This is a genomic window from Bradyrhizobium sp. S69, assembly GCF_009766005.1.
Taxonomy (GTDB): Bacteria; Pseudomonadota; Alphaproteobacteria; order Rhizobiales; family Xanthobacteraceae; genus Bradyrhizobium.
On record NZ_LMUK01000038.1, the window covers coordinates 297,686 to 391,089 of the forward strand.

General features: G+C 62.8%; 92 protein-coding genes and 1 riboswitch. Of the genes, 51 read left to right on the forward strand and 41 right to left on the reverse strand.

The genetic code is table 11. From position 1 onward, the window contains the following. Together fliP and GSQ88_RS16165 are read right to left on the reverse strand one after the other, a co-directional pair. The coding region (gene fliP, locus GSQ88_RS16160) for a flagellar type III secretion system pore protein FliP (protein WP_159008718.1) at positions 1-743 on the reverse strand (743 nt) is incomplete at its 3' end. Next, positions 740-1,765, reverse strand: a complete 1,026-nt coding sequence (locus GSQ88_RS16165) for a flagellar biosynthetic protein FliO (protein WP_159008719.1) — start codon at positions 1,763-1,765, stop codon at positions 740-742. The genes fliP and GSQ88_RS16165, both read right to left, overlap by 4 nt. A 330-nt stretch (positions 1,766-2,095) precedes the next feature. Between GSQ88_RS16165 and flgB the strand changes: the two genes are divergently transcribed. The 9 genes from flgB (at position 2,096) to GSQ88_RS16210 (ending at position 10,260) form a co-directional block, all read left to right on the forward strand. After that, positions 2,096-2,494 (forward strand): flagellar basal body rod protein FlgB, encoded by a 399-nt coding sequence (gene flgB, locus GSQ88_RS16170; protein WP_159008720.1) that lies wholly within the window; start codon positions 2,096-2,098, stop codon positions 2,492-2,494. Between the two features lie 30 nt (positions 2,495-2,524). Next, on the forward strand, positions 2,525-2,956 hold the full coding sequence (gene flgC, locus GSQ88_RS16175) for a flagellar basal body rod protein FlgC (protein ID WP_159008721.1): 432 nt from the start codon (positions 2,525-2,527) through the stop codon (positions 2,954-2,956). Positions 2,957-2,976: 20 nt separating this feature from the next. Further along, complete coding sequence (gene fliE, locus GSQ88_RS16180; protein ID WP_159008722.1) at positions 2,977-3,288, forward strand: flagellar hook-basal body complex protein FliE; 312 nt, start codon at positions 2,977-2,979, stop codon at positions 3,286-3,288. Between the two features lie 122 nt (positions 3,289-3,410). Next, positions 3,411-3,674 (forward strand): flagellar biosynthesis protein FliQ, encoded by a 264-nt coding sequence (gene fliQ, locus GSQ88_RS16185; RefSeq protein ID WP_079607528.1) that lies wholly within the window; start codon positions 3,411-3,413, stop codon positions 3,672-3,674. A 17-nt stretch (positions 3,675-3,691) separates the two neighbouring features. Beyond that, positions 3,692-4,456, forward strand: coding sequence for a flagellar biosynthetic protein FliR (gene fliR / locus GSQ88_RS16190; protein WP_159008723.1), 765 nt, complete (start codon positions 3,692-3,694; stop codon positions 4,454-4,456). A gap of 46 nt (positions 4,457-4,502) precedes the next feature. Beyond that, the gene (gene flhB, locus GSQ88_RS16195) at positions 4,503-5,579 is read left to right on the forward strand and encodes a flagellar biosynthesis protein FlhB (protein WP_159008724.1); all 1,077 of its coding nucleotides are present in this window, start codon (positions 4,503-4,505) and stop codon (positions 5,577-5,579) included. A 156-nt stretch (positions 5,580-5,735) separates the two neighbouring features. Next, positions 5,736-8,300 carry a cell cycle histidine kinase CckA gene (gene cckA, locus GSQ88_RS16200; RefSeq protein ID WP_159008725.1) on the forward strand — a complete coding sequence of 855 codons (2,565 nt, stop codon included), beginning with the start codon at positions 5,736-5,738 and terminating at the stop codon, positions 8,298-8,300. Positions 8,301-8,424: 124 nt separating this feature from the next. Then, positions 8,425-9,396, forward strand: a complete 972-nt coding sequence (locus tag GSQ88_RS16205; protein WP_159008941.1) for a Tim44 domain-containing protein — start codon at positions 8,425-8,427, stop codon at positions 9,394-9,396. A gap of 165 nt (positions 9,397-9,561) precedes the next feature. Then, on the forward strand, positions 9,562-10,260 hold the full coding sequence (locus GSQ88_RS16210; RefSeq protein WP_159008726.1) for a lectin: 699 nt from the start codon (positions 9,562-9,564) through the stop codon (positions 10,258-10,260). Positions 10,261-10,276: 16 nt separating this feature from the next. Here GSQ88_RS16210 and GSQ88_RS16215 read toward each other — a convergent pair whose 3' ends face one another. After that, positions 10,277-12,358, reverse strand: a complete 2,082-nt coding sequence (locus GSQ88_RS16215; RefSeq protein WP_159008727.1) for a putative bifunctional diguanylate cyclase/phosphodiesterase — start codon at positions 12,356-12,358, stop codon at positions 10,277-10,279. Between the two features lie 217 nt (positions 12,359-12,575). Between GSQ88_RS16215 and GSQ88_RS16220 the strand changes: the two genes are divergently transcribed. Beyond that, a complete protein-coding gene (locus GSQ88_RS16220; RefSeq protein ID WP_159008728.1) occupies positions 12,576-13,280 on the forward strand; it encodes a glutathione S-transferase in 705 nt (234 codons plus the stop codon). Positions 13,281-13,294: 14 nt separating this feature from the next. Here GSQ88_RS16220 and GSQ88_RS16225 read toward each other — a convergent pair whose 3' ends face one another. The 3 genes from GSQ88_RS16225 to GSQ88_RS16235 form a co-directional block, all read right to left on the reverse strand. Beyond that, complete coding sequence (locus tag GSQ88_RS16225) at positions 13,295-13,969, reverse strand: methyltransferase family protein (protein ID WP_159008729.1); 675 nt, start codon at positions 13,967-13,969, stop codon at positions 13,295-13,297. An 87-nt stretch (positions 13,970-14,056) separates the two neighbouring features. After that, positions 14,057-14,236 (reverse strand): hypothetical protein, encoded by a 180-nt coding sequence (locus tag GSQ88_RS16230; RefSeq protein WP_159008730.1) that lies wholly within the window; start codon positions 14,234-14,236, stop codon positions 14,057-14,059. A 165-nt stretch (positions 14,237-14,401) separates the two neighbouring features. Continuing rightward, positions 14,402-14,878, reverse strand: a complete 477-nt coding sequence (locus GSQ88_RS16235; RefSeq protein ID WP_159008731.1) for a hypothetical protein — start codon at positions 14,876-14,878, stop codon at positions 14,402-14,404. Between the two features lie 192 nt (positions 14,879-15,070). Between GSQ88_RS16235 and GSQ88_RS16240 the strand changes: the two genes are divergently transcribed. From GSQ88_RS16240 to GSQ88_RS16255, 4 genes are all read left to right on the forward strand, one after another. Next, positions 15,071-16,723 carry a fumarate hydratase gene (locus GSQ88_RS16240; protein ID WP_159008732.1) on the forward strand — a complete coding sequence of 551 codons (1,653 nt, stop codon included), beginning with the start codon at positions 15,071-15,073 and terminating at the stop codon, positions 16,721-16,723. A gap of 131 nt (positions 16,724-16,854) precedes the next feature. Further along, positions 16,855-17,766: a CHAD domain-containing protein gene (locus GSQ88_RS16245; protein WP_159008733.1), complete on the forward strand. Its 912-nt coding sequence runs from the start codon at positions 16,855-16,857 to the stop codon at positions 17,764-17,766. A gap of 112 nt (positions 17,767-17,878) precedes the next feature. Then, positions 17,879-18,106 carry a hypothetical protein gene (locus tag GSQ88_RS16250; RefSeq protein ID WP_159008734.1) on the forward strand — a complete coding sequence of 76 codons (228 nt, stop codon included), beginning with the start codon at positions 17,879-17,881 and terminating at the stop codon, positions 18,104-18,106. A gap of 55 nt (positions 18,107-18,161) precedes the next feature. Continuing rightward, positions 18,162-18,395 carry a type II toxin-antitoxin system RelE/ParE family toxin gene (locus tag GSQ88_RS16255; RefSeq protein WP_246784821.1) on the forward strand — a complete coding sequence of 78 codons (234 nt, stop codon included), beginning with the start codon at positions 18,162-18,164 and terminating at the stop codon, positions 18,393-18,395. 99 nt (positions 18,396-18,494) lie between these two features. Here the strand turns inward: GSQ88_RS16255 and GSQ88_RS16260 are convergent, their stop codons facing one another. Continuing rightward, a complete protein-coding gene (locus GSQ88_RS16260) occupies positions 18,495-19,892 on the reverse strand; it encodes a mercuric reductase (protein ID WP_159008735.1) in 1,398 nt (465 codons plus the stop codon). Between the two features lie 193 nt (positions 19,893-20,085). Here GSQ88_RS16260 and GSQ88_RS16265 point away from each other — a divergent pair, with 193 nt between their 5' ends. Beyond that, positions 20,086-20,439, forward strand: a complete 354-nt coding sequence (locus tag GSQ88_RS16265; protein ID WP_246784822.1) for a hypothetical protein — start codon at positions 20,086-20,088, stop codon at positions 20,437-20,439. 80 nt (positions 20,440-20,519) lie between these two features. Here the strand turns inward: GSQ88_RS16265 and GSQ88_RS16270 are convergent, their stop codons facing one another. The 5 genes from GSQ88_RS16270 to GSQ88_RS16290 form a co-directional block, all read right to left on the reverse strand. Continuing rightward, a complete protein-coding gene (locus GSQ88_RS16270; protein ID WP_159008736.1) occupies positions 20,520-22,424 on the reverse strand; it encodes an ABC transporter ATP-binding protein in 1,905 nt (634 codons plus the stop codon). A gap of 132 nt (positions 22,425-22,556) precedes the next feature. After that, complete coding sequence (locus GSQ88_RS16275) at positions 22,557-23,375, reverse strand: N-acyl homoserine lactonase family protein (RefSeq protein WP_159008737.1); 819 nt, start codon at positions 23,373-23,375, stop codon at positions 22,557-22,559. Between the two features lie 318 nt (positions 23,376-23,693). Next, positions 23,694-23,990 carry a hypothetical protein gene (locus GSQ88_RS16280; RefSeq protein WP_159008738.1) on the reverse strand — a complete coding sequence of 99 codons (297 nt, stop codon included), beginning with the start codon at positions 23,988-23,990 and terminating at the stop codon, positions 23,694-23,696. A gap of 111 nt (positions 23,991-24,101) precedes the next feature. Then, positions 24,102-24,653, reverse strand: a complete 552-nt coding sequence (locus GSQ88_RS16285) for an inner membrane-spanning protein YciB (protein WP_159008739.1) — start codon at positions 24,651-24,653, stop codon at positions 24,102-24,104. Between the two features lie 50 nt (positions 24,654-24,703). Further along, on the reverse strand, positions 24,704-26,107 hold the full coding sequence (locus GSQ88_RS16290; protein ID WP_159008740.1) for a carotenoid oxygenase family protein: 1,404 nt from the start codon (positions 26,105-26,107) through the stop codon (positions 24,704-24,706). A 179-nt stretch (positions 26,108-26,286) separates the two neighbouring features. Between GSQ88_RS16290 and GSQ88_RS16295 the strand changes: the two genes are divergently transcribed. Both GSQ88_RS16295 and GSQ88_RS16300 read left to right on the forward strand, forming a co-directional pair. Beyond that, on the forward strand, positions 26,287-27,015 hold the full coding sequence (locus GSQ88_RS16295) for a TetR/AcrR family transcriptional regulator (RefSeq protein ID WP_502706737.1): 729 nt from the start codon (positions 26,287-26,289) through the stop codon (positions 27,013-27,015). Positions 27,016-27,284: 269 nt separating this feature from the next. Beyond that, the gene (locus GSQ88_RS16300) at positions 27,285-27,896 is read left to right on the forward strand and encodes an SET domain-containing protein (RefSeq protein WP_159008742.1); all 612 of its coding nucleotides are present in this window, start codon (positions 27,285-27,287) and stop codon (positions 27,894-27,896) included. 1,148 nt (positions 27,897-29,044) lie between these two features. On the opposite strand, the gene GSQ88_RS16305 is transcribed toward GSQ88_RS16300, so the two are convergent. Together GSQ88_RS16305 and GSQ88_RS16310 are read right to left on the reverse strand one after the other, a co-directional pair. Continuing rightward, positions 29,045-29,332: a hypothetical protein gene (locus tag GSQ88_RS16305; protein WP_159008743.1), complete on the reverse strand. Its 288-nt coding sequence runs from the start codon at positions 29,330-29,332 to the stop codon at positions 29,045-29,047. Between the two features lie 101 nt (positions 29,333-29,433). Then, positions 29,434-29,676, reverse strand: coding sequence for a hypothetical protein (locus GSQ88_RS16310; RefSeq protein ID WP_159008744.1), 243 nt, complete (start codon positions 29,674-29,676; stop codon positions 29,434-29,436). A 100-nt stretch (positions 29,677-29,776) separates the two neighbouring features. On the opposite strand from GSQ88_RS16310, the gene GSQ88_RS16315 reads away from it, so the two are divergent. From GSQ88_RS16315 to GSQ88_RS16330, 4 genes are all read left to right on the forward strand, one after another. Beyond that, complete coding sequence (locus GSQ88_RS16315; protein WP_159008942.1) at positions 29,777-30,598, forward strand: helix-turn-helix domain-containing protein; 822 nt, start codon at positions 29,777-29,779, stop codon at positions 30,596-30,598. A 10-nt stretch (positions 30,599-30,608) separates the two neighbouring features. Next, positions 30,609-31,703, forward strand: a complete 1,095-nt coding sequence (locus GSQ88_RS16320; RefSeq protein ID WP_210253829.1) for a hypothetical protein — start codon at positions 30,609-30,611, stop codon at positions 31,701-31,703. A 196-nt stretch (positions 31,704-31,899) separates the two neighbouring features. Then, on the forward strand, positions 31,900-32,565 hold the full coding sequence (locus GSQ88_RS16325) for a DsbA family oxidoreductase (RefSeq protein WP_159008746.1): 666 nt from the start codon (positions 31,900-31,902) through the stop codon (positions 32,563-32,565). 102 nt (positions 32,566-32,667) lie between these two features. Further along, positions 32,668-33,306, forward strand: coding sequence for an NIPSNAP family protein (locus GSQ88_RS16330; RefSeq protein ID WP_159008747.1), 639 nt, complete (start codon positions 32,668-32,670; stop codon positions 33,304-33,306). A gap of 251 nt (positions 33,307-33,557) precedes the next feature. On the opposite strand, the gene GSQ88_RS16335 is transcribed toward GSQ88_RS16330, so the two are convergent. From GSQ88_RS16335 to GSQ88_RS16385, 10 genes are all read right to left on the reverse strand, one after another. Further along, on the reverse strand, positions 33,558-34,748 hold the full coding sequence (locus GSQ88_RS16335) for a GNAT family N-acetyltransferase (protein ID WP_159008748.1): 1,191 nt from the start codon (positions 34,746-34,748) through the stop codon (positions 33,558-33,560). Between the two features lie 296 nt (positions 34,749-35,044). Continuing rightward, a complete protein-coding gene (locus tag GSQ88_RS16345; RefSeq protein WP_159008943.1) occupies positions 35,045-36,379 on the reverse strand; it encodes a PQQ-dependent sugar dehydrogenase in 1,335 nt (444 codons plus the stop codon). A gap of 110 nt (positions 36,380-36,489) precedes the next feature. Next, on the reverse strand, positions 36,490-37,467 hold the full coding sequence (locus tag GSQ88_RS16350; protein WP_159008749.1) for an NAD(P)-dependent oxidoreductase: 978 nt from the start codon (positions 37,465-37,467) through the stop codon (positions 36,490-36,492). Between the two features lie 28 nt (positions 37,468-37,495). Further along, positions 37,496-39,349, reverse strand: coding sequence for a TRAP transporter large permease (locus GSQ88_RS16355; RefSeq protein WP_159008944.1), 1,854 nt, complete (start codon positions 39,347-39,349; stop codon positions 37,496-37,498). Positions 39,350-39,355: 6 nt separating this feature from the next. Further along, complete coding sequence (locus tag GSQ88_RS16360; protein WP_159008750.1) at positions 39,356-40,384, reverse strand: TRAP transporter substrate-binding protein; 1,029 nt, start codon at positions 40,382-40,384, stop codon at positions 39,356-39,358. Between the two features lie 379 nt (positions 40,385-40,763). Further along, positions 40,764-41,504 (reverse strand): ABC transporter ATP-binding protein, encoded by a 741-nt coding sequence (locus GSQ88_RS16365; RefSeq protein WP_210253830.1) that lies wholly within the window; start codon positions 41,502-41,504, stop codon positions 40,764-40,766. Then, positions 41,485-43,284, reverse strand: coding sequence for a branched-chain amino acid ABC transporter ATP-binding protein/permease (locus GSQ88_RS16370; protein WP_159008752.1), 1,800 nt, complete (start codon positions 43,282-43,284; stop codon positions 41,485-41,487). The genes GSQ88_RS16365 and GSQ88_RS16370 overlap by 20 nt, the downstream gene beginning before the upstream one ends. After that, complete coding sequence (locus GSQ88_RS16375; protein WP_159008753.1) at positions 43,284-44,141, reverse strand: branched-chain amino acid ABC transporter permease; 858 nt, start codon at positions 44,139-44,141, stop codon at positions 43,284-43,286. Before GSQ88_RS16375 ends, GSQ88_RS16370 begins: the two co-directional genes overlap by 1 nt. Positions 44,142-44,165: 24 nt before the next feature. Then, a complete protein-coding gene (locus GSQ88_RS16380) occupies positions 44,166-45,362 on the reverse strand; it encodes an ABC transporter substrate-binding protein (protein WP_246784824.1) in 1,197 nt (398 codons plus the stop codon). A gap of 165 nt (positions 45,363-45,527) precedes the next feature. Next, complete coding sequence (locus GSQ88_RS16385) at positions 45,528-45,935, reverse strand: hypothetical protein (protein WP_159008754.1); 408 nt, start codon at positions 45,933-45,935, stop codon at positions 45,528-45,530. 187 nt (positions 45,936-46,122) lie between these two features. Between GSQ88_RS16385 and GSQ88_RS16390 the strand changes: the two genes are divergently transcribed. The 6 genes from GSQ88_RS16390 (at position 46,123) to GSQ88_RS16415 (ending at position 53,414) form a co-directional block, all read left to right on the forward strand. Next, entirely contained in the window at positions 46,123-46,359 is a 237-nt protein-coding gene (locus tag GSQ88_RS16390; protein WP_159008755.1) for a hypothetical protein, read from the forward strand. An 87-nt stretch (positions 46,360-46,446) separates the two neighbouring features. Next, a complete protein-coding gene (locus GSQ88_RS16395; RefSeq protein ID WP_159008756.1) occupies positions 46,447-47,931 on the forward strand; it encodes a caspase family protein in 1,485 nt (494 codons plus the stop codon). Positions 47,932-47,997: 66 nt separating this feature from the next. Beyond that, positions 47,998-50,013 carry a pyrroloquinoline quinone-dependent dehydrogenase gene (locus tag GSQ88_RS16400; protein ID WP_159008757.1) on the forward strand — a complete coding sequence of 672 codons (2,016 nt, stop codon included), beginning with the start codon at positions 47,998-48,000 and terminating at the stop codon, positions 50,011-50,013. A 52-nt stretch (positions 50,014-50,065) separates the two neighbouring features. Beyond that, positions 50,066-51,301 (forward strand): tetratricopeptide repeat protein, encoded by a 1,236-nt coding sequence (locus GSQ88_RS16405; protein WP_210253831.1) that lies wholly within the window; start codon positions 50,066-50,068, stop codon positions 51,299-51,301. A gap of 29 nt (positions 51,302-51,330) precedes the next feature. Next, positions 51,331-52,494 (forward strand): hypothetical protein, encoded by a 1,164-nt coding sequence (locus GSQ88_RS16410; protein WP_159008758.1) that lies wholly within the window; start codon positions 51,331-51,333, stop codon positions 52,492-52,494. Positions 52,495-52,514: 20 nt separating this feature from the next. After that, positions 52,515-53,414, forward strand: a complete 900-nt coding sequence (locus GSQ88_RS16415) for a hypothetical protein (RefSeq protein WP_159008759.1) — start codon at positions 52,515-52,517, stop codon at positions 53,412-53,414. 6 nt (positions 53,415-53,420) lie between these two features. Here GSQ88_RS16415 and GSQ88_RS16420 read toward each other — a convergent pair whose 3' ends face one another. Beyond that, positions 53,421-53,660 (reverse strand): PilZ domain-containing protein, encoded by a 240-nt coding sequence (locus GSQ88_RS16420; protein WP_159008760.1) that lies wholly within the window; start codon positions 53,658-53,660, stop codon positions 53,421-53,423. A 254-nt stretch (positions 53,661-53,914) separates the two neighbouring features. On the opposite strand from GSQ88_RS16420, the gene GSQ88_RS16425 reads away from it, so the two are divergent. Further along, positions 53,915-54,208, forward strand: a complete 294-nt coding sequence (locus tag GSQ88_RS16425; protein WP_159008761.1) for an HdeA/HdeB family chaperone — start codon at positions 53,915-53,917, stop codon at positions 54,206-54,208. An 18-nt stretch (positions 54,209-54,226) separates the two neighbouring features. Here the strand turns inward: GSQ88_RS16425 and GSQ88_RS16430 are convergent, their stop codons facing one another. Continuing rightward, positions 54,227-54,694, reverse strand: coding sequence for a PaaI family thioesterase (locus GSQ88_RS16430; RefSeq protein ID WP_159008762.1), 468 nt, complete (start codon positions 54,692-54,694; stop codon positions 54,227-54,229). A gap of 113 nt (positions 54,695-54,807) precedes the next feature. Between GSQ88_RS16430 and GSQ88_RS16435 the strand changes: the two genes are divergently transcribed. From GSQ88_RS16435 to GSQ88_RS16455, 5 genes are all read left to right on the forward strand, one after another. Continuing rightward, on the forward strand, positions 54,808-54,933 hold the full coding sequence (locus tag GSQ88_RS16435) for a peptidylprolyl isomerase (RefSeq protein WP_159008763.1): 126 nt from the start codon (positions 54,808-54,810) through the stop codon (positions 54,931-54,933). Positions 54,934-55,003: 70 nt separating this feature from the next. After that, entirely contained in the window at positions 55,004-55,270 is a 267-nt protein-coding gene (locus tag GSQ88_RS16440) for a hypothetical protein (RefSeq protein ID WP_174248028.1), read from the forward strand. A gap of 147 nt (positions 55,271-55,417) precedes the next feature. Further along, a complete protein-coding gene (locus GSQ88_RS16445) occupies positions 55,418-55,648 on the forward strand; it encodes a hypothetical protein (protein WP_159008764.1) in 231 nt (76 codons plus the stop codon). 238 nt (positions 55,649-55,886) lie between these two features. Further along, a complete protein-coding gene (locus GSQ88_RS16450) occupies positions 55,887-56,588 on the forward strand; it encodes an MgtC/SapB family protein (protein ID WP_159008765.1) in 702 nt (233 codons plus the stop codon). A gap of 1,061 nt (positions 56,589-57,649) precedes the next feature. Then, the gene (locus GSQ88_RS16455; protein ID WP_159008766.1) at positions 57,650-57,961 is read left to right on the forward strand and encodes a PilZ domain-containing protein; all 312 of its coding nucleotides are present in this window, start codon (positions 57,650-57,652) and stop codon (positions 57,959-57,961) included. Positions 57,962-58,055: 94 nt separating this feature from the next. On the opposite strand, the gene GSQ88_RS35985 is transcribed toward GSQ88_RS16455, so the two are convergent. After that, on the reverse strand, positions 58,056-58,184 hold the full coding sequence (locus tag GSQ88_RS35985) for a hypothetical protein (protein ID WP_283810691.1): 129 nt from the start codon (positions 58,182-58,184) through the stop codon (positions 58,056-58,058). A gap of 1,560 nt (positions 58,185-59,744) precedes the next feature. Between GSQ88_RS35985 and recA the strand changes: the two genes are divergently transcribed. Together recA and GSQ88_RS16465 are read left to right on the forward strand one after the other, a co-directional pair. After that, the gene (gene recA / locus GSQ88_RS16460) at positions 59,745-60,842 is read left to right on the forward strand and encodes a recombinase RecA (RefSeq protein WP_159008767.1); all 1,098 of its coding nucleotides are present in this window, start codon (positions 59,745-59,747) and stop codon (positions 60,840-60,842) included. A 141-nt stretch (positions 60,843-60,983) separates the two neighbouring features. Beyond that, entirely contained in the window at positions 60,984-61,958 is a 975-nt protein-coding gene (locus GSQ88_RS16465; protein WP_159008768.1) for a hypothetical protein, read from the forward strand. 80 nt (positions 61,959-62,038) lie between these two features. Here GSQ88_RS16465 and gcvP read toward each other — a convergent pair whose 3' ends face one another. The 3 genes from gcvP to gcvT are packed head-to-tail and all read right to left on the reverse strand — an operon-like array spanning position 62,039 to position 66,467. Beyond that, positions 62,039-64,927, reverse strand: coding sequence for an aminomethyl-transferring glycine dehydrogenase (gene gcvP, locus GSQ88_RS16470; protein ID WP_159008769.1), 2,889 nt, complete (start codon positions 64,925-64,927; stop codon positions 62,039-62,041). A 9-nt stretch (positions 64,928-64,936) separates the two neighbouring features. Continuing rightward, on the reverse strand, positions 64,937-65,302 hold the full coding sequence (gene gcvH / locus GSQ88_RS16475; RefSeq protein ID WP_159008770.1) for a glycine cleavage system protein GcvH: 366 nt from the start codon (positions 65,300-65,302) through the stop codon (positions 64,937-64,939). A 16-nt stretch (positions 65,303-65,318) separates the two neighbouring features. After that, the gene (gcvT, locus tag GSQ88_RS16480) at positions 65,319-66,467 is read right to left on the reverse strand and encodes a glycine cleavage system aminomethyltransferase GcvT (protein ID WP_159008771.1); all 1,149 of its coding nucleotides are present in this window, start codon (positions 66,465-66,467) and stop codon (positions 65,319-65,321) included. 159 nt (positions 66,468-66,626) lie between these two features. Further along, positions 66,627-66,717, reverse strand: a riboswitch (glycine riboswitch). Positions 66,718-66,924: 207 nt separating this feature from the next. Between gcvT and alaS the strand changes: the two genes are divergently transcribed. Further along, on the forward strand, positions 66,925-69,597 hold the full coding sequence (gene alaS / locus GSQ88_RS16485) for an alanine--tRNA ligase (RefSeq protein ID WP_174248029.1): 2,673 nt from the start codon (positions 66,925-66,927) through the stop codon (positions 69,595-69,597). A 73-nt stretch (positions 69,598-69,670) separates the two neighbouring features. Here the strand turns inward: alaS and GSQ88_RS16490 are convergent, their stop codons facing one another. The 5 genes from GSQ88_RS16490 to GSQ88_RS16510 all read right to left on the reverse strand — a co-directional run bounded on the left by GSQ88_RS16490 (position 69,671) and on the right by GSQ88_RS16510 (position 74,944). Beyond that, a complete protein-coding gene (locus GSQ88_RS16490) occupies positions 69,671-70,276 on the reverse strand; it encodes a 2-dehydro-3-deoxy-6-phosphogalactonate aldolase (RefSeq protein ID WP_159008773.1) in 606 nt (201 codons plus the stop codon). Continuing rightward, positions 70,273-71,187: a 2-dehydro-3-deoxygalactonokinase gene (locus tag GSQ88_RS16495; protein WP_159008774.1), complete on the reverse strand. Its 915-nt coding sequence runs from the start codon at positions 71,185-71,187 to the stop codon at positions 70,273-70,275. Before GSQ88_RS16495 ends, GSQ88_RS16490 begins: the two co-directional genes overlap by 4 nt. A 107-nt stretch (positions 71,188-71,294) precedes the next feature. After that, positions 71,295-71,804: a DUF3455 domain-containing protein gene (locus GSQ88_RS16500; protein ID WP_174248030.1), complete on the reverse strand. Its 510-nt coding sequence runs from the start codon at positions 71,802-71,804 to the stop codon at positions 71,295-71,297. Positions 71,805-71,806: 2 nt separating this feature from the next. Beyond that, positions 71,807-73,018: an NADP-dependent isocitrate dehydrogenase gene (locus GSQ88_RS16505; protein ID WP_159008775.1), complete on the reverse strand. Its 1,212-nt coding sequence runs from the start codon at positions 73,016-73,018 to the stop codon at positions 71,807-71,809. A 198-nt stretch (positions 73,019-73,216) separates the two neighbouring features. Further along, complete coding sequence (locus GSQ88_RS16510) at positions 73,217-74,944, reverse strand: alpha/beta hydrolase family protein (RefSeq protein WP_159008776.1); 1,728 nt, start codon at positions 74,942-74,944, stop codon at positions 73,217-73,219. A gap of 274 nt (positions 74,945-75,218) precedes the next feature. Between GSQ88_RS16510 and GSQ88_RS16515 the strand changes: the two genes are divergently transcribed. The 3 genes from GSQ88_RS16515 (at position 75,219) to GSQ88_RS35680 (ending at position 77,553) form a co-directional block, all read left to right on the forward strand. Then, complete coding sequence (locus GSQ88_RS16515; RefSeq protein WP_159008777.1) at positions 75,219-76,424, forward strand: TrmJ/YjtD family RNA methyltransferase; 1,206 nt, start codon at positions 75,219-75,221, stop codon at positions 76,422-76,424. Between the two features lie 112 nt (positions 76,425-76,536). Then, positions 76,537-77,025, forward strand: a complete 489-nt coding sequence (gene cynS / locus GSQ88_RS16520) for a cyanase (RefSeq protein ID WP_159008778.1) — start codon at positions 76,537-76,539, stop codon at positions 77,023-77,025. Positions 77,026-77,166: 141 nt separating this feature from the next. Then, a complete protein-coding gene (locus tag GSQ88_RS35680; protein WP_159008779.1) occupies positions 77,167-77,553 on the forward strand; it encodes a hypothetical protein in 387 nt (128 codons plus the stop codon). 73 nt (positions 77,554-77,626) lie between these two features. On the opposite strand, the gene GSQ88_RS16530 is transcribed toward GSQ88_RS35680, so the two are convergent. Beyond that, complete coding sequence (locus tag GSQ88_RS16530; RefSeq protein WP_159008780.1) at positions 77,627-78,439, reverse strand: isocitrate lyase/PEP mutase family protein; 813 nt, start codon at positions 78,437-78,439, stop codon at positions 77,627-77,629. A gap of 130 nt (positions 78,440-78,569) precedes the next feature. Here GSQ88_RS16530 and GSQ88_RS16535 point away from each other — a divergent pair, with 130 nt between their 5' ends. Beyond that, a complete protein-coding gene (locus GSQ88_RS16535) occupies positions 78,570-79,487 on the forward strand; it encodes a LysR family transcriptional regulator (protein WP_159008781.1) in 918 nt (305 codons plus the stop codon). A gap of 26 nt (positions 79,488-79,513) precedes the next feature. On the opposite strand, the gene GSQ88_RS16540 is transcribed toward GSQ88_RS16535, so the two are convergent. Next, entirely contained in the window at positions 79,514-79,837 is a 324-nt protein-coding gene (locus GSQ88_RS16540; RefSeq protein ID WP_159008782.1) for a DUF1476 domain-containing protein, read from the reverse strand. 386 nt (positions 79,838-80,223) lie between these two features. Between GSQ88_RS16540 and purC the strand changes: the two genes are divergently transcribed. The 5 genes from purC to GSQ88_RS16565 all read left to right on the forward strand — a co-directional run bounded on the left by purC (position 80,224) and on the right by GSQ88_RS16565 (position 84,313). Continuing rightward, positions 80,224-80,991 carry a phosphoribosylaminoimidazolesuccinocarboxamide synthase gene (gene purC / locus GSQ88_RS16545; protein WP_159008783.1) on the forward strand — a complete coding sequence of 256 codons (768 nt, stop codon included), beginning with the start codon at positions 80,224-80,226 and terminating at the stop codon, positions 80,989-80,991. Positions 80,992-80,999: 8 nt separating this feature from the next. After that, positions 81,000-81,242, forward strand: coding sequence for a phosphoribosylformylglycinamidine synthase subunit PurS (gene purS / locus GSQ88_RS16550; RefSeq protein WP_159008784.1), 243 nt, complete (start codon positions 81,000-81,002; stop codon positions 81,240-81,242). Further along, positions 81,239-81,874, forward strand: coding sequence for a hypothetical protein (locus GSQ88_RS16555; protein WP_159008785.1), 636 nt, complete (start codon positions 81,239-81,241; stop codon positions 81,872-81,874). The genes purS and GSQ88_RS16555 overlap by 4 nt, the downstream gene beginning before the upstream one ends. Next, positions 81,871-82,572, forward strand: coding sequence for a phosphoribosylformylglycinamidine synthase subunit PurQ (gene purQ / locus GSQ88_RS16560; RefSeq protein ID WP_159008786.1), 702 nt, complete (start codon positions 81,871-81,873; stop codon positions 82,570-82,572). The genes GSQ88_RS16555 and purQ overlap by 4 nt, the downstream gene beginning before the upstream one ends. Positions 82,573-82,708: 136 nt before the next feature. After that, complete coding sequence (locus tag GSQ88_RS16565) at positions 82,709-84,313, forward strand: ABC transporter substrate-binding protein (protein ID WP_159008787.1); 1,605 nt, start codon at positions 82,709-82,711, stop codon at positions 84,311-84,313. Here the strand turns inward: GSQ88_RS16565 and GSQ88_RS16570 are convergent. Next, the gene (locus GSQ88_RS16570) at positions 84,300-85,229 is read right to left on the reverse strand and encodes a DMT family transporter (protein ID WP_159008788.1); all 930 of its coding nucleotides are present in this window, start codon (positions 85,227-85,229) and stop codon (positions 84,300-84,302) included. The genes GSQ88_RS16565 and GSQ88_RS16570 overlap by 14 nt on opposite strands. Further along, positions 85,219-85,704: a PaaI family thioesterase gene (locus GSQ88_RS16575; RefSeq protein ID WP_159008789.1), complete on the reverse strand. Its 486-nt coding sequence runs from the start codon at positions 85,702-85,704 to the stop codon at positions 85,219-85,221. The genes GSQ88_RS16570 and GSQ88_RS16575 overlap by 11 nt, the downstream gene beginning before the upstream one ends. A gap of 182 nt (positions 85,705-85,886) precedes the next feature. On the opposite strand from GSQ88_RS16575, the gene purL reads away from it, so the two are divergent. After that, positions 85,887-88,091, forward strand: a complete 2,205-nt coding sequence (purL, locus tag GSQ88_RS16580; protein ID WP_159008790.1) for a phosphoribosylformylglycinamidine synthase subunit PurL — start codon at positions 85,887-85,889, stop codon at positions 88,089-88,091. Between the two features lie 180 nt (positions 88,092-88,271). After that, positions 88,272-88,664 carry a putative quinol monooxygenase gene (locus GSQ88_RS16585; RefSeq protein WP_159008791.1) on the forward strand — a complete coding sequence of 131 codons (393 nt, stop codon included), beginning with the start codon at positions 88,272-88,274 and terminating at the stop codon, positions 88,662-88,664. A 318-nt stretch (positions 88,665-88,982) separates the two neighbouring features. Here GSQ88_RS16585 and GSQ88_RS16590 read toward each other — a convergent pair whose 3' ends face one another. Then, positions 88,983-90,167, reverse strand: coding sequence for an acyltransferase family protein (locus tag GSQ88_RS16590; protein WP_159008792.1), 1,185 nt, complete (start codon positions 90,165-90,167; stop codon positions 88,983-88,985). Positions 90,168-90,386: 219 nt separating this feature from the next. Between GSQ88_RS16590 and GSQ88_RS16595 the strand changes: the two genes are divergently transcribed. Continuing rightward, positions 90,387-90,560: a DUF1328 domain-containing protein gene (locus GSQ88_RS16595; RefSeq protein ID WP_159008793.1), complete on the forward strand. Its 174-nt coding sequence runs from the start codon at positions 90,387-90,389 to the stop codon at positions 90,558-90,560. Between the two features lie 105 nt (positions 90,561-90,665). On the opposite strand, the gene GSQ88_RS16600 is transcribed toward GSQ88_RS16595, so the two are convergent. Continuing rightward, complete coding sequence (locus GSQ88_RS16600) at positions 90,666-91,025, reverse strand: DUF427 domain-containing protein (protein WP_159008794.1); 360 nt, start codon at positions 91,023-91,025, stop codon at positions 90,666-90,668. A 185-nt stretch (positions 91,026-91,210) separates the two neighbouring features. On the opposite strand from GSQ88_RS16600, the gene GSQ88_RS16605 reads away from it, so the two are divergent. The 3 genes from GSQ88_RS16605 to GSQ88_RS35685 all read left to right on the forward strand — a co-directional run. Continuing rightward, complete coding sequence (locus GSQ88_RS16605; protein WP_159008949.1) at positions 91,211-91,465, forward strand: BolA family protein; 255 nt, start codon at positions 91,211-91,213, stop codon at positions 91,463-91,465. 20 nt (positions 91,466-91,485) lie between these two features. Next, a complete protein-coding gene (locus tag GSQ88_RS16610; RefSeq protein WP_159008795.1) occupies positions 91,486-92,691 on the forward strand; it encodes a low temperature requirement protein A in 1,206 nt (401 codons plus the stop codon). 266 nt (positions 92,692-92,957) lie between these two features. Then, positions 92,958-93,404: hypothetical protein (locus tag GSQ88_RS35685; RefSeq protein ID WP_246784825.1), on the forward strand; the 447-nt coding region annotated here is incomplete at its 3' end.

Here is a 93,404-nt window from a genome sequence, read left to right on the forward strand (position 1 = left end):
TAGCTCTGCACCAGGCTTCCCGCCACCAGCGACCAGCCGTCGACCAGCACGAAGAAGATCAGCTTGAATGGCAGCGACACCACCGCCGGCGGCAGCATCATCATGCCCATCGACATCAAAACCGATGCGACCACGAGATCGATGATCAGGAACGGCAGGAACAGCAAGAAGCCGATCTCGAACGCGCGCTTCAGTTCGGAGATCATGAACGCCGGCACCAGGATCCGCAGCGACATGGCCTCCGGCGTCGCCGGCGGCGGTTCGCCGGACAGGTCGAGGAACAGCTTGAGGTCTTTTTCGCGCACGTTCTTCATCATGAAGCCGCGCAGCGGCACCGACGCGCGCTGCAACGCTTCCTCGACGCCGATCTGGTTGGCGACCAGCGGCTTGATGCCGTCGTCGTATGATTTTTGCAGCACCGGGCCCATTACGAACGCGGTCAAAAACATCGCCAGCGCGATCATCACCGAGTTCGGCGGCGCGGTCGCGGTGCCCAAGGCGGTGCGCAGCAACGACAGCACGACGACGATCCGGGTGAACGACGTCATCATGATCAGGATCGACGGCGCGATCGACAGCACCGTCAACAGCGCGATCAGCTGGATCGAGCGCTCGGTGACGCCGCCATTGCCCTGGCCGAGATTGATGCTGATATCCTGCGCCAACGCCGGTTCAACCAGCGAACCGGCGGCGATCAGGGTGGCAAAAAATAAAACTCTACGCGGGAAGGACGCCGATCTCACGAAGGAGACTTCGGACGGCCCAGCAAGGAGGCCATCTCGTCTTCCAGATTCTCGAACCCGCTCTTGGCGGGGGCCGCGGCCACCGGCGGCGGAGCCGGCGGTTCGACGCGCGGCGCGGGCCGGCTCGGCGGCGGCTCGGGAGCGACCGGCGGGGCGCCAATGCGTGGCTCGCTCGACTCGACCGGCCGGCGCAGCGCGGCCTCGAGCCGCTGCGCCATCTCGGCGAGGTTTTGATCGGCCGCCGACAGCGACGCCGTGGGAGCCGGCGCGGCAGCAACCGGTTGAATCGGCGGCGGTGGTGGTGGTGCTGCGGGGCGTTCGGCGCGCAGCGGCGGCGGTTTCGGCGGATCGATCGGCCGTGCCGGCCGCGGCATCATCGGCTCAGCGCGCGGCGGCCTCGGAGGTGCAACCGGCGGCTCGTTGCGCATGTCGATGCGAGGCTCGGGGCGAGATTCAGCACGCGGGCTCAGCGGCTCCGGCGAGAAGCCCGCCAGCAAAGGGTCGCTGCGCCGCTCTGAGCTGCGTTCTTGCGCGCGCTCCGGCAGCGGCGGCGCGGTGCGGCGCACCTCGTCGACAAAAGAGGGGCGGGCCGGCCGCGGCGGCGGCTCGGGCAGTTGCGGCTCGGCATGATCGAAGGCGTCGGCTCTGGCGCCATCGCCGTCGCTCCAATGGCCGGCATCGGGCAGCGGGGCGATGCGCGGCGGCAGTTCGCCACCACCCACCGCGGGCCGCGCCGCCATCTGATCGCGCGCGGGCATGGCGCGGACGATGTTGGGTTCCACCACGATGTCGGTCGGGCCGCCGATCATCAGGAGATGTTCGATGTTGTCGCGTCGTACCAGCACCAGCCGCCGCCGGCCATCCACAGCCGCAGCGTCAATCACCGCCAGCCGCGGCATCCGGCCGCGATTGGTATTGGCGCCGAGCCGGTTGCCGGCGAATCGGCGCAACCCCCACGCCAATGCGGCGATCAGCGCCAGAACGGCCACGAACGCTAGGATGAATGTCAGTGGTGCCTGCATGCTTGGTCCCCGGCAAACGGCGATGAAGTCAGAGATTTGCCCAATCTCTTAATCCCTAGGGCAAGAACTGCCGCCCCGGTCTCTTAATAACTCATGAATCGCTTGAGCCAAAATGACTTCTCATATCTTCCACCATCAGCCAACCCTGCTGGTTAACGGGGCTTTGGTGGCGAAAATCACCCAAGCTCTTGCCTCGGACCAACCGCCTTGGATCGCTGACGCGCTCCAGGGAACCGGCGCCGACGCGAATCTTAACCCGCTGTTAACCATACAGGCGGCAAATTCTGCCTACCCGAGGGCACAGCGCCCGGCGGCAAGGGGAGAGGTTCGATGTCCACTGGCGATCTTCCGGTCATGGCGGCGCTTCGCACCCGAATGCAATGGCATCAGGAGCGCCAGCGGGTGCTGGCCGAAAATGTCGCCAATTCCGATACGCCGAATTTCAAGCCGCGCGATCTGGTGGAACCGAAATTCGATGCGTCCGGCGCCAGCTCGGGTGGGACGCTGGCGATGATGCGCACCAGCGGCAGCCATATGGGGCCGTCGGGGGCTCCCGAAACTTTCGACCAAAATCGAAAGGCCGGGTTCGAGACGCGGCCGGCCGGCAACGCCGTCAATCTCGAAGACGAGATGCTCAAGGTCTCGAGCAACCAGATGGACTATGCCGCGGTGACCTCGCTCTACAGCCACAATCTCCATCTTCTGAAAACCGCGATCGGCAAGGCCTGAAGGCCGGATTGATCGCAGCAAAGGGACAGCATGCCCGACCGTCAAGTCATTGCGGACTTCGCCAGATCCATGGGGATCGCGACCTCCGGCCTGCGCGCGCAGGCCGGCCGGATGCGCGTGATCTCGGAAAACATCGCCAACGCGGATTCCACCGCGTCGACTGCCGGCGGCGATCCCTATCGCCGCAAGGTGCCGACCTTTTCCTCCGAGCTCGATCGCTCGCTGGATGCCAACGTCGTCGCCCTCGGCCGGGTGATGCCGGACGCGACCGCGTTTCGCGTCAAGCACGAGCCTGGAAGTCCGGCGGCGGATGTCAACGGCGACGTCAAATATCCCAACGTCAATCCGCTGATCGAAATGACCGATATGCGCGACGCGCAGCGATCCTATGAAGCGAACCTCAACATCATCCACGCCACGCGCACCATGATCCAGCGCACCCTCGACATCCTCAAGTCCTGAAAACAGGGAAACCCTAAGCCATGGCTTCACCCTCGATTGCCGCCAACGCCTACGCGAGTGCGGCCCGCATGTTGGACACCGGCGGCGGCATTTCCAAGCCGACCGACGCGGCGGGTCCCTCGTTCGGCGATCTGCTCAAGGACGCGATCGGAAGCGTCATCGACGGCGGCCGGCAATCCGATCAGCAGACGGTCTCGATGGCGGCAGGCAAGGCCAATGTCATGGATGTCGTGACCGCCGTGGCCGAGACCGACGTCAAGATATCGACCCTGGTGTCGGTGCGCGACAAGGTGATCGCGGCCTACGAGGACATCATGAAGATGGCGATCTGAGAGAGGGCGAATGGCGAATAGCGAGTGGCGAATAGGGAAGACGCCGCAAGCCTGAAATCCATTCGCTATTCGCCATTCGCCATTCCCTTGCCCGAACGACAAACAATTGAGAGTGAGTTGAAATGACTGGTGCTGAAACCCTCGACGTGGCGCGCGATGCGATCTGGACCATCGTAGTGGTGTCGTCGCCATTGATGATCGTGGGCCTGGTGGTCGGCGTCGTGGTGTCGCTGTTCCAGGCGCTGACGCAGATCCAGGAGCAGACCCTGGTTTTCGTGCCGAAGATCCTGGCGATTTTCGTCACATTGCTGCTGGCGCTGCCGTTCATGGCGGATGCGCTGCACAGCCACATGATGCGGATATCGTCGCGAATCATAGGTGGTTGAGGCACTATGCGCGGATCATGCGCGTCGATATCTCACTGCTGCCGGTGCTCGCGGCAACCTTCATGCTGGTGTTTGCCCGGGTCGGCAGCATGGTGATGCTGTTGCCGGGGCTCGGTGAATCGAACATCCCGGTTCGCATCAAGCTTGGGATCGCGCTGTTGTTGGCGCTGATCATCCTGCCGTTGCACCGCAGCGCCTATCAAATCGACCTGCAATCGATCAATCCGTTGCTCGTGATGATGATCCACGAGATCATCGTCGGCATCGTGCTCGGCGCCACCGCGCGGGTGACGCTGTCGGCCTTGCAGGTCGGAGGCGCGGTGATCGCCCAACAGATGGGACTGGGTTTCGTCACTTCGGTCGACCCCACCCAGGGCCAGCAGGGCGTGCTGATCGGCAATTTTCTCACCATGCTCGGCATCACGCTGTTGTTTGCGACCGACAGCCACTATCTCGTCATCGCCGCCATCAACGACAGCTACAACATCTTTTCGCCCGGCGATCTGACGCCGAGCGGCGATATCGCCGCACTTGCCACCCGCGCCTTCGCCGCCGCCTTCAAGATCGGCATGCAATTGTCGGCGCCGTTCCTGGTGTTCGGCCTGGTGTTCAATATCGGGCTTGGCGTGCTGGCACGGCTGATGCCGCAGATGCAGGTCTATTTCGTCGGCGTGCCGCTGTCGATTCTCGCCGGCTTCCTGATCTTCTCGCTGGTCCTGGTGGCGATGATGGGAACCTTCCTCAATTATTTCAACGGCGTGATGCACGATTTGACGCCGTGAGCTGCAAGTCTTGAACTGAAGAAGTCCTGAACCGAAAGCCGGATCGATGGCCGACGAAAACGATTCGTCAGATAAAACAGAAGACCCCACCCAAAAACGTCTCGATGACGCGCTGGAACGTGGCGACGTCGCCAAGAGCCAGGAGGTCAACACCTGGTTCATGATCGCCGGCGCGACGCTGGTGCTGTCGTCGTTTTCCGGATCGATCGGCGGAATCCGCACGCCGCTGCGCAATCTGATCGCCAATTCCTGGATGGTTCATGTCGACGGCCCCAATCTAATGCAGCTGGCGCAACGGCTCGAATACATGCTGATCGGCGCGCTCGGCGTGCCGTTCCTGATGCTGGCGATCGCGGCGATCGCCGGCAACATGCTGCAGCACCGGCTGGTGTGGTCGGGCGAGTCGCTAAAGCCGAGTTTCAACAAGATTTCACCCGCTTCCGGCTTGAAGCGCATCTTCGGCAAGCAGGCGGCCGCGAACTTCGGCAAGGGTATCTTCAAGCTGATTGCGCTGGGCAGTGTGATGTCGATGATCCTGTGGCCGGAGCGCCATCGCCTGGAAGCGATGTTGCAGTTCGACCCGGCGGCGATCATTGCGACGATCATGGGCCTCGCGCTGCGATTGCTGGGGGCGGTGGTGGCGATGCTCGCGGCGGTCGCGATCGCGGACTATTTCTTCCAGTACCGGCAATGGTTCGAGCGGCAGAAGATGTCGCTGCAGGAAATGAAACAGGAGTTCAAGCAGTCCGAAGGCGACCCCCACATCAAGGGCCGGTTGCGGCAGTTGCGGATGGCGCGGATGAAGAAGCGCATGATGACCGCGGTTCCCAAGGCCTCCGTGATCATCACCAACCCGACCCACTACGCGGTGGCGCTGTCCTATGAACGCGGCATGGCGGCGCCGATCTGCGTCGCCAAGGGCGTCGATCTGATCGCGCTGAAGATCCGGGAGATCGCGAAGAAGCACGACATTCCCATCGTGGAAAACGTACCGCTGGCGCGGGCATTGCACGCAGCGGTGGAGATCGACGCCGAAATCCCCGTCGAGCACTATCATGCGGTCGCCGAAGTCATCGGCTATGTGATGGGTCTCAAGCGCGGGCTTTCGGGCCGCCAGGCATGACAGGGACCCAGTAATAGCCAAGGAATCCGCAGGAAATGAGCGTTAGCCACCAAATAGCCGCCTGATGGACTTGCGCTTGCCGGTCCGATTCAGGCACTCAGGAGCGGGCGTGCGCGAGCGCGTCGGACCCATGTCGACAGGCCACGTCCTTTGGTTATGACCGCCGATACTGACCACGATCCGTCGCAACTGCCGATGACCGCGCATGAGCCGGCGCGGCGAAGCGGTAGCATCGTGCTGGTGCTGCTGGTCGCCGGCGGCATCGTCGCGGCCGCGGTCACGCTGATGACCATCGGCCGGGCGCAGGCACAGCCTTATATCCTCGGATTGCTGGCGCTATTGGCGATGGTCGGGTTGTTCAACCTGTTCGCCTTCGCCGCCGGGATCATTCGTTTCGCCGATCGCGCCGCCGACGACCCGGTGATGGGCCATATCGCCGACCAGGACCATGACGGTCTCGCGGTCACCGATCCGCGCGGCCACGTGGTCTATTCCAACGCGACCTATCTGGCGCTGACGGGGGCTGCGACCGCGCAGGACGTGCGTCCGGTGGAGCGGGTCTTCATCGGCAATCCGGACGTCTCCGAGGCGGTGTTCCGGCTGCTCAAGGCGGCGCGCGAGGGGAAGCGCCAGCAGGAGGAGGTCCGCATCGCCGGCCACGACGGCGCCCACGGCCGCTGGCTGCGGCTGCGGGTGCGGCCGCTCGGCCAGGGCAAGCGCGAGGCAAAACATGCGGTGTGGTCGATCGCCGACATCACCCGCGATCGCGAGCGCCAGGAAGACGTGTTCCAGGAACTGCAGCATGCGATCGAGTATCTCGATCACGCGCCTTGCGGGTTCTTCTCGGTCAATCCGGCCGGGGAACTGGTCTACGTCAATGCGACGCTGGCGAACTGGCTGGATCACGACCTCGCGGAGATCGGCTCGGGCGGGTTGAAGCTGACCGACATCGTGTCGGGCGACGGCGCCTCGCTGCTGAGCTCGATCGCGGCGGTGCCCGGCGAAGTCAAAACCGAGGTGATCGACATCGACCTGCGGATGCGCGGCGGCAAGACCATGCCGGTGCGGCTCTATCACAAGCTGGCATTCGGGGCCGACGGCGTGCCCGGCGCCTCGCGTACGCTGGTGATCAGCCGCGCGCGCGACGACCGTTCCGATCCGCAGCGCGCCGCCGAGGTCCGCTTCATGCGGTTTTTCGACCATACGCCGATGGCGATCGCGACGGTGGACCGCGCCGGCGCGGTGGTTCGCGCCAATGCGCGCTTTGCCAAACTGGCGCAAGGCCTCGGCCTCGAAGCCAGCGCCAGCAATTCGATCTTCAGGACGGTCAACGCGCGCGACCGCAGCTCGCTGATCGCGGCGATCAACCAGGCGGCCGAAGGGCAGGGCGATATTCCGCCGGTCGAGGCGATGCTCGACAGTACCGGCGAACGCTGGGGGCAGTTCTTCGTGACCACGGTGGAGGCCGACGAGCGCGAGACCGAGGCTGCCATCGTCTACATGCTCGAGACCACCGAGCGGCGAACGCTGGAGAACCAGATCAACCAGTCCCAGAAGATGGACATGGTCGGTCAGCTCGCCGGCGGCATCGCGCATGATTTCAACAACGTGCTCTCCGCCATCATGATGGCGAACGACTTCCTGCTGAACGCGCACAAGCCGACCGATCCGTCGTTCCAGGATATCATGCAGATCAAGCAGAACGCGACCCGGGCGGCGACGCTGGTGCGGCAGTTGCTGGCGTTCTCGCGCAAGCAGACGTTGCGGCCGCAGGTGCTCGACCTCGGCGATGCGCTGTCCGACCTGACCATGCTGTTGCGCCGGCTGATCGGCGAGAAGGTCAAGTTCGATCCGGTGCATGGCCGCGACCTCTGGCCGGTCAAGGTCGACGTCTCGCAATTCGAACAGGTGATCGTCAATCTCGCGGTCAATGCTCGCGACGCGATGCCGGACGGCGGCAAATTGACCATCAAGACCGCGAACGTCGCGGCGCAGCAGGCCGAAAAGCTGTCCTACAAGGGCATGCCGCCGGCGGACTATGTCCGGATCGACGTTTCCGACACCGGCACCGGCATTCCCGCCGAGATCGTCGACAAGATTTTCGAACCGTTCTTTTCGACCAAGGAAGTCGGCAAGGGTACCGGGCTCGGCCTGTCGACGGTGTACGGCATCGTCAAGCAGACCGGCGGCTTCGTCTATGTCGAGTCCGAGGAGGGCCGTGGCACCACGTTCTGCATCTTCCTGCCGCGACACCATCTCGAGCCGGAAGCCCAGCACGAGCCGCAGGCGGCCAATGGCGCCGCCAAGGACACGGCAGCGGAGGCCAAGCCGCCGAGGGTCGACCTGACCGGTCAGGGCACGATCCTGCTGGTGGAAGACGAAGAGGGCTTGCGCTCGCTGAATGCGCGTGGCTTGCGTTCGCGCGGCTATACCGTGATCGAGGCGTCGAATGGCGTCGAGGCGCTGGAAGTGTTCGACGAGAGGGACGGCGCGGTCGATCTTGTGGTATCCGATGTGGTGATGCCGGAAATGGATGGACCGACCTTGTTGCGGGCGATGCGCCAGCGAAATCCCGACCTCAAGATCATCTTCGTTTCGGGATACGCCGAAGACGCGTTTGCAAAGAGCCTTGAGGAGAACGAGAAGTTCGACTTCCTGGCGAAACCGTTCGCGCTCAGTGCGCTGGTCGCCAAGGTCAAGGAAACCATGGCGCCGTCGTAATGGGCTGCGCCGCACCGCAACAACCGGCCTGGCCGCGGCGTCCCCGCGACCGAGGGCCGCAGAGCGGGGTTCCGATAGTGGCTTCACATTCAGACCGCGGTGCCCATCTTAGAAGCGCTTTCCCCTGCCGGGGATGGAGGAAAAGGTTATGAGATTTACCCAGCGCGGGCGCGCTATCGCTCAAACGCTTGCCGTCGTTTTGTCGTTGGTACTGCCCTTGATGTTGACGGTGTCGTCGGCCGACGCCCGGGTTGGCGGCGGATTGAGCTCGGGATCGCGGGGAACGCGGACGTTCTCGGCGCCGCCGAGCACATCGACCGCACCTAGCGCGGCGCAGCCGTTCAACCGCACCTTTACCGAGCCGGGTAGTTCCGGCCTTGGTGCGTCCACCGCGGGTGGTGGGTTTTTCAACCGGCCGGGCGGCGGCATGCTGCGCGGCCTCGCCGCCGGGTTCCTTGGCGCCGGCCTGCTCGGCATGCTGTTCGGCGGTGGCCTGTTCGGCGGCCTCGGCGGGTTGTCGTCGCTGTTCGGCCTGATCCTGCAGATCGGGCTGATCGTCGTCGTGGTTCGACTGGCGATGTCGTGGTGGCAGCGCCGCGCGACGCCGGCCTATGCCTCCGGCGCGACCCAAGCGCCGGGCGGCGCATCGACCTACCGCACCGGCTCAGGTTTTGGACTGGGATCCGGCAGCGCGCCGCTGGAAATTGCTCCGGCCGACTATGAAGCCTTTGAGCGGCTGCTGAGCGACATCCAGGCGGCGTGGTCGAACGAGGATGTCGCGAAGCTGCACACGCTGGCGACGCCGGAAATGGTGTCGTATTTCACCGATGATTTGCAGCGAAACAAGGCGCGCAACGTCGTCAACAAGGTCTCGGCCACCAAGCTGTTGCAGGGCGACCTCGCGGAAGCCTGGCGCGAAGGCGAGAGTGACTATGCGAGCGTGGCGATGCGGTTCTCGATGATCGACAAGACCGTCGATCGCGTCTCCGGCCGGTTGGTCGAAGGCAGCGAACAGCCGAGCGAGGCCACCGAAGTGTGGACCTTCCTGCGGCCGCGCGGCGCCAATTGGGAATTGTCGGCGATCCAGCAGGCCTGATCGCCCGCGATGACGAAAAATAAAGCGCCGCGATTGATTCGCGGCGCTTTTTGCGGTCGGCTCGTTCTTTCGGTGTCGTTGACGGGAATACTGCCCCTGTCAATGTGTTGATGTCAGACCAAAAGCTGGCGCCAGGTCGTCAGCCAAAAACGTTGGGAGGATGCGATGCCGATTTTTGCTTCGATCGTTGGACGAGTGTGTCTTGGTTTTGTGGCGGCGGCCGGTCTGGTCGTGGCGGCGGCGCAGCCAGCGCATGCGCAGGCCGCCAGCACCACCTTTTTCGTAACCGGCATTGGCATCGGCAACGGCGGCAACCTTGGCGGTCTCGCGGGCGCCGATAATCATTGCCAGGAACTGGCGCAGGCTGCGGGCGCCAATGCTTCCGGTGTCAAAACCTGGCACGCCTATCTCTCGACGCAGGCGGCCGACGGCAAACCCGCGATCAACGCGCGCGACCGGATCGGCAAGGGACCCTGGCAGAATGCGAAAGGTGTCGTGATCGCCAAGGACGTTGCCGAACTCCACGGCGCCAACAACCTGACCAAGCAGACCGCGCTGAGCGAAAAGGCTGAAGTCATCAACGGCCGCGGCGATACCCCGAACCGCCATGACATGCTGACGGGATCGCAGCCCGACGGCACCGCGTTCGCGGCGAGCGACGACCGCACCTGCAAGAACTGGACGAGCAGCACGCAAGGCTCAGCGATGCTCGGGCATTCCGATCGCATCGGCCTGCGCGACGATGACGCCTCGAAATCCTGGAACAGTTCGCATCCATCGCGCGGCCCGGAAGGCGGCTGTTCGCAGGCCGATCTCAAGAGCACCGGCGGCGACGCTCTGATGTACTGCTTCGCGGTGAACTGAGGCCTGCGCCAGCAAATCACGCCGCAGCGATAACGGGTTCGATTCCCGGCATCGACCATGCCTCGTCGTCTGCAAACCGTGAGGCGGCTTCGATCACTGCCGGTAATTGGGTGAGGCCGACCGGCTTGGCGAACAGATAGCCCTGGCCTTTGGCGCAGCCTTCGCGGGCCAGAAAATCCCACTGCGCCGCGGTCTCGATGCCCTCGGCAAGCACCGGGATGCCGAGGCTCCGGCCGAGCGCCAGCACGGTGCGCACGATGGCTGCGGCCGCAGCGTCGCTGGGCAGCCGCTTCACGAACGACTGGTCGAGCTTGATCTTGTCGAACGGAAAGGCATGCAGCGTTGCCAGCGAGGAATAGCCGGTGCCGAAATCGTCCATCGCGACCGATATTCCCATCGCCTTCAACTTGCGCAGGATATGCAGGCCGCGGGCCTGGTCCGACATGATGGTCGATTCGGTGACTTCGACCTCCAGCCGCTTCGGCGAAAGGCCGGTTTCCAGCAGGATCGCATGGATCGTCTCGGCGAGGTCGTCGCGGCTGAACTGCACCGGCGACAAATTGACCGCGATCGTTCCTGGAATCCGCCCCTCGGCGGCATCGCGGCAGGCGGTGCGCAGCGCCCATTCGCCCATCGGGATGATGGCTTCGCTTTCTTCCGCCAGCGGAATGAATTCAGCCGGCGATATCATGCCGCGTTTTGGATGGCGCCAGCGCATCAGCGCCTCCGCGCCGCAGATCCTTCCGTTGTCGAGGGTGGTTTGCAGTTGGTAATGCAGTTCGAGTTCGTTGCGCCCGGCCGCCATCTGCACGTCGCGGGAGAGCGCACGTTGCGCGCGGGCGCCGTCGTCCATCTCACGCAGATATTTGCAGATCAGGCCGCGCTGCCTGGTCTTGCCGCGGTGCATGGCGAGCTTGGCGTTGGAGAGAACCTGGTCGCGTTCCGGCGTGTCGGTCGGAAACACCGAGAATCCGATCGAAGCGGTGAGGGTGACCGCTTGTTCTCCGAGCTGAAACGGCCGGGCGAACACCGCGGCAATGCGCTCGGCGAACGCCTGGGCGTCGTGCGGATGGTTGCCGGACATCTGCAAGCCCAGAAATTCGTCGCCGCTCTGGCGTGCCAGAAACTCGCCGGGTTGCAGCACCCCGCGCATCCGGCTTGCGACTTCGATCAGCAGCAGATCGCCGGCGCTGTGGCCGAACACGTCATTGATGTCCTTGAAGCCGTCGATGTCGATCGAGAACGCCGCGAGCTTGTGGGCCTTCTCGTGCGCGTCGGCGGCGTCGAACGATAGCCGCTCGTTGAAGGCGATGCGGTTGGGCAGTCCGGTCATGGTGTCGTTGAACGAGAGCTGGTGGATGCGATCTGCTGATTCGGTGCGCGTGCGCAGATCGATGAGGTAGGTCGAAAAGCCCGAGCCCATCACCAGCAGCACCGCGCCGACCACGGCGAAGCCGAGCATGTCGGCCGGAATCAGATAGGACGGCACGATGATCGAGGCGTCCGGGGTCGCGATCGTGGTGACGGTCAGGGCGTAATGCATGGTGCAGACCATGAACGCCAGCACGATCGCGGCGCCATGGCGGCAATAGCGCGTGACCGGCCGATTGGCGCGGCTGACGGACAGCGCGCTGAGGCCGAGGCCGAGCACAAAGGTCACGACGATGCCGTAGACGTTCCACTGCACCGTGCCGGCGATGTGCCAGGCCTTGAGGCCGAGGAAGTGCATGGCGAGGACGCCGATGCCCATCACGAAGCCGCCGATTTCCGGCGCAAGTGTGAAGTGGCGGCTGCCGATCTCAAATCCGATTAGGCAGCTGACGATACCGATGACCAGGACGGCGCCGGTGGCGACCGGCTCGAAGCCGCTGTTCAACAGCGGGTCAAGCGCCAGGATCGAGATGAAGGTCGAGGCCCATAGCGCAGCACCGGTGCCGACCGAGGCCATGAACAGCCAGCCGTAGCGGGTTGCGCCGGTGGTGGCGCGCGCGCGGGCGAAATGCCGCATCCCGACCCAGGTGCCGAACAGGCACACCGAGCCCGCGACCAGCACCAGCATCTGGTGATACGCGAAAGAGCCGTTGACCGCCTGCGACATGATCCGTCTGTTCCCCGACATAGCCAGCCTAGCCAGGTACGGTTAATCCCGCCGTAGGGTGGTAGGCTTTTGCCGCTGACCAAGGCTATTCCGTCGGTTAATGTTGAAAAACAGTAAGTGTGTCGGTTCGCGGGTGGTGGTGGCTTGGCCGGCGGAACGGCTTGAACGAAATGTGCAATGACTCGTTAAGCCTGTTGGCTGAGCAGAGGTAGGTCTGATGCGCTATGAACTCTATTACTGGCCGGGCATTCAGGGCCGCGGCGAATATATCCGTCTCGCGCTGGAAGAGGCCGGAGCCGATTATGTCGACGTCGCCCGTGGCGCGCACGGCATGGCGGCGATGATGAAGATGATGGAGGCGGAAACGACGCCGCCGTTCGCCCCGCCATTCCTGAAGGCGGGCAAGCTTGTGCTCGGGCAAACCGCCAACATCCTGTTCTATCTGGGATCGCGCCATGGGCTTGCGCCCAAGACCGAAGCCGGCCGGCTATGGCTGCATCAATTGCAGCTCACGGTGACCGATTTCGTGCTGGAAGTTCACGACACCCATCACCCGCTCGGACCGTCGCTGTATTACGAGGACCAGAAGGCGGCCGCGAAAAAACGCACCGATGAGTTCTGGAGCGAACGCGTGCCGAAATATCTCGGCTATTTCGAACGGCTGCTGGAGGACAACGGCGGAAAATATGTCACCGGCCGCCGCTTGACTTATATTGACCTGTCGATGTTCCAGCTCGTCGAAGGGCTGCGTTATGCCTTTCCGAGGCGGATGAAGGGCTTTGAGCGCAAGATCCCGGGCCTGGTCGACCTGCGCGATCGGGTCGCCGCGCGGCCGAACATTGGGGCATATCTCGCCAGCGATCGCCGTATCGCCTTCAACGAAGACGGCATCTTCCGGCACTACAAGGCGCTGGATGCGTAGGGGCTGCGCGGTTGCTACCAAACGCCGGGAAGCAGCCGATAGCGCACCTGCGCGGTGTAATCGCCATAGCCGGGCAGGTCCGCGATCAGCGTGCGCTCCTCTATTCCGGTGCGGACCGCGAACAACACGATGAACAGCGGTGAGATCGCAAGACCCCAACCTGAGCTCAATAGCAGCGGGATGCCGACAAAGAACAGGATGGCGCCGCTGTACATCGGATGCCGAACCCACGCATAGGGGCCGGTGGAGACGACATGATGCCCCCGCTCGCGCTGCACTTTCACCAATGGGGCGGCGAACGAGTTTTCGCGCATCACCCACATGATGAAGACGGTGGAAACCAGCATCAGCGCCAACCCCAGCGCCTGCACGACAATCGGGAAATCCAAGCCGTCGATACGGTGATCGAGCCCGATCGTGACGAACCAGATCAGGAATGCGCCGCCGATGACCGGGACGAAAACCTTGTCGGCGGTCGGCTGTTCATCCCGCGCGGTCAGGCGCATGCGCTCGGCCAGCAGTTCCGGATCGGTGCTGGCGAGCCAGGATCCGGCCGAGAGCCCGATGATCGTCATGGTCGCCAGAAACACCCACGCAGCCGGCCAACGCAAAGTGCCGGCCGGCGCGAACAACAGCGCGCCCATCGCGGCGATCCAGGTCAATGTCTGCAATAGCCATTTGGCGATCATGCTGTGCGCCATCCCGCGCAGGAATCATGATCGCGCCGTTTTCCGGCAAACTTGCGGCAATGTGGCCAGGCTGTGCGCCCGCCGCTCTCAGGCCAGCTGATCGATCCGGGTGCCCTGTCCGGGCGGCAGCGGGGCTTGGGCCGGCGGCTGGGCGGCGCCCGCGTCGTCGGAATCGTTGTCGTTGCTCGCGGGAGGCGCCGGGGTCTGGCTGGTGGTGACGTAGGGTGGCTGCACCGGGCCTGGCGCGGAAACGCTCGAAATGCTCATGGACGGGAATCCCTTTGACGATACCCGACCATGAGCGGGGGCTCACCAATGCCAAATGAATCCAATCGTTAAAAGGCAAGCGATCGGCGGCGGTTTGCCTAGGGATGGTGAACGGAAGGCTCCGCGCTGGCTGGAAATCCGACCGATCCGGACCATGCAGGACAGCTATTGGTCGGTGCTGCGCGAGATCGTGATCGAAGCTTCGGTCTTGGTCCGGACGCAGCGCATGTCGAGGCGGCGATAGCGGGTCGAGACATCGTCGCCATGGATCAGCCCCATCCGCTTGATGCAGCGGGTCACGCCTTTCAGCATGTCGTCCTTTGGCAGGGTGAAGACGATGGCGGCTCCACTGGCCGCGAGGTCGACAAAGGCGTCCGCCGGCTTGCGGGCGCCGGCTTTCGCGAACAGCTGGTTGGAGTAGCTGCGCCCGGCGCAGCCGAGCGAGAGCTCCTTAACCTGCGGATGCGACAGGTAGATCACATTGGCCGCGGTCTTGCCCACGGTCAGGCCGTCGATCTGGTTCTTGAGCTGGGCGGCGAGATCGTCGCAGCGATCGGCGCGGGCCGGCGAGGCGCCCGACAAGGCGAACAAAACACCCGCCAGCAGCGCCAGCGCGATCGAAGTTGCAGCGTTTTTTATCATCGGTACCCCCGCGCCATAAAAGCCCGCGCGCGGCGTTCTTGCAAGGGCCGGACAGCAAGGCATGTCCGTTGCTCCTGGCGGTCATGACGCCGTCATGCCGTACCTTACCTTTTCCACTAAAAATGCTTAGAACGGTTCAATTGCCGGCGTCCGGAAAGCGGACGTTTGGCCCACAAACCCCGCGAGATCCCCATGAACGCCCCGACCGCCTTTCCCGACCAAAAACCCGTTCCGCCCTATAAGCACACCCCGCTGTTTCCGCTCGGCGCCGACACCACGCCGTACAAGAAGATCAGCACCGAGGGCGTGCGGGTCGAGAAGGTCCTGGGCAAGGACATGCTGGTGGTGTCGCGCGAGGCGTTGCGGGCGCTGTCGGAGGCCGCCTTCGGCGACATCAACCACTATCTGCGGCCGGGCCATCTGCAACAGCTGCGCAACATCCTTGACGACAAGGAAGCCAGCGACAACGACAAGTTCGTCGCCTTCGATTTCCTGAAGAATGCCAATATCGCGGCCGGCGGCGTGTTGCCGATGTGCCAGGATACCGGCACCGCGATCATCATGTGCAAGAAAGGTTTTCGCGTCATCACCGATGGCGACGACGAGGCTGCGTTGAGCGAAGGCGCGCGCGACGCCTATCTGCGCCGAAATCTGCGCTACTCGCAGGTGGCGCCGCTGTCGATGTATGAAGAAAAAAACACCGCCAACAACATGCCGGCGCAGTGCGAGATCTACGCCGAGGGGGATGATGCCTACAAATTCATGTTCATGGCCAAGGGCGGCGGAAGCGCCAACAAGAGTTTTCTGTTTCAGGCCACGCCCTCGGTACTGACCAAGGATCGCCTGCTGGCGTTCCTGAAAGAGAAGGTGTTGACGCTCGGCACCGCGGCGTGCCCGCCCTATCATCTGGCGATCGTGATCGGTGGCACCTCGGCGGAGCTTTGCATGAAGACCGTGAAGCTCGCGTCGGCGCGTTATCTCGATGCGCTGCCCACCCATGGATCGGCCGACGGCAATGCCTTCCGTGATCTCGAGATGGAGCAGGAGATATTGAAGATGACGCAGTCGCTCGGCGTCGGCGCGCAGTTCGGCGGCAAATATTTCTGCCACGATGTGCGCGTGATCCGGCTGCCGCGCCACGGCGCCTCGCTGCCGATCGGGCTCGGCGTTTCCTGCTCGGCCGATCGCCAGGTGCTTGGCAAGATCACCAAGGACGGCGTCTATCTCGAGGAGCTCGAGCACAATCCGGCGCAATATCTGCCGGCGGTGGAGCAGGCGCTCGGCGGCGACGTGGTCAAGATCGACCTCAACCAGCCGATGAAGGATATCCTTGCGACACTGGCAAAACATCCGATCAAGACGCGGCTGTCGCTGACCGGCACCATGATCGTGGCGCGCGATTCCGCCCACGCCAAATTGCGCGAGCGGCTGGAGAAGGGCGAACCGCTGCCGGACTATTTCAAGAACCATCCGGTGTATTACGCCGGTCCGGCCAAGACGCCGGACGGTTACGCCTCCGGTGCGTTTGGCCCGACCACCGCGGGACGGATGGATTCCTTTGTCGACCAGTTTCAGGCCGCGGGCGGTTCGATGGTGATGGTCGCCAAGGGCAACCGCGCCGTTGCGGTGCGCGAAGCCTGCAAGAAGCATGGCGGCTTTTATCTCGGCTCGATCGGCGGTGCTGCGGCCAATCTCGCCGAGCACTGCATCAAGAAGGTCGAGGTGGTGGAATATCCCGAACTCGGCATGGAAGCGATCTGGCGCATCGAGGTCGAGGATTTTCCGGCGTTCATCATCATTGACGACAAGGGCAACGACTTCTTCAAGGAATTGAATCTGGGGTGATCGTTTCGTGGTCGCGGCCTGACATGCAAATCGCGGTGGAGACGCCGGGGCCCCAAAGCCCTCGCGTCGACCGCAAGGCGCGGCGCTCGCCTCTCCGAGAACCGTCACACGCTGCGAAGGCGGCGTGTGACGTGATCGCGGTCCATGCGGAGGCCGTCGAACTCTCGAACAGCATGACGGCGCACCAGGCCTTCAACGTCATCGCCCGCTCGACCCTGCGGCATTTCTCGTCCAACGCCGAGGCGGTACGCGAACTGGATGGCGAGGCGATCCACCAAATGCGGGTCGGCTTGCGCCGCATGCGCGCGGCCATCTCGCTGTTCGGTGCCATTCTGCCAGCGTCCAGCACCGGGAAGGTCAAGACCGAATTAAGATGGCTCAGCGGTGAACTGGCCCCGGCGCGCGAGATCGACGTGTTCGTCAAGCAAAGAATACAGCCGCTGCGAAACGCGAGCGAACCGAAGCGAGGCATTCGCGCGATCGAGAAGCGATTTTTCGCGCGGCATCGGCAAGCCTTTCTGCGTGCGCGCGATGCGCTGGCAACGCCGCGCTATCGCAAGCTCCTGATCGACGTTCTCGAATGGCTGGAGCTGCGCCAGCCGAATGCCGATGGGGCCTCCGCAACGCCGATCGAAAAGTTCGCCGGCGAGGCGATGCATCGTCGTATCCGGAAAGCTCGCAAGCGGGGGCGGCGCCTCGCCGACCTGTCGGCCGTCGAGCGGCACAAGCTCCGCATCAAGATCAAGAAGATCCGGTATGCCGTCGACTTCTTCCGGAATCTCTATCCGGCAAAGGCGCAAGCTGGCCTCGAGCGCCTGTCAAACCAGTTGAAAAAGATCCAGGATGCATTGGGTGCGTTGAACGACTTCATCGCGCACCGCGAGATCGCCGTGGATGCCGCGCTTCATGCGCCTCGAGGCGACCGGCGGGCACGCGCCTTCGGTCTGCTGTTGGGCCAGGAGAAGGAGGCTTCCAAAACGCTGCTGAAGGCTGCCAGCAAAGCCATGCGGGGTTTGAGACCACGCAGCGTCGCGCTTGATTGATGAATGCTGGCGGCTGGGGGTGGGTTTCGCAAGGCTTACTCACCCCGTATAGGTGTTCGGATTGCCCAAGCACACTCTTCCATTTTGCGCGCTTCGATCGTATCTTTTGCCTATGACAAAATTGCTCGAAAAAGCCCTCGAAGCTGTGCGGCGGTTGCCGCCCGACGATCAGGATCAGATCGCGCTCGCCATGCTGACCCTGAGCGGTCAGGAGGGTGAGCCAGAGGAGATTGATCCGGCGCATCTTCGCGCTGTGTTGGAGGGGCTCGCGCAGGCCAAACAACGCCAATTTGCAACCGACGCCGAGGTCGAAGCGGCGTTTCGTCGCTTCGAGCGATGAAGCTCCGCTTCACGCCGCGCGCGCACAGGATCTCGCCGAAATTGCCGACTACATCATGGAACGCAGTCCGCAGGCTGCGCTTCGCGTTCGCGCCGCGATTCTTGAATCGCTCCAGAACCTGATTTTGTTTCCACATGTCGGGCGGCAGCAGAAGGCCGAGGGTGTGCGCAAGCTGGTGACGCGGCACTATCCGTATCTGGTTTATTACACAACCGACGAAGCGGCCGAGGAAATCGTCATCCTCACTATCCAGCATCCCGCTCGTGAGCGCGAACATTCGGATGACTAGCGACGGGGTTTCGCCGCCCGTAGGATAGGTAGAGCGAAACGATACCCGTCAATCGCAGTTCATGACGCTGATGGTTTTGCAGGCGCTCAACCCATCGTCTTACGCGCTCCGTGCCGGCACATTCGAGAACAGGGCGCCGAGCGCCTCCGCCATCGTGGGGTGCGCGATGATCGCGTCGCGCAGGCCGGTGTAGGGCATGCCCGCCAACATCGCGGTCTGGACCACGGTCATGACTTCGCCGGCCTCGGGACCTATCATGGTGAAACCGACAATGCGCTCGCCGTTCGCCTCGACCAGCGCCTTCATGAAGCCGCGCGTCTCCGATATCGTCTGCGCCCGTAGTACCGCCGCCATCGGCAGCTTGGCGACGCGAACCGCAATGCCCTGGCGCTGGGCTTCGGCTTCGCTGAGGCCGACGCGCGCCAGCGGCGGGTCGGTGAACATGCAGTACGGCACCAGCCGATCGCGCTTGCTGCGATTGCCGCCGCTCAGATTGGCCGAGATGATACGGAAATCGTCGAACGAGACATGGGTGAACTGGGCGCTGCCGGCGGCTTCGCCGATCGCCAGGACATCGGGTGCGCTGGTCTCAAGCCGATCGTTGACCGCGATATAGCCGCGCTCGTCGAGCGCGACACCGGCGAGGTCAAGTCCCACCCCGTTGGTATTGGGCGTGCGTCCGGCCGCGACCAGGATATCGCTGCCTTCGATGGTCTGATCGCCCGCGGAGTTGCGCAGTTGAAGGCTGACAGCCTGTCCGGACCGGCCCTGCACGCCGAGAATTTTGGCCCCGAGATGCACCACGACGCCTTCGTCGCGCAGCATATCGAGCAGTGCGGCCGTGACATCGGAATCTTCCCGGCTGGCGAGTTGCGGTCCGGTCTCCACGATGCTGACGCGGCTGCCGAAGCGGCGATAGGCTTGCGCCAGTTCGAGGCCGACATAGCCGCCGCCCAGCACGATCAGGTGCGCAGGCAACCGATCGAGTTCGAGCAGCTCGACATTGCTGAGCGGCGCTGCCGCCACCAGGCCCGGAATATCCGGGATGGTCGCATGCGTCCCGAGATTGATGGCTACGCGGTCGCCGGTCAGCACGCGGGTGCCGCCGTCGTTCAAGGCGACCTCGACGGTTTTCGGCGCAATGAAGCGGGCCGTGCCCATGATCAGTTCGGCGCCGCTGGCCTTGTACAGCTCGAGATGTTTGGCGACCATGTTCTCGACCATGCCGCGCTTTCGCGCCTGCACCTGTTTCATGTCGGTGGAGGTGGGGCCCGTCACGGTGCCGAAGCGACCGGCGTGTTGAACGAGATCGGCCACTTTCGCGCTCCAGATCTCGTTCTTGCTGGGCAGGCAGTTGGTGTTGGGACAGGAACCGCCGATCAACTTGCGTTCAACGACGGCCGTGCGATGCCCGGATTTGGCCATGTGCCAAGCCAGATATTTGCCGCCTTCGCCGCTACCGATGATGAGCATTTCGACGTGTTCCGGTTGGGACATTTTCAACCCCTTATGGTTCGAGACGGGAGGTCATGCGGGCGGCAGGTAGTATCCATGCTGGAGCTTCAGCGCGATCCGATCAAAAAGAAAGATTGGAGTGTTGGCTTGAGTGCTCCCGGCAAATCATTTGGTTGCCTCTTGACTATTTGTTCATGTTTTGTTCTTATGATCTGCGTCCAGCAAGGAGAGCATCATGGACAATCGGATCAGCCAAATTCGCAAGCAAATCAGAGCACTAAGGGTCTCCATGCTGGAGGCTGAGGCGGTCATGCGCGAGCAGATCAATCGTGACGAGCCATGCTCCTTCGTGGCGGAGGAGATTCTGAAGATGCGCGTGGTCATGAGCTTGTTGGTTGAAGAGCGTTCGCTGCTCGGCGACCGGGAACCGATCCTCGTCAACAGCTTCGTCATTCCGCATCGTCGCCCGGCGGTAAAGCCTGCCGCCGTCGTGAAGTGGCAATCGGCGCCCGCAGAAAAAAATGTCCGATCAGCTGCGGACATTGGCGCTGCGCGGGATAGGCGGAGCCAACGGATGCACGCCCGATGATAAACTCCGCGATGTCAGTCCATCGCAGTTGATGATGCCGAACGGGTTCGCAAAAGGCTCGACCCGTCCTTGTGTCGCCGTTACCGATACCCGGCCGCCTGCAGCTCGAACAACTCGGCATAGCGGCCGGACTGTAACATCAGTTCGTCGTGGGTGCCGGCGGCTTCGACCTTGCCGTCGGCCAGCACCAGGATGCGGTCGGCCATGCGGACGCTGGAAAAACGATGGGAGATCAGCACGGCGGTCTTGCCGTCACTGAGCTCCTTGAATCGTTGAAAGACCTCGAATTCGGATCGGGCGTCGAGGGCTGCGGTCGGTTCATCCAGGATAAGCACCTGCGCCTCCCGCATGTAAGCGCGCGATATCGCGACCTTCTGCCATTCGCCACCGGACAGTTCGACGCCGTTCCGGAAACGCTTGCCGATCATTTGCTGGTAACCGCCGGGCAGCCTGGCGATAACTTCGTCGGCCTGGCTTCGCATCGCGGCGCGCTCGATGCGGGCCGCGTCGTGGCGGGCCGCGATCTTGCCCACGGCGATGTTGTCGCCGACGCTCAGATAATAGCGCACGAAATCCTGGAAGATCACCCCGATATTGCCGCGCAGCTTGTCCAGATCGTATTCGCGCAGATCGTGGCCATCGAGCAGGATGCGGCCTTCGCTCGGGTCGTACAGCCGTGTCAGCAGTTTCACCAGTGTGGTCTTGCCGGCGCCGTTTTCGCCGACCAGCGCGATCACTTCGCCGGCCTTCAGATTGAAATGAAGATGGCGCACCGCCCATCGGGCCGCGCCCGGATAGATGAAGCCGACGTCTTCAAAGACAAAACCGGTGCGGATCGGGTTCGGAAAGGGACGGGGGTGGGCCGGCGACAGGATCCTGGCTTTGGTCTCGTAAAACGAAAACAGATCGTCGAGATAGAGGGCTTGCCCGGCGGTGGACGAGAAGCTCGTCAGCAAACCTTCAAGCAGCGTGCGCAGGCGCAGGAATGAGCCCGCCAGGAAGGTGAGGTCGCCCACCGAAAACGCGCCGGCGAGGGTGCGCCAGGCGATGTAGGCGTAGGCGACATAATAGCCCAGCGTCCCGATCGCGCTGAACAGTCCGCCCCAGCGCGCGCGCGTGATCGCGAGCCGGCGGTTGGCCGTGTAGAAGTCCTTTGCCAGCCGCTCGTAGCGTTCGATCAGGAAATTGTTGAGGCCGAAAATCTTGACTTCCTTGGCGGTATCGACGCTGGCGGCGGTCTGCCGGACGTAATCCAGCTCACGCCGTTCGGGGGTGCGGAAAAAATCGATCGAATAGGTTTGCGCATTGAAATAGGCCTCGCCCAGGAAGGCGGGGACCAGCGCCAGCAGCAGCAGTCCGATCAGCCAGGGCGCATAAAACACCAGACCAGCGACAAAGGACGCCACAGTCACGATGTCCTGCGCCTGGCTGAACAATTGCCCCAAGAGCGTCATCCGTCCGCTGGTCTGCCGGCGGGCGCGCTCCAGCCGGTCCTGGAATTCGGAGTCTTCGAAATCCTCCAGATCGAGGGTCGCGGCGTGCCGCATCAGCCGGACGCTCGAAGCATTGCTGACGCGCTCGGAGAGCAGGCTGTCGACCAGCGCTACGATGCGTCCCAGCACGTCCGCTGATATCGCGAGTGCGAATTCGATCGCCAGAAGGATGGTGAGGCCGTTCAGCAAGCCGCCGTGCAGCCATTGCGACAAGGTGTCGGGCCGGCCCGGCATCTGCACCAGCCGCACCACATCGTCGACGATCAGCTTTCCCACATAGAGGGTTGCGATCGGAAGCAGCGCCCGGGTCGAGCGCAACACCAGCAAGGCCGCGGTCAATCCGGGACCGGTCTGCCAGATCATCGCGACGAAGGGCAGGATATTCTTGAGGGCGCCGACCCGCTCCTTGAAGGACGTGGTGCCTGGCGGATTGCTTGATGAGCCACCGGTTTCCCGGCCGTCCTGTCCGCCATGATCGGTTTGCTTCAGCATTGACCGATTGTAGCAAGGAAGCAGGTGCCGTGGCGACCGGCGCAAGTCATAGGCCCGGGTTCCGAATCACAATGCGGAGATGTCGCAGGGGAGCAGGGCGGATTAGCCGTAATCCGCCCCGCGGGTTTCGACTTACTTGGCGAACGCCGGAAATACCGGCAGCTTGTCGATGTCGCGCGCGTCGTGCTGGATGATCACGGTGGCTTTCAGGTTCGCGGCGATCTTCTTCAGGCGCTCGACCGAGGCGACGGTCTGGGCGCGGTCGAAATTGAACGCGGGCACGCCGACCGTATCCCAGTTCTCGCGGAAGTGCACCGCATCGCCGGTGATGATGACGGGGCCCATCTGCGCGAGTTTGACCAGCAGGCTGGAATGGCCTGGCGTGTGCCCGGGCGTGCGCAGCATGATTACCGTGCCGTCGCCGAACACGTCCTTGTCGATCGGTTGCGGCTCGACCTTGCTGTCGCCCTTGATCCAGCTTTCGAACGGCTTGTAGTTCGCGCCTTCCGGCGGCTTGGGACTGGAGATCGCGTCCCATTCCTTGGCGCCGATCAGCAGCGTTGCTTTCGGAAACGAGGCAATCTGCCCGGTATGATCGGCGTGATAGTGGCTGATGCCGACATATTTGATCTGGTCGGGTTTGAGGTCGATCTTGGCCATTTGATCGACCAGGCTGACCTTAGGCGCGACATTGGGTGCCGTCATCGAGTGGCCGGTGTCCCACAGCAGATAATCGTCGCCGTGCTTGATCAGGTAGCAACTGAAGACGAACTGAACTTTCAGATCGCCATAGGCGTAGGTGTCGGAGAAGCGCTCATTGACTGATGTCGGCGCCTGCGGCGTGCCGCAATCGAAACGGGCCAGCGAGACCTCGGGTGCTGCTTGCGCGGGCAAAGCGAGGCCGGCGAATAAACTTGCGCCGAGGGTGAGGACGGTCAGTGTCTTGTTCATTTTGTTTCTTCCCTGAATTGAATGGTCGAACGCAGCCGCCTGGCGGATAGGACGGTGGCTCTAGTCTAATTCCCCGTCACATCCGGAAAATTCCTTATGCCGTGCGAATTATTTTCGCTCTGCGTGAAAAACTCGCGACGGGGTGGTTAGGCCCGGCATCGTCAGTCGGCATATTCAGTCGTCATACGCGGGCACAGCCGTCCGAAGGACGGCGTCGCTTCCGCTCGCCTATGACCCGCGTATCCATCTCACGTGAGAGGGATGGATCACCGGGTCAAGCCCGGTGATGACAGGTGGGGAGGCAGACGACGAGAAGCCTTACGCCCGCGTTCCCGTGAATGGAAAGCTGCCCATCGGGCCGATGCCCATGTCGCCGGAGATGCCGTCGCCGGCAACCTTGCCGGTGAATTCCAGGGTCAGCGGCATCGGGTTGGTGATGGAGACCTTCCAGAACACGTCGTCGCCGTTGGCGGTGCCATCAAAAATCTCGGTCGAATTGCCTTCGGCGGCCTGGGTGCCGGTCAGCCTGCCGCCTGAATTCTTCAGGGTCAGCGTCGCTTGGCGATCGCCCATCGGCGTGCTCATGGTGATATTCCAGTTTCCGTCCACCGCCATCTTAGGGGCCTCCCGAGCCTTTCTCGCAAAACCGGAATGGTTTTGGGCAGGCCTGCGGCGGGAGATATAGCCCAAACCGCAGCCCAAGCCCAATAGTGGAGGGGGCGATAATCAGGCGCGCGCGGCGCGAAGCCGGTTGGTCACCAGGATACGAAACGCGACATATTGGATGGCAAACGCCGCGATTTTGGCCGCGAGCAGCACGACCGTCACGTAGAACGCCCACAGCTTGATGTCGCCGGTCATCGCGATGGCGATGGTGCCGCAGCCGAGCACGAACATCAGCGCGGCCCAGGCGTAGCCGGCGAAGGTGACATATTCCGGAATGGTCTCGGCGACGATCGGCGGCATGTAGCGCAACATCCAGCCGCGCTTGAGCATGATGGCGCCGATCGCAAAGTGCGCGATCGCGGGTTTTGCCAACACGAAGCGGGGATCGTTGGTCAGAAGCGTCGCACCGCCGAGCACGACCACCAGCGCCAGGCTGGCATAGGTCATGAAGCCGAGGTGCTCGCCCTTGATAGTGGCGTAGACCACCTGCGCCACCGCGCTTGCGATCGCGACGCCGGTCGCCAGCAGCACGTTGTCGGTGATGACGTAGACCGCGATAAACACGATGGTCGATAAAAAGTCGGTCGCGAGCTTGGCGAATACGTTCTTCATGGTGGTTTCCCTCCCGGAATTCCCCGCAATGACTGTTTGAGCTTACGGCTTCACGCCGCCTCGACCCAATTGCCGTGAAAGCCGTCGGGCACGCGGTGTCCCAATTGCACCAGTGCCGCCGGTCCTGCTTCGATATCGGTGGCGTTGAACACCGCGAGGTCGCTGCGGTTTTCGCGCGCGCGCCAGACCACCGCCAGCAGCCAGCCATCGGCCTCGGCGGCCTCAGGGCCGCGGGCGACGAACACCGGCTCGGAGATGGTGTCGCCTGCGGGGAGCAGATATCGGGCGAGGCGCGATCCCTTGCCGTCGACATGCACCAGCCCCGACAGCGCGCCGAACATCGGCAGATCCGGATTGGCGCAGGCGTACCAGCCATGGCCGCTGACGCGGCCGGCGCGGCGATCGTCGATGCGCGGAAACTCACCGGTGATGTCGTCGAGATAGGTTTGCGTGAAGCGGTCGGTATTGCCGGCGAGATCGAAGCTCCAGCGGCACAGCCGGGCGCGCGATTTTTCCGGATCGGTCGGCGAGCCGTCGGGGTGGTTGAACAACGGCGCTTCCTCGAACTGCATGACATCGGCGACGATGCGGCTACCTTCCTCCCACGCATTCATCACGTGAAACACGTAGCAGCTCTCGGCGCGGAACCAGACGATATCCTTGGCCGAGCCGTTGCGTTTCATCACGCCGACATAGGCGCCCTTGTCGGGCTCCCAGGCGTAAGGCGCCTTGCCTTTCATCGCGCGGTCCATGCTGCCGGTGATCGGCAGCACCGGAAACAACAGATGATTTTCGGTGACGATGAAATCATGCACCATGCTCGCATAGGGTGACTCGAAGCGATCGAAGCGGGTCACCACGCCGGATGCATTGACCGAACCGTAGGAGAGCGCGGGCGTCAGCGGTCCGGCGGCGTTATAGCCGAAGAACACCATCTCGCCGGTGACGGGATCGATTTTTGGATGCGCCGTGAAGGGGCCTGAGATGCCGCCCTGGTAGTCGCAATAGCCGAGCCGCTTCAGCGTGCCGGGCTCGATCTCGGTCGGCAGGTGGCCTTCTTCCAGCGCCAGCAGCCGGCCGCCATGAAACAGGATGTTGGTATTGGCGATGCCGCCGTCGGAAATGATCGAGGCCGGAGCATCCGGCAGCTTGCGGCCGAAGCCGCCGAACAGCGCGCGCCCGGCATCATGCTCGGCCTGCCATTTCGGAGTGCGGACCCAGCGATTGCGGTAGCTGGCGCGGCCGTTCTCGAGATGGAAGGCGTGCAGCATGCCGTCGCCGACGAACCAGTGCGCGCCCGGCGCTTCGAACTGCGGATTGGGTCCGTTGCGGTAGAGCGTGCCGTTGAGCTCGCGCGGCAGTTCGCCCTGCACCTTCAAGAACGGCGCATCGGCCTCAAACGGAATCGGCGCCAGATTGGTCCTGGCCGCGTTGCTCGCGATTTCCTGTTGCATCGGGTCCTCCTCCGTATCTTTACAATGTAAAGATATCGGTAAAGCATGACATGCAAACCGTCAAGCCAAATCTTTACAGTGTAAAAATAGCGACCTATAAGGCGAAAATGACCAGAAAACCAAAGGATAGCGCCCCCCGCGCTGAACCTTCCCCGGACAAGCGCGCTCGACCCGTGGCCGTGCCGCGCCCGGCGCGGAAGAAGGCCACCGCCAAAACCACGGGCGCAACCAATACAGCCTCGAACAATAATGGCTCAAAGAGCGACGGCGCGAAGGCGAGGGGCGAGGGTTCAGCGTCGCCCTATCATCACGGCGCGCTGCACGACGCGCTTCTGGAGGCCGCCGAACGGGTGCTGGAACGCGACGGGCTGTCGGGGCTGACCTTGCGCGCGGTGGCGCGTGAGGCCGGGGTGTCGCATGCGGCGCCTACCCATCATTTCGGCGACCTCACTGGTTTGGTCAGCGAACTCGCCGCGATCGGTTACCGGCAGTTCAATGAAGCGATGATCGCAGCGGGCGCCTCGGGTGCGCCGCCACTGGAACAGGGAATGGCGCGCGCCCACGCCTATCTCGGCTTTGCGCGGGCGCATCCCGGGATGTATGGCCTGATGTTTCGCACCGAACGTCTGGATATGACGCGGCCGTCTTTGCATGAGGCCGCCAACGCCGCGTTTGCCGGGCTTGCCGGCGCGGTCGGCGCCAGCCGTCACGAGCATATCGCGGAAGAGGCGCCGTCGCTCGACCAGGCTGCCGCGATCGTGCGGGCGTGGTCGCTGCTGCATGGCTTCACCACGCTGCTGCTCGATGGCCGGCTGTCCGACATCCTGCGGCGGATTCCAGCGGGCCATGACGCCGAAACGCTGCTGGATGCCATGCTCAAGGTCACGGTGCTTCGGCCAGAGGCCTAGAGCCCCGCTCCGATTGAATCGGAACGGGGGCTCTAGTCTTTTGTTTTGACGCGTTTTCTTCACGCGAACCGGTGTCCACGGAGCCTGTCATCGGGCGCGCATTCGCGCGACCCGTTGGCTCGAAAACGCTATGGCTGCCGAAAAGCCTGTACAAGCTGGGGAAGGCTTGCGGCAAATGCGCGAAAAGCCTGACATCGGCGCGGAATCGTTTTAGAACAGCGGCTTCGCGATTTCATCGCCTTCACCAACGTGTCAGTTCCTGATCGATCATGCCTGCCATTCCGTCGAATAAACCTTTTCGTGTCGGCCGTTCCCGCACCGGGCTTGGCCTGTTCGCCACCAAGCCGATCAAAAAGGGCGCCAAGATCGTCCGCTATTTTGGTCCGTTGCTGGATTCCAAGAAGAAAAAAGACGACGCGATCGAGAACAAATACCTGTTCGAGCTCAACAACCGCTGGACCATCGACGGCTCGGTGCGCAAGAACGTCGCGCGCTACATCAATCACGCCTGCAAGCCCAACGCGGAATCCGATGTTCGCCCACGCAAGCGCAAGGTGGTGATCCGCGCCATCAAGAACATCGAGCCCGGCGACGAGATCAACTACGATTACGGCACCGATTACTTCAAGGCCTATCTGAAGCCGATCGGCTGCAAATGCGACGCCTGCGAAAAGAAGCGCAAGAAGAAGCGCGCCGAGGCGAGGGTGGAGCGGCTGCGCCTGAAAGAAAAGGCGGAGCGGAAAGCCTTGAAGCAGGCCGAGAAGCTCGCGAGCGCCAAAGCCGGGACGCGCAAGCTCAACGGCGCCAAAGCGACTGCAAAGCCAACTGTAAGGCAAAGTGCAAAAGCCGGCGCAAAGGCCAACGGCCACGCCTCGATGTAGCCCGCCGGCGGCTTTTTCAAGAAGCAGCCCGCGACGCGCGCTCCCGAAACCCGATCCATTTTCCGGCCGGTTCCCTTGAGGGAACTGCGATGTCGTTGGAATTATTTTCTAAACCGGACCGACAATCCGGTGGTAAGATATGGTGCCTTTTGACAGAGGCACCATTTCAAGGCGCTCGCGATGCCACACGCCGGAAAATACGACAACGAACTATTGCCGATCATCGCACGACCGCGCTGCCCCGAATGCGCGACCAGGATGATCACGACGGCTGTTTCGGAAGGGCCGGAGGGATTTGAGCACCGATCGTTCGAATGCCTGAAATGCGGCCACTCGGAAAAGAAAGTTGTTGCCGTCGATCCCGTGATCTCTTTGGACTCAATCAACGGCGAGCCAAAGCCGTCTGATACGTAGAGCATGATCTCAAAAAGTGTATGGCGGCTCTCCCTCGCGATAAACGCGAAGCGTTTGCGCGGAGATCATGCTCAAATAAATCGATAGAGCCGCTTCGAAGATAAGTCATCCCGCTCTAGCTGTGGCGTTATACCTTCGGCCTCATCGCGGATTTCTTTATTGCTAGCTTTTGGTTGTATTTTATATGCACGAATCTAAAGGTTGAGTTATACTGACTCCATCACCGCGTGGACCCAGGCAGTTATCGGTGACTGAGAGTGTGATGCTCCCGCCCTAGCAAGGAGGGAGAAATGCTGCCGAAATTTGTGCGGCCAAACTGCCCCAAGTGCGACATGGCCATGATCGTCACGCAAGGCTTTGACCGAGAGCAGAATCATCAGACGTTCGAGTGCCTGCGGTGCGGACACGTTGAGGCACCGCAGCCGCTGCAACAATCCCGGCGCCGGACAGGATAAGGCCATCTCCGCCAAGAGTCTGTTAGTGGGTCCGTACTCCTGGGCCTCATCCTGACAGGCCGTGAAGCTATCTCGGACCTCATCCTGAGGAGCGCGCTCTCTCGGCAGCGCACTTGCGCTGTCCGGTGCGCGCGTCTCGAAGGATGGCGGCTGGCACGGCAGCGACCCCGCGGCCATCCTTCGAGACGCGGCCAAGAGGCCGCTCCTCAGGATGAGGTCGGGAGAGTAGCTGATGTGATTCAAACTTCGGAAACGATGTCCTAAATGGGGCAGCTTCTCTCAGAACTTGCCGGAGCCGGCACTGGCGTCATACAGCCACTTCGAGGTCTCCTGGTCGGTCCAACCTGGAACCGCGAAGTGCTTGGGCCTGACAGCGCGTTGAGCTGGGTAGTGGTCTTCTGAATGATAGCCTTCTGAAAGGTAGCGTAGGGGAACGGCAACGCGGTGGCCGGCGTGTAAGTGCGCGTGGTGTGGCTTGAAGCGATGCGCCGCGGCGGCGCCGGTGGAAGCGCACAACGCGATGATCGACAGGCCGAACGCCAGCCTCAAGGCCAGAATGGATCGCATCGTATGTGCTCCCGCGTCCGTCATGATGTGCGCCCGCACGCATCGGTGCAAAGCGCCGCTCAATGATAAGGACTCGGCCGGACGATCCAGTATTCCAGGCGTCAGTGATCAAGCAGCCAGTTTTGCAACACGCGCCACAGCCGGATCGGGCAGAGCGTCCGGCCGATACTGGTCTCGACGGCCTGCACCTGCGCGAACACGAACACGCCGGTGGTGTGCACCAGCGGTTCCGGCATGTTGAGCGAGTGGGCCAGGAATCGCGTGGTGAGCCGGGTCGCCAGATCGAGCAGCCAGGGTAACGCTGAGGCGAACGGGGAATTGTCGGGTCGAAAAATCGGGGTCATGGTGATCTCCTGACCCCCAAGATGATCCGGCCCGGTAGCTGATACGATTACCTCGGACGTAATGGAATGGCCGAAATTCGCGTGCTAGGTTTTCGCTATGATGAACCCACAGACCGCGACAGCGCGAGCCGAGCGAACCCAGCCCGTCCATGTCGGCGACCATTTGCGCGAGTGGCGGCAGCGCCGCCATCTCAGCCAGCTTGATCTCGCCGGTGACGCCGAGATCTCGGCGCGCCATTTGAGTTTTGTCGAAACCGGCCGTGCCGCGCCGTCGCGCGACATGGTGTTGAAGCTCGCCGAGCGGCTCGATGTACCCTTGCGCGAGCGCAACGTGCTGTTGGTGGCGGCCGGCTTCGCGCCGGCGTTTCCGCAGCGTTCGCTCGACGATCCCGCGCTGAAATCGGCGCGGGCTGCGATCGATCTGGTGCTGAAGGCGCATGAGCCGAACCCGGCGCTGGCGGTCGACCGGCACTGGAATCTGGTGTCGGCCAACCGCATGGTGGCGCCGCTGCTCGAGGGCATCCCGGAGCGTCTGCTCGGCCAGCCCTTCAACGTGCTGCGCTTGAGTTTTCACCCGGAGGCGCTGGCGGCGCGCACCGTCAATCTCGCCGAATGGTGCGGGCATTTGCTGGAGCGTCTGCACCGGCAGTGCGAGATCACCGCCGATCCCGAACTGATCAAGCTCTATCATGACCTGAAAGCCTTTCCGATCCCGGCGCGCTCCGGGCCGCTATCGGCCGACAATGTCGCGATCCCCTTCAAGATGCGGCTGGACGGCGATATCTTGAGCTTCTTCTCCACCACCATGATTTTCGGCACGCCGGTCGACATCACGCTGTCGGAGTTGGCGCTGGAGACCTTCTTCCCGGCGGACGATCTGACCGCCGAACGTATGCGTAATATGGCGGCTGCCCTGAAATAGCATTCGGCAAGTGCGGCTTGCCGGGTTCCGATTTGGCGCTTATCTCTGGGGCGTCTTCGGGGAAATGCTGATGCGACGGACGATGAGTGGAGCTCGTATTGTAAAGCTCCTGCAAATGCCGTCGGTCACTTCCTTACGCGTTATCGCGCGGATGGCTTTTGTCGTCGTCGTGTCGCTGGTGGCCCGGCCGGATCTGGTTTGGGCGCTGGGGTGCAATGCCGGCGTCAACGTCAACAGCTTTCAGAATTTCAGCGCCGCCGAGCAAGAGGCCATCGTCCAGCAATTGGTGACTTCCGGCGCCCATTGCGTCCGAACGTCGTTGCGGCCGGACGACAAGGATATCCACCTTGCGAAGGAATTGCAGGACAAGGGCGTTGGACTGGTGTTGGTGCCCGGCGCCGAATTTCTTCCTGGCACCCAAGCAAGACCTGCCGATGCCAAGCGCAATATGCGCAGCGCGCTTCCGCTCAGTGCGGCCGATCCCGAGCGTTCCAGGGTTTCGTACCAGTCCCTGTTCGACAAATTGGACGCGAACGGAATCGTTCTGGCCGGGGTTGAGCTTGGAAATGAGATCAACTGGACCGATTTCAACGGAGACTTTCCTATCCCCGGCAAGGGCAAGGCTTTCACCGTGGAAGATCTCGCCCGGGACCCCGAGGCTCAACAGGTTGCCCGCGGGTTCCTGCAATATTTGAAAGTGCTGGCCGCCTTGAAGGAAGTGCGCGATCACTCGAAGCTCAATCGGCAAACGCCGATCATCTCCGCCGGGATGGCCGGCGTTACCGGCGGCGCATGGCAACAGAAACTGGGGGTCGATGGCGTTTCGATACCGGCCACGTATGCGTTTATGCGCGCCCACGGTCTCGACAAGCTCGTCGACGGCTACGGGGTGCATTATTATCCCCCGGAAGTGAAACCAGGCGACAAGGCGGCCGCCGCCCAGCGCCTGTCCGTCCTCAATAGCGATATCTTCCCGCCCGGCAATTCAAAGCCATACTGGCTCACGGAATGGGGGTTTTCCAGCATTGCGACCTCGTCGGATCAGGACCAGTCACGGGCGGGCTCGGTGACCGAGATGCGGGCTTACTTCCACGGCCTGTTTTAGCAGGGGCGCTTGGCAGGTATTTTTTGGTACGTCTGGAACGAGCCGGATCGATCCTCTATCTATCGTAACGGCAGCGTGATGGAAGCCGGCAAACGGGCCATTGCGCCGCTGACGCGATGATGTTTCACACGATAATGTTTCGCAACGTTGATGTTTCACAATGAGCGTTGTTACGCAGCCCGAGGGAGACGCCCCCATGAGTCAACTCAAGCCCGTTAAGATCGACATTGTTTCCGACGTGGTCTGCCCCTGGTGTTATATCGGCAAGCGCAGAATCGAGAATGCGCTGGCGCTGGTGCCGGACGTTCCGGTGGAAGTGAACTGGCGGCCGTTCTTCCTCAATTCATGGGTGGCGCGCGAGGGCATCAGCCGCGAGGAATATCTCACCGCGAAGTTCGGCTCAGTCGAGGCCTACAAGGGCATCGCGGGACGGGTGGTGACCGCGGCCGGCGAAGAGGGCCTGACCTATCGGCCGGACCTCGTCAAACGCCAGCCCAACACCATCGATTGCCACCGGCTGATCCATTGGGCCGAAGCCAAGGGCAAGGCCGCCGAGATGAAGCAGCGGCTGATGGAATTGTATTTCAGGGACGGCGGCGATCTCACCGACATCAACGTGCTGGTGCAGGCCGCGGCCGATTGCGGCCTCGATGCCGACGAAATGCGCAAGCGCCTTGCGACCGATGAGGACGTCGCGCTGATTTCGGGGCAGGCGCAGGAAGCCGCCGACAAGGGCATCTCCGGCGTGCCGACTTACGTGTTCGCGCAGAAATACGCGGTATCGGGCGCGCAGCCCGCCGAGCAGCTCGCCCGCGCCATCCGCCAGGTGTCGGCGGAGGTGAACGCGCAGGCGGCTGAATAATCGCGTCCGCGCCGCGGCGCGCCTTTGTCTTGCGCCCGGCTTTCAGGCTTTTGAATTCTTCCGATCTGAAAAACGTCAACAGGAAATCCCAAGGGAAACCTCATGCTCTATGAACTTCGAACCTACACCGTAAAGCCCGGTACTCTCGGCGACATGGTCAAGGCGGCGGCCACCGTGTCCGCAGAGATCCGCAAGAATGATTACGGCAAACTTGAAGGCTATTGGTCGACCGAAATCGGCGCGCTCAACCAGGTTCTGCATCTGTGGAGCTACAGCGATTACGCCGAACGCGCGCGGGTGCGCGGCGAACTCGCCAACAATCCGCGCTGGGTCAGCGAGTACATTCCGCTGATCCGGCCCTTGATCGTGCGTCAGGATATCCGCCTGCTCAACGCCGTGCGGGCGCCGGTGGCGCCGGCGTCAGCCGGCAACATCTATGAGCTTCGCAACTATCGCGCCAAGCCGCTTGGCGCGGTCAGGCAGTGGCTGGATGCTTTCACCGCGGCGCTGCCGGCGCGCGAGAAATATTCCAAGATCGTGGGCCTCTGGCAGACCGAAGCGGGCCAGCCGAACGAAGTTTGTCACCTCTGGGCCTATAAGGATTTGAACGCGCGCGCCGAGGCCCGCGCCGCCGCTATGAAGGATCCGGCGTGGCAGGAGTTTTTGGGCAAGGGCTCCGCGCTGCTCGAAGAGATGCACTCGACCATCATGCTGCCGACGCCGCACTCGCCGCTGAAGTGAGGGCTTGCTCGGGATGAGATTTGATTGAGCCGGGGCTATCCGCGCGCTTCCCTTCACCTCTCCCCGGCGGGGAGAGGTCGATTTGCTCCCGGCGATGCGAAGCATCGTCCGGTGCAAATCGGGTGAGGGCTCTTCTGCCAAACGAGAGGTCCTAACCCCTCACCCGGCGCTACGCGCCGACCTCTCCCAAAGGGAGAGGTGAAGGGAAATCGCTGCCAATTCAATCATACTGTGGAGGCGGGCAGCGCTTTTTACGCGGATCGCGGCGAACGTTCCCTGATAAACCGTATGGCGCGGCGCGCCTGTTCGCGCGCCGTGTTGCGCGCCACGATCGCCCCGTGGATCATCGACACCACCGGATCGCCCGACCGCAGCGGGATCAGCACGTCGCCGATCGCAAAACGGCCGCGCCAGATCGGGTTGATCATGGGGTGATCGGGGCTCGCGGTGGAATCGGCCGACGCAATCGCCGGATCGGCGCAGAGATGCCGCGTCAGTTCCAAGGTGAGCTGCACCCCCGGTGAGATCTTTGCAAAGCGCGCGTCAACGCCGATCTTGAAGAAGAACGCGCGGTCCTGATGCCGCAGCACGATCCCGGCGGCGACCGGCGTTGCTCCGGCGCGCAAGGTCACGATCTCGCATTGTCCTGATGCCGCCAGCGCTGGGGTGGCGCGGCGGATGAAGCGCGCATCGCCATCGTTCTGCGCCAAGGCGGTGCCGCGCGCGCCCTTCCAGCCGGAGGCCTCCAGCGCCAGAAAAGTTTCGAGCGCGGATGCGACGTCCTGGGGCGTGCGCGCGACGTCGAACTGGACCGCGCCATGCTCGGCCAAACGATGTCGAAGCCGGCGCAATTCCTTCAGTTTCTTGGTGCCCAGCGCATCGTGCAGCAACTGGTCGGCATCGCGTGTCGCGTCGAGACAGGCGCGCAGACCGGAGTGCAGCACACGGGGGCGCAGTCCATGTTGCCGCGATACTTCCGCGAAGGCCTGCATCGCCGCGCCTTCAAGCGACATGTCGCGCAGCACCAGTGCGTGCGCACCGGCGTTTCGCGCCTGCTGCATCAGTTGCGCCGCGGCATCCACCGCCATGCCGCGATCGAGCGGCGGCGCACACAGCGTGCCGTAGGGATGGGCGCTGACCAGCGCCGGCAGCGGGATCTTTAGGGCGTGCCATAGCGAGATCACGGGCATCAGCCCGATCAACCGGTCTTCGCGCCACGCACCCAGCGCCGACGTTCGGTTACGGCCCTGCGCCGAGGCATTGACCGCCAACTCCCATTCGGGAAGGTAATAGCCATTCGGCTCGGCGGCGCGCCCGGCGAGCGCCTGCCACTGATCGAGGGGAATTTCCGTGATTGGGATCAGGGCGCTGCCCTGCGGCGCAGCCGCATCCGACGGCGCATAGTTGTCCGCCGCATCTTTTTTCGATGCGCGACGAACCATCGTTGTGTCGGCAATATAGGCCAATTCCCCGGTATCCCGCTTCTTCCGTAATTCCGGGACACGCTAAACGAAAGATTGGAAAATACCGTTGGCACGGCGGCTCAATTTGAGCGGTAATGTTAACGGGTTGTTGATCATGTGGTAGGCGTCTAGAGCGTTTTCGAGCCAACGGGTCGCGCGAATGCGCGCCCGATGACAGGCTCCGTGGGTACCGGTTCGCGTGAAGAAAACGCGTCAAAACAAAAGATTAGAGCCCCGTTCCGATTCCATCGGAACGGAAAAGGCTCTAGCCGCGGTCAGTGCGTCACCCGCCAGATCGTGCCGTTGCCGTCTTCGGACACCAGCAGCGATCCGTCATGGGCGACGGCGACGCCGACCGGGCGTCCCCATACGTCGTTATCGCCAACGACAAATCCGGTGATGAAATCCTCGTATTCGCCCGTGGGCACGCCGTCCTTGAGGCGGATGCGGATCACTTTGTAGCCGGTGCGCTTCGACCTGTTCCACGAGCCATGCTCGGCGGCAAAGCCGTCGCCGGAATACGCGGCGGGGAATTGATGGCCGGTATAAAAAGTGAGCCCAAGCGACGCCGAATGCGGTTGCAGCAGCACGTCGGGCACGGTGACTTTTCCCTTCAGGTCGGCGCGATCACCGACATGCCGCGGATCTTCATTGCTGCCGATATAAAGCCACGGCCAGCCATAGAACGCGCCTTCGCGCACCCGGGTGACATAATCCGGCACCAGATTGTCGCCGAGGCCGTCGCGTTCATTGGTCGAGCAATAGAGATCGCCCGTGGCGGGATGGACGGCGAGCCCGACGCAATTGCGGATACCGGTAGCAAAGATTCCGAGCCGCTTGCCGTCCGGATCGAACGCCAGGACGTCGGCGCGATCGGTCTCGCCGCCCCAGTCCGCGCCGGGCGGGTGGCTGTCGATCCATGCCTGCAAACCTTCCAGCGGGCCGCCATTGCCTTCGGCATCATTGCTGCGGGAGCCGACCGATATCAGCATGCGCTTGCCGTCGCGGCTGAAGGCGATGTCGCGGGTGGTGTGCCCGCCGCCATGCGGCAGTTCGGCGACGATTGTTTCGGCTTTGCCGGACGCTTTAAGGTCGCCCGCGTGATAGGGAAAGCGGACGACGCTGTCGGTGTTGGCGACATAGACCCATTTGGGATCGTCGCTGGGGAAGAACGTTACGCCAAAGGGCTCGTTGAGGCCGCTGGCGTAAATTTCGTTGGCCGAGGGTTTGGCTTCGCCATCGGCGGCGCGCAAGATCCTGATACGTCCCGCCCGGGTTTCCGCAACGAAGATGTCGCCGTTGGGCGCTACCCGCATCTGGCGCGGCCCGCTCAGTCCTTGCGCGAACAGCGCGATCTTGAACCCGTCGGGCACCTGCGGCAGCGCCGCCTCCGGGCGCGCAACCACGTGAGCCATGTTGGCGGACGAGGGCGTCGCGCCGGGTTTGGGCAGGTCTTCCGGTTTGATCAGGCGGCTCACGCCGGGTCTGTCCGAGCGCCAGTCACCGAACGCGGCGCTGCCGGTGAGCGGCGCCGATTGGGCCATCGCTTGGCCGACACCGCCGACCGCAAAGGCCAGCACCAGCGAGTTCAACGAGTGATACCGGAACATCATGACATCCTCATCTGGTGATCGGCCACGATCCGGCTAGCCAATGAGGTATTTAGACCATCGTTCCCTCGATCGATATGCGATCGCCTTCACGTGCGATCACATCTGGGTCAGGAACGGCGCGTCCAATGCCCGGCGTTGACCGCACCGACAGGAATTGTGCCGTTGATGATCGCCTCGATTTGGCGCACCGTTTCAAGCGACTGGCTCTCGATCGCCGGCGGCGTCAGGCCGCCGATGTGGGGCGTCGCAATGACGTTCGGGAGTTTTGCCAGTTCCGGCGTCGGCATCTGATCGCGGGCGCGGCCGACATCGATCGCCGCGCCGGCTATGCGGTTGTCGCGCAAGGCGCTGGCGAGCGCGGTCTCGTCGACCAGATTGCCGCGCGACAAATTGATGAAGAAGGCGTGCGGCTGCATGCGCGAGAACGCGGCGTGACCGATCAGGTTTTCGGTGTCGTCGTTGGCCACCGCGAGACACACCACGTAGTCGGCGCGGCCGAGCAGATCGTCGAGCGAAACGTGCTCGATACTGGAATCGTCGATGGTCGCCAGCGGATCGGCTGCCAGCACCGTCATGCCGAGCGATTGTGCGACGGCCGCCAGATGGCGGCCGATATTGCCATAGCCGATGATGCCGAGGCGGCTGCCGGCCAACTGCCGTCCCATCGCGATCTCCGGGTTGCGCCCGGAATGGTAATCCGCCGTCGCTCGCGAAATCCCGCGCGAGAGATCGACGAGATAGCCGAGCGCGAGTTCGGTGACCGATGCCACGAAGCCCGGACCGGCCCGCGTCACCAGCACGCCCACAGCACTCGCGGCGTCGACATCGATGTTGCGGATATCGACCGCGCAGCGCACGAAGGCGCGCAGTTTTGGCAGCCGCGCGAAAATCTCGCCCCGGCCTTCGGTCAAGCGATCGGCGACGATGAGGTCGACATCGCGCGCGGCCTCGATCAGGCCGTTGGCGTCCAGCGCGTCATTGGATTCGTGCAGCACGACCCGCGCCAACGCTTGCAGGCCGTTCAGGCTGCGCTCGCCATAATACTGGGCCCTCGCTTGCGGCGGGTGGGTCAGCAGGATTTTCAACGTTCTACGTCCTCTCAAGCCCGAGGGGTCAGTAACCCAGCGCATGCGGTAGCGCCGTCGAGATCGCAGGCACGAACGCGATCACCAAGAGGCACAGCAGCAGCAATCCGAGATAGCCCGATATCGGCTTCACGGTCTGTTCGATCGGCACATTGCCGATCATGCAGGCCCCGTAAAGCCCTAAGCCAAGCGGCGGCGCGAACAGGCCGAGCCCCATCGAGATCACCAGCACGACGCCGAAATGCAAGGGATTGATCCCGAGCTTGACCGCGACCGGCAGCAGCAGCGGCCCGAAGATGATCAGCGCCGCGGCGCCTTCCAGCACCGAGCCCATCACGATCAGCACCGCGATCGACAGCAGCATGAACAGCCAGGTGCCGTGGCTGCCCGATAGCGACAGCATGATCTCGCCCACCTGATGCGGCACTTGCTGCAATGTCAGAATGAACGCCAGCGATTGGGCCGCGGCGACGATGAACAGCACCAGTCCGGAGCGGGTCGCGGCCTGCGTGAAGCTGTGGATCGCGTTGGTGAGGCTAAGCTCGCGAAACACCACGCCGCCGACCACGATGGCATAGAGCACCGCGAACGCCGAGATTTCGGTCGCGGTGGCAAATCCGCTCTTGAAGCCGGCGAAGATCATGAAGATCAGTCCGAACGAGGCGATAGCGCCGCCCCATAATTGGGACATTGGAATCTGAGGTTCGGTCTGGTCGGAAGCTACGGGAGGCTTGCCAAACACGATCGAGACCGCGATCAAGGCGAGCGCCATCAGGCCGGCCGGCAGCAGGCCCGCCACGAACAATCCGCCGATCGACAGATTGGCGACAAATCCCAGGATGATCAGATTGATGCAGGGCGGAATGGTCTCTGCCATCACCGCGGACGCCGCGAGCAACGCCACCGCGCTGCCCGGATTTTGTTTGGAGCGGCGCGCGGCCGGGATCAGCACCGATCCGACGGCGGCGACGTCGGCCATCTTGGAACCGGAGATGCCGGAAAACAGCACCATCGACATCACCATGACGACGTTGAGGCCGCCGCGCATGCGCCCCACCGCGCGCTGCAGCAGTTCGATCAGGCGGACCGACATGCCGTTGGCTTCCATCAGATAGCCGACCAGAATGAAAAACGGGATCGCCAGCAGCACGAAATTGTCGATGCCGCGCGCCATCTGCTGCGCGAAGATCACGCCGGGCAGCGTGCCCTCGACCCAGATGAAGGTCAGCGCGGCGAGAGCCAGCGCGAATCCAATCGGCAATCCGCCAAACAGCGTGATGAAGAAGCCCGCGAGCATCAGGCTTCCCGACGACGGCACCGTATCCGGGGCGAGGCCATCCCAGGCGAGATAGAGACCCACGATCAGGGCGGTTACGATCACGCCCGCGATCATGTCGCGGAGCGGGCGCCTGGCAAACAGATCGAGCGCGAATATCGTCATCAGCAAGGCGCCGATGCCCATCGGGTAAAACGTCCATTCCAGCGGCAGGCCGGAGCCCGAGGTCTGTCCGGTGGTCAGCCATCCGAGCTTGATGGCATTGAACGCCACATAGAACGCGATCACCGGCACCAGCACGGCGCCGACGGCATCGACCACGCGCCGGACTGACGCCGGCAACATGTCGACAAAGAACGCGACGCCGAGATTTTCGGCGCGCGCCACCGCACTTGCCGCGCCAAAGAAGCTTGACCCGACCATCAGGCCGCGGGCGACATCGTCAGCCCATTCGACCGGCGCGTTGAACAGGAATCGCAGCAGCACCGAACCGCAGACCACCAGCAGGTCGGCCGCGAGCAGGATCGCCGCGACGGCGTCGCTGACCGCGAGCAGGGCACCGATGATCCTGCGGCGACCGCTGTGTGGGGGCGCCGCGCCTGACATCATCGATCAAGCCTGCGTCGCGCGGATCATGTCCACCACCGGCTTGGCGTCGGGATGTGCCTTGATGAAATTATCGGTTTGCGGCAGCACGCGCTTGCGGAAGGCTTCCCTGTCGCATTCGACGACGCTGACGCCCTTTTCGACCAGCGTGGCGAGCGCCTCCTTCTCGACCGCGAGGCCATGGGCGCGGGTATCCGCGCCGGCTTTGGTCGCCGCATCGAGAAAACCCTCGCGCAGTTTCGGGTCCATGCGATTGAATGTGGCGTCGCTGAAATAGGTCGCCAGCGGCGAGAAGATATGCTCGGTCAGTGCGTAGTTCTTCGAGGTCTCGTAGAATTTCGCGGCCAGGATGGTCGGCGGATCGTGCTCAAGCCCGTCGAGCACACCGGCCTGCAACGCCGTATAGATCTCGCCGAACGCCAGCGGCGTTGCGGCTGCCCCCATCAGGCGAAGGCACTCGGTGATCACAGGGTTGGGCAGGGTCCTGATCTTGAGCCCGGCGAGATCCTCCGGCGTCTTGACGGGTTTCTTCGACAGCACGCTGCGGGCGCCGAAATTATAGGCCCACGAGATGATCCTGATATTGGCGCCCTTGAGCAGCGCCTCGTCGACCGGCTTGGCGGCGCCGGCATCGAACGCCTTGGTCTGTTGCTGATAGCTGGTGAAGAGATAGCCGAGGTCGAACGTCCCAACCAGCGGAACCAGATTGGCCGAGATCGAGGAGCCCGATACCATCAGGTCGATGACGCCGAGCTTGACCGAATTGATGACGTCGATTTCCTGGCCGAGCTGGTTGTCGGGGTAGAACGTGACGTCGATCTGTTCCAGTCCGTTGGCCTTCAGGTTCTTGACCAAATTGTCGTAGTAGACCCGGCCATTGGCATATTTCGGGTCGTTCGGCAGCGACGATGATAATTTGAGTTTTGTGGTGGCGGCTTGCGCGCGCCCGATGATGGCGGGCGAGCCCAGCAGCGAGGCGGCCGCGGCGGTCGACAGCTTCAGGATCACGCGGCGGCTGACGGCAACGCTCTTCATGGTGCTTCCTCCCGGCGTGTTTTTCTTAAGCGCCGTTATCGATTGTTGCGGCCATTCGGCCCGCTATTGATTGCAAATGGTGGACTAAACGGAAGGGTCCCGCAAGGCCGGTAACATCCGTCTCGAATCCTTAACTCTTGTTCGATGTGAGGCGATCAAAATCTTGCGCCAGTGAGTGGCCCGTTTTGATTTCGCGAGCGGCCAAGCAAACGGCCCGGTCAGGTGGGCACCATGACCGGGCCGCCGATAGCACCCCGTGTTGGGATGGATAGGGTTGCCATGAGCCAGATACGCCAGAGGGCATGGTTGCGTTTCGCGGAGGCCACGCTGTTTTGGAATATCGAGCGGCCTCATTCGGCCGGTACCCGATCATCCGGCATCATGGGGTCAGCGCCTGATGGCCGAAATAGGCCTGTTCGAGCCGCCTTGGCAGATCGCTCTCGCTGGTCGGGGCTTCCAGCACGATGTGTCCCTGCACCAGTCCATAGACGCGGTCGGCGGTCGCAAGCGCTTTTTCCAAGAGCTGCTCGACCAGCAGCACCGCAGTGCCTTGCTTGCGTAACTGCCGGATGACGTCGAGCACGCGGTCGACCAGTACCGGCGACAGGCCCGCCGACGGTTCGTCGAGCATCAACAGCCGTGGGCGCCGCACCAGTCCTTGCGCCACCGTCAGCATCTGCTGCTGGCCGCCGCTGAGCGCGCCGCCATACTCATGGCGCTTGGCGGCGATCTCGGGGAAAAACGACAGCGCTTCCTCGATCCTCGCAGTGCGCTCGCCCCGCGACAAATCATAGCCCGCCAGCAAAAGGTTGTCGGTGACCGAGATCTGGGTGAACACGCGATGGCCCTCGATCACATGCACGAGCCCGGCGCGGGCCGCCTCGCGCGGTGAGATGTTGGTGATGTCGCGGCCGCCGAAGCGGACATATCCGGCGTCGACCGGAAGCAGCCCCGACAGCGCGCGCAGCATCGTGCTCTTGCCGGCGCCGTTGGGGCCGAGCAGCGCCACGACCTCACCGGCCTCGACCTGGAAATCGATGCCATGCAGCACGCGGATCTTGCCGTAGCCGGATTGCAGCGCGGCGACGGCCAGCAGGGGTTCAGGCACCGAGGTATGCACTGACCACCTCCTTGTGGCTGCGAATCTCGGCCGCGGTCCCGGCGGCAAGGATGCGCCCGAGATTGAGCACCGTGATCTGGTCGCAGATGGCGAAGATCAGGTCGGCGTGATGCTCGACCAGCAAGACACCGGTGCCGCGTGCGCAAATCGCCTTGATCAAGGCGGCCAGCCGGTCGATCTCGTCTGCGGACAGGCCGGCGGCCGGTTCATCCAGCAGCAGGAAATCCGGATCGAGCATCAGCGCGCGCGCGATCTCGATGAAGCGCAGCTCGCTGTGCTGCAACCGGTCGGCACGAACATCGGCCAGCGTTTCCAGCCCAACCACGCCCAGCAGGCCGCGCGCTTTCGCCGCCAGCATGCGCTCGTCGCGGTGGTGTCGCGGCAATGACAGCAGCGCTTCGACGAAGGAGGCCTCGCCCTCGATGGTGCCGCCGATCATCACGTTTTGCAGCACCGAGGCTTCGCCGATCACGCGCGGCGTCTGGAAGGTGCGGGCGATGCCGCGCGCGGCGCGCAGCGCCGGCATGCCCGGCGGCAGCGCGTCGTCTCCCAGCGTCATGGTGCCGCCCTTGGCGGCGTAGTAACCGGAGATCACGTTGAGCGTCGTGGTCTTGCCGCTGCCGTTAGGGCCGATCAGCCCGTGGATCCGCCCCGGTGCTACGTCGAGATCGAGCCCATCGATGGCGCGGACATTGCCGAAGCTCAGCGCGATGCCGCGCAGGCTGAGCGTCTTGCCGCCGGCGCGCTTGCGCACGATGTCGCCGAGTGCTGCCGGGCGCGGCAGGATGGCGCGGTTGCTGGGAAGCGGACGCCGGTTGCGGAAGTCCAGTAGTGCGGCGATGCCGCCGGGGATCACCAGCACGATCACGAGCAGCAGCACCGCGTAGAGGAAGGTCGACCACGCCGCCAGGGGGGCTGCGAGCTCCGGCAGGATGGTCAGGATGATGGTGCCGAGCAGCGGCCCCAGAATCGAGCCGCGGCCGCCGATCAGGATGGCAATAAAGAACAGCACCGACAGATCGAAGGTGAAGGCATCCGGCGTGATGTAGGTTTGCAGGCTGGCAAACAGTCCGCCGGCGATCGCCGCCAGCGCGCCGGCGAGCAGGAAGATCGCGATCAGCATCCGCGGCTTGGAAATGCCGGTGGCTTCGGCCGCGACTTCGGCGTCGCGCAGCGCGACCAAAGCGCGCCCGAACCGCGAATGCGCGATGTTGGCGCTGATCCAGGTCGAGACCGCCGCAAGGCCGATGCAGAGATAATAATAGCCCCATGCGGTATTGAAGGGCGCGGGGAATTCCGGACCCGCAATGCCGATACCGCCGCCGGTGACGCTCTGCCAGGCCAGCGCGATCTGGGTGACGATGGTGGCAAAGCCCAGGGTCGACATCGCGAAATAGAAGGTACGTAACCGCAGCGCCGGCAGGCCGACGACGACGCCGAACACCGCGCCGACGACGGCTGCGATCGGCAACGCCGCGAACACCGGCACCGCGGGCATCACATTGCCGGCGACCAGTACGCTCGTGGTGTAGGCGCCGAGCGTCAGCAATGCGACATAGCCGATCGCGAGGTGACCGGCGAAGCCGACCACGAGGTTGAGGCCGGACACCAGCACCCAGTAGATCGCCGCCCGGGTGCCGATCAAGGCCCAATAGTCGTTGCTGACGAACGGAAGTATCATCGCGACCGCGAACACGCAGAGGAACGGCACCAGTTGCGGCAGTACCGCGCGAAAGGCGCTTGGTTCGCTGCGCGGGGGCGTGACGGTGACCGATGTCATCACACCCTCCGCGCCGTGGCCGAGCCGAACAGGCCGCGCGGCGCCGCCAGCAGCACCACGATGAACAGCGTGAATACCGCGACCGACGAGAAGATGCCGCCGACCAGGAAATTGGCCGCCTGCTGGAACAGGCCGAGTGCGATGCCGCCGATGATGGCGCCGCGGTTGTTGCCGAGGCCGCCGATCGCCACCGGCACGAAGCCGTAGAAATTCAGCAACGCGCCATTGGCGAAGAAGGCCAGCAGCAATTCGCCGCCGGAAAATCCGGCGATGCCGCCGATCACGCCGGCCAGCGCGTAACTTGCGATCCGCAGATTGCGCTCCGGCAGCCCGAGCGCGCGCGCGGCGAAATTATCTTCCGCGATCGCGAGGAAAGCGCGGCCGACCAAGGTGCGGCGATAGAGATATTCGAGGCCGATCACGGTCGCGGCGCAGGCCACCACCGGCAGCCAGAACTTTTCGTCCCAGACGCCGCTGCCCCAGCCGATCAGCTTCGGAAACGGCTGCGGCTCGGTGCCCCATTTGATCGCGGCGACCTGCTGGATCATCAGGGCCAGCGCCAGCGTGGAGAGCACGTAGAGATGCTGGTCGAGATTCTTCAGCACCGGCCGCACCGCGACGAACTCGGTGATGATTCCGATGATGGCGCAGCCGACCAGCGTCAACACGAAGCCTGCGATCACCGGCAGGCCAAGTTTGAGCATGAACATCGAGCCGAACACGCCGCCGAGCATCGCCAGTTGACCCGAGGTGAAGCTCATCACCCGCGAGGTCGAGAACATGGTGTTGTAGGTGACGCCGACCAGCGCGTAGATCGCGCCGGCCGCCAGACCGGAGGCGAGGATTGAGCCGAGCATGGGCTTACACTCCCGCGCCGCGGCTTACGCGTAACCCGGCGCCAATGCGAAGGTTCCGCTCTTGGCGGAGTTGGCCGCCGACATCACGATCTCATCGGTCGGGTAGCCATTATGCTGGCTCGGTGAGAAGGTGTAATTGCCGAAATAGCCGGGATATTTCGACAGCGTGTTCAAATGGGCGATGATGCCCGGGGCGTCGGTGGATCCTGAGGCCTCGACGGCTTTGGCGAACAGTTCGACCGCATCGATGCCGCCGGCGATCCACCACAGCAGGGTGTCGTTGAGCGGAATATTGGCCTTGGTCAGGCGATCGACCAGTTCCTGGCTCTTCGCCGGCAATTTGCCGGCCGCGTCGTAGCTGCAACTCTTGTAGCCGACCGCGTACACTTTCTCCCAATTGGCGGGTTTTTCGATCAGGCCGGCGATGTCGCCCGACGCCAGCGACGGATGGCCTACGAAGGCGACGTCCCAGTTCATGGTCGCGCGGGTGTTGAACATCCGGGCTTCCATGCTGGTGGCGACGCTCCACACCACGATGACCTCGGCGCCGGCATTCTTGGCGCGCAGCATGTCCGGGGTCATGTCCGGCTGGGTCGCATCGATGTTGGCCTGGTAGACCACGTCGGCGCCGTCCTTCTTGAAGGCGGCCACCGAGGCGCCGACCGCGGTGACGCCGTAGCCGGTGGTGTCGCCGAACACCGCGATCTTCTTCACCTTGAGGATCGTGAGACAATAATTGCGCACCGCGTCATCCCATTGGCTGTTGGATGGCGCCATCCGGAACGCATTGGGAAATTTGGCGGGATCGATCAGGGTTTCGACCACGCATGGATGGATGTCCGGCATCTTGGCGCGCGCCATGATCGGCGTGGTGGCGAGCGCTTCGCCGGAGTTCACCGGTCCCCAGATGCCGTGAACCTTGAGCTGGCTGATCATCTCCTGGGTGGCGTTGACCGCCTTGGTGGGATCGCCCTGGGTGTCGCGGGTGATGACCTCGATCTTGCGGCCCTTGACGCCGCCCGCCGCATTGATGGTGTCGACCGCGAAGGTCACGCCGCGATTGAAGCCGACGGTCGGGGCCGAACTCGGGCCGGTCATCGCGGCGAGCCAACCGATCTTGATCGGCTCGGACTGGGCAATAGCGGGCATGGGCCGCGAGAATGTCGCAGCGCCAAGCGCGCCGGTGGTGCCCAATAAAACGTCGCGACGTGAAATGCCCAAGAATTCCTCCCAATTTTATACTTTTCGACGCCCGTCGTTGCCGCGGGCGCTTGCCAGCAATCCGTTTCGGCGTATCGCCGCAACGGATTTGCTGAAATCAAATTTGACCCTGATGTGGACGCCTTGTCCAGAGCTTCCGGCGCGACCCGTTGGCGCGAAAACGCGCTATATCGGCTCGAAGCTCTCGGACGCGCAGCTGTCGCTGTCCTCGGCCCGCTGCCGGTCGAGGATCACGCCTTCCTCGATGTCGATGCGATAGGTCTGCATGCCCAGCGGTTTGCCGGTGGCGGAATTCAGATCGGCCCTGACACAGGCGATCCAGCCCGGCCCACGGAGATTGTGGCGCGCCGGGGAGACCTGCACGTCGTGCGGGGCCGACGAGGCCATGAAAACCGAGTCGAGATGGCCGCGAACCAGCTGCTTGACGTCGGGAGGCGGCTCCAGCGGCGGCGGGCCGCCGTCCTTGACGCGCATGAACTCGGGCACCGGCGAACGGCTGTCGGCAAAGCCGCATCCCGCCAGCGCCAACGCGCCGGCCACCATCAACCCGATATGAACTACGATCCGCCCCATTGGGACGGTTCTAACCCGGGGCAGGCAAAATTGCTGTAATTGCTAGATTAATTTTCGTTCACGGCATGTAACAATGTGCTGAAACCGGATACGGAAGCAGCTATCCTGCGGCGCGTGCCGGATGTTGGCCATTTTTTGGTCGCAGGAACGAGCTTGCGAAAAAAAGGACGGCAGGGAGACCCAAGCGATGAAGGCCTTGACGATTGTGGCGACGGTGCTGGCGTTGCTGGTGGTGCCCGCGCACGCCCAGATGGGCAAACGGAATCAGGGCGCCGGCGATAGCAAGAAAGACGACTCGGCCACCAAGAAGGTCGACGACAAGGCCTACAAGGCGGCGCTTGAGAGAATTCCCGACTCCAAGGAAAAATACGATCCGTGGGGCGTGACCAAGCCCGCCGCCGATCCGGCCAAGAAGCCTAAATAGCGAAGCCGAAATAGCAGTTTTCCGAAATCCAGCCATGAACCTCTGCGCCGAAGGGCTCGACCAATGGTCGAGCCTGGAGGTATCACCATGTTCCGTGCCATCCATTGCAGTCTGATTGCAGCAGGGCTGATGCTGGTGTCGCACGCAGCCCTTGCCGAAAATCGCGTCGCCTTGGTAATCGGCCAGTCGAATTACCGCGCCGTGGTGGCGCTGCCCAATCCCGCCAATGACGCCAAGGCGATGTCCCAATTGCTGGGCGAAGCCGGCTTCGAGGTCGAGACCGCGGCCGATCTCTCGCAGAACGAAATGCGGGAAAAAGTCAGCGGCTTTGCCGCCAAAGTGGCGGCGAAAGGCCCCGATACCGTGGCGCTGGTGTTCTACGCCGGCCACGGCCTGCAAATCGACGGCGAGAATTATCTGGTGCCGGTGGATGTCGACCCGAAACGGGAAGCCGACATTCCATTGCAGGCGGTCCGTCTCAATGACGTCCTCAACACATTGACATCGGTGCCGAGCAAGATGCGCATCCTGCTGCTCGATGCCTGCCGCAACAACCCTTTCCCGGAGATCAGCAAGACCGCCGGGCACGGGCTGGCGATCGTCGATGCCAAGACCGGCGCTCCCGGCACCTTCATGTCGTTTTCGACCTCGCCGGGCGCGGAAGCCGAAGACGGTAGCGGCACCGATAGTCCCTATACGACCGCGCTGCTGTCGGTGGCCAAGCAGCCGGGGCTTCCGATCGAAGATGCCTTCAAACGGGTGCGCGTTGCCGTCAACAAGACCACCGAGGGCCGCCAGACGCCGTGGGATAGTTCCTCGCTGACCGACGAATTCAGTTTTTTCCCGAATGCAAATGCAGGTGCGAGTGCAAGCGTCGCACCGGTGTCAGCCACTGACGCTGCCGCCGCGACGCTGCCGGCGACCAGGCGCACCGTCGCGCAATGGCGCACTGAGTTGCAGGACAAGCGGGCCGAAGAGGCCAATGAGATGATCGTGGCTGACGGCAGCGAAGAAGCCTATGAGGCGTTTGTCGGGCTGTTCGCGGCGTCGCCGTTCGGTCCGCAGGCGCGGCTTTGGCTCGATCGGCACCGGCGGATGGTGGCCTGGAATAACGCGTTGATCATCAACACCGCCGCGGCATATCACGCCTTCCTGGGGCAATATCCCGACAGCGATCTGACCGCGACCGCGCAGAAACTGGAAGCGCGGCTGCGCAATCGCCCGGATCTCGCCAACGCGTTAGCACTTGCCGTTCCGGCGAGCACGTCGGTCGGCCCGACCTGTCCTTGCACCACGCAACCCCCGCTGCTGCAAAAAGTCGATCTGGCCCCGAACCCGAAGAAGAAGATTGTCGAGCCCGATCCGCCGAAGCGCGGTTCAAAGCCGCGACGCGTGCGTAACCGCGATGACGATGACGATGTCCCGGTCCATCACCGGCCGCCGCCGGTTTATGACGAACCGGCCTATGGACCGCCGGTCGGCGTCGGCATAGGGGGCGGCGGTTTTGGCGGTGGCTTCGGCGGCGGCTTCGGAGGTGGCTACCGCGGTGGGGGAGGCGGGGGCCGCAGATAGGAACGTTGGAAGGGTGCGCTGCACGTCGTATAATCCTGGCCCCTGGCGATGTGACGGCGAGGTGCCATGCGATACCTATCCGGTCTGTTCACCGCCTTGTTGCTGGTCGCGAACCCATCTGTGTTCGGCTGGGATCATTGGGGCGCGGACCTCGGCGGCAGCCGGTTTTCCAAGCTCGATCAGATCACGCCGGCCAATGTCGGCAATCTGGTCCGCGCCTTTGTGTTTCACACCGGCGATCTTGAGGCCCGCGCGCCGGAGCTGATGGCCCGCACCAAGCTCGAGGCCACGCCGCTGTTCGTTGAAGACAGCCTGATCTTCTGTTCGCCTTTCAACGAAGTCATCGCACTCGATCCCGGCACCGGTGCGCCAAAATGGCGCTATGATCCCAAGATCAGTCCCACGCAGCTCCCCGCAAACCGATATAATTGCCGCGGCGTGACCTATTGGGTCGATACCAAGGCCGCCGAAAACGCGCTGTGCCGCGCCCGGATCTTCATGGGCACCAACGACGCCCGTGTGATCGCGCTCGATGCCAAAACCGGTATCCCCTGCGTCGATTTTGGCGATCACGGCGAAGTCAGGCTCGATGTCGCAAAGCCGCTGCTCTGGCCTGGCGAATTCCAGATCACGTCCGCGCCGGTGGTGAGCCGCGACGTGGTCGTGGTCGGCTCCGCGATCTCGGACAATACCCGCGTCGACGGGCCGGCAGGAACGGTGCACGCCTTCGATGCGCGCAGCGGCAAGCCGCGCTGGAGTTGGGACCCGCTGGTGCGCGACGGCATTGAGGCCGGCGCGGCCAATGTCTGGGCGCCGATGTCGGCCGACGAGGCACGCGGACTGCTGTTCCTGCCGACGTCGTCGCCGAGCCCGGATTTCTGGGGCGGCAAGCGGCCAGGCGACAACGCGCACGCCAATTCCGTGGTGGCGCTGCGCACCGAGACCGGCGAACTGGTGTGGTCGTTCCAGACCGTGCATCACGACGTCTGGGATTATGATGTGCCGGCGCAGCCGACGCTGACGCGGATCGACACCGGCGCGGGCTTGCGCGATGTCGTGATCCAGCCGACCAAACAGGGTTTTGTCTTTGTGCTCGATCGCGACACCGGCCAACCGGTCTGGCCGGTCGAGGAGCGCGCCGTGCCGCAAGGCGCTGCCGAAGGCGAACAGCTTTCGCCGACCCAGCCGTTTCCGACCCACGTGCCGGCGCTGCTGCCGCAACAATTTTCAGCCGCGGATATCTTCAAGCCGTTTCTCGGACTAGGCAACTCCGCCTGTGAGCAGCAGCTCTCGGGCCTGCGCAACGAGGGGCTGTTCACGCCGCCTTCGACGCAGGGAACGCTGTTCTATCCGATGACCGGGGGCGGGGTGAACTGGGGCAGCGCGGCGTTCGATCCGGTCAACCAGATCCTCTACGCCAATGTCAGCCGTGCCATCCATATCATCAAGTTGATACCGCGGGCCGAGGTCGAGGGTTTGAAGCCGGCAAAAGGATTTGATTTGGGCGAGCAGCGCGGCGCGCCGTTTGCGATGACGCGGCGTGTGGCGCTGTCGCCGCTCGGGTTTCCCTGCAACAAGCCGCCATGGGGGGAAACGGTCGCGGTCGATCTGAAGGCTGGAAAAATTCTCTGGCGGTCGACGGTGGGAACGTCGGAAGATCGGGCACCGCTCGGCATCGCCTTCAAATGGGGTACGCCGCTGCCCAACGGTGTCGTGATTACCGCGGGCGGCCTGGTCTTCACCGGCGCGATGGATGCGTATCTGCGCGCGCTCAATGCCAAAACCGGCGAGGAGCTTTGGCAGGGCCGGCTGCCGGTGCCCGGGCTCGCCAATCCCATGACCTATTTCTGGAAGGGCGAACAATATGTGGCGATCGCGGCCGGCGGTCATTCCGAGGCCGGCACCACGATCGGCGATAGCCTGGTGGCGTTTCGTCTGGCGCGGCCGGGTGAGACGCCCTCGCTGTGGTCGCGCACGATCGACCGGCCGGGCGGCAGATTCTTGAGCGGGGCGCTGGTCGTTGCGCTGACGATCCTGCTGCTGGGGATTGGACTCTGGCGCTGGCGGCGGCGGCCGCATTGAACCCGGCGGGCAGCGTTGGTGACCAACGGCCATGCGGCGATTGCTGTCCACTATGCCTAAGATGATCGTGCGCGCGCTGGCCGCCATCCTGCTGATGTCGAGTTTTGCCGCTCCCGTCGGCGCGACCCCGTTGGACGACGCCAACGCCGCCGCCGACAGTGGCGACTATGCCAAAGCGATGCAGCTTGTGCGCCCGCTGGCCGAGCAGGGCGATCCTGCCGCGCAATACGATCTCGGGGTGATGTACTACGCCGGTCAGGGCGTGTCGCGAGACGCGGTCGAGGCGGCGCGGTGGTTCGGCAAGGCCGCCGAACAGGGCGACCTCAATGCCCAGTATAATCTCGGGGTGCTCTACGATCACGGGCTCGGCGTCGCGCAGAACGATACCGAGGCGCTGAAATGGTATCGCAAGTCGGCCGAACAGGGCTATGCGCCGGCCGAGACCAATCTCGGCGGCATGTATGACCATGGACGGGCGGTGCCGCTGGACCATGCCGAGGCGCTGCGCTGGTACCGCAAGGCCGCCGAACAGGGCCTCGCGCCGGCCCAGTTCAATCTCGGCGCGATGTATTACAACGGCCAGGGCGTCGCGCAGGACACGGCCGAGGCCATGAACTGGTGCCGCAAGGCGGCCGAGCAGGGTTTTGCCATGGCGCAGAACTATCTCGGGCAGATCTATGTCGATGCGCCCGCACAGGATTATGCCGAGGCCGTAAAATGGTTTCGCAAGGCTGCCGAACAGGGCAACGCCGATGGCCAGCTCAATCTCGGCCTGAGATACGAGAACGGCGAGGGCGTACCGCAAAATTACGCCGAGGCGATGAAATGGTATCGGCTCGCGGCCGACAACGGCAAGCTTGGCGCGATGTACGGCATTGCGCTGATGTATGATAACGGCGAGGGCGTCGCACAGGATTTTGGCGAGGCGATCAACTGGTATCGCAGGGCGGCGGAGCACGGCTTTCCCCCGGCCGAGTCCAATCTCGGGCTGATGTACCAAAGCGGCAAGGGCGTGCCGCAGGACTATGCCGAGGCCGCGAACTGGTATCGCAAGGCAGCCGAACAAGGCCTGCCCACCGCCCAGGCCAATCTCGGCAACCTCTACATTGGCGGTCGCGGCGTTCCGCTGGATCGAGTCCACGCGTATATGTGGCTCAGCGTGGCGGCGGCGCGCGGTGACCCAAACGCAGAGAAGATTCAGCAACGCGTCGCCAAGGCGATGACCCAGGCCGAGATCACCGAAGCACAAAGGCTCGCGGCCGAATGGAAGCCGGGAGCGGCGCATTAGCTTTGCGCGATCATCACGGAAAGGATTTCATGACATTGTTTGCTGTCGCCAAACGCGCCACGGTTACCTGCATGATGACCGTAGCGCTGGCGCTGCCTGCGGATGCGGCGGTTTCCTGCGCCGGCGCCGCCCGGCATCTGGTGACATTGGTCAGGGACCACTGGCCTTCGTCGAATGAAGCCACGCCGGTTGCGACCGGCGACATGCTCAGTACTTTTCGGCACACCTCGCCACCGGGATTCATTCCCGGAACCACGCGCTTCAAGCTGAAGGCCTATTCGCGACAGGCGTTCATCAAGCAGGCGGCGCAGCTTAAACGGCCCTTCACGCCATCCCCCGGCTTGCTGAAGGCGCTTGATGGTGTCCAGGAAGAACTGGTTGTTTCCGATCTGCCGGGCAGCAACCTGTTGGCCGCCAACAGCATTGCCGGCACCGCACATTGCAATTCGACAATATTTTTCTCGGTGAACCGGGGACGCGGGCGCTTGGTGCCGGTGCCGGAAAGCGGGCAGAACGATATCGGCGGCTCCTGCGGGCTGACGCTTTCGTTTGCCTCGGTGGATGGCCTTCCCGTTGTTATCGATGACGACCTCGATGCCGGACCGAGCCTCGCCTCGACATTGACGCTGACGCCGTGGGGCGGCAGCAGATGGCAACCACCGTGCAAGGCCAGCTTTGTCTTTGCGCCGCATTTTGATCCAGCGAAGACGTGGAACGATTGGGCCAGTCTTAACAATTGGGACAACAACGATTGCGGCAGCGGCGGTTGCGGCGGATTGCAGCGCGCGGCACTCGATCTGGTCCGGCAGACGCAAGGGGATCGCACCGGGGTGGAAGCGCATGTGCTCTCGGGGCTGACGCCGGCGCAGCGCGAGGAATATCAGCGCCTCAAGCGCGTCGCCGACCGCCCGGATCCCGACGACCGGCAGGCCGGCGGTGACGATACAGCAAAGCCCATGGCGGCAAAGCCCGCGACCGCGGCCACGCTGACCGACGCGATGCCGCTGCTGCTGCCGATGGTGGTGGATGATCGGGTGTTGCTGGCTAGCGTTGGACATTTTACGATCGGCTGGCGGGTTTTTGCCGATTGGAAGGTGACGGTCGAGGCAGCCGAGGCCGAGCGAACCAAAGAGATCGCGCGTTTTGCCATCGGCATGACCCAAGGCCCGATCGTCAGCGTGTCCATCAAATGATCGCACCGGGAATGACCATCATGAAGACCGCAATTTCGGCAGTGGCGTGCGCGGCGCTAGCTTTGATGTTCGCGCTTGCCGAAGCCGGCGCGGCACAGCCTGCGCCGGAGGATCGCTACATCGCGACGCGCGATGCCGCGATCGCGAAGCTGTCGCCGCTGTACGATGCCGGGGCGCTCGACGATGCCGCGACCGCGGCCGAGGCGGCGGCGTTCGCGGATCTGCTGGCGCAGATGACTGCGATCCTGGGCGAGCCCGCGCGCAAGGGTTTCGGGCCGGCACGGCTCAATATCGACACCTTCTACAAGGGCGATGAGGGTTTCGGCACGCTCGACGGCCTGCGTTTCGACGCAGAACTCGGCCGCAACGGCGAGAAGGCCGGTGCCAACGGCGCCGACGGCAAATATGTCGAGCCCAAGGCCCATATCATTGTCACGACGCCGACGCTGTTCGAGCGTTGGCTGCTCGCCCACAAGGATTGGTGGGACAAGGGCGCGCGCAATGTCCCGCAGCGGATCGGCTCGGCGCTAAAGGACGCAAGCTTCTACACCCAGGCGATTTCCAGCGATGCGGCGGTGATCAATTTCAGTCTGTTACCGATGGCCAAGCCCGATTCCGCGACCTTCAGCTACGGCATTCTGGCCGGACGAACCCAATCCGACATCCCCGATGCGGCGGATCAAGTGTTCGTGTCGGCGCTCACCGATGGCAAGGTGTATATCGCCTACGGCGCGATCGATCCGGTGGTGAAAATTTCTGAATGCAGCGCGATCCGCGCCGATGACAACAAGCGCGATCTTCGCCAGCAAAGCGAGGACGCCTTCATGCGCTGCTTCACCAAGCGCGCGCCACAGCAGCCGTCATTCGCCGAGGCCACGCGGCAGGCCCAGGCATTGCTGATGGCGGCGATGGGGAAATAGTGTGTGCTAATCGAACGCGACGCCGATCCGCTTGTCCTTGCTCCAGACCGGACGGCAGCGGCGGATGAACTGATCGGTTTCGATCACCAGCATGAAGGACGGCGGCATGCTGACCGGGCTTGGAAAGTCGATCGCGGCGCCATCGGCTGAAAGGTTGCGGACGGTGCAGGCGAGCCCGTTGCCGTCGAAGGCGACGGTGGCGCCCTTCAGCACCCTGAATCGCTGTGTCCTGCGTTTCTCGATCATGTCACACATCCGGAAGAGCGGGTTGTTGTTGCGGGCTGTTGTTACCGGGGTAATCTAGCGTGACGGAATTACAGACAATTGAATCCAACCCCCGCCGTACTTGCCTTTACCTTCAGGTTTCGTTTACGAATGGCATCCTGAGCCGCTCAAGTTTAGTCGAATTGCGTTTGCGATCCCGTTGAGCTGCGACGTGGCAACTAGCTACGATGTGCTGGCGACCCTTTTTTTAGAGATCATCATTTTGGGAGATCATCATGAAGACGACCGTCTCGATGTTGTTTGCCGCCGCCCTCGTGCTTTGCTCGCTGCCGGCCCATGCCGTGGTTCTCGATCTGTCGACCTTGACCTGCAAACAGTTCATCGAGGGCGGCGATGACGAGATCAAGATGGTGCTGACCTGGATGGACGGCTGGTACAAGGGCGACGAGGACGAGGCGATCATCGACACCGACGTGTTCGTCGACAACGCCAAGAAGTTCGGCGCCTTCTGCGCGGCGAACCCGACCATCAGCATCGTCAACGCCGCCGAGAAGATTCTCGGCAAATAAATCCAAACCGCCGCTGCTTCACAGCATCGCGAACGCGCTGGAAACCATCGCCACCGGCTTGTGGTCGGTGGCGTTCAACAGCGTGACGCGGCCAAAGCTCATGGTGCGGCCGAGGCGCACCACCCGCGCGTCGGCCAGTACGTCCGACGAGGTGACGGCGCGCATGAAATGGGTGGTTTGATCGACCGTGGTCATCGGCCGGTAGCCGCGATTGGCCGCCAGGATCGCAATCACCATCGAGGTGTCGGCCAGCGCCATCAGCGCCTGGCCGCAGACGATGCCACCGTGCCGGCATAGCCGCTCGGAGAACGCCATGCGCAGCGTGGCGCCCGGCTGCCAGTCGGCCGTGGCGCCCGAAGGCGGGGCGGCGCATTCGATCTGTTCGACCGACAGCCCGAGATCCTTCACCCACGGTGCAAACACATCATCGAGAACCCGCCGCGCCTCCGCGATATCGAATTCGGCCGCCTGTTGCTCGCTTGCCATGAACGCTGGATCCCCCCGGATGATGCTTGTGAGGCATACTAATCGGCTGTGCTGTGGCTTGAAAATGCCTGACTTGGGACGCTATAACCGCGCCCTGTGGGAGTGGGTGTACGATGTTCAGGCGATTGGCATTGATTTTCAGCGTGATCGCCTTGGGTCTGCTATTGAACGGCTGCACCAAATGCGGTCCGATCTGGGACGATTGGCTGCCGAAATCCTGCAAGTCGGACAATTTGTAATGTGCGGGCCATGCTTGGCGGCACAAGCGGTGGTGGTATATCGCCGGAAAGAGACGACGGGGAGCATCCCATGAAGGTTTTACGCGCCGCCGCGCTGATCGCATTGCTGACGGGACCGGCTTACGCGCAGATGCCCAACATCAATCTGATGCCGGAAACCGCCTCCAAGACCCCTGAGCAGAGGGAGGCGGAGGAGGCCAGGGACAAGGCCTACAAGGAGTCCTTAAAGAAGATTCCGGACGCCAAGGTCTCCGCGGATCCCTGGGGTAACGTGCGTACCGATACGCCGAAGGCCGCGGGCAAGCCGAAGAGCAAAACCGGCAGCACGGTGAATTAGGGGCAGTTCAGCTGATCGCCACGAACCGGCCAGGTTCGGCCGCCGCCGGTCAATCCAGCAACATTTAGACATAGGGGCAGCCCGAGGGACTCGGATTGGCGGCCGCGCGCGCTATATTGAGCCAGTCGTAATGTTGGAGTTTGCGGCATGGCCTCTCGCCCGCGCGATCTCGCAGACCGGATGGCCGGCCGGCGCAAGCCCGACGACGGCTATCTGCGCGAGACCTTTACCCTGCCGCGCGACCGCGCCCGAACCAAGGCGCGCGATTTTCTCAACCGCTATCCCAAGGCCGCCTATATGAGCGGGGTCGAAAGCTGGCGTGAACTGCCCGGCGGCGACATCGAATTCACCATGCGGCGGCTGCCCAGCGCGGACTAGCGGATCGATGCGATGGACTCCTGGCCTCATCCCGGGGATGACGTCGGGGAGTACCTAAACTTCGGAAACGATGTACGCATCTAACTCAGCCTGCCGTCGGCAAGAGCCCGCAGGCGTTGCGCCCAAAAACATCGTCGTGCAAGATCGACACCAGGAACGTTCGCGAGGGTGGCGGCCTTTATGGTCGACGCGCTTGCAACTAAGCGCCGGGCCGTTTCGCGATCGGAGTGCCAGAAAAATGTCGGACGTCGATATGCTGATCCGCCTGCTCAGTGCGGCGTTGCTCGGGAGCATCATCGGACTCGAGCGCGAAAGGATATTGTGGGCCGCCGGCATTCGAACGCATATGCTGGTGTGCGTCGGCTCCTGCCTGATCATGATCGTTTCGCAATACGGGTTCGCCAACGTCCTGACCGAAAAGAACGTGGTGCTGGATCCCTCGCGTATCGCAGCACAGGTCGTCTCCGGAATTGGATTTCTCGGCGCCGGCTCGATCCTGGCCCGTGGCGAGATCGTCAAGGGATTGACCACGGCGGCCAGCATCTGGACCGTCGCGGCGATCGGTCTCGCCGTCGGCGGCGGTCTCTATCTCCCGGCCGCCGAATCCACCGTCATCATTCTGATCATCCTGGCCGGCATCAAGCCGCTGGAAGAGGCCTATCGATCGCGCAATCAAAGTTGCCAGCTGAAGATTGAAGTCGAGAGTGGATTTCTGACGCCGGAGTTGCTCCGCGACACGCTTCAACTGCGCGCCAGTCAGGTCAAGCGCTTCCTGGTCGAAAGCCGCGGCAGCCAGGGCGCCGACGATCTCTCGGTGCTCATCAGCAAAGTGTCGTCGCAGGACATCGCGAGTTTTGCCGGCAAATTGAACGAGCTCGACGGCGTCAAGTCGGTGACGATCGTGAAGCGCGGCAAAAACAGCAACGCAAACCCGACGTGAACGCGCCCTAGAGGCTGTTGTTCAGCAGCGCGGCTAATGCCCTTGCGCAAGGACGCCTGGTGGCCGTCATCCTGAGAGCCTGTGAAGCTATCTCGACGTCATCCCCGGGGATGACGTCGAGATAGCTTCAAAGGCTGAAAGGCTGGGACACACCGGAACCGTCATCCTGAGGTGCGAGCTCTTGCGAGCCTCGAAGGATCGCCGCACGCACTGCGCTGAACACCATCCTTCGAGACGCGGCCAAGCGGCCGCTCCTCAGGATGACGCTTCTTGTTTCTCCGGTGATGATGGCGTTGCGCGTTTCAGCGAACGCCCTGAGATTTTTTACGGCCGCAAGCCCCAAAATCGCTTGCGCATAAACAGCAATTTACGGAGCGAATTCAATTTGATTTGTGGTGTCCAGCCCTACACACCTCCATGCAATTTCTGATTTTCAGAAATTATCCTTGACTTTCGACCCAAATCAGCGGCGTATTCCTCGCCATCCCGTCCCGAGAGAGGGGGCGTTGGCCATCGTCACTGACGTTGGGGCGGGGAGCGGTGGACGCCGATGCGCTTTTGACGAACGGCGCGTGACGCGTACGGCAAAGTCGTGTGGTCCTGACGCCCCGATGGCAGGTGTCAAGTTCGCAAGGAGCTCAGGCTTCTTGCGGGCGACGGTGACAAGCAAGCCAGGTCTCGCCGGGGAGAGCACGATATAAGCTGTAAAGCCATTGCGCAGGGAAGGCCGGACTGCTTCCGCTGAACCTGTATGCTCGTGTGCGTTTTCTATGTGCATCTTTGCACACGAGATCGCGGGTGCAGCGCGCACCCGGTCTTCCCTGCGCCCTCTTCTTGAGGGTCGCCTGCGTCCCTCTTGGGATCGCACTGCGCCCTCTCTTTTTAAGGGCGAACGAATTTGCAAACCTCGGGCGCAGTGTGCCGCGAGATCGCGGGCTTATGCCCTATGGTTCCGGCGAACTTTTCAAACTGAGATAGATATTAACTTTTCCCGATAACGGCTGTTGAAGAATTTTCACCTAAAGCTGGTGCTCCAAAAGGCGGGTGCTCGAAGGCGAGCGATGGCGAAACAGCGCATAGAACGCGGCACGCGCAAGAGTGTCCGGATCGATCTGCACACGCAGGGATTTCTGATTCCGGCGCCGGATGCGCCATGGATCGCGTGCGAGATCGTCGATGTCTCCAACCACGGCGTCTGCCTGGAGGTCGGCGATCTGGCGGTGCCGAAGCTGTTTGGTCTTGCGTTTACCGCCGGTGGCGAGGTGCTCCGGGTATGTTCGCTGATCTGGCGTCGCGGCGAGCGGGTCGGTGCCCGTTTCGTCAGCGCCAGGGAATTGCGGCAAGGAGTTACGATAAGCCCTGGTGCCGGCTGAAACCAATCCGCATGCGGGATAGGTACGAGGTCGATAGCGTTTTCAAGCGAAGTGGGCACCGGTTCGCGTGAAGAAAACGCGTCAAAACAAAAGTCTAGCGGGCCGCGACGATTTGCACCGGTGCACTGCCACGCCAGGTCAGGCCCGGGGAGGTCGATGCCGCGCAGAGGAACAAAATCATGGCGACGGGCAACACGACAAGTTTTTGCAGGTCTGAAATCATGGCCGCGGCTCCGTCTCGAATCGGGCACGCTCATCCTGCGCCTTTTATGGTTAATGCGATCTTACCATGCGCAGATCTTGCCAGGCGCAGATTCTTGCCAAGCTCATGCCGCGCGGAATGGTCGCGGGCCAAGCGGGCCTTCCGCGTTCATGGGCCGGCGAGCGGTCAGGCGTCGAGCCGCAGCGGCGCCTTGGGGACGACGACAGGCTTCTCGACATGTCCGCATCGCAGGCATTCAAGGCGGGCGTCGATTTTCACCATGTTCATGCCGCATTTTGGGCACGGCGGTCGGACTTCAAAACAGGTCAATGGGTGCTCCTTGTCAGGCGGGAGCTTTGCTCGCTCCGTCGGCAAGCCTGATCGATCGTCTGGAGGTTGTGGACAGCGATTGCCATCAAGGCGCACGGCGCAATGGATCGCTTCGCTACCCATTATTTTATATTTTTATTTTATATTTTTATTATCGCTCTCCGCTGCCCGGAATCGCGGAGAGCACTTAGTGTTAAATAACTAAATAGACTTTGAGCAATTAATCCAATTTTAATACTGACGATTACCAGAAGTTGATAGACCGTATCAATACGGAAGCCGCGCTGCCCCGATCGCGATGAAAAAGTTCGAATGAAACGTTATCGCGGAAGTTTTCCGGTGACTGGGGGCGTGATCGCAAAAAGAGAAAATTCTTTTTCACTCGCGTCAAGCGCGAAGCGTTTGCCCGGAGAATCATGCTCAAACAATAAATGCGTGCCGGATGACGATTCGAAGAAGAATCATTCCGCTCTGGCCGGGCGCATGAACCAAAATCGCGAACCGGTACACTCAAGGGGGCTGCTGACCGTCAGCGCCTGCTATGGTCACGCCGCCTGCGGCCCCAATTCGGCACCTCCAGCGCCGTTGGGGCCGTTTTGCGTGCGACTAGCTTAAGCGTGCGCGTGTCCGAACCAGACCGCCGACGAAAAGCCCCGCCCGCAGGGGGTCCACGGACGGGGCCGGTCAGAAGGCGGCATTCCCAGGGGACGTCGCCCGGCGCACAGCCTAGGATTGGATCCACCAGCCGCAAGGCGAAGATTTAGCCAAATTCTGACGCGAGACTTACGCCGTCTCACGTCGAGCTGCGGCAAGGGGTGCTTACCGAATCGAAGCGTGTCCTTGAGTTGATGCAACCGGAGAATGGCGCCTTGAAAATGAAAGAGGCCGCCAACTGAGGCGGCCTCAGGAGTAAACAGTGTACGGGAACCCGAGTAATCAGCATCGCTGTTTGATGTGCGGCAAAGAATGGACGGTGCCAGAACCGGCTGTTCAAACGTACTTCCTCTGCCGCGCCTGTACCGGATCATGGCTGATGGCTTACTTCCGGCAGCTCAAGGCGCGCGTTGCCCTGTGGCTGCGAAAATCAAATTAGGCCACTGCGAAAGCCAAATAGGCCACCAGGGGCCAAAAGAACATATTGCGAACATAGAACAAACGTGGTACAAGGTTCCACAAGCTGATCGACCGCCCGTTTTTCACCCGCCGCCCGTTTGTCCCGCTAGCGAATCCTCGCCATAAGGAGCACCACCTATGTCCGCCTCTGCCCTGCGTATCGTCGAAGGATCTTCCATGGACAAATCCAAGGCGCTGTCCGCCGCGCTTTCCCAGATCGAGCGCCAGTTCGGCAAGGGCTCGGTGATGAAGCTCGGCAAGAACGACCGTTCGATGGACGTGGAAACCATCTCCTCGGGCTCGCTCGGGCTGGATATCGCGCTCGGCGTCGGCGGCCTGCCGAGGGGGCGGGTCGTCGAGATTTACGGGCCGGAATCCTCGGGCAAGACCACGCTGGCGCTGCATACGGTCGCGGAAGGCCAGAAGAAGGGCGGCATCTGCGCCTTCATCGACGCCGAACACGCGCTCGACCCGGTCTATGCCCGCAAGCTCGGCGTCAATATCGATGAGCTTTTGATTTCGCAGCCCGACACCGGCGAGCAGGCGCTGGAAATCTGCGACACCCTGGTGCGCTCCGGCGCGGTCGACGTGCTGGTGATCGATTCGGTCGCTGCATTGGTGCCGAAGGCCGAACTCGAAGGCGAGATGGGCGATGCGTTGCCCGGCCTGCAGGCGCGGCTGATGAGCCAGGCGCTGCGCAAGCTCACCGCGTCGATCAATAAATCCAATACCATGGTGATCTTCATCAACCAGATCCGGATGAAGATCGGTGTGATGTACGGCTCGCCGGAAACCACCACCGGCGGCAACGCGCTGAAATTCTACGCGTCCGTCCGCCTCGATATCCGCCGCATCGGCGCCATCAAGGAGCGCGACGAAGTGGTCGGCAACCAGACCCGCGTCAAGGTGGTGAAGAACAAGCTGGCGCCGCCGTTCAAGCAGGTCGAATTCGACATCATGTATGGCGAGGGCGTCTCCAAGATGGGTGAAATCCTCGATCTCGGCGTCAAGGCCGGCATCGTCGAGAAGTCCGGCGCCTGGTTCTCCTATGACAGCCAGCGGCTCGGGCAGGGACGTGAAAACTCGAAGGCCTTCCTCAAGGCCAACCCCGACATGACCGCGAAGATCGAAGTGGCGATCCGGCAGAACTCCGGCCTGATCGCCGAGCAGATCCTGGCCGGCTCGCCCGAGCGCGACGCCGACGGCGAGGAGCCGGACGACGCCGCGGAGGCATGAGGTTTTCCGAGCGTCAGGTCGGATGATCTGAGTTCAACATAGCGGGTGCTGAGGACGTTGAGTTGCCGACGTCTTTGGCGCCCGTTTTGTTTGCGTAGCGCTGGGATCCGGTGCTGACGGCGCCTGTGAAGGGGTGAGAAGATGAAACGCCTGATCTTCACCACGAGCGACTCCGGCGCGGGATGCCTCAGGCAACCCGGTATCGCCGACGCAGTGGTGCCGGTCGGACGCCGCTTCTTTCTCAGAGAGCCTTTGCCTTCCGACATCGATATTACCAAGTCACTGGATGAGGATGATTGGCTCGCGCGTATCTACAGGAAGTACGCTCAAGAGACCGATCATCGCACCGGCATGATAGGTCTATGCGAGCCGTTCGATACGGTCGATTTGTGGATCGATCCCGATCCGAATGCGCAGCTCATCCTGATCTGGTGGCTGGCGTACTTCCGCCCGCATGAGGCCGTCGTCTCAAAGCTGAATCTGGTGCAGGCGGACATTCCGATCGGCAACTATCCGGCCGAGGAAGTGGTCGAGTGGCGAATACCCACCGTCAAGATACTGAATGAGCATCTCGAACTCGCCAGTTCGGCCTGGCAGGGCTGGCGCGCGCCGACGCCCCGGGATTGGTTCAATCTGCTGTCGACGGATCTGAGCCTGTTGCCGTTGTTCCGGCCAGCGGCCGTCGCTCTGCTCGAAGAATTGCCGGGACGCGCGACCGGACTTGGCGCCACGGAAATGCGGATGCTGGAGCTGATCTCAGAAGGTAACGCAAGCCCGCCCGACGTTTTTCCCGGACACGAGAAGCGCAACGAGCGGCGGACGTTCGACTATTGGCAGATCGGCGCTCTGCTGAATGGCTTGGCAAATGCACCGGCGCCCGCCATCTCGGGCTTGGATGGCGGGCCATTTACGGCGGAGATGCACGACGACCGTGATCGTCACCAACGTTACAACGGAAGCGGGCTCTCACTTACCGAACTCGGTAAAGCCATTCTGGCCGGGCGCGACGATTTCAGCCGGCACAACCCGATCCATCGTTGGTGGGGCGGCACCGAATTGACCAACGATCGGCTGTGGCGCTGGGATGTTGAGAAGCAGGTTTTGATCGAGCCTTGATGGTCAGAATTTCAAACGCGGCGTCATTCCGGGCCTGCGCCAAGCGGCGCATCCCGGAATGACGACTGCATGTTTGTTCCTTACTCCGCCGCCTGTGCGTAGTCCTCCATCGGCGGGCACGAGCACACCAGATTGCGGTCGCCATAGACGTTGTCGACGCGCCCGACCGGACACCAGTATTTGTCCGTGCGCGATGTGCCCGCTGGAAAACAGCCCTCGGCGCGGCTGTAGGCACGCGCCCAATTGTCGTCGGCGATGTCGTGCACGGTATGCGGCGCATGGCGCAGCGGCGAGGCGTCGGCCTTCCAGCGTCCGCTCTCGATCTCCGCTATCTCGCGCCGAATCGCGATCATGGCGTCGCAGAACCGATCCAGTTCGGCCTTCGATTCGGATTCGGTCGGCTCGATCATCAGCGTACCCGGCACCGGAAAACTCATGGTCGGCGCATGGAAGCCGTAATCGATCAGCCGCTTGGCGATGTCGTCGACGGTGACGCCACAGGAAGTCTTCAATGGGCGCGGATCGACGATGCATTCATGCGCGACGCGGCCTTTGGCGTTGCGATACAGCACCGGGAAATGCGGCTGCAAGCGGTTGGCGATATAATTGGCGTTGAGGATCGCCACTTCAGTGGCGCGGGTCAGGCCTTCGCCGGACATCATCAGAATGTAGATGTAGGAGATGGTCAGGATCGACGCCGAACCAAATGGCGCGGCCGATACCGGCCCGACCGCATGCGATGCTCCGCTGTCGGTTGCGGAATGCCCGTTCGCCGGATGACCTGGCAGGAACGGCTTAAGATGCGCTCTGACGCCGATCGGTCCCATGCCGGGCCCGCCGCCGCCATGCGGAATGCAGAACGTCTTGTGGAGGTTGAGATGGCTGACATCGGCGCCGTAATCGCCGGGTCGCGACAGCCCGACCTGCGCATTCATGTTGGCGCCGTCGAGATAGACCTGGCCGCCATGGCCATGCACGATGTCGCAGATCTCGCGAATATGCTCCTCGAACACGCCGTGCGTCGAGGGATAGGTGATCATCACCGCGGCGAGGTTGGTCGCATGCGCCTCGGCCTTGGCGCGCAGATCGTCGACATCGACGTCGCCGCGCGCATCGCAGGCGACCACCACCACGTCCATGCCGACCATGCTGGCGGAAGCCGGATTGGTGCCGTGGGCCGAGGAGGGGATCAGGCATACCTTGCGATGCGGCTCGCCGCGTGCGGCATGATAGCCGCGGATCGCGAGCAGTCCGGCATATTCGCCCTGCGCGCCGGAATTCGGCTGCAGCGAGATCGAATCATAGCCGGTGATATCGCACAGCCATTGTTCGAGCCGATTGAACAGCGCGTGATAGCCGGCGGCCTGCGCGCGTGGCGCGAACGGATGCAGATTGGAAAATTCCGGCCAGGTCAGCGGGATCATTTCACTGGTGGCGTTGAGCTTCATGGTGCAGGAGCCCAGTGGAATCATTGCGCGGTCGAGCGCGAGATCGCGGTCGGAGAGCTTTCGCATGTAGCGCAGCAACTCGGTCTCGGAGCGATGGGCGTGGAACACCGGGTGGGTCAGGAACGCGCTCGCGCGCTTCAGTTCAGCCGGCAGCGTATCGCGCGCGCCGGCGTCGATGTCCGCGTAGGCAAGCTGGCCGCCGAACGCGCGCCAGACCGCCTCGACGTCGGCGGCCGTCGTGGTCTCGTCCAGCGCGATGCCGAGCGTGGTGTCGCCGATCCGAAGATTGATCCGCTCGCTCAGGGCGCGCGCCACGATCTCATCGCGCTTGCCGCCGGCACCCACCGTTATCGTGTCGAAGAAGGCTTTCGTGTTCGGCGCAAAGCCGAGCTTGCGCAAACCCGCCGCCAGCACGGACGCACGTCGATGCACCGATCGCGCGATGTCGGTCAGTCCTTCCGGCCCGTGATAGACCGCATACATCGAGGCGATCACGGCGAGCAGCACCTGCGCGGTGCAGATGTTGGAGGTCGCCTTCTCGCGGCGGATGTGCTGCTCGCGGGTTTGCAGCGCGAGGCGATAGGCCGGCTCGCCGCGGCAATCCACCGAGAGCCCGACGATGCGGCCGGGCAACGAGCGCTTCAGCGCATCGCGCACCGCCATATAGGCCGCATGTGGTCCGCCATATCCCATCGGCACCCCAAACCGCTGCGCCGATCCGATCGCGATATCGGCAGCCAGTTCACCGGGCGAGGCCAGCAGCGTCAGCGCCAGCAGGTCGGCGGCAATAACGGCGAGCGCGCCCTTGGCATGCAGCGAAGCGATCGCGGGCTTGAGGTCGCGCACCGCCCCCGAGCTGCCGGGATATTGCAGCAGGCCGCCGAACACATCGGCCTTGCCGAGGTCGACCAGGGGATCGCCAACAATGACATTCCAGCCCAGCGGTTCGGCGCGGGTGCGCAGCACCGCCAGGGTCTGCGGGTGCACGTCCACATCGACGAAGAACGATTTTGTCTTGGTCTGCGCCGCGCGCTCGGCCAGCGCCATCGCTTCGGCGGCGGCGGTGGCTTCATCGAGCAGCGAGGCATTGGCGACGTCGAGCCCGGTGAGATCGCAGATCATGGTCTGGAAGTTGAACAAGGCTTCCAGCCGGCCCTGGCTGATCTCCGGCTGATACGGCGTGTAGGCGGTGTACCAGGCCGGATTCTCCAGGATGTTGCGCTGGATCACCGCCGGCAGCACCGTGCCGGAATAACCCTGGCCGATCATCGAGGTGAAAACCTGGTTCTGCGATGCGAGCGCGCGCATGTGCGCCAGCGCCTCGATCTCACTCAAGGCTGCGCCGAGATCGAGCGGCGCCTTCTGCCGGATCGAGGCCGGCAGCGTCTCCGCCATCAGCGCTTCCAGGCTCTTGGCGCCGACGCTCTCGAGCATCGCGGCGATATCGCGAGGCGAGGGGCCGATGTGCCGCCGCGCGAAGTTCACGGCGGCGTCGTTGGCGGGCTTGCGGTGCGCGGTCATGCTGATCCCTCAGGCGGTGTGCTTGGCGTAGGCGGCCTCATCCATCAGGCCTTCGAGTTGGCTCTTGTCGGCAATCTTCATCTTGAAAAACCACGCCTTGCCGCCGGCGTCGGAGTTGACCAAAGCGGGCTCGGCGACCAGCGCGTCATTGATCTCGACCACCTCGCCGGTGATCGGCGCGTAGACGTCGGAGGCGGCCTTCACCGACTCGACGACCGCCGCGGCCTCGGCCTTCTTGAGGCTGCGGCCGACCTTCGGCAGTTCGACGAACACGACGTCGCCGAGCTGCGACTGCGCATAATCGGTGACGCCGATGGTGGCGACATCGCCCTCGATGCGGAGCCATTCGTGGTCGTCGGTGAACAGCGTCGTCATGAAAAATCCTCTGGTGTTAGCGTTTGTAATTGTTGGGAACGAACGGCATCGCCGCGACCTGCACGGCCAGGCGCTGGCCGCGGACTTCGGCGAACACGGATGAACCGGCTCTCGCGTGCGAGGTCGGCAGATAGCCCATCGCTACCGGCGCGTTGAGGGTCGGGCCAAAACCACCGGAGGTAACGCGGCCGATGGGGTCGGATGAAGTGGCGTCGGCGAACAACGCCGCGCCCTCGCGCACCGGCGCGCGGCCTTGTGGCGTCAAGCCGACGCGGCGGCGCGCAGCGCCTTGCTCGAACTGCGAGAGGATACTGTCGGCGCCGGCAAAACCACCGGCGCGCGCGCCGCCAGCCCGGCGGCTCTTCTGGATCGACCATTCCAGCGCGCCCTCGACCGGGGTCGTCGTGGTGTCGATGTCGTGGCCATACAGACAAAGCCCAGCCTCGAGCCGCAGGCTGTCGCGGGCCCCAAGGCCGATCGGCAGCACGTCGGGATCGGTCAGCAAGGCGTTGGTCAGCGCCGCGGCGTGCTCGGCAGGAACTGAAATCTCAAAACCGTCCTCGCCGGTATAGCCGGAGCGCGAGACGAAACAGTCGATGCCGCTGACCTTGCGCGGAGCGGAATCCATGAACCGCATCGCGGGCGCATCTGCACAAAGTTTAGCCAGTGCGGATTCGGCTTTCGGCCCCTGCAGTGCGATCAGCGCGCGATCCGGCAGCGATTCGATCACGCAGGCATCGGATAGATTCGCGCGCAGATGCGCCTCGTCTTCGGCTTTGCAGGCGGCGTTGACCACGACAAACAGATGGCTGCCGAAATTGGCGACCATCAGGTCGTCGAGGATGCCGCCGGCTTCGTTGGTGAATTGCGCATAGCGCTGGCGGCCGGGCGCGATTGCGACGATGTCCTGCGGCACCAGCCGTTCCAGCGCCAGCGCCGCGTCCTCGGCCTTGCCGGATTTCGGCCGCAGCGCGATCTGGCCCATATGCGAGACGTCGAACAGGCCGGCGGAGGCGCGGGTATGCAGGTGCTCCCGGAGCACGCCGGCGGCGTATTGCACTGGCATGTCATAGCCCGCGAACGGCACCATCTTGCCGCCGAGGGCAAGGTGCAAAGCGTGCAGGGGTGTACGCTGCAATGAAGGTTGGTCGTCACGCGCAAGCATCACAGGGCCCTCGCGGTTTCCCGGGGGATGATTCCCCTTGGAAACCTACAGAAAGCCCCATCTGTCGCTGTGCCTGAGAGTATTATCCCGTCGGCGGACGCCTCACGGCTGAAACCCGCGATTGGGTTAGAGCCCTTGGCGTCTCTTTCCAGATGCTAGCAACGTCACGCGGTCCATTTGCCTGAGAGTTTCCGGGGCGGTTGCTCCTTCGGCGCCGGCACTGAAGCCGGTCTCTCCCGACGTGACGCTCTCGAACGGATAAGAGGGAAACACGACTGGGCCAAGGCTGTCAACGCAGCCGCAGCATTATCAACGGCTGTTGTCCTGTGCTGCTGCGGCAAGCCTATGATCCCCTTGCACAGTTTCTGGACACCGCCATTTGCCTTGTCTAAAAGCGTTGCGCCGGAGGATGGGGCCATTTGCGGCAGGTTCCCGGCAGTTTTGCGATTGGATGGACATGAGCGGCGTTAACGAAATCAGGTCGACCTTTCTGAACTTCTTTGCCGAGAACGGCCACGAGATCGTGCCGTCGTCGCCGCTTGTGCCGCGCAACGACCCGACCTTGATGTTTACCAATGCCGGCATGGTGCAGTTCAAGAACGTCTTTACCGGCGTCGAGAAGCGTCCCTACCAGCGCGCTACCACCTCGCAGAAATGCGTCCGCGCCGGTGGTAAGCACAACGACCTCGACAATGTCGGCTACACCGCGCGGCATCACACGTTTTTCGAGATGCTCGGCAACTTCTCGTTCGGCGATTATTTCAAGGATCACGCCATCGAACTTGCCTGGAAGCTGGTCACCCAGGAATTCGGACTGCCGAAGGATAAACTCACGGCAACCGTCTATATCGACGACGACGAGGCGTTCAATCTCTGGAAGAAGATCGCTGGGCTCCCGGACTCGCGCATCATCCGGATCGCCGGCTCCGACAATTTCTGGCAGATGGGCGACACCGGGCCGTGCGGCCCGTGTTCGGAAATCTTCTACGACCATGGCGACAAGATCTGGGGCGGTCCTCCAGGCTCGGCCGAGCAGGATGGCGATCGCTTCATCGAGATATGGAATCTCGTGTTCATGCAGTTCGAGCAGACCGCGCCCGGCGTGCGCAATGCGCTGCCGAAGCCCTCGATCGACACCGGCGCGGGACTGGAGCGCGTCGCGGCGGTGCTTCAAGGCAAGCACGACAATTACGACATCGACCTGTTCGTCGCCTTGATCCGCGCCATTTCGGAATTGACCGGCGCCGATCCGCATGGCGAGCAGAAGGCGTCGCTGCGCGTGATCGCCGATCATCTGCGGGCCTCGTCGTTCCTGATTGCCGATGGCGTGCTGCCGTCGAACGAGGGCCGCGGCTATGTGCTGCGCCGGATCATGCGCCGCGCGATGCGCCATGCGCAGTTGCTCGGCGCCAAGGATCCGCTGATGCATCGGCTGGTCTGGGCGCTGGTGCGCGAGATGGGCCAAGCCTATCCCGAACTGGTGCGCGCCGAAAACCTGATCGAGGAAACGCTGCGGCTGGAAGAAACCCGCTTCCGCAAGACGCTGGAACGCGGCCTGACGATCCTGGACGAAAAAAGCAGCACGCTGAAAAAAGGCGACATGTTCGACGGCGATACTGCATTTACGCTGTACGACACCTATGGCTTTCCGCTCGACCTCACCCAGGACGCGCTGCGCAACCGCGGCATCGGTGTCGATATCGCGTCCTTCACCGACGCCATGGAGAAACAGAAAGCTAAGGCCCGCGCGGCCTGGGCAGGGAGCGGCGATACCGCGACTGAGAACATCTGGTTTCCGCTACGCGAGAAACTCGGCGCCACGGAATTTTTGGGCTACGACACCGAGAACGCCGAAGGCGTGGTCGGCGCGCTGGTGAAAGACGGCAACGAGGTCGACAGCCTCAAGGCGGGCGACACCGGTGCCATTGTGCTGAACCAGACGCCGTTTTACGCGGAGTCCGGCGGTCAGGTCGGCGATACCGGCCTGCTGACCGGCGAGGGTGTCACGTTTCGCGTCACCGACACGCAAAAGAAAGCCGGTGATCTCTTCGTGCATTTGGGCACCGTCGAGCAGGGTACGCTGAAGGTAGGCGCCGCGCTGGCGCTCGAGGTCGATCACGCCAGACGCTCCTCGATCCGCGCCCATCACTCCGCGACGCATCTGCTGCACGAAGCGTTGCGGCAGGTGCTGGGCGACCACATCGCGCAGCGCGGCTCGATGGTGGCACCCGATCGCCTGCGTTTTGACTTTGTGCATCCGAAGCCGATCACGGCGGAAGAACTCGCCCGCGTCGAGGATATCGCCAACAACGTGGTGCTGGAGAATGACGAGGTCACCACGCGTTTGATGGGCGTGGACGACGCCCGCGACGCCGGCGCCCGCGCATTGTTCGGCGAGAAATACGGCGACGAGGTGCGCGTGGTGTCGATGGGCAAGACCGCGCGCGCGCACGGCGCCAACGCGCTCGGCTGGTCGGTGGAATTGTGCGGCGGCACCCATGTGCGCCGCACCGGCGATATCGGCCTGATTTCCGTGACCGGCGAAAGCGCGGTGGCCTCAGGCGTTCGCCGCATCGAGGCCTTGACCGGCAATCACGCGCGCAAGCACGCCAATGACACGATGGCGCTGGCCAAGACCGCGGCTGCCGAGCTGCGCACCACGCTTGACGACATGCCGGCGCGCATCACAGCCCTGATGGAAGAGCGCAAGAGACTGGAGCGCGATCTGTCGGAGGCGCGCAAGAAACTCGCGATGGGCGGCGCCGGCGCCGCGAACGGCGCGGCCAGCCTCGGCACACGCGAGGTCGGCAACGTCAAGCTGATGGCCCGCGCGGTCGAAGGCATCGAGATGAAGGACCTGAAAAGCCTGGTCGACGAAGGCAAGAAGCAGCTCGGCTCCGGCGTGGTCGCCATTGTCGGCGTGACCGGGGACGGCAAGGCCGGCGTCGTGGTCGGCGTGACCGCCGATCTCACCTCACGCTATAATGCGGTCGAGCTGGTGCGCGTGGCCTCCGAGGCGCTCGGCGGCAAGGGCGGCGGCGGGCGGCCGGACATGGCGCAAGCCGGTGGACCCGATGGCACCAAGGCTGATGCCGCGCTCGCCGCGATCGAAAAGGCGATGGCGGGGTAGCGCAACGCCATCGAACTAGGGCGGCATGACGATTCGAAAATAAGTCATCCCGCGCTAGTGCTGCAATAATCCTTTACCGAGAGGCGGCATCGTAGGCCCTGACGATATCAGCAGCGGCTTGTCGCACTTGAGCGACGGAGTGCCCGGGCTGATAAAGCGCCGTGCCGATTCCAAATCCGTTCACGCCGGCAGCGATCCAATCCGCAAAATTTGCCGGGCCGGCGCCGCCCACCGCGTAGACGCTGGTTTCCGGCGGCAGCACCGCGCGGATCGCCTTAACCCCCGATGGTCCCAACACCGAGCAAGGAAAGATCTTCAGTCCGTCGGCGCCGGCCTTCAACGCCGCGAAGCATTCGGTGGGCGACAACACGCCGGGCCACGACGCCATATTGAGCGATTTTGTTTCCTGCACGACCTCGGCATCGAAACTTGGCGAGACGATAATGCGGCCGCCGGCGCTGGCAACTTCGCGGACGTGCTGAACGCTGAGGACGGTGCCGGCGCCAATGGTCGCCACCGACCCAAAAGCCTTCGCCAGCAGCGCGATGCTTTCCAGCGGTCTCGGCGAGTTCAATGGAATTTCGATCGTCGTGATCCCAGTCTCGATCAGGGCTTCACCGATCGCCTTGGCGTCGTCGGGAGCGATGCCGCGCAGGATGGCAATGATGTTCCGGTTCATTTCAGGTCTTTCATGATTTCCGTGTGCGCCGCCTTGAGGCCTGCCAACGTTACGCTACTCGCATCGGAAGTTTGAGAAGCCTTCCCGAGTGTCCGCAGCCCTTCGTTGTACAGGCTCGCCTGTGTGCCGTTGCCCACGATCAGCACGTTATGGTCCAGCCAATAGGATCGCGCCGCGGCCAGCTCGGCGCCGATCAATGTGCCCGATAGCCGCGCATTGGCCGTCGCGGGCGTTAGTCCCGAAACCAATGTATCGGCGCGTATGGCAAACAGCCGGCCGGCAAAACCTTCAGGTTCCGTGGCTGAGAGTTGCGCGCTGCGTGCGAATTCGCCTGCGTCCCAGCTCGCCTCGTCGAGGCTGTGACGAAGCACCGAGGACTTCGACAAAAGGTTGAAAAGCTCGCCGGTCATGAAGGTGCGAAAATGGACAATTGTTCCGGCGGCTATTCTGGCCCACTTGGTGTGCGTTCCCGGCAGGCAAATCACGCCGTCGAAATCCGGATGCTCCAGCAACACGCCCGCGATCTGGGTTTCCTCGCCGCGCATCACGTCGGCCGGCGTGATCTGTTTAATGCCGGGGAGTACTCTCACCTTCAATCGGGGATCGCGCACGTCGGGCGCACCGATTCGGTCAGGGGAGAATGGACTGCAGGGGGCCTGGCGATAAGGCACTTCGATCCAGCCCTGTCTCGCGCCGACCATGCCGCAGGCGATAACCAGCGCCGCGTCGGCCTTCGGTAGCCAGTTCCCGATCAGTTCGATCAACGCCGGTTCGAAGCCGTCGCGCTCAAGCCTGGACATGCCCTTGTCGGACGACGCTTCGGCCAGAATGCGGTCGTCGGCACCTATGGCCCAGACCCTGAGGTTGGTCGTGCCCCAATCGACTGCGATCCATGCCACTCCGTTCAACATTCGACCTCACGATCTCGGAGCGTTCAGCGCGTCGCGCCCTGCAAGTCGGCCGCCGTCGGTGCGGATGGTTGGATGGGCGGGGTCAAGTCCGGCCATCACAAGGTCACTCACCCCTTGCGCAGGAACACATACTCCGCGGAGTAGGGCGCGCTCTTCGTCGCGCCTGGCTTGTCGCAGGCGCCCGCGAGTTGGCCGCCCTGGGTGTTGATCCGCTGCACCGTGGTGACGCCCGAAAGAATCCCGCTGCCGCGATGGGCAGTCACGTCGAGCTTCAGCCAGGCGATGTCGTTGGCGGTAGCGCCCGGGGCATTGCCGATGGCCTTGCCGGTCACGGCGCTGCCGTCGGCGTCTTCCCAGTTCGGGCCGGCATAGTGCCGGCCGACGGTTTTGCCGTCGGCCATCAGGGTCGCGATCGGCTCGCGAAACGCCCAGCCCAGTTTGCCGTCGGTGCCGGCCTTGCATTCATAGACCTGCGCGCCTTCGGCATGCACCGACAGCACGGCAGTCTCGCCCGGCGCCGTGACGGCGTCGGGGAGCGGGGTTTCGGCCGCCGTCGCGCCCGCGAGCGAGCCCGACAGCACCATCATGGCCAGCGCGGCCGTTCTGATCAACGGCATCCTTATGCCACCGCCTTGGTGAGGTTTTCCGCGACCTTGTCGAGGAAGCCGGTGGTCGACAGCCAGCGCTGGTCGGCGCCGACCAGGAGCGCGAGGTCCTTGGTCATGTAGCCGGCTTCGACGGTCTCGACGCACACCTTCTCCAGGGTCGCGGCGAACTTGGCCAGCGCCTCGTTGTTGTCGAGCTTGGCGCGATGGGTCAGGCCACGGGTCCAGGCGAAGATCGACGCGATCGAGTTGGTCGAGGTCTCCTTGCCCTTCTGATGCTCGCGGTAATGCCGGGTCACCGTGCCATGGGCGGCCTCGGCTTCCACAGTCTTGCCGTCGGGGGTCATCAGCACCGAGGTCATCAGGCCGAGCGAGCCGTAGCCCTGGGCCACGGTGTCGGACTGCACGTCGCCGTCGTAGTTCTTGCAGGCCCACACATAGCCGCCCGACCACTTCATCGCGGCCGCCACCATGTCGTCGATCAGGCGATGCTCGTAGGTGATCTTCTTGGCGTCGAATTGCGACTTGAATTCCTTGTCGAAGATGTCCTGGAAGATATCCTTGAAGCGGCCGTCATAGACCTTGAGGATGGTGTTCTTGGTCGAGAGATAGACCGAGTAATTCTTGGATAGGCCCATGTTGAGGGAGGCGCGGGCGAAATCGGCGATCGAATCGTCGAGGTTGTACATCCCGAGCGCGATGCCGGCGCTGGGCGATTTGTAGACTTCGCGCTCGATCACCTGGCCGTCCTCGCCGACGAATTTCATCGTCAGCGTGCCCTTGCCGGGGAACTTGAAGTCGGTGGCGCGGTACTGGTCGCCGAAGGCGTGGCGGCCGATGATGATCGGCTTGCTCCAACCCGGCACCAGCCGCGGCACGTTCTTGCAGATGATCGGCTCGCGGAACACCACGCCACCGAGGATGTTGCGGATGGTGCCGTTCGGCGACTTCCACATCTGCTTGAGGCCGAATTCCTCCACCCGGGCTTCGTCCGGGGTGATGGTGGCGCATTTGACGCCGACGCCGACCTTCTTGATCGCTTCCGCCGCGTCAATGGTGACCTGGTCATTGGTCTTGTCGCGGTATTCCATCCCGAGGTCGAAATACATCAGGTCGATATCAAGGAACGGGTTGATCAGCTTGTCCTTGATGTACTGCCAGATGATCCGGGTCATCTCGTCGCCATCGAGTTCGACGACGGGGTTGGTCACCTTGATTTTTGCCATTGAGGTCGGGCCTTTTGAGAGTGTCTGCTGGGGCGGGGAGGAACGAACCGTTCCCGATCAGGCCCTATAGCATCGCCGCCACAAGGGTGGAAGGCGAATGGCTGGGCAGAACGCCGTCTGGCAGACATGCCTTTAGGCAGGCCGTGAAACAGGCCCGATAGGGCTAGCCCAAGAAAGGCTAGCCCTAGAATGGCTGGCCTAGAACGCCGCCTGCGTCGCGGTGCCCGCCACCACGTACCAGGTGACGAAGATGCCGCAGATCAGGGCACCCGGCAGGCTGGAGCCGGTGCGCCGCCAGGTGAAGGTGGCGATCACAGCGGCAATCGCCAGCAGCGGCACGAACTGGATGGCGATGATGGTGGAGAGCGGCACGAAGCCTGGATCGGGCAGCGGGTTGAACAGCGCTCCGGTGAGCCAGAGAATGCCGTATTGCAGGGCGAGCAGCACGATGAAGCCGAGCGTCAGCGCCAGTATATTGGTGAGGTAGAGCGCGCCGCGCCCCGCCCCCACGGTCGAGAAGTTCCGGTGCAGCACGTGCAGGGCGACGATAAAGAACGCCGTGAACGGCACCAGGTAGATCAGGAAGATCAGGAACTGCTTGGCGTTCATCAGCTTCAGAGCCACGATCCAGAACCGGAAATCGATCTTGAAGGCGAGGTCGGCCAGCCATAGCGCGGCATAGCCCACGATCACGGTCACCAGCGCGATCAGGATCGACGGCCCGATCAAGCCGGCGCGGCGGGCGCGCTTTGGCGCGAACGGCATCAGCGCCAGCGCGATCAGCCCATTGATGACGGCCCAGACCAGGATCTGGTTGGTGACGCCCTGCGGCAGCCACGCCGAGGGCGTGACAAGGGCGCCGCCGAGCGCGAACGCCGGATAATAGGTCAGCGCCGGAATGAACGCGGACAGGATGAAGGCGGCTTTCCAGCGGCCGCCACTGGCCGCGACCTGTGCCGGCATGGTGCCGTCGGCGGGTTCGGGCAACCGCAGATGTGAAAAAACCGGCATTTCGAGCAGGCCGTCGAAGACGCCGATCAAGAGCGCCACGAAGCCGATCAGCGCGATCAGCGTGCCGATTTCCTTGGCGAACCAGATCTGGTCGCTGGCCGGGCGCGGCGTGCCGCCCTGCAAGGTCTTGCCGAACCAGTCGAGGCTGTAGCCGATCGCCTCATGCGAAATATGCTCGGCCGGGTGGGTCATGCTGGGCGTGTAGAGCACCCGTGCCGTCCCCTGGGCGGCGTCGCCGTAGACCTTGCCGGATTCGACCGGCCCCTGGGTGCCGAACAGGGCCCAAAGTTTCTGGCTTTGGGCCACGTCCTGCCCGCGCTCGACGCCCCACATCAGCATCGGGAATTCCTCGTATTTCGCGTACACCAGCGCGAGGTTGCGCGGCCAGCTCGTGGTGCCCTCGGCGGCAAACGGCTTGCCGGTCGAGGAGCCCTCCAGCACGATCGACTTGTAATCGTTCGGCATCGCGGCGGCCGCGGCGAGGATGGTCCAGCCGCCCATCGAGTGGCCTTCCAGGCCGATATTGGCCTTGTCGACGATGTCGAGGCTGCGCAGATGCGCCAGCCCGTCGGGGCCGCCAAAACCGTTGGCGAAGGCCGGCGGGTCGCTGTAGCCGTGGCCGGTCTGGTCGAGGGCCAGCACCACATAGCCGCGGCGGGCAAATTCGATGGCAAAGCCGTCCTGGGTCTCGCGCGAATTGATGTAGCCATGAACCGCGAGGATGCCGGGCGCCGGGGTCTTGGCGGTCGCGTTCGGCGGGATGTAGAGCAGGGCGCTCATGGTGTTGCCGCCTGCGCCCTTGAAGCGCACGTCCTCGATCCGGATACCGCCCGAGGTCTGCGTCAGATGGGCGAGCAAGCCGCCCGCCACGATCAGGACCAATCCGGCAATCGCCAACGACCATCGGCTACGCATGGCATTCTCCCCCCAATATGCCTGTTGCCGTTTTGGCTTTCAGGATCGTTTTTGTTGTGATTGATACCGTAAACGAAAGTTGGACGCGCGCAAGCAGGACTGTGCACAACTGTCCTGAGACTCCTGTCGAGCCTTCGAATGCGTCTCTAACTGCATTATTCCGCTTGAGAATTTCTGCCAGCCGGGCAATCCAATGGCTTAATAAAGAGGTGTTGAATCAAGTTCCTCGGAACTTGATTCAAAGCCTTCAGACGTTGAATCAGAAAGTGAAGAGATGTCCGGTTCGGGCACCGACAAGACCAAATCAGGCCACGAACTCACCGGCCCCGTCGTCATTCTGGTCGAGCCGCAGCTCGGCGAGAATATCGGCATGGCCGCGCGCGCGATGGGTAATTTCGGGCTGACCCGATTGCGCATCGTCAATCCGCGCGACGGCTGGCCCAACGTCCACGCCAGGCGCGCCGCCTCCGGCGCCGACCACATCCTGGATCAGGCCGTGCTGTTCGACACCGTCGAGCAGGCGGTCGCCGACTGCACCTTGTTGTTCGCCACCACCGCCCGGGCCCACGACCAGGCCAAACCCGTCGTCGCCCCCGATGCTGCCGCGCGCGAAATCGTGGCCCAGATCGGCAGCGGTACCGGCGAGGTCGGCATCCTGTTCGGCCGCGAGCGCTACGGCTTGCAGAACGAGGAGGTGGCGCTCGCCAACCGCATCGTGACCTTTCCGGTCAATCCCGGTTTCGCCTCGCTGAACCTGGCGCAGGCGGTGCTGCTGATGGGCTATGAATGGTTCAAGCTGTCGACCGCGGGCGCCTTGCCGTTCGCGATGCCGGAGCGCTCCGAGCCGGCCTCGCAGCACCAGATGCAGGCGTTCATGGACAATCTGGTCCGCGAGCTCGACAAGGTCGAATTCCTGCGCCCGGCCGAGAAGCGCGAGACCATGCTGGTCAATTTGCGCAACATTTTTACGCGGATGGATCCGACCAAGCAGGACATGCATACCCTGCACGGCGTCGTCATGGCGATCGCGGAGGGGCGCAAGGGGCCGGCAAAGGGCGGCGTGCTCGACGGGGAACAGGCCACAAGACTTCGCGCGCTTTTGGCCGAGCACGGCCAGGGCGCGACGCCGTCCGAAAGCGGCACCGTGCGCGGCCTGGCGCGGCTGTTGCGGCGAAACCCGACCGACGCGGAACGGATGCTGTGGCAGGCCCTGACAAAGGACCGGCGCTTTGCCGGCCAGTTCAAGCGCCAGACCCCGGTCGGGCGGCACATCCCGGATTTTGTCTCGTTCGTGCAGCGGCTCGCGATCGAACTGGAAAATCCGGGTGAGACCGAGGCGATCGTCAGCGATCGCGCCACCCGTCAGGCATGGCTGGAGGCGCGTGACTACAAGGTCGTCCATATGTGTGTCGCCGATGTTGAACGCGATCTGGAGGTCGAGTTGGCGCGACTAGACGCAAGCCTGCGGGAGGTCCGCTAAGCCAACGGCTTTCACCAACGGCTTTCACCAACGGTTTTCACCAACGGTTTTCCTGGCGATTTGGCATGCTCCTTGCGTGCCTAATTTGGCATCAAATCTCAGGAGAAGCCCCATGAAACGATCCGACCTCACCGAAAAGCTGCTCGATATCAAGCGCGAGAAGGGCTGGAGCTGGAAGCACATCTGCGAACAGATCGGCGGCTATTCCGAAGTGCTGATAACCGGCGCCATCCTCGGCCAGATGAAACTGACAAAACCGCAGGCCGCCAACGCGCAGGAGCTGTTCGGGCTGTCGAAGTCCGAGACCGCGATGCTCAACGAGGTGCCGATGCGCGGCGAGGGCACCCCGATGCCGCCGACCGATCCCTTGATCTATCGTTTCTACGAAATGGTGATGGTCAATGGTCCCGCCTGGAAGGCGTTGATCGAGGAGGAATTCGGCGACGGCATCATGTCGGCGATCGATTTCGACATGGTGATGGAGCGCGTCGCCAATCCCAAGGGCGACCGGGTCAAGTTCACGATGTCCGGAAAATTCCTGCCGTATAAATATTACGGCGCCAGCGGCAACGTGCCGGAATACGGCTTCAAGGAGGGGTGAGCCAGGCCGGTTAATGCCGGGTGAAATGAGGGGTTGGCTTTTGCGGATGTCGCTTTGCCAAATCGCAACCTGCGGTAAGTAGGTTGCGCGGCAGTCGCTTCAATCAAGCGTCAGTCGCTTCAATCAAAAAGGCTCCCCCTCATGATGTCGTTCAAGCAATTCGCTTTAGCCGGTGCTGGCCTGCTTCTCGCGTTGGCGCCTGCGGCAGCCCAAACGCCGGGACAGCGCATCGTGGTCGAACAACTTGGCAGCCAGCGTCAGGAAGGGCAGGTCAGGGTTCAGTCCAACATCAATTTCTTTGTCGCCGGGCCGACCGCCGACGGTGAAGACGCGCAGAAACTGCGCGACAAGGCGCAGCGCGCGATTTACGAGATGGCCGCGCGTCAGTGCGATTTGCTCCGCGAAGTGCTCGCGAAAGATTGCCGCATGGAGTCCCTCAACAGCAACATCGGACGGCAATTCGGTCAACAGCAGCAGGAAGGCTACACCGTCAACGGATCGATGAGTTTCCAGATCACGCTGAAATAGCGGCGTGATCGCGGGTTCGCAGCGGCAACGTGCCGGAATACGGCTTCAAGGAGGGGTGAACGAGCCCGGTTGGTCAGACGAACGCGGCTCTGACGTCCTTTATCGGCGCCATCTCGCGCACATAGGTGAATGCGCCCTGGTCTTTCATCTCGCGGGCGCATTTGAGAAAGGCCGCCAGCGCGTGGCGCGCCATCGCGCCGCCGGTACTGATGCGCTTGACGCCAGCGGCCGATAGCTGATCGACGGTCAGCGTCGGATCGGCAAAGCCCATCACCAGATTGAACGGTTTGTTCAGTGACGACACCACCGTGCGAATGGTGGCGATATCGCGGACGCCGGGTGCGTACAGCACGTCGGCGCCCGCAGCCTCGAAGGCCTGCAACCGCTTGATGGTGTCGTCAAGATCGTTGCGGCCGTGCAGCAGGTTTTCCGCTCGCGCGGTCAGCATGAATGGAAAGGGCAGTGCCCGCGCGGCCTCGACGGCGGCGTGCACCCGTTCGACCGCAAGCGTGAAGTCGTAGATCGGTCGGCGCGGGTCGCCGGTTGAATCCTCGATCGAGCCGCCGACCACGCCGGCATCCGCGGCACGTCCGATCGCCTTTGCGGCGGCCTTCGGTTCATCCGCGCCGCAATTCTCGAGGTCGGCATTGACCGGCAGGTTGGTCGCCTCGGCAATGATCCGGCTATTCTCGATAATGGCATCGAGGCTGACGGCGGTGCTGCCAAGCGTATTGGCGAGGCCGAGGCTGGTGGTCGCGAGCGCCTCGAATCCGAGCGAGGCGAGCAGCTTGGCGGTGCCGGCATCCCACGGATTGGGAATGATGAAGGCGCCGGGGCGGGCGTGCAGCGCCCGGAACAGTTCTGCTTTTTCCATCTGGCTGCGCATGATGATTCCTGCTCGAAATTCGCCGCCGGGTTGGCGTTGCGCGCAATCTAGTGGGGTTTTCGATATCAGCCAAATCTGTTATTTATTCAAACATCATCAGCTTTTTGCATGAGCCGGACATCGACAGCACATGGACAGTGAAGCGCTCCACACCTTCCTGACGGTGCATCGCCGCGGCGGCATTTCCAGCGCCGCCAAGGCCCTGCATCGCTCGCAGCCCGCGATATCGCGACGTATCGCGCTGCTGGAGCAGGAGCTCGGTGTGCCGTTGTTCGAGCGCGTCGCAGGGCGGACCGTACTGAGCGACGCCGGCCGGGTGATGGTGCCCTATGCCGAGCGCGCGGTGGCGGCCGCCCAGGATGCCACGAATGCGGTTCGCGCCCTGGCGAAACCGGATTCGGGGCCTGTCGCGCTCGCCGTGGTCGGCACGCTCGCGGGCGGCCGGCTGTCGGCGATCTTGAAACGCTTTGCGTCGGAGCATCCGCAAGTCGATTTCACCTTGCGCACCGCGACCAGTGCCGAGACCAGTGACATGGTCCGGCGCGGCGAAGTGACGATCGGCCTGCGTTACGATCGCGATCGCTCGCGCGACCTCGATTGCGAATGGCTATTCGCGGAACGGCTTCGGGTGGTCTGCGCGTCGGATCACCCGCGCGCCGGCCGCCGCGTCGCGAAGCTGGCCGATCTGCGCGGCGAACGCTGGATTGCGTTCCCGGAAGTGCCGGGACGCCGCGAGATCACGGCATCGCACGTCCTTGCGCTATTCCGGACGCACGGCTTGGGAGAGGTCGACTTGACCCCGGTCGATAGCTTGACGGCACAAAAGCGGCTGGTCGAAGCCGGCTTCGGCATCGCGTTACTGTCGGAGAGCAACGTCGCAGAAGAGCTGCGATCTTCTGACATCTCGACCATCGAGGTCGGCGATCTCACGGCAACCCACGACGTCGTGACGGTGACGCGGCACGGCGGCTTCCTGAGCGCGGCCTCGCGCCGGTTGCTGGAGATCATCCAGGCCGATTATCGCACGGCGCGGTCGTCGGGCCACTGATCGGCAGGTGCGGACGAGGCCGCTGCTTACGTCCCCGCTTTCAGCTGCGCGATGGCCTGCGCCATCAGCTCGCCCATCTTGGTGCGAAGCTGCGTTTCCTGGATGGTGATGCCCTTGGCCGCGAGGTCGGCGGTGACCTTGTGCACCACGTCGTGATCGCCGGCGGCCTCGAAATCGGCGGCGACGACTTCCCTCGCATAGGACGCCGCGGCGTCCCCGAAAAGGCCGAGTTGTTCGGCCACCCATAATCCCAAAAGCTTGTTGCGGCGCGCGTCGGCCTTGAACTTCAGTTCCTCCTCGATCGCAAACTTCTTCTCGAATCCCTCTTCGCGCTTGTCGAATGTGGTCATGATCGGGTTTCCGATTCTGGTGGCCAAGTTCTGGTGGCCAAGTTCTGGTGCCCAAGCGCCTAAGTGCCGGGCGCGGCCTCATTGCGGCGGGGTGTCCCGATGCCTAGATAAGCAGCTGCAATAGTTAACGCAAAGAGCCGTAAGGCCGCAGCGCCTAAATGGCGCATCGGAGTGGTATAAGTGGGATCAGGACGCAGTTAGCGGGGTCTGGTCGATTGTACTGGATGGGCCAATCAGATAGGTTGCCAACAGGCCCGGTTCTTGTTCTGTTTTCGACTGGTTAGGTTCAAGTTCCTGGCCTTCACGGCAGCTCCGTCGTGGGTCGCAAACCTTGTCATCCGGAGCACACCAAATTCATGGATTTCAACAATACACGGTACATCCCAATGAGCCGGCGACGCCGCATTTATGAAGGCAAGGCGAAAATCCTCTACGAAGGTCCGGAACCGGGTACCCTGATCCAGCACTTCAAGGACGACGCGACCGCGTTCAATGCCAAGAAACACCAGGTGATCGAGGGCAAGGGCGTCCTCAACAACCGGATTTCGGAGTACCTGTTCCAGCACCTCAACGATATCGGGGTGCCGACCCATTTCATCCGCCGCCTCAACATGCGCGAGCAGCTGATTCGCGAAGTCGAGATCGTGCCGCTCGAAGTGGTGGTGCGGAATGTGGCTGCGGGATCGCTGTCGCAACGCCTCGGCATCGAGGAAGGTACCCAGCTGCCGCGCTCGATCATCGAGTTCTACTACAAGAACGACCAGCTCAACGACCCCATGGTCTCGGAAGAGCACATCACGGCCTTTGGCTGGGCGACGCCGCAGGAAATCGACGACATCATGGCGCTGGCGATCCGCGTCAACGACTTCCTGACCGGGCTGTTTCTCGGCATCGGCATCCGTCTGGTCGATTTCAAGATGGAATGCGGGCGCCTGTTCGAGAACGAGATGATGCGAATCATCGTCGCCGACGAGATCTCGCCCGATTCGTGCCGGCTGTGGGACATCAAGTCGAACGAGAAGCTCGACAAGGACCGCTTCCGCCGCGATCTCGGCGGCCTGTTGGAGGCCTATACCGAGGTCGCCAAGCGGCTGGGCATCCTGATGGAAAACGAGCGGCCCGCCGGTTCGGGCCCGGTGCTGGTGAAGAGCTGAGGCAAGACGTGAAAGCACGCGTAACCGTTACTCTGAAAACCGGCATCCTCGATCCCCAGGGCAAGGCCATCGAAGGCGCGCTGAAATCGCTCGGCGTCGATGGCGTCGCCAGCGTGCGTCAGGGCAAGGTGTTCGACATCGAGCTTTCAGGCTCCGACACGGCCAAGGCCGAGGCGGCGCTGAAAGACGCCGCCGACAAGCTGTTGGCGAATACCGTGATCGAGAATTACCGGGTTGAGGTTTTGGGGTGAAGTTCGCGGCTGCCGTTGTCGCTGGTTTGATTTCGGCTTTCGCACTCTCAGACGCTTTTGCTCAGGAACCGAGCTGCCAATTCGTTCGTGCTCTGGGGGCTGGCTTTGTGGAGGACTGCGGAAAGCAATTGAATGCTTTCAGGCTTATCCTGCTGGAAACCAAGCTTGGCTCTACAGGTGTGAGGAGGGAGGTTCTTGGCGATATGCATGGGCGCTTTTCTTTCCCATGTCCCATAGAGCCAATGTGCGGGTACGAACCGTTCATCAGCGGTTTTTTCGTTTCTGCCGAGCAGTGGAATAAGAGCCCCAAGGATGAGCAGGCGATCTATCAAGCCGTACGAAGCAATCCGTTGATGCGTGGTGGGCCACCGCCGCAAATGCCTCCCGCGGCTTGCCCGGTGTTCGATGTTGTCATCGACGGAATGCGCGGACGGGGCGTGTGCCTCGGTGTGACCGACGTCAAAAATGCTAATATTGTTGTCGTGGTTGCTGCGGATGATCGTGTGGGATTGGCGATGAGCTTTCAGAAGTATCGATCGGCAGGCGAACTTCGGGACGAGGTGCTTGAGATGATGCCCCGGTTTAAAATAGAGCGCGCGACCGGCGACTCGGTGTTGGAGTGGTTCCGATGAAATCCGCTGTCCTCGTCTTCCCGGGCATCAATCGCGAGCGCGACATGGCGCGCGCGCTGAAACTCGCATCGGGTCATGAGGCCCAGATGGTTTGGCACGCCGAGACATCGTTGCCTGATGGCACCGATCTCGTGGTGGTGCCTGGCGGATTTTCCTACGGCGACTATTTGCGCTGTGGCGCCATCGCCGCGCGCTCGCCGGTGATGGATGCGGTGCGGGCGTTCGCAGCCCAAGGCGGCCTCGTGCTGGGCGTCTGCAACGGCTTTCAGATCCTCTGCGAGTCCGGGCTGTTGCCGGGCGTTCTCATGCGCAACGCACGGCTGAAATTCATCTGCCACGACGTGCACCTGCGGGTCGAACGTTCGGATACGCCGTTCACGCGCGGTTATAATGCCGGTCAGGTCATTCGGGTGCCGATCGCGCATGGCGAGGGCAATTACGAGGCCGATGAAGAGACGCTGAAGCGGATCGAGGCCGAGGGACGGGTGCTCTATCGCTATTGCTCGGCCGATGGCGCGGTCGACGAGCCCTCGAACATCAATGGCGCCGCGCATTCGATCGCGGGCATCGTCAATGAGCGCGGCAATGTCTTGGGCATGATGCCGCATCCGGAAAATCACGTCGAAGACATCATGGGCTGCACCGACGGCCGCGGCCTGTTCGCCGGGCTGGTCGCGCATTTGGAAAAAGCCGCGTAGCGTTTCCTGGCTGCGCCGGTCGCCCCGCGTCTGCTCTCTAATTCATGGTATCCGCCAACGCGCCGCTGCGACCGGCTGGCCTGAAACTTGCTGGTTCTCTCCCGAAAATCGCCGATCGTCGGACGGGAGAGACATCATGCTCATTCGCAAGGCATTCTGCTTGGCTGCGTTCGCAGCCATTGCGTTGTCGTCGCCCGCGGCGATGGCCGAGACCACGCTGCGCATCGCCATGACAGCCTCGGACATTCCGACCGCGACCGGCATGCCGAACAACGGCTTTGAGGGAATGCGCTTCCTCGGCTACCCGATCTTCGAAGGATTGGTGCTGTGGGATTTGACCAGGACCGACCAGCTCGCGCCGCTGCGTCCGGGGCTTGCGGAGAAATGGGAGCAGGATCCGGCCGATACCAAGCGCTGGATCTTTCATCTGCGTCACGGTGTGAAATTCCATGACGGCACCGATTTCAACGCCGATGCGGTGATCTGGAATTTCGAACGTTATTTCAACACCACGAGCCCGCAATTCGAGGCGCCGAGTTCGGCGATCTCGCGGGCGCGCGTGCCGCTGATGGATACGTATAAAAAGGTCGACGATGACACCGTCGCCATCACCACCACCAAGCCGGCATCCTATTTCCCCTATATGATGGTCTATCTGCTGTTTACGTCGCCAACGTCGTTTGAAAAGGCCGGACATGACTGGGCCAAGGTCGCGACCTTGCCGGCGGCCGGCACCGGACCGTTCCGCATCACCAGGATCGTGCCGCGGCAGGAAGCGGATCTGGCGCGCTGGGATGGCTACTGGGATCCCGCCAAAGTGGCGAAGGTCGACAATGTCGTGCTGATGCCGGTCCCCGAAGCGAATTCGCGGTTGGCGGCGTTGCGCTCCGGTCAGGTCGACTGGATCGAGGTGCCGCCGCCGGATGGCATCGCCTCGCTGAAATCGGCCGGCTACACCATCACCACCGGTTCATATCCCCATGACTGGCCGTGGTTCTACAATATCGGCGCGACCAACAGTCCGTTCAAAGACGTCAAGGTGCGCCAAGCCCTCAATTATTGCATCGATCGGGAAGGGCTGGTGTCGCTGCTCAACGGCACCGCGGAGCCGTCGTCCGGCTGGCTCAAGGCCAGCGATCCCAATTTCGGTTCACCGGTCAACCACTACAAATTCGATCCCGCCAAGGGCAAGGCGCTGCTCGCCGAGGCCGGCTACACGCCGGCAAAGCCGCTGGCTTTCAAGGCGATGATCTCGAATTCCGGCTCGGGCCAGATGCTGCCGTTGCCGATGAACGAATTCCTGCAGGAAAACCTCAAAGACTCCTGTGGCGTCAATGTCGAATTCGACGTGGTCGAATGGCAGGTGCTGTTGACGGCGGCGCGCGCCACGCCCGACAGCCCGAGCCTGCAAGGCGCGATGGCGCTCAATGTCAGTTCGCCATCGTCGGACGTCGGCGTGATGGCGCGCTATTTCTCATCCGCCAACTGGGCGCCGAACGGTTTCAATTTCGAGCAATGGAAGGACGACCAATTCGACGAGGCGCTGAAGACCATCGCCGAGGCGACCGAACCGAAGGTGATCTCGGCAGCCTATCGCAAGGCGAATGAGCGTCTGGTCGACAATCCGCCGTGGCTTTACATCGTCCACGATCTCAACCCGCGTGCGATGAGCCCGAAGGTCAAAGGTTTCGTCTCGCCGCAATCCTGGTTCGTCGATCTCAGCCTGGTCAGCTTGCAATAGATCGCCGGCGTCGAAACGCACTGCCCGGGATCGTCATGGCGGCGACGCCGCCCATCACGAGCACGAGGCCGAGCGTGAGATTGGACGGAACGGATTCGCCAAGCAGCAGGACCGACAGGCCGACGCCGATCGGAATGCGCAAATAGCCCTGCGCATTGGTCATGAGGGTGCCGAGCCGGGTCAGGCACATATAGAACAGCATCAGTCCGAGCGCGCTCGAGAAAATGGCCATGGTGACGACGGCACCCAGCGCTTGCGGCGTGGGATGCAAGGTCCAGGGGCGATCGATAATCAACGCCGCCGGCAGCAGCAATAGCCCGCCGAACAGCAACGAGCCCGCGGCCACCACCATTGGGTCGTATTCGGTCAGCCGCAACCCGAAGATCGTGGCGCACGCAAATGAGATGGTGGCGATCAGGATCACGATCTCGGCGAAGATATTGGCATTCAGGTTGCCAAGCGCGTCGAGGCCAATGATGGCGATCGTTCCGGCAAGACCCAAAATGGCGCCGACGAGCTTGAGCAGGGTTGCCGGTTCGTGCCGCGTAATGCCCCACGTGATCAGGAAGGCGAAGATGGGTGTGGTCGAGGCCAACACCACGGTGTTTGCGGCCGGGACATATTGCTGCGCCCAGGTGATCAGCAGAAATGGAATCGTCGAATTGATGGTCTGTTGCTGGGCGAACAGCTTCCAGGCCTGGGCGTCGGTCGGAATTCGCATGCCGCGCAGGCGCAGCACGACGAGCAGGAAACCAGCCGCAATCAGCGAGCGGGCCGAGATGAAGGTGATCGGAGGGATCGATCCGAGGCCGATCTTGGTCAGCGGATAGGTCGAACTCCAGCAGCAAGCCAACGCCAGCAGCAGCGCGTAGTCGCGCCAGCCACGCGGGGCCTTTGTTGGTACACTAGCTGGCAACGGGGCCTGCTGCCGGCGTCCGTCGCTTGACCCGCTTGATGGTCCCGGAAAACGTGAACAGCGGCCGCTCGCCGGACCTCAAAATGCCACGCAGGAAGATCATCGAGCCGCCGGCGCGGGTGACTTCGCCTGAGCCTTCGACCAGTTCGCCCTCGCGCGCCGCGTCGAGGAACTCGCAGCCAAACGACACCGTGACCGCCTGTCCTTCGAGGACCGGCGAGGCGATCGCAAACAGGCAATAATCCGCGAACGACATGAAGGCGCCGCCATGGACGTTGCTGGCGCCGTTGAGATGTTTCTTCTCGACCCGGAACGCGCAGCGCACGCTGCCGTCGTCCTCCGTCCGGTGCCAGAACGGTCCGTTATGGCTCTCGAAATTGTCGCCGCTCCAGGTCCGCCATCCCTTAAATTCGCCCTCGGTGGCGACGTGCAGGTCGGGGCGATGCCGGTATGCGGTTTTGGTCAGGTCGTCCACGCGGTTTGAGCCTTCAAATGATGGTTTTCTGTCTTAAATCCGATCCACCGGCGATGTGCAAATCGCCCGGCGCTCGGCAGGCCGCCGTAAAGCTCTGGACATCAGGAAATTGGGCCGTAAAAGGCCTTTTCGGGCCGATCCGATCTCCCTAAAAAGAGACCTCTCTCGCTGTAAGAAGCCCCATGAACCAGCCGCAGATCACCCCGGAACTCGTCGCCAGCCATGGGCTGAAGCCCGACGAATATGAGCGGATTCTCAAGCTGATCGGCCGGGTGCCGAGTTTCACCGAGCTTGGGATCTTCTCGGCGATGTGGAACGAGCATTGCTCGTACAAATCCTCGCGGCTGCATCTGCGGGGCTTGCCGACCAAGGCGCCGTGGGTGATCCAGGGCCCGGGCGAGAATGCCGGCGTGATCGATATCGGCGACGGCCAGGCTGTGGTCTTCAAGATGGAGAGCCACAACCATCCGAGCTACATCGAGCCGTATCAGGGCGCGACCACCGGCGTCGGCGGCATTTTACGCGACGTGTTCACGATGGGCGCGCGCCCGATCGCCTGCCTCAACGCGCTGAGCTTCGGCGCACCGGAACATCCCAAGACCCGCCATCTGGTGTCGGGCGTCGTCGCCGGCGTCGGCGGCTATGGCAATTCGTTCGGCGTGCCGACGGTGGGCGGGCAGGTGCGCTTCCACACCCGCTATGACGGCAATATCCTGGTCAATGCGATGGCGGTCGGGCTTGCCGACGCCGACAAGATTTTCTATGCGGCGGCCTCCGGCGTGAACATGCCGATCGTCTATCTCGGCTCCAAGACCGGCCGCGACGGCATTCACGGCGCCTCGATGGCGTCGGCCGAGTTCGATGATGATTCCGCCGAAAAGCGCCCGACCGTGCAGGTCGGCGATCCCTTCGCGGAAAAACTGTTGCTGGAAGCCTGTCTCGAGATCATGGAAGCCGATTGCGTGATCGCGATCCAGGACATGGGCGCGGCCGGGCTGACGTGCTCGGCGGTCGAGATGGGCGCCAAGGGCGATCTCGGCGTCGACCTCGATCTCGACGCGGTGCCGACCCGCGAGACCGGCATGAGCGCTTACGAGATGATGCTCTCCGAAAGCCAGGAGCGCATGCTGATGGTGCTCAAGCCGGAGAAGGAAAAACAGGCCGAAGCCATCTTCAAGAAATGGGGGCTGGATTTCGCGGTGGTCGGCTACACCACGCCGAGCAAGCGCTTTGTCGTCAAGCATGGCGGCGACGTGATGGCGGATTTGCCGATCAAGGAACTGGGCGACGAAGCCCCGCTCTATGACCGACCGCATGTCGAAACGCCGCTGCTGCCGACCATCCGCGCACAGGACGTCAAACCGCCGATCGGAATCATGCCGGCGCTGGAGAAATTGATCGCGACGCCGGAGCTCGGCTCGAAGCGCTGGGTGTGGGAGCAATACGACCACGTCATTCTCGGCAACACGGTGCAGCGTCCCGGTGGCGATGCCGCCGTGGTACGGGTGCAGGGCGGGCCGAAGGGGCTGGCGCTGACCGTCGACGTCACGCCGCGTTATTGCGAGGCCGATCCGTATCAAGGCGGCATGCAGGCGGTGGCCGAGGCCTGGCGCAATATCACCGCGGTTGGCGGCCGGCCGCTGGCGATCACCGACAATCTCAATTTCGGCAACCCCGAACGGCCCGAGATCATGGGCCAGTTCGTCGGTTGCCTGAAGGGCATCGCCGAGGCGTGCCGCACGCTCGACTTTCCCGTCGTGTCCGGCAACGTCTCGCTCTACAACGAGACCAACGGCCGCGGCATCCTGCCGACGCCCTCGATCGGCGGCGTTGGCCTGCTCGACGATTTCACCAAGTCCGCGAGCCTCGCGTTCAAGGCCGGCGGCGAGGCGATCCTGCTGATTGGCGACACGCAAGGCTGGCTCGGCCAGTCGGTTTATCTGCGCGATGTCTGCGGCCGTGAAGAAGGCGCGCCGCCGCCGGTGGACCTGGCGGCGGAAAAGCGCAATGGCGATGTGGTACGCGGCATGATCCGCGCCGGCACCGCGACCGCGGTGCATGACGTGTCCGATGGCGGATTGCTGGTCGCGCTGGCTGAGATGGCGATCGCAAGCGGCATCGGCGCGCAATTGCTGGCCGCACCCGCCTCGATCGTGCCGCATGCCTATTGGTTCGGCGAGGATCAGGCGCGCTACATCGTCACCGTGCCGGCGCAGGAAGCGGGCCTGGTGCTGGCCAAGATGAAAGGCGCCAGCGTGCCGTGCGCGCGCATCGGCACGACCGGCGGCGATGCCGTTGCGGTCGCCGGCGAAGCGCCGGTTTCGATCGCTGCGCTGAAGGCCGGTTTTGAGAGCTGGTTCCCGGCCTATATGAGCGGCGGGCATTAGCGCTTACGACGACGGTGTCGTCATCCCCGGCTGAGCGCAATTGCGCTCGCCGAGAGTGCGCGGTCTTGCGCACATCCAAGGATGGCAACGCGCACTGCCTGCGGCATCCCCTTGGCGTCGCCAAGCCCGTTGCACCGTGTTAGCGTTTGGCTCTTCAAAAAAAATTGGGAGGAGACCGAGATGCTTACGCTAGATCGCCGAGCCCTCATTCGTTCGGCCGCCGTCGGATCCGCTGTTGCCGCATTCGCGAGCGCGGCTGCTGAAGCTGCAACCACCGGCAACTATTACGTTATCGCGGAACTGGTCTCCAAGCCGGACACGGCTGGCGCGTTGCGCGATCTTCTCGTGCCGTTCGTTGCGGGGGCGCGAAAGGAGCCCGGCTGCATGCATTACTCCTTGCTGGAGGATGCAAAGCAGCCTGGACGGTTCCTGACATTCGAGACGTGGGCCAATGAGGACGCGCTGAAAGCTCACATGGTGACCCCGGAAATCCAGGCCGCGGTTCCTAAATTGGAGCCGATCCTCGCCAAGCCCTTCTCACAGATATTCCTGTCGATGGTGAGTGACGGCTGATAGCCGTATCGCGTGCGGGGCCGCCGCCAGTTTTGACGGCGGCTCGCGCATGCGCGACGCCGGAATCACCATTTTGGCTGCGAGGCACGAAGTTGCCCCGCTTCGCTCGAAAACGCCATAAATTACGGCAAATCGGAAACTGCCACGAGCATGGTGAGGCTGAGTGCGGTCGCGATCAAAATAGCCGATAGTCCCATTGGGGCGTCCTTGTAAGTTGACCTTGGACACGCCTCCCTGCGGATATTAATGCAGTTTTGATGCCAACTGCCGGCATGATCCGGACCCCGCAGGGCTGCATGTGCGCCAAGCGGGAACCGTTCAGAGCACGTGGCCAGAACCGGGGATTTTCTTTAAAGCCGCCGTCACCGCCCAACTGAATGCGACGGTCAGCACGAACGCGATGACGGCCTTGATGATCGCGGGCATATCGTAATCGAACAGCCAGTACTGCAGCCACAGCACGATCGGGTAGTGCACGAGGAAGATGCCGTAGGCGTCGGCCTGCATGCGGTCGAGCAAATGCCAGGGACGTTTCGAGCCTAAGAAAAATCCCAGGATGGCGAACAGAATGGCGGCGCTGAAGGCGACGAAGAAAAAGCCGTAAGCGGCGAGATACCAATTCGGCTGCGGCTCGGGATTACCCAATATTTCGTGCTTGATGTAGATCAGCACCCAGAGCATGGCGTAGGGAATGAGCGTCGCAATCAGCCAGCCCCAATTGCTGCCCTTCGCCAGCCGTCCGTCCGCGCCGAGCACGCCCTCCTTGAAATGCGCGACGCCGATACCGGCTCCGACGAAGAAATAGGTGGCATAGAGTAGTATCCGGCTGGCCTGCACGGAGAACGGCCCGAACTCGAACCAGCGAACGGGGCCGAAATAGAGCAGCGACGGAATATAGAGGAGCGCGGTGAGCGCCAGCAGGAACAGGACGAATTTAGCCGGCTGCTCAAAGCCTTGCTGCGACAATCGATTGATCGGATCGAGCAGCTTTGGCGACACCCGGTACAACAGGCTGGCGAGCAGGTCGAAAACCATCAGCACCCAGACGAACCAGAGCGGGCCGCTCGGCCATGGGCCGACCGTCACCATGTTCCACCAGAAATCCGCGAAGCTGATGTCGGGGTTTTGGCGCAGCGCGATGGCATAATAGGCGATCGGAATCACCGTGACGGCGGCAATCGCGAAGGGAAGGCCGAGCCGGAACACGCGATCGCGAAGGTGAATGGCCCACGGCTTGTGCGAGAAGCTCGGCCACACGAACAATCCCGACAGGAAAAAGAACATCGCCATGAAGAAGCTGTCGGTGGCCGCCACGATGAAATCAAAACCGAGCCACGACTTGGCGTCGGTGTGACCGAAATGCGTGTAGGGAATGACCGCGTGGTGCAGCACCACGACCAGCGTCAGGAAGCTGCGCGCATGATCGAGTGCGACGTTGCGCGAGGAGGCCTTCGGCGCGGCGTGAACTTGGGCCGGCGCCATCGTTTCGGAAATGGAGGTCATGCACGCCCCTGCATGGTTGTTACATCGGATGTTGCCGTCGGGAACCCGATTGAGCAAGGCAAAATTGCTTGATGCCGCCGCATCGGACGGCGTGGGCTTACAGGTCGCGGCCTTCTGTCGCAATGCGCTTGCGGAGGCCCGGAACCAGTGCCCGCACGCGCCGTTAAGTCAGCGTCATAAAAGCGTTGCCGGGTGGCGCGAAGGCTGGAGGAACGGGCGATGACACTGCTGAAATGGGCGCTGATCTTCTTTGTGGTGTCGGTCGTCGCCGGCGTATTGGGATTCACCGGTATTTCGGCCGCATCCGCCGATGTCGCCCGCTTGCTGTTTTACGTTTTCGTGGTGATCTTCCTAGTCCTGCTGATCCTGGGGCTCACGATCTTCAGGGCGTAGCGAAAAGACCGGCCATACCGTCATTGCGAGCGCAGCGAAGCAATCCAGAGCTCCAAGAAAGGCTGGATTGCTTCGCTGCGCTCGCAATGACGGCTTTTATGGCGTTTACGCCACTTCCTCGATCTTCACTTTGTCGGGATAGAACGCCAGATGGCCGGAGATTTCCGTCATCGCCGGGAACGGCGTCTCATAGGTCCAGATTGAATTTTCCAGCGTCTTGCCATCGGCAACCACGCTGTAATAGCTCGCGTCGCCCTTGTAGGGGCAGTGGGTGGTGCGCTCGGTGCGCTGGAGCAGGGCCATGTTAGCGTCGCTACGCGGCACATACTGGACCGCCGGATAGCTCGCTTCCTTCACGGTCAGGGCATGGGTGGTGTCGGCGATCACGACACCACCCACGGAGACGCGGACGCGCTTCGGGTTGGTCGTGATGGCGATGGGATGGTCGGGACCGGGGAGTTTCATGATCGTCAGCCTTCTTTTGGTCAGTCAGGTGTGATCGGTGCGGTCTGAGCCAGTTGATTTAAAACGATTGGACACGAAATATAGTACCCCGGGACGTGACATCCAGAGCGCGATCGGCAAAAATGGGGTTGGCTTCGGCCCGCGAGAGCTGGACGCGATTCGAAGCCCGAATGGAGAATATTTGGATGCCGATGGACGCGCGCGAGATCGAATCGATGATCAAGGCAGCGATTCCCGACGCCGAGGTGACGATCCGTGACCTTGCCGGTGACGGCGACCACTATGCGGCGACCGTGATCTCGGCCTCTTTCCGGGGCAAATCCCGGGTCCAGCAGCATCAGATCGTCTATCAGTCGCTGAAGGGACAGATGGGCGGGGTGCTGCACGCGCTGGCGCTACAGACCGGGGTACCTGACGGACCCGGGGTACCGGAAGGCTAGCGGCGGAGGCAGGCGGCAGCATGACGGTGGACGATCAACGCGGCAGGCTGTTTCGCCCCCGGATCGCCAACCAGCACAGCCGCGTCACCTATGCCGAGCTGTTCTTCGATTTGGTGTTTGCCTATGCGGTGACCCAGATATCGCACGCACTGCTCGGCCGGTTTACCCCGCTTGGCGCGTTGCAGACCAGCCTGTTGTTCCTCAGCGTCTGGTGGCTGTGGGTTTACACCGCCTGGATCACCAACTGGCTCAACCCCGAAAAGACGCCGGTTCGGGTGCTGCTGTTCGTGCTGATGCTCGGCGGGCTCGTGCTCTCGACCTCGATCCCGAAGGCTTTTGAATCGCGCGGACTTTGGTTCGCGCTGGCCTACAGCTCGATGTCGGTCGGGCGAACGATGTTTTTGCTGGCCTCGACGGCGCCCGGCCAGACCCTGGCGCGCATGAATGCCATCCGCATCCTGGTCTGGCTTTCGGTGTCGGGCGCCTTCTGGATCGCGGGCGGTTTGGCTGAAGCGGATTTGCGGCTGGAGCTGTGGGCAGTGGCGCTCGGCATCGAATATCTGTCGCCGCTGGCCCGGTTCTGGATCCCGAAATACGGCGCGTCGTCGGTCGCGGATTGGAGCGTCGAAGGCGGCCACATGGCCGAGCGCTGCGCCGGCTTCGTCATCATCGCGCTCGGCGAATCCATCGTCGTGACCGGTGCGACATTCGCCGATCTGACCTGGACCACCGAAAATGTCACAGCCTTCGTCTCGGCGTTGCTCGGCAGCATCGCGATGTGGTGGATCTATTTCCACAAGGGCGCCGAAGCCGGCTCCGAGCAGATTTCAAAGTCCAGCGAGCCGGGACGGCAGGCGCGGCTCGCTTACACCTATCTGCACATGCCGATCGTGGCCGGCATCATCGTCTCGGCGGTGGCCGACGATCTCGTGCTGGCGCACCCCGGCGGCCATGCCGATTACAAGACGATACTGAGCGCGATCGGCGGTCCGTTGCTGTTTCTGGTCGGCACCGTCCTGTTCAAGCACACCTTTCGCGGCTTCCTGCAACTCTCTCACGGCGTCGGAATCGTGGCGCTCGGCGCGCTCTATGGGTTCGCCGGCTGGCTGTCGCCGCTGCTGCTGTCGATCCTGACCACCGGCATCCTCGTCATCGTCGCCATCTGGGAATCGATTTCGCTGAGCTCCGGTGCAGCCGAATCTCAGTCCGACGCCACCAGCGCGTGAACCGAAGGTCGGCGAGCAGTTGCAGGGCGTGATCGCCGCGGCGGCATTGTAGCTGTGAAGGCTGGCCGCCACAGGTCATCCTCCGGATAACCTGTCACAGAAATTACCGTGTCTCACTTACGGGGTGCAGTCCAGTGCACTTAATTGACTGGCGGCGGCGTTCTAAATTAAAGGCACTTAATTGTAAGCGTCCTCGTTAAAGGGCACGCGGCAGACGATCACAGTCGGTTCAGCGTATCCAGCGTATCGTAGGTGAGCGAAAGGGTTTGACCAGCGCGGGTCTGGCGCGTGAGCACATTGTTATCGTTATCGTAAATGCTTTCCACAGACCGGGCGGTGTAAAATCCGATGCGCGCAAAATCGAATTTGTTGAAGCGATTCAATCTGCTTTTGCCCTGTCCATCCCTTCACACCTCCATAGCATTTCTGATTTTCAGAAATTGTTCTTGACTCCTGACCCAAATCACCTGCTTATTCCTCTCCATCCCGTCCCGAGAGAGGGGGCGTTGGCCATCGTCACTGACGTTGGGACGGGGAGCGGTGGACGCGGATGCGCTTTTGACGAACAGCGCGTGAGGCGGACGGTTAAGTCGTGTGGTCCTGATGCCCCGATGCCTGGCATCAAGTTCTTGAGAAGCTCACGCTTCTTGGGGGCGACGGTGACAACAAAGCATGGTCTCGCCGGGGAGAGCACGAAACAGGCCGTTAAAACC

Coding starts and splice junctions, on each gene's coding strand:
- GSQ88_RS16335 (WP_159008748.1), bottom strand. CDS start 34,748: ATGGTTCGTCGCGCATCGAAAAAAGATGCGGCGGACAACTATGCGCCG.
- GSQ88_RS16375 (WP_159008753.1), bottom strand. CDS start 44,141: ATGCTCGGCTCAATCCTCGCCTCCGGTCTGGCGGCCGGCGCGATCTAC.
- GSQ88_RS16515 (WP_159008777.1), top strand. CDS start 75,219: ATGTCCGGTTCGGGCACCGACAAGACCAAATCAGGCCACGAACTCACC.
- GSQ88_RS16275 (WP_159008737.1), bottom strand. CDS start 23,375: ATGAACAAGACACTGACCGTCCTCACCCTCGGCGCAAGTTTATTCGCC.
- GSQ88_RS16345 (WP_159008943.1), bottom strand. CDS start 36,379: ATGTTCCGGTATCACTCGTTGAACTCGCTGGTGCTGGCCTTTGCGGTC.
- GSQ88_RS16360 (WP_159008750.1), bottom strand. CDS start 40,384: ATGAAGAGCGTTGCCGTCAGCCGCCGCGTGATCCTGAAGCTGTCGACC.
- GSQ88_RS16385 (WP_159008754.1), bottom strand. CDS start 45,935: ATGGGGCGGATCGTAGTTCATATCGGGTTGATGGTGGCCGGCGCGTTG.
- fliE (WP_159008722.1), top strand. CDS start 2,977: ATGGCTTCACCCTCGATTGCCGCCAACGCCTACGCGAGTGCGGCCCGC.
- gcvP (WP_159008769.1), bottom strand. CDS start 64,927: ATGACCGCGCACCGCAAGCCCGCCAACGACGCCGCCGTGAACTTCGCG.
- GSQ88_RS16265 (WP_246784822.1), top strand. CDS start 20,086: ATGGACAATCGGATCAGCCAAATTCGCAAGCAAATCAGAGCACTAAGG.
- GSQ88_RS16390 (WP_159008755.1), top strand. CDS start 46,123: ATGAAGGCCTTGACGATTGTGGCGACGGTGCTGGCGTTGCTGGTGGTG.
- cynS (WP_159008778.1), top strand. CDS start 76,537: ATGAAACGATCCGACCTCACCGAAAAGCTGCTCGATATCAAGCGCGAG.
- GSQ88_RS16355 (WP_159008944.1), bottom strand. CDS start 39,349: ATGTCAGGCGCGGCGCCCCCACACAGCGGTCGCCGCAGGATCATCGGT.
- GSQ88_RS16290 (WP_159008740.1), bottom strand. CDS start 26,107: ATGCAACAGGAAATCGCGAGCAACGCGGCCAGGACCAATCTGGCGCCG.
- GSQ88_RS16240 (WP_159008732.1), top strand. CDS start 15,071: ATGAACGCCCCGACCGCCTTTCCCGACCAAAAACCCGTTCCGCCCTAT.
- GSQ88_RS16215 (WP_159008727.1), bottom strand. CDS start 12,358: ATGTCGCAGGCGGTCAACGGCTCTTTCGCGTATCACCAGATGCTGGTG.
- GSQ88_RS16400 (WP_159008757.1), top strand. CDS start 47,998: ATGCGATACCTATCCGGTCTGTTCACCGCCTTGTTGCTGGTCGCGAAC.
- GSQ88_RS16270 (WP_159008736.1), bottom strand. CDS start 22,424: ATGCTGAAGCAAACCGATCATGGCGGACAGGACGGCCGGGAAACCGGT.
- GSQ88_RS16230 (WP_159008730.1), bottom strand. CDS start 14,236: ATGAGCATTTCGAGCGTTTCCGCGCCAGGCCCGGTGCAGCCACCCTAC.
- GSQ88_RS16235 (WP_159008731.1), bottom strand. CDS start 14,878: ATGATAAAAAACGCTGCAACTTCGATCGCGCTGGCGCTGCTGGCGGGT.
- GSQ88_RS16565 (WP_159008787.1), top strand. CDS start 82,709: ATGCTCATTCGCAAGGCATTCTGCTTGGCTGCGTTCGCAGCCATTGCG.
- GSQ88_RS16285 (WP_159008739.1), bottom strand. CDS start 24,653: ATGAAGAACGTATTCGCCAAGCTCGCGACCGACTTTTTATCGACCATC.
- GSQ88_RS16435 (WP_159008763.1), top strand. CDS start 54,808: ATGTTCAGGCGATTGGCATTGATTTTCAGCGTGATCGCCTTGGGTCTG.
- GSQ88_RS16425 (WP_159008761.1), top strand. CDS start 53,915: ATGAAGACGACCGTCTCGATGTTGTTTGCCGCCGCCCTCGTGCTTTGC.
- GSQ88_RS16465 (WP_159008768.1), top strand. CDS start 60,984: ATGAAACGCCTGATCTTCACCACGAGCGACTCCGGCGCGGGATGCCTC.
- GSQ88_RS16220 (WP_159008728.1), top strand. CDS start 12,576: ATGCGCTATGAACTCTATTACTGGCCGGGCATTCAGGGCCGCGGCGAA.
- GSQ88_RS16530 (WP_159008780.1), bottom strand. CDS start 78,439: ATGCGCAGCCAGATGGAAAAAGCAGAACTGTTCCGGGCGCTGCACGCC.
- GSQ88_RS16210 (WP_159008726.1), top strand. CDS start 9,562: ATGCCGATTTTTGCTTCGATCGTTGGACGAGTGTGTCTTGGTTTTGTG.
- GSQ88_RS16305 (WP_159008743.1), bottom strand. CDS start 29,332: ATGCGATCCATTCTGGCCTTGAGGCTGGCGTTCGGCCTGTCGATCATC.
- GSQ88_RS16600 (WP_159008794.1), bottom strand. CDS start 91,025: ATGAAACTCCCCGGTCCCGACCATCCCATCGCCATCACGACCAACCCG.
- GSQ88_RS16420 (WP_159008760.1), bottom strand. CDS start 53,660: ATGATCGAGAAACGCAGGACACAGCGATTCAGGGTGCTGAAGGGCGCC.
- flhB (WP_159008724.1), top strand. CDS start 4,503: ATGGCCGACGAAAACGATTCGTCAGATAAAACAGAAGACCCCACCCAA.
- GSQ88_RS16410 (WP_159008758.1), top strand. CDS start 51,331: ATGACATTGTTTGCTGTCGCCAAACGCGCCACGGTTACCTGCATGATG.
- GSQ88_RS16455 (WP_159008766.1), top strand. CDS start 57,650: ATGGCGAAACAGCGCATAGAACGCGGCACGCGCAAGAGTGTCCGGATC.
- GSQ88_RS16255 (WP_246784821.1), top strand. CDS start 18,162: ATGGAACGCAGTCCGCAGGCTGCGCTTCGCGTTCGCGCCGCGATTCTT.
- GSQ88_RS16535 (WP_159008781.1), top strand. CDS start 78,570: ATGGACAGTGAAGCGCTCCACACCTTCCTGACGGTGCATCGCCGCGGC.
- flgB (WP_159008720.1), top strand. CDS start 2,096: ATGTCCACTGGCGATCTTCCGGTCATGGCGGCGCTTCGCACCCGAATG.
- GSQ88_RS16540 (WP_159008782.1), bottom strand. CDS start 79,837: ATGACCACATTCGACAAGCGCGAAGAGGGATTCGAGAAGAAGTTTGCG.
- GSQ88_RS35680 (WP_159008779.1), top strand. CDS start 77,167: ATGATGTCGTTCAAGCAATTCGCTTTAGCCGGTGCTGGCCTGCTTCTC.
- GSQ88_RS16415 (WP_159008759.1), top strand. CDS start 52,515: ATGAAGACCGCAATTTCGGCAGTGGCGTGCGCGGCGCTAGCTTTGATG.
- GSQ88_RS16610 (WP_159008795.1), top strand. CDS start 91,486: ATGACGGTGGACGATCAACGCGGCAGGCTGTTTCGCCCCCGGATCGCC.
- GSQ88_RS16310 (WP_159008744.1), bottom strand. CDS start 29,676: ATGACCCCGATTTTTCGACCCGACAATTCCCCGTTCGCCTCAGCGTTA.
- GSQ88_RS16395 (WP_159008756.1), top strand. CDS start 46,447: ATGTTCCGTGCCATCCATTGCAGTCTGATTGCAGCAGGGCTGATGCTG.
- GSQ88_RS16300 (WP_159008742.1), top strand. CDS start 27,285: ATGCCTGCCATTCCGTCGAATAAACCTTTTCGTGTCGGCCGTTCCCGC.
- purC (WP_159008783.1), top strand. CDS start 80,224: ATGAGCCGGCGACGCCGCATTTATGAAGGCAAGGCGAAAATCCTCTAC.
- GSQ88_RS16260 (WP_159008735.1), bottom strand. CDS start 19,892: ATGTCCCAACCGGAACACGTCGAAATGCTCATCATCGGTAGCGGCGAA.
- GSQ88_RS16450 (WP_159008765.1), top strand. CDS start 55,887: ATGTCGGACGTCGATATGCTGATCCGCCTGCTCAGTGCGGCGTTGCTC.
- GSQ88_RS16505 (WP_159008775.1), bottom strand. CDS start 73,018: ATGGCAAAAATCAAGGTGACCAACCCCGTCGTCGAACTCGATGGCGAC.
- GSQ88_RS16315 (WP_159008942.1), top strand. CDS start 29,777: ATGAACCCACAGACCGCGACAGCGCGAGCCGAGCGAACCCAGCCCGTC.
- GSQ88_RS16330 (WP_159008747.1), top strand. CDS start 32,668: ATGCTCTATGAACTTCGAACCTACACCGTAAAGCCCGGTACTCTCGGC.
- GSQ88_RS16445 (WP_159008764.1), top strand. CDS start 55,418: ATGGCCTCTCGCCCGCGCGATCTCGCAGACCGGATGGCCGGCCGGCGC.
- fliQ (WP_079607528.1), top strand. CDS start 3,411: ATGACTGGTGCTGAAACCCTCGACGTGGCGCGCGATGCGATCTGGACC.
- GSQ88_RS16605 (WP_159008949.1), top strand. CDS start 91,211: ATGCCGATGGACGCGCGCGAGATCGAATCGATGATCAAGGCAGCGATT.
- purQ (WP_159008786.1), top strand. CDS start 81,871: ATGAAATCCGCTGTCCTCGTCTTCCCGGGCATCAATCGCGAGCGCGAC.
- GSQ88_RS16510 (WP_159008776.1), bottom strand. CDS start 74,944: ATGCGTAGCCGATGGTCGTTGGCGATTGCCGGATTGGTCCTGATCGTG.
- GSQ88_RS16225 (WP_159008729.1), bottom strand. CDS start 13,969: ATGATCGCCAAATGGCTATTGCAGACATTGACCTGGATCGCCGCGATG.
- GSQ88_RS16585 (WP_159008791.1), top strand. CDS start 88,272: ATGCTTACGCTAGATCGCCGAGCCCTCATTCGTTCGGCCGCCGTCGGA.
- GSQ88_RS16280 (WP_159008738.1), bottom strand. CDS start 23,990: ATGGCGGTGGACGGAAACTGGAATATCACCATGAGCACGCCGATGGGC.
- GSQ88_RS16440 (WP_174248028.1), top strand. CDS start 55,004: ATGAAGGTTTTACGCGCCGCCGCGCTGATCGCATTGCTGACGGGACCG.
- recA (WP_159008767.1), top strand. CDS start 59,745: ATGTCCGCCTCTGCCCTGCGTATCGTCGAAGGATCTTCCATGGACAAA.
- GSQ88_RS35985 (WP_283810691.1), bottom strand. CDS start 58,184: ATGATTTCAGACCTGCAAAAACTTGTCGTGTTGCCCGTCGCCATGATT.
- GSQ88_RS16595 (WP_159008793.1), top strand. CDS start 90,387: ATGACACTGCTGAAATGGGCGCTGATCTTCTTTGTGGTGTCGGTCGTC.
- cckA (WP_159008725.1), top strand. CDS start 5,736: ATGACCGCCGATACTGACCACGATCCGTCGCAACTGCCGATGACCGCG.
- GSQ88_RS16590 (WP_159008792.1), bottom strand. CDS start 90,167: ATGACCTCCATTTCCGAAACGATGGCGCCGGCCCAAGTTCACGCCGCG.
- flgC (WP_159008721.1), top strand. CDS start 2,525: ATGCCCGACCGTCAAGTCATTGCGGACTTCGCCAGATCCATGGGGATC.
- GSQ88_RS16495 (WP_159008774.1), bottom strand. CDS start 71,187: ATGTTGAACGGAGTGGCATGGATCGCAGTCGATTGGGGCACGACCAAC.
- gcvH (WP_159008770.1), bottom strand. CDS start 65,302: ATGACGACGCTGTTCACCGACGACCACGAATGGCTCCGCATCGAGGGC.
- purL (WP_159008790.1), top strand. CDS start 85,887: ATGAACCAGCCGCAGATCACCCCGGAACTCGTCGCCAGCCATGGGCTG.
- GSQ88_RS16490 (WP_159008773.1), bottom strand. CDS start 70,276: ATGAACCGGAACATCATTGCCATCCTGCGCGGCATCGCTCCCGACGAC.
- GSQ88_RS16325 (WP_159008746.1), top strand. CDS start 31,900: ATGAGTCAACTCAAGCCCGTTAAGATCGACATTGTTTCCGACGTGGTC.
- gcvT (WP_159008771.1), bottom strand. CDS start 66,467: ATGCTTGCGCGTGACGACCAACCTTCATTGCAGCGTACACCCCTGCAC.
- GSQ88_RS16250 (WP_159008734.1), top strand. CDS start 17,879: ATGACAAAATTGCTCGAAAAAGCCCTCGAAGCTGTGCGGCGGTTGCCG.
- GSQ88_RS16165 (WP_159008719.1), bottom strand. CDS start 1,765: ATGCAGGCACCACTGACATTCATCCTAGCGTTCGTGGCCGTTCTGGCG.
- GSQ88_RS16405 (WP_210253831.1), top strand. CDS start 50,066: ATGCCTAAGATGATCGTGCGCGCGCTGGCCGCCATCCTGCTGATGTCG.
- fliR (WP_159008723.1), top strand. CDS start 3,692: ATGCGCGTCGATATCTCACTGCTGCCGGTGCTCGCGGCAACCTTCATG.
- GSQ88_RS16430 (WP_159008762.1), bottom strand. CDS start 54,694: ATGGCAAGCGAGCAACAGGCGGCCGAATTCGATATCGCGGAGGCGCGG.
- GSQ88_RS16370 (WP_159008752.1), bottom strand. CDS start 43,284: ATGACATCGGTCACCGTCACGCCCCCGCGCAGCGAACCAAGCGCCTTT.
- GSQ88_RS16500 (WP_174248030.1), bottom strand. CDS start 71,804: ATGCCGTTGATCAGAACGGCCGCGCTGGCCATGATGGTGCTGTCGGGC.
- alaS (WP_174248029.1), top strand. CDS start 66,925: ATGAGCGGCGTTAACGAAATCAGGTCGACCTTTCTGAACTTCTTTGCC.